Here is a 112,452-nt window from a genome sequence, read left to right on the forward strand (position 1 = left end):
CGCCTAAGCTGGCGGAATTGGCGGCGCTGGACGATGCCGGCTTCCGGCAGGTATTCGCCGGATCGCCGATCAAGCGGATCGGGCGAGGGCGATTCGTGCGCAATGTCTGCTACGCCATCGGCAATTCCGGCGACGCAGCCCTGCGCCCTAGCGTTGCAGCGCTGTGCGACGATTCGGATGCGGTGGTTGCGGATGCGGCGCGGTGGGCCTGTGGGCGGCTGGAACGGGGTCGGTCAGCAAGGGGGGGCGGATAATGGCGTTCAATTTTTCGCAGGCTTTTCTGGAGCTTCTAGGGAACGTCGCGAAGGAAAAACTGTCCGAGAAGGCGGGCGTTCACGGCACTGGTCTGGACTGGTTTCTGAAGATTTCGGAACACTTGCTGTATGAGCGGGGAGAGGTGCAACTTGTCCTGTCCGGCGACAAGTCGAAGGACCGGTTTCTTAATCAGGATCCGGTTTCGATCCTCTCGCAATACCATGCGGAAAGGCCGATCCATCCGGGGCTTCCATACGTGGAGGTTGTCGACTTCGTGAAGCCGTGGCTGGAGAAAGGTAGTGTCAGTATCAAGATCGAGCCGAAGGCCGAGGCCTTTGCGCTCGAGAGGTTTGCGTCACCCAATACCCGTGCGCTCCAGAAGGAAGCCCTGCAAAGAATGCAGGAGGTGAAGCGCATGACACGCGACAGCCGGACTGTCCGGTTGTCGGGGTGGCACGGCGAGCCATCGAACATCGTGTTGCAGATCCAGCAGGCTGCGTACTCGCAGCAGGTGCAGTCGAATCTGGTGCTGGACTATGCCGGTGATGGCAAGCTGGGGGCATCGCTTCGGGAGCTTCTCATTGACGAATTCGGCGGCAGGTTGCCGGGCCTGGATGACAGGAGACTGGTCAATTCGCTTGGCGTGGCGATTCTCGTGTTCTTCTGGGATACGGATGCCAAGGGGCATGGCCACTGGGCGCCTTTCTGGGTGCCGCGTACCCGCGATACGGCGGTCTTCAATTATGCGGAGTGGCATTGCAGCGCCAGCGGCGCGGCGGAATGGCCCTTGCCGGATGACAGGACGCCGGAGACTTTCGAGGATTACATTCTTGATGACCTCTGGAATGAGTTGGAGGAGGAAATCGGCCTGTATCCGGAGGACTTCAGCGAGAGAATCGTGGGCAGCCCGCTCATTCCAATGGCGCTGTGCCGAGAGATGATACGCGGCGGCAAACCCCAGCTTTTCTTTGCCGGTTTCGTCAACATCGGCAGACAGGCACTGGTGGAGCGGATGAACGATGCGCGGCTGAAACTGGCCCGCAAGCGCAAACAGATGAACACGCCCGAACCAATTGAAGTGTTTCCTTATCCGAAGTTCATGACGCCAAAGGTTTTCGGAGACCCGGATTCGGTCGCGGTGGGTTACCAGGATGCCCAGTTCACCTCGGAAGGCGCGGCTTGCCTATACTATGCGTATCGGCTGCTTGGTGGATTGAGGGAACGTATTTCAAACCATGGCGGCAAAAACGACGAAGGTTGAACAACTTCGCCTCTCGCACCGCGCCGTCATTTGGCCGGAATGCGTCGTTAATCTTTCCTAACAAAATATAAACCTTTTTTAGGAGAGATTAACCATGTTGCACCTCACCTTTGGCATTGCCGTGTTCGCCCTGGTCGGGACCGCACCGGCGCCGACGACGGCGATGAATTCCGCTTCGCAGTTGCCCGGTTCAGAAATCGTTGCCCATGGGGGCGGTTGCCGCAAAGATTCGCCGGCCGGGCAATGCTGCCACGCTGGGAGCAAGCTGTATCACTGTCACTGAGGGTTGGTGGCAATTAGGCTGCTACTTGCGTCGGCGATTCGACGCTGACGTTGCGATAGTTGCCGCAATCTGAACAATGCGGGCCACATTCCTGCCCGGTTTGGCGCCGAACCTGACATTAACGATTCTAAATGTGATCATCCGATGGGAGGGTGCCCGTGACTGTTCTTGCGATACTGATGACCTTCGCTTTCGTGTCGTCGCTGCTGATGCTTTCAGCCGTGCGGACCACGCGCAACAAGGTAACGATCTATTCGCGCGAAGATCAGCAGGTGTTGATGCAAGCACCCGGCAGCTGACACCACCTGAATAGTCAGCCCTGCGGAACCGTTTGCAGCATGCTGTCGCGTGCAGCAAAGGATTCATACCAATTGGCAAGCCCGGTATGGCGTTCGCGCCAGCCCCGCGAGCCGTGGCGCAGATCCAGATAGCCGAGGGCGCAGCCCAGGGCGATGTGGCCGGCGTCGAGCGGGCCGGCGAGATAGGCAAGCCAGCGATCTTCCAGCGTATCGAGCGTGCGCGCGATCTTAGCCCATTGCGCCTCTTCCCATTCGGGTGACTGAGTGCCTTCGGGCCGGGCCTTGTGTTCATAGACCATCAGGATGGCAGCATCCATGATCCCGTCGGCAGTTGCCTCCAGCGTCAGGGTTTCCCACAGGCGGGGCGCGGCAGGATAGAGACCGCCCTCAAAGGTGGCGTCAAGAAAGCGGGAAATCACCGGGCTGTCGTAAAGCGCAGGTCCGTCCGCGCGTTCCAGCGCCGGAATCTTGCCCAGCGGGTTCAATTGCAGCGGCAGGGTGCCGGGCGCAACTGGTGATCCTCCGGCGGCCACCAGTTCGACATTCGACAGCTTGCCGAGTTCGTGCAGCAGCACCATGACCTTGCGGACGTAGGGCGACGTTGGGGAGTGGTAGAGTTTCATCGGATAAGCCTTGATGAGGGTTCAGTCGATTCGGCGGACACGAAACCGGCCGAGAGCGGCGAAATCGACCTCCACCCCGCGGCCTTCGCCCATGCGGAACGTGCGGCGGAACCGTGCTGCAGTGTGGGCATTGGCCTCCGCCTCCGAGCGGTCGGTGGTAACTTCGAGACCATCGTGAACGCCGTCGAGCGCGGATTCACGCCAGATGTCCTTCGGCCGCATGCTGGCGCGGCGCGAAACATAGTAGGTGGTGGCGGCCAGAGCACCGAAGCGCAGAACCGTCCAGGCAATCGGGGCGATGGGTGCGGGCAAGAGCTGTCTCCTCCTCAGGTTGCCCTTAATGTAGGGGCTGGGGAGGGTGCGTGCAATTCATTCCGGTGGCCTGCGCATCAGCGTGGACAGTTCCGCCAGTTCCACGCCAATGCTCTGCGCGACATGCTTTGCCGCGTTCAGGCGCATGGCGTCCGGCTTGTTCTGATTGAGCTTCCAGGTGCTGTCGATGTTGTCGATCTCCAGCCGGACAGGCGCGATCATCCGCAGGAAACGGGCCATGACCTCGTCGCTCATTTTGTACAATGTCCACGGTTTCTTGGGAAGAAGCCGGTCCTCGAAGCGTGCAGACAGACGGGCGAGGTGGGCAGTGAGTTCGTCGGCGTCGAGGCGGCGGACAGTGCCGGTGAGATGGACAGCTACATAGTTCCACGTCGGCACCTGATCCTCGGCCGCGTACCAGTCCGGCGAGATGTAGCCGTCGGCGCCGGAAACGATCATGCGGGCCGGCAGCGGGGTTTCCAGCGCCCGCCAGATGGGATTGGAGCGGACGAGGTGCGCCTCCAGCATTTTGCCATCGGCAGTCAGGTCGAAGGGAATGTGCGCGGCCAACGGTGCGTCGGGACCGTTGACGGTGAGGATGCCGAAGCCGCGTTCGCCAGCGAAGGCGAGGCTGCGGTCTTCGCCTGTCCGGCGGTAGGCGGGGTTGGGGTGCATCGGTCAGCCGCCTGTGTAGGGTTCGACGATTTCGAGGTCGAGCGTGCCTTGCGCGTCGCCGATCCATTGCTGCGAGCGCCAGACGAAGCCGCTGCGTCCGTCGGCAAAATGCTGGTTCTGGAAGGCGATGTCGGGTCCGACGCAATCTTCCCGTACCTGAAAGCCAGTGTGCGTAACCTCGACGATCTCCATTTCCAGTGGCTTTTCGACTGTGTAGCGGCAGCGCACCTCCACGACCCGACCCTGCGGGCCGTTGCCCGGGAAGACGTAGCGACGACCGATGCTGGCCGGCCAGTCGGCCACCGGCGTAGGTACGACCAGAGGATCGCGGGCATCGGGGGTGACTGAGAGAAGGTCGCGCCCCATGCCGCGGGTGCCGGTGATAAGCGAGCCGTGCAGCGTCAGGGACTGGCCGAAGCGGGAGGCGTAGGTGACGAAGCCGCGGTTCTCGGTCACGGCGGAAAAGACGGAGCGGGCATTTTCCGACAGGAGTCCACCACGGATCATCGCGGTGCCCGCCTGATCGACCATCGCGCGGGTGAGGCGGATCGGCGGCGGCCCCTTGGGCTCCTCATCACCTCCAGGCAGGGCACCCTTCACCCGTTCCATCAATGCGCCGGTGATCGGCCCTGCGCCTTCGCTGGAACAGGCGGCGAGAGCCAACAGGGCTATTGCCAGAAAGCGCCCCATTGGCCCTCCAGGCTGTTGCCGTCAGTATTGCGGATCCGTTCATGCAGGCGGCCGGCGACACGCAGGCGGGCTCCGCCGTCACGGTCGAATTCCGTCAGGTCCAGCGTCGCTTCGGAGCGGCTCTCGAACGGCAGACCCCAGCGGAGAGGCATAGTGATGAGGACGCCCTTGGCGTAGCTACCCTCGCCGAACTCGGAAGGGGTGACCTCTGTGCGGGTAACGTAGCCAGAAACTTCCCAGCCGTTGGCGAAGCGGCGGGAAAGCGTCGCGGTGGCACCCCAGTCGCCGGCGAGATAGCGGCCAACATCAAGCTGCGCCTCCAGACCGTAGAAGCCTGTATCCCAGTAGATCGAGCCGTGACCGGTGACGACGTCGTAATCCTCCAGGGCGAAGCCATCATCCCAGGCGCGCTGCTGTACATAGTTGATTTCGCCGCCAACCGCGAAGTCGGAATTGGTCGGCGCCCAGAGGAGTTCGGTGGAGATGCCAGCGAACATCCGTTCGAGATAGCCGGCGGAGACGCGGCCATAAAGCTCGGGCGCGGGTTTGAAGACGTAATCCGCCGTCAGCCTGTCCAGTTCGAAATCGTGGCCGGAGAAATAGAGATCTGAATCGGATCGAACATGCGGCAATGAACTGGTGGAGGTGGAAACGGATTCCTGATCCGAGCCGATGGCGAAGCGGGACACCTCGGTGGAAAAGGATAGGCCGCGCGTCGCCTGAAACTTGCCACGGAAGACAAGCTGAAAATCCGGTTCGACGCCGCTGTCGGGATCGAACAGGCTGAAGGGAATGCGCGGATTGAGCGACCAGGAAAAGCGGTTGTCGATGGGGCGGCGGTAAACCATGTCACCCTCGAGGCTGGACCGGGCGTCGAGCAGTTTCGTCGTCTGCCAGCTTTTCAGCCCGGCATCGGGTGTGTCCACCTGCGCTTCCATGTCTGACCGCCGGATTTCGGCGGTGGTGGTGGGCAGGCCGCTTTCGATCGTAGTGATGCGGAACGTCTCCACCGAGGCGGGCATGGCCGTGGAAAGGATGCGGGCCGTGCGGCCGATGGCCTTCGGCGTGCGCTGGATCGCGGTATTGGAAATATAAAGTTCCGCGGTATCGCCGCTGAGTCTGGCTTCCTCGATGACGATGCCCTCGGCAGCCAGCACTTCTGACAGGGCCCTGACCAACGTGTCGCGATTTTCGACCTTCTGCGCCCAGCCGGTGCCACGATTGGCATCCGCCGCGCGGGCCAGAACCGGTGCCGGCCCGGTGCCGAGATCCTGCGGTGCCAGCGGTCGGTTGGGGTTGGCGGAGAAGGTAAGCTGGAAACCTGCCTTCTCGCCGTACATGTAGTAGCCGGACAGCGCGACAGATCGGTTGGGTTGATAGGTGATGCCGAAGTTCACGGGCACCTCCCGCTCAAATCCGGAGTTTGCCGTTTCCGCATCATAGGCATCCGGCACATATTCGGCCGTCAGCGTCAGGCCGTCCACGGGGGTGGCCCATTCGATGCCGGCGAACGGGGCGAAATCGCCCTGGAAATAGCTGTCAAACTGAAGTTGGCCGGAAACATCCGTCGGGTTGCGTTCCCCGATGCCGTCCACGCCGTTGTCGGAGCCGAGACGCCCCCAGCCGATACCACCGGTGAGCTTGAGGCCCGGCAGCACTTCCTTGGTGGCGGCAATATACTCGGCACCGTAGACGCCGCCGCCGAAGATGTCGCGCATGCCGATGGCCACTCCGGGTCGCCAATCGCCTTCCTCCAGCAGTTGGACCCGCAAGTCGAAGCTGCGGAAATTTTCCGAAGAGCCGTCGGCGTAAAAATCGTCGATGGTGGCGAAACGGATGGAGCCGTTGACGCGCGGCAGGATCTGGAAGTTGATGGAAGTGCGTTTCGAGTTGGCGAACTGGCCGTAGGTGACGGCAAGCTCTCCGTCCGGCGCCATTTCCGCGCTGGGCAGATCGATCAGGCCAGGATTACCGTAGAGGTTATACGTGGGGCCTTCGGCCAAGGCCGCGAAGGGCATGGCCGAGATCAACAGAGCACCGATTACCCGCACTGAACCACCTCTTTTCGTTTTCTCTCGCTGGCAATCCCACAAAACGCGGGCCTGTGGCAAGGTTATGGTGCGTTTTCACCTCTTTCTGCTGCGAGTATGGCACGCAGGCCGCTGTGATAATCCGGGTAGCGGAGGGTAACGCCAAGATCCTGCTTGATCCTGCTATTCCGCACCCGCTTGTTGTCGGCGTAGAAGCTGCGGGCCATGGGCCGCAGCTTCGCATCCTCGAACGGGATGTCCGGCGGGACGGGCAGGCCGAGCAGGTTTGCCGCCTCTTCGATCACGTCCTGTGGCGGCGCGGGCTTGTCATCCGCGACATTGTAGGCTGTGCCGGGAGTGGGCCGCGCGAAGCTGGCTTCGAGTATCTGCACTATATCCTCGACGTGAATGCGGCTGAACACCTGATCTGGCTTGACGATGCGCCGTGCGGTGCCGTCGCGCATCTTGTCGAGGGCGGATCGGCCGGGGCCGTAAATGCCAGCGAGACGGAAAATGTGCACCGGCAATCCGTACCGATGCCACAGCTCCATCCATGCCGCGTTCTGATTAGCGCGCAGGCCGCTGCGGTGAATGCTGGGCACCAGTGGCGTATCCTCGTCCACCCAACCGCCGCCGTGGTCGCCGTAGACGCCGGTGGTAGACAGGAGCCCGAGCCATCGGAGATCGGGTATCGCGCCGATATTGTCGGCCAGTAGTTCGAACGCCGGGTCGCCCTCGTCCCTTGGCGGGACGGAAGAAACAATATGGGTTGCCGTGGCGAGTGCCGGAGCCAGATCCCCCCCCGGCCAGATCACGGCCTCGGCGCCGGAGGCGGTTACCGAGTGGCGCTTGTCCTCGCTGCGGGTGGTGCCGGTCACACGCCATCCCTGCGCCAGCAGCGATTTCGCCAGCGCCGTGGCGGTAAAGCCGAAGCCGAGGGCCAGAAGATGAGGTTGTGCCATTTGTACCTGCCGCGATAGTCTCGTTTTTTCGGAAGACTAGAGGGATTGGACGCGGATGCGAAGCCTGACTGTGATGGTGGTGGTGATGCTGGCTACCGTCGCGCATGCGGACATACGGACATTGGCGGAATGCCGGTCGGCGGTGTCCGAAGATGCAGCGGCGGTGCGGGAGGAGGCGGCCCGGTGGATCACACTGGGCGGCGGTGCGGAGGCGCGGCTGTGTGAAATTGCGGCGCTGGAGGCATTGGGGGCGCAGAGGGTGGCGGCGACGAAGCTGACAGAACTGGCGCAGGACCGGGGCACGGCGATTTCCACGGAGGCGCGGGCAGTGATGTTTGCCGATGCCGGGCGGATGTGGCTGAACCAGGGTCAGCTTGTGCTTGCTCGAAAGACACTGGAGGCGAGTGCGGCGCTAGCCCCGGAGGGTGCGGAGCACCTCGCGCCGCTTGCGGAACTGGAGATGGAAGAGGAAAACTGGGAGGCAGCAGAGGCCGCGCTGACCCGGCTGCTCGCCGTCGGGCCGGAGAACAACCGCTATTTTTTGCGTGCTATAGCGCGTCGACAGGCCGGTTTGCTGGAAGGGGCGCTGGAGGATCTGGCAGAAATACCGGAGACGGAGAAGGTCCGGCTCGAGCGCGCCCTCATCTGGGCCGCGCAGGGCAAGGCGGAGGCAGCGCAGGTGCTGGCCCTGTCTCTGGCCTCGGAAACCGATGACCACGATATACGGGCTGCGGCGCGGGAACTGCTGGCTGCTCGTGCCTTGGTGGACGCTCCTGCCGGGCTGGAGGCGGCGGACCGTCCGGTGTTGCGTGATGAGAGCGTGGACGCTGCGGCCCCGGAAAGCGGGCCAAGCCCGATGCCGCGGCCCTGAACAGCCTCAGGCGCGGGAAATGGCGGGCAAAATCTTTTCGGACAGCAGGCGGTTCAGTACACCGCCGTGACCGTTGCTGCGGGCCGGCAGGTTCGCATCTGACGTCATGACGACGACGGTATCGCGCTGCGGGATGACATAGATCATCTGGCCGCCGTAGCCGCGGGCATAGAAAACGCGCACGCCTGACATCAGCGTCTGGAACCAGCCATAGCCGTACTGGTGCCCGGAGTAGGGAGAGCGGGCGCGCGGTGTCCAGGCCGCCCGGAGCATATCCTCGCTGATGATGCGGGTGCCATTGTGTACGCCACCCGCCAGCGCCATCTCACCGAAACGGCGCATGCCGTTTGGACTGATGGCCATGTTGTTGCCGCCCATGTAGATGCCCTGCGGGTCACGTGTCCACGGCGGCATCTCCGCCTCCAGCGGGTCGCCGAGCCAGGATTGTGCCAGTTCGTGGGTGCTGCGGCCCGTCACGTTGGTAAGGATCGCGGACAACAGGTGATAGTCACCCGTCGAATAGTTCATTTCCGTGCCCGGCGCGGCGGTAGCCGGACCTGTCAGCACATACTCGACCCAGTTGGGAGAGTTCACCCAGGCGCCGTATTCCGGGCCGGAGGTTCGGGCGAGACCGCTGCGCATGGACAGCAGGTGATCGACGGTAATGTTTTCCACCCAGGGCTTGAGGCCGCTCTTCGGGGCGAAATCGCCGAGCAGCGGCAGGATCGGTTCGGACACGCTGGCGATGATGCCGCGGTCGATCGCGATAAGTACAAGGGTTGCGAGCAGGGTCTTGGAGACGGATTTGACGTTGACCGGCGTGTTCAGGCCGGGGCCGCGATAGGCGGCGGCCAGATGAATCTCCGACTTGACGGAAATGCTGAGGCTGTTGAGTTGCTGGATATCGGCGGCAAAACTGTCGGCGTCGGACAGACGCGCCCTGTCCACCCACTGCGTGGCAGCCTTTTGCGGAGCGTAGGGAAGAAGAACGGATCCGGCCAGGCCGCCTACCAGCACCCTGCGGCCTATCTTCGTTTTTTCCACCTTACACCGTAACACTGGCTACCCCACCATTTGCACTGAACATCAAAGTTTCATTCCGATATTTTGGCCGTAGAACGGGCCGCGGAAACCATCTTTGCATCCAGTCGATGTTTGTCACACCGATTCTTGCATCAAAGGTAAATTCACCAAGATAATTTGGCGAAAATGCGCCCTGACAATCCAATATCATAATAGCAGACGGTTTTTTAGACCTGTGACGCAACGTAAGGTTGTCCCGTAGCTGCGTGTGGCTCCCGAATGGCGAGTTTCGATTCGCCGGAGGGGCTTGGGTTCGGGTCATACGGAAGGCATTGAAATCTGTACTCTTTTGCACACTGTAATATTGATGGTGTGCCAAGTCGGCCAAAAGCGGTTCAAAGGCCTTCAAATAAGCGAGAATCACTTCAACCGAGACTATTTTCCTAGCGATGCGGCATTATTCTCGGTTGTTAACTTCCCTCTCGCGTTGGACAAATTGGCCGGTTAATAATCCATGAAGCCTTTTTGGTGCCTTGGGGGGCATCGAAACAACAACACAGACCGGAGGAGCCTTCACAAGATGAAGATTGGCGCGCCCAAAGAACTTTTCGAGAGCGAAGCGCGGGTTGCGCTGACGCCGCAGAGTGCGGAGCAACTGAAGAAACTCGGCTATGATTGCGTGGTGGAAAGCGGTGCGGGCGCGCTGGCGCGGTTCACGGACGACGCCTATCGCGAGGCCGGCGTAGAGGTGGTCGACAGTGCGGAGGCGCTCTATGCCGCTGCCGATATCGTGCTCAAGGTACGCGCACCGGAAGGGGAAGAACTGGACCGCCTGCGTGAGGGCCATATCCTGATCTCCTTCATTTGGCCGGCCCAGAACGAGGCCCTGCTGGAGACGCTGAAGGCCAAGGGCGTCACGACCATCGCCATGGATATGGTGCCGCGTATCAGCCGCGCCCAGAAGATGGACGCTCTGTCCTCGATGGCCAACATCGCCGGCTATCGGTCCGTCATCGAAGCCGGGAACAATTTCGGCCGCTTCTTCACCGGGCAGGTGACGGCGGCAGGCAAGGTGCCGCCGGCGAAGGTGCTGGTCGTCGGTGCTGGCGTCGCCGGTCTGGCGGCCATCGGTACAGCCACATCGCTCGGCGCGATCACGCTGGCCTTCGACGTGCGGCCCGAAGTGGCCGAGCAGATCGAGAGCATGGGTGCGGAGTTCGTTTATCTCGACTTCGACGAGGAACAGCAGGATGGCGCGGCCACCGGTGGCTATGCCGCACCCTCCAGCCCCGAGTTCCGCGAAAAGCAGCTCGAGAAGTTCCGTGAACTGGCCCCCGATATCGACATCGTCATCACCACCGCGCTGATTCCGGGCCGGCCGGCGCCGAAACTGTGGACCGAGGACATGGTGCTGGCGATGAAGCCCGGTTCCGTGATCGTCGATCTGGCGGCGGAGCGAGGCGGCAACTGCGACCTGACAATCCCCGACGAAAAGATCACCACGGAGCATGGTGTGACAATTGTCGGCTATACCGACTTCCCCAGCCGTATGGCGACACAATCCTCGACGCTGTATGCCACCAACCTTCGCCACATGCTGACAGACCTGACGCCCGACAAGGATGGCGTGCCAAACGTCAACATGGAGGATGACGTCATCCGTGGCGCGACCGTGACACATGAGAAGGAAGTGACGTTCCCGCCGCCGCCCCCGAAGGTGGCCGCGATTGCCAAGCAACCGGCCAAGAAGGTGGTGGAGAAGACACCGGCAGAGAAGGCTGCGGACGAAGTGGCAGCATTCAAGGCGCAGACCAGACAGCAGGTAACGCTACTGGCTGTAGGAGCGGTTCTGATGCTGGCAGTGGGCGCCGTCGCGCCCGCGAGCTTCATGCAGCACTTCATCGTTTTCGTGCTGGCGGTCTTCGTCGGCTTCCAGGTCATCTGGGGTGTCGCGCATTCGCTGCACACGCCGCTGATGGCCGTGACGAACGCGATCTCGTCGATCATCATTCTCGGCGCGCTCATGCAGATCGGTTCCGGCTCGTTCCTCGTGATCCTGCTGGCCGCAATTTCCGTCTTCATGGCGGGCATAAACATATTCGGCGGTTTCATGGTTACACGGCGCATGCTCGCCATGTTCCAGAAGTCGTAAGGGGGAGCAGGTATAATGGACTTCGGATTCACCACGGCGGCCTATGTGGTCGCGGCTGTTCTCTTCATCCTCTCGCTCGGCGGCCTTTCGGGGCAGGAGAGCGCAAAACGGGCCGTCTGGTACGGTATCGCGGGCATGGCGCTGGCGGTTGTCGCCACTCTGATCGGGCCGGGCTCCGGCCTATGGCTCTTGTCGATCATCCTCGTCGCCTGCGGCGGCGTGATCGGCATGTTCCTCGCCAAGCGCGTGCAGATGACGCAGATGCCCGAGCTTGTGGCGGCAATGCACAGCCTTGTCGGTCTCGCAGCGGTGTTCGTCGGTTACAACGCCCATTTCGAGCTCGGCCGCGTACTGGCCATGGACGAAACGGCGCGGGAGGGGCTGAAAGGTTTCGCGGCCATTCTCGCCCATAAATCCTCCGTCGAGGTCAACATCCTGCGGGTCGAGCTTTTCCTTGGCGTCTTCATTGGGGCCATCACCTTCACCGGCTCGGTGATCGCCTATGGCAAGCTGGCGGGCAAGGTGAACTCCGCCGCCACCAAGCTGCCCGGCGGGCACATGCTGAACGCGGCTGCGGCTGCGATCTCTGTTCTCTGCCTGTTGTGGTACTTCGGCTCCGGCGGTTTCTTCCCGCTGTTCCTGATGACGCTGGCGGCGCTATTCATCGGCTATCACCTGATCATGGGTATCGGCGGGGCAGACATGCCGGTCGTCGTCTCCATGCTCAACTCGTACTCCGGTTGGGCCGCGGCAGCTATCGGCTTCAGTCTCGGCAACGACCTGCTGATCGTTGTGGGTGCGCTGGTCGGCTCGTCCGGTGCGATCCTGAGCTACATCATGTGCAAGGCGATGAACCGGCACTTCGTCAGCGTGATCTTGGGTGGCTTCGGCGGCCCGCAGGGTGAGGCGCAGGCCATCGAGGGCGAGCAGATCGCCATCGACGCGGACGGTGTGGCGAGCGCGCTCGACGATGCGGATAGCGTAATCATCATTCCGGGCTATGGCATGGCGGTGGCGCAGGCCCAGCAGAACGTGGCCGAACTGACGCGGCGCCTGCGGGCCAAGGGCAAGACGGTGCGCTTCGCCATCCACCCGGTCGCGGGCCGCCTGCCCGGGCACATGAACGTGCTGCTGGCCGAGGCGAAGGTGCCCTACGACATTGTGCTGGAAATGGACGAGATCAATGACGATTTCCCGGATACGGACGTCGCCATCGTCATCGGCTCCAACGACATCGTAAACCCGGCCGCGCAGGACGACCCCAACAGCCCCATCGCCGGCATGCCGGTGCTGGAATGCTGGAAGGCCAAGCAGGTGTTCGTGTCCAAGCGCGGTCAGGGCACCGGGTACTCGGGCATCGAGAACCCGCTGTTCTTCAAGGAGAACACGCGGATGTTCTACGGCGATGCGAAGGCATCACTTGATACTCTGCTTCAGAAGATAAGCTGAGCCGAGGGCCTCTCGACAGAAAGGGCGCTCCCACCGGAGCGCTCTTTTTCTTTGGCCGCTCGCGCGACTCACCAACATTCTCGAGCATCCACCAAGCCACGTTCCCGCCCGGGCGCCCAGCCCAGGCCGCGCCCGGCCCTCCTCTCCTTTTTTAAAGGGGGCCAACTCGGGCGAATCGAACCCTCCCATCTTTCGATTTCCTCCGACACCAACCCGTTTGCGTAATTGTCTGTCTGGGCTAGGTTGAATCTCAACCGTCGGCGAAACGTCACAACGGAACCGCACATGAATGACATCCTGGCCCTGCTTCAATCCTCCTGGGCGGATGCGCTTGCCTTCCTTGAATCCCTTCTCCAGCCGTGGCGGTTCTACCAGATCATCATCCTGATCGTTCTTGCCGTCGCCTCCACCTTCATCGCCCGCTTCGTCAAGCCACCCATCGAGACCTGGATGCGGGGGCTGGAGGGTATGCGGGCAAGCCAGTTGCGGTTCATGCTTGTGATCTTCCGGCGAACGCGCGGCATCATCTTCGCGCTGCTGGCGTGGATGACCTATCTGGTGATGCAGGAAATGACATGGCCCAGCCGGTCATACCTGATCGGTATCGCTGCCACGCTGGCAACGGCATGGATCTTCGTGGCCATCAGCACGCGGCTGATCCGGAATGCCGCTATCCGTTCCATCGTCCGCTGGGGCGCATGGGCCTTCGTGACCGTCCGGGTGCTGGGGATACAGGAGGACGCGGAGGCCGCACTCGACAGCCTGGCGCTGTCGATGGGCGAGACGCGACTGTCGCTGCTTCTACTGGTTAAGGCCGTGGTGGTGCTGGGCCTGCTGATCGGCATCGCCAATTTCCTCGCCCGCTTTCTTGACCGTCGGCTGGCCGAGAACCAGGAGATGTCGCCCTCGCTGCGGGTGCTGACGACCAAGCTGACACATGTGATGCTGTTCGCCTTCGCGGTTTTCATCGCCTTGCAGACCATCGGGTTTGACCTAACCTCACTGACGGTCCTTTCCGGCGCCGTCGGTCTCGGCCTCGGTTTCGGGTTGCAGAAGGTCGTTTCCAACCTCGTTTCCGGTGTGATCGTGCTGATGGACAAATCCATCAAGCCGGGGGATGTGATCAGCCTTGGTGACACGTTTGGATGGGTATCGGAACTGAATGCCCGCTTCGTCGCCGTCATCACCCGCGACGGCAAGGAATACCTGATCCCCAACGAGGACCTGATCACCACCCAGGTGGTGAACTGGACGCATTCCTCCAATCTCGTCCGGCTCGATGTCTATTTCGGCGTCAGCTACGACAGCGATCCGCACCACGTTCGCAAGATCGCGCGGGAGGCGGCGGCGACGGAGAAGCGGGTCGTCGGCAACCCGGCGCCGGTTTGCCACATCGTCGGCTTCGGTGACAGCTCGATTGATTTCATCCTGCGCTTCTGGATAGAGGATCCGTCGGCGGGGCTGACCAATGTTCGCGGCAATGTTTATCTGGCCCTGTGGGACGCTCTGAAGCGAGAGAACATCGACATTCCCTTCCCGCGGCGGGATATTCAGATGCTGCCGCCTGCCGAAGCGGCACCGAAACTGTTCGAGGGCGACTGATCCGCGCGGGCTGTTAACCCTTCCTTGCGATCCATCGGCAACACAGTTACCAAACCTCCCAACCGCAAGAAGAAGCCCGGAAGGCACGAACAGCATGACAGCGCGCAAGAACTACCTCTTCACCTCCGAATCCGTTTCAGAAGGCCATCCTGACAAGGTGTGCGACCAGATTTCCGACGCTGTGATCGACATGATCCTGACGAGGGAGCCGGAGGCCCGCGTGGCCGTGGAAACGGCGGCGACAACCAACAAGGTGGTGCTGATGGGCGAGGTCAAGATTTCCGACACCAACGCCGTGACACCGGAAGAGATTTCCGCCACCGCGCGGGAGGTGATCCGCCGGATCGGCTATCGCCAGAAGGGTTTTCATTTCAAGACCTGTTCAATCGACTGTTACGTGCATGAGCAGAGCCAGGACATCGCGCAGGGCGTCGATGCGGCCGACAACAAGGATGAGGGCGCGGGCGATCAGGGCATCATGTTCGGCTTCGCCACAAAGGAAACGCCGGAACTGATGCCGGCGCCGATTCTCTATGCACACAAGATTCTGAAACGGCTGGCGGATGTACGTCACTCCGGTGAAGCGCCGCAGCTTGGCCCCGATGCCAAATCGCAGCTGACGATCGAGTATCGCGACGGCAAGCCGGTGCGGGTCGACAGCCTCGTGCTGTCCACGCAACATCTGGACGGTTCGATGACATCCGAGGACGTGCGGGCGCTGGTGACACCCTACATCGAGGAAGTGCTCCCCGAGGGCTGGCTCGATGCCAAGACCGTATGGCACGTGAATCCGACGGGCCGTTTCGTGATCGGCGGGCCGGATGGCGACGCCGGGCTGACCGGGCGCAAGATCATCGTCGATACCTACGGCGGCGCGGCCCCGCACGGCGGCGGCGCGTTCAGCGGCAAGGATCCGACCAAGGTGGACCGCTCTGCCGCTTACGCTGCGCGCTATCTCGCCAAGAACGTCGTTGCCGCAGGCATGGCGGAGCGCTGCACCATCCAGCTTTCCTATGCCATCGGTGTGGCAGAGCCGCTGTCAATCTACGTCGATACCCATGGCACGGGCGAACTGGCACCGGAAGCGATCGAGAAGGCCATTCGCGGGTCCATGAGCCTGACGCCGCGCGGCATCCGCACGCATCTGGGACTCAACCGGCCGATCTATCAGCGCACGGCGGCTTATGGGCACTTCGGGCGTGAACCGGACGCCGATGGCGGTTTCTCGTGGGAGAAGAAGGACCTCGTGGAGGCGCTGAAAGCGGCGCTCTGACGCGGCATTTCGCGATAGAAGGGTGCTGCCAAGTGGCATAGGGTCCGCGCCATGAGCACTGTCGCAAAATCCACGCTTGCCCTGACGGCGGCCCTGATGCTGGGCCGCCTGTTCGGGTTCCTGCGCGAGGTGCTGCTGGCCGCGAAACTCGGTGTCAGTGCTGAGGCCGATATGGCGGTGCTGATCCTGACGCTGCCGGATTTCCTGATAACGCTGCTGCTGGCAGGCGGATTTTCCGCTGCTCTGGTGCCGGCGCTCCGCCGTGCGGAGGGAGACGACCGCGAGGTGCTGTTCCGATATGTGGCGACGCTGGCGCTGCTGGTATCGTTAGCCGTAGCGCTGGTAATTGCGCTTTATCCTGCCGGAGTTTTCCGCCTGCTCGCCCCGGCGCTAACGGCGGAGGCCTACACGCCGCATCTGCTGGCGATGAGGCTGACGGCGCTGAGTATTCCCCTTGCGGCCTTGTCCGGGGTTCTCGGGGCGCTGCTGAACGCGCGCAACATTTTCTTTGTCGTCGGGCTGGGCACAGGGGTCTACAACCTCGTGCTTTGCATCGTGCTTTTTGCCCTGCCGGGCGGGGCGGCGCTGATCCTGCCGCTGGCGCTGGGGGTGCTGGCTGCCGCCGTGGCCCGTACGTCGATGCTGCTGGTCAACGCCCGTCCGCGCCTCCTGCCGCAATGGCGGGCCCCGGCGGGGGCGGATGTGCGTCTCTTGCGCCTGTTTGTCGCCGGTGTTTTGGCGGTGGGCATAACAGCCGCGGCCCAAATCCTGTTCCGCACCGTTGCCGGGCTGGCGGAACCGGGTGCGCTGACGGCGTTCTCCTACGGGCTGAAGCTGTTCATGCTGCCCCTGTTTTTGCTCTTCGCGCCGCTGGCGACGGTGCTGCTGCCGCGTTTCACCGATGACATGGGGGCGACGCGCCTGCCAGCGGCGGCGCTGTCAGTGACGCTGGTGCTATCCGGCGCCGTCCTTGCTGCCGGGCAGGTAGCCGGTAACGATATCGCGCGGCTGATCCTCTATCGCGGGGCGATGGACGAGGCGGGCCTCGCGGCAGTGACGATCGCGGCACGATGGATGTTTCTGGCCTTGCCATTCGCGGCGCTGGAACTCATCGCCGCCGCGCGTCTGAACGCGGTGCAGCGTACCGGTCGGGTCATGCTGGATGCCGCGGTCGCGTTGGCGATCGCCGGGGCGCTGGCTATCGCCGTGCCGGCATTGGTGCTTCCGGCCTTCGTGCTGTTCTACGCTCTGGCGGCACTACTGCATCTGGCGGCTATGCCAGTGCCGTGGGTAGGCATCCTGCGTTGGCTGTCGCCGATGCGGTTGCTGCTGGCGACGGCCTTTCTGGCCGGTGCGTACGCGTTCGACCGGTTGGTGGTGCCGGAGGGGGCGGTCTGGCTGCATGCCTTCGCGGGGCTTGTGATCTTCTGTGGCGTCTCCGCTGTCTGGGCCGACAAGTTCCGCGCGGTGGTCCGCATCCGTTGAACGTTGCGCCGACGCGGGCTAAGGCTTGGCGCAGGGGCGGCGCAAGAGGATCGGGCCATGTGCGGAATTTTCGGGGCCATCGTTGCTGAGGGGCGCAAGATCGCGCCCGCGCGGTTCGAAGCGATGCAAACCTGCCTGCGCCATCGTGGCCCGGATGCCAGAGGCTTCGACACGGATGGACGCACGACGCTGGGCAACGTACGGCTATCGATCATCGACCTCAGCGATGCCAGCGACCAGCCTCTGATATCGGAGGATGGCAAGGTTGCGGTCGTTCAGAACGGCGAGATCTACAATTACATCGAATTGCGCGAGGAGTTGCGGGCAGAAGGAGCCGTGTTTCGCACCACCGGCGATACAGAGGTGATCCTGCACGCCTTCCGCCACTGGGGCCCGGATTTCGTGACACGGCTGAATGGCATGTTCGCCATCGCCGTCCATGATCGCGCCACCGGAACCACCTACCTCTACCGCGACCGGCTGGGCGTGAAGCCGCTCTATCTTGCCAAGACGGAGGACGGTATCTTCTTCGCCTCGGAAATCAAGGCGTTGCTGGCCGCAGGCCTGCCCAGGCAGGCCAATCTCGATGCGCTGGCGCAGTTCTTCGCGCTCAATTATATCCCCGCGCCCCACACTGCATTCGCGGGCATCGTCCACCTGATGCCGGGCCACATGGCAGCGATCGGGGAGACTATGGAGATTCGGCGCTACTGGTCGCTGTCGGGCATCCGGCCCGATCCGAAGATGACCGAAGCCGAGGCCGAGGCCGGTTTGCGCCGCCTGCTGGATGATGCCACCCGCATTCGCCTGCGGTCCGACGCGCCCTTCGGTGCCTTCCTCTCCGGCGGGCTGGACAGTACATCCGTGGTGGCGTCGATGCGCGACCATATCGAGGGCGAGATCCGCACCTATTCCATCGGCTTCACCGATGCCCGCTTTGACGAGACAAAATGGGCCGAGGCGGCGGCGAAGCTTTTCGAAACACAGCACGTCGCCAAAATCGTGGAGCAGGACATCACCCGCCTCTGGCCCCGCTTCATCTACCATTGCGATCAGCCGCATGGCGACGTGAGCTTCATGCCCACCGATCAGGTCTCGCAACTTGCCGTGCAGGACGTGAAGATGGTGCTGACGGGCGATGGCGGGGATGAGCTTTTCGCAGGCTACGAGAAGTACCTCGGCATCTTCCCCGAAGGCAGCGCCGAAGAGCTTACCGCCGGGTGGGAGGATGGCTATGCCCGTGCCTCGGGCCTTCTGCACGGCGATCAGTCGGCGCGGTTGCTGACGGGCGGCCTCTTTGACGCCTTCCACGACAGTGACCCCTATCGCCAGCTTGCGGATGCCATGCGCGCCTACCCGATGCAGGATCCGATCAATCGCGTTCTCCTTGGCGACACAACGGTACTTCTGCCCGGCAACAACCTCGTGAAGCCCGACCGGATGGCTATGGCCAATTCGCTGGAGGTGCGCTCTCCGTTTCTCGATTACCGCATGGCCGAGTTCGCTTTCACCGTGCCCGGCTGGATGAAGCTGAAAGGCGGGGAGACGAAGGCCGTCTACAAATCTGCGATGGTTCAGCGGCTGGGGCGCGACCTGACATACCGCCGCAAGCAGATGTTCACCGTGCCCATCGGCGAGTGGTTCAAGGATACGCTGACGGAGTATTGCCGCGATATGCTGCTGGATGGGCGGCTGGCCGCGCGGGGGCTGTTCGATGCGGCGGTGGTCGAGGAAATGCTGGAGGCGCATGTGGCGGGGCGAGAGAACCTTACCCGGCAATTGCGGGCGCTGATCTCCATCGAAATCTGGTTCCGTCTGTTCATCGACGAAGACGAGGACATGCTGGAGCAGGCAGCGTGAACCTCAGAACTTTGATGGTCGTCAGCGACCCCGCCATTTCCGCCTACGTGGCGGCGCACGGGGTAGACAGGCTGTTCGTCGATCTCGAGTGGATGGGCAAGGCTGAGCGGCAACCCGGCGACACATGGAAATCGCGGCTGACGCCGGAAGGTGTTTCCGCCATTCGCAACGCCGCTCCGGAGGCGGAGATGATGGTGCGCGTCAACCCGTTCCACGAGGGCACGCACACGGAGGTGGACGATGCTATCGCACGCGGCGCAGATGTGTTGATGCTGCCGATGTTCCGAGATGCGGAAACGGTGGCGCGGTTTCGCGACATGGTGGCTGGCCGCGCCGGGATCATGCCGCTGGTCGAAACGAAATCGGCACTCGGCGCCATGCCGGAAATCGCGGCGTTGGCGCCTGAGTCACTCTATATCGGCCTCAACGATCTGCATCTCGATCTTGGCATGAAGTTCATGTTCCAGCCACTTGCCGACGGGATGCTCGATGACCCGTGCGCCAGCCTGCGGGCTGCCGGTGTGCCCTTTGGGATTGGCGGGATCGCCCGCGTCGGTCAGGGTGCCATCCCGGCGGAGATGGTGCTGGCCGAGCACGCGCGGCTCGGTTCGGAGTGGGTGATCCTGAGTCGTGGCTTCCACGACAGAGCGGCCAGCGTGTCAGATCTGGAGATGCAGGGCTTTGGTGCTGCGGTGCAAGCATTGAAGGATTATGCCGCCGCACTGACCGGCGCGGACGATCTGGACCGGCGGCATGATGAATTTACCCGCACCGTCGGTGACCTGGTCGCCCGCTTGTAGCGAACACGGTGGTCGGCAGGTGCTCGCGGGCAGAACGCCCATTTTAACGGCGCACCGTAGGTGTCAGCCGGGAAGGATGGGTTGGACAGGCTTTTCCTGCGCCTCCATCAAGGCCTTGAAATCCTGCAGCCCGAGGGTGGCGACAGGGTTCATGTCATCGTCGAGCAGTTCGTAAATCATGCCGTCGGTCCCGCGGTTGCTGAACAACACGATGGCGTCCTGATCGCCGCCGCCCTCGGTATGGGCCGCGCCACCGGCGGGGCGGGAGACGTAGCTGCCGACCGGGCGGGTTTCGACAAGATCGCCCGTGGAATTGTAGATTCGCAACTCGCCCTGGATGACGAACGTGCGATAGTCGGCGTGATGGTTGTGCAGGATGACGCGCTGATTGGCATCGAACTTGAACAGCACGTCGACGATCCGAGCGTCCTCGTCAACGCTCAGCACGTTGTAGGATGCGTGGTGCAGGCCGTCGATCTGGTACCAGCGGATGTTGCTGTCGTCGAATGTGTGGGCCATTTTTTCCTCCCTCTTGTTGGTTGACGGCAGAGTGTCGTCTTGCCGCTATGCCGTCTTGCCATTTGGTGCCAAACTGACAGGGGAGTGTGAGGGGAGGCACCGGGACCTATGGCGCAGACGAGGGGCTATACGCGCGCCAGTGCGCTGGGGCCGATCTCCGGCTTCGTGGAGGACAGGGGTGGACGCATCGCCCGCGTCTTCGAACGGGTGGATTTGCCGCTTGGTATCCTCGACGCACCGGACATGCCGCTGCCGTTGGCCGAGCAGTTCAAGGTTCTGCACAGTGCCGGGCGCGAGATTGGTGACCCATATTTCGGGGCGCGGCTGGGCCGGCTGGTGCGGATCGAGAAGCTCAGTGCCTTTGGTCGCTGGGTCAGCCTCTCTCCGACACTCGGGTCGGCGATAGATCGGTCCAACCGGGGTCTGAACCGGTTCCTGCAGACAGGGACGCGCCTGCGGCTGGTTTCCGGCAACGGGGTTTCGCGCTGGTCCATCGAGTTCCTGGATCCGGGTTACGAGGGGCGGTTCCAGAACGAGTTGCTGGGCGTAAGTTACCTGATCGACACCTTGCGTTGTTTCCTCGGGCGGTCCTGGGTGCCGGACCTCGTGCGGGTGACCGGCACGCGCAGCAATCAGGCGGCGGCGCTGGAGCAGATCTTTTGCGCACCCGTTCTGGCTGGCAGCGCGGTGCCGGCCATCGAATTTCGGACGGCGCTACTGGCGACGGCGCGGCCCGGCGATGGCGGCGGCTGGCAGGCGTTCACCTCTTCGGAGGAGCGTATCCCCGATGCCGCACCCGAAAGCGAAGTTGTGGCGTTGATCGGGCTCGCAATGCTGGAAGGCTACCCGAAAATCGACTGGATTGCCTCCAAGCTGGGGATGACACGGCGGACACTACAGCGGCGGCTCGGGGAGCAGGGCCTGACATTTTCCGAACTTCTGGACGAACAGATGCGCAATCGTGCGGTCCGCTTGTTGCAGCAGCAGGGACTGTCGGTGACGGACGTAGCGTACAAGCTGGGCTACAGCGACCCGGCGCATTTCAGCCGGGCATTCGCGAAATGGAGCGGCATGCCCCCGCGGGCCTTTCGGGGGCACGTGGCCTGAGACAGTGAACAGAGCGGCGCGCCATGTGAAAAAGCCCGGGCGTGGCGCCCGGGCTTCTGGTGAGGCTAACGCTTGCCGGGCCGCTTCTGATCAGTCCAGCACCTCCTTGACGGCTTCTACGGTGGCGTCGACGACCACATCCACTTCCGCTTCGGTAATGCAAAGCGGCGGGGCGAAGCCGATAATGTCGCCCTGCGGCATGGCGCGGGCGATGACACCGCGTCTGGCCATGGCGGCGACGACGGAGGCGCCTTTCTTGGCCGCCGGGTCGAACAGTGTCAGCGGGTTACCGCTTTCCGCCAGTTCGACGGCAGCGAGCAGACCCTCGCCGCGCACTTCGGCGACTTTGGGGTGATCGGCAAGTGCCGACGTCAGGGCATTCAAGAAATAAGGTCCGGTCTTAGCGGCATTCCCCACTAGGCCCAGCTTGTCCACCAGCTTCAGGTTGGCGATACCGGCGGCTGCACCAATGGGGTGGGCGCTGTAGGTCCAGCCGTGGCCGATCGGGCCATTTTCGTCGGTTCCCTGCTCCAGAACCTTCCACATCCGGTCGGCGATGATCGAACCCGAGAGCGGTGCATAGGCGGAGGTCAGGCCCTTGGCGATGGTGATGATATCCGGTTCGATACCGTAATGAGTGCTGCCCATCATGGAGCCGAGGCGGCCAAAGCCGGTAACGACCTCATCCGCGATCAGCAGGATGTCGTATTTCTTCAGGACCGTCTGGATGGCAGCCCAGTAGCCTTCGGGCGGTGGAACGATGCCGCCGGTTCCCAGAATCGGTTCGCCAATGAAGGCGGCGACGGTGTCCGGACCTTCGGCAAGGATCATCTCCTCCAGCTTCGCGGCGCAATCGGCGGAGAACTCCTGCTCGGTCATCGCGCTGTCCTTGCGGCGCAGATAGTAGGGTGCCTCGGTGTGCAGGATCTGCGCCAGCGGCAGATCGAACTTCTTGTGGAAAAGTTCGAGACCGGTCAGAGAGCCGGTGACGAGACCGGAGCCGTGATAGCCACGCCAGCGCGATATGATCTTCTTCTTCTCCGGGCGGCCGAGGATGTTGTTGTAGTACCAGACAAGCTTGACGTTCGTCTCGTTGGCGTCAGATCCGCCGAGGCCGAAATAGACCTTGGACATATGGGCGGGCGCACGGTCCAGCACCATTTTGGAAAGCGTAATCGACGCTTCGGTGCCGTGGCCGACATAGGCGTGATAATAGGCAAGTTCGCGGGCCTGTTCCGCGATGGCCTCGGCGATCTCCTGCCGACCGTAGCCGACGTTGACACAGTAGAGCCCCGCGAAAGCGTCGAGCATCCGTTGGCCGTCACGGTCCGTGATATAGATGCCTTCGCCGCCGGTTATCACGCGTGAGGGTGTTTCGCCTCGCGCGTGTTGGCCGAGATGGGTGGACGGGTGGAAGAAGTTCTCCCTGTCCCATTGTGCGAGTTGATCGTTGGTCAGCATTGCAAGACCCTCCTGAAAATTCACGCGAGCATAAAGCGAAGCCTGTGGTTGTTTTCGGCGGATTTTGGTAGCGTTTGCAGAATTGCTGCAAATTCGAGGAAAAGATGGAGAAAACAGGCGAGTTGGACGATTTCGACCGCAAGATATTGCACGAGGTACAGATCGATAACCTGCTGACTTCGGCCGAGATGGCGGAGCGGGTGGGCCTGTCGCCGACCTCGGTGCAGCGCCGGCTGAACCGGCTGCGAAAAGACGGAGTGATCCGGCGGGATATCTCTGTGGTGGCGCCGCGCGACGTGGGCCGGACGCTGACCATGATCGTCTCGGTCGAACTGGAACGTGACCGGGCAGACATCATCGACAGTTTCAAGAAGGCCTTGCGTCAGGACCCCTTCGTGATGAGTGCGTGGTATGTGACCGGGCAGACCGATTTCGTCATGCTGGTCACTGCGCGGGACATCCAGGAATACGAGGCGTTCACGCGCCGCTTCCTGCACGACAATCCGGATATCAAGGGGTTTCGGACAACCGTGGTAATGGACGAAATCAAGACATCGTTCTACGTGCCGCCGTGGGGATGAACTTGGCGCTATTGTGGTTCGCCTTGCGGATTTGGGCCTTGGCCTTCGCCACCCCTGCGGCCTAAAAGGGGCGCATGAATTCGCCGTCTGATCTGCTTTCCTCCGTTTTTGGTTTCGATGCCTTTCGCCCCGGACAGGGCGAGGTGGTAGAGGCCGTGGTGGCAGGGCGGAACGTGCTGGCGATCATGCCAACCGGAGGCGGAAAAAGCCTGTGTTACCAGTTACCTGCCCTCTGTCGGGAGGGGGTAACGGTCGTCGTTTCCCCGCTGATTGCGCTGATGCGCGATCAGGTGCGGGCGCTGCGTGCCGCCGGGGTGCAGGCGGGGGCGCTGACCTCGGGCAACACCGAGGAGGAGACGGAGGAAGTATTCGAGGCGCTGGACCGTGGCGCGCTGAAGCTTCTCTACATGGCACCGGAGCGGCTGAGCCGGGCGGGTACGGGCAATCTGCTTTCGCGGGTCGGCGTGAAGCTGCTGGCCGTGGACGAGGCGCATTGCGTTTCCCAATGGGGGCACGACTTCCGGCCCGATTACCTTGAAATCGGCCCGCTGGCGCAGCGTCTGAACTGTCAGGTGGCCGCATTCACAGCGACGGCTGATCCGGAGACGCAGGAAGAGATCGTGGCGCGGCTTTTCCCCCGACGGCCGGAGGTGTTCCTGCGCGGCTTCGACCGGCCGAACCTGCATCTGGCCTTCGCCGCCAAGGACGGACCGCGGGCGCAGGTGATGGATTTCGTGGCACGCCGTAAGGGTCTTTCAGGCATCGTCTATTGTTCCAGCCGTGCGAAGACCGAGACGTTGGCACAGGCGCTGAACGCCGCCGGGCACACGGCTCTGGCCTATCACGCCGGGCTGGAGGCGGAGGAGCGTCGGCTGGCGGAGACAAGGTTCCAGCGTGAGGACGGGCTGATCGTCTGCGCGACAGTTGCCTTCGGTATGGGTGTCGACAAGCCGGACATCCGCTACGTCGTCCATGCCGATCTGCCGAAGAGCATCGAGGCCTATTACCAGGAGGTCGGCCGCGCCGGGCGGGACGGGGCACCGGCGGAGACCCTGACGCTGTTCGGGCCGGAAGACATCCGCTTGCGGCGGGCGCAGATCGACGAGGGGCTGGCCCCGGTGGAGCGCAAACAGGCGGATCACGCCCGGCTGAACGCACTGCTGGGGCTCGCGGAAAGTCCGGTATGCCGGCGCGTGCCGTTGTTGCGGTATTTTGGCGAGGAACGGGCTGGTGGTTGCGGTGGATGCGATATCTGCGCCGAACCGCCGGAGACATTCGACGCCAAGGATGCAGCGCGCAAGGCATTCTCTGCCGTGTTGCGAACCGGGGAAAATTTCGGAGCCGGGCACCTCATCGACATCCTGCGCGGGCAGCGGACGGAGAAGGTGCTGGCGCGGGGCCATGACCAGTTGCCGACATTCGGCTGCGGGCAGGAGTTCGCCAAGGGCGAATGGCAGGCGATATTCAGGCAGTTGATGGGGCTGGACCTATTGCGACCGGATGCGGCCCGGCATGGGGCGCTTCGCCTGACGGAAGCGGCGCGGCCTTTGTTGCGGGGCGAGGTGGAACTGACATTGCGGCGTGACAGCGTTGCAAAGGCCAAGGCGCGAAACCGGCCAGAGGCGGTGGCGTTGGTGGGCGAAGAGGATGAACCACTGCTCTCGGCGCTGAAGGCGAAACGGCGGGAACTGGCGGAGGCGGCAAAGGCGCCGGCCTACGTGATCTTCCCGGATCGGACGCTGGTAGAGATGGTGCATCGACGGCCGACGACGCTGGACCAGATGCGTGGCGTTTCCGGCGTGGGAGAGAAGAAGCTGGAAAAATTCGGCGCGATCTTTCTGGAAGTGCTGACGGGCGAGGGGCCGGGACGGGTGCATCCGCAACGCATGGCGCTGGCGGGGCGCGATGCGGCAGCGACTTTTGATCGGCTGGAGCAAGCACAAGTTGCCCTGTCTCGGGGGGAAAGCGGGCTGGAGCCGTTCCTGAACTGCAACAAGACCACGCTGCGCAAGATCGCCGAAATGCGCCCGGGCACGCTGGAGGATCTGGCGTTGGTGCCGGGTATGGGAGCCGTAAAACTGGAGCGGTTTGGCTCGGCGTTCCTCGAAGCGCTGGACAGCGAGGGCTGAGGTTCAGGGCCTAGCCGGCCGCCCGTTTGCGCCCGTCGGTGACCGATGCCAAATATCCTTCGATCCTGTCGGCCGGCATGGGCTTGGCGTAATAGTATCCCTGCACGCAATGGCAGTTTTCCCTGCGAAGAAATGCCAGTTCCTCTTCCGCCTCCACACCTTCGGCGAGAACGGGAATTTCGAGTGACCTGCCGAGCAGTATAGTGGCGCGCACGATCGCGGCCTTCTGAGTGTTCGCATGCACACCGGCAATGAAGCTGCGGTCGATCTTGATCTTGTCGAAGGGAAATGCCTGCAGGGTTGCCAGCGAGGCATAACCGGTGCCAAAATCATCCATGGCGATGTGAACGCCCATGGCCTTGAGCATGGACATCGTGCGGGTCGCTTTTTCCTGATCCTCGATAAGGCTGACTTCCGTTATCTCGAGCTCCAGCCGCTCCGGCGCAAGCCGGGTTTCGATCAGGATGTCGGAGACTTCCTCGGCGAAGTCGGGTTGAACCAGTTGTTGCGGTGCGACGTTGATGGCGATCCCGAGCGGACGGGACCAGGACGCGGCCTCCCCACACGCCTCGCGCAGGACCCACCGCCCGATGTGGCGGATGAGGCCAGACTGTTCGGCAAGCGGGATGAAGCGCTCGGGCGAGACATGGCCTAGTGTCGGGTTTCGCCAGCGCAACAACGCTTCGAATCCTGCCGTTTCCCCCGTGCGAATATCTGTCTGTGGTTGATAGTTGAGGGTAAATTCCTGCCGTTCCAGTGCATGGGTGAGAGCGGCAACCAGCGCCAGCCGATCCTTGTTGTCCGCGTCCAGTTGCGGACTGAAATGCACGGTATCAAGATAGGCGTCGGCCTTGGCGCGGAACATTGCCAGTCCGGAGTGGCGGTTGACCTCAAGCAAATCGGTTCCATGCTCCGGACAGCAGGCGATACCGAAGCTGGCGGCGATTTCGAGCTGGGCTTCTCCATGTCGGAACGGGTTGGCCAGCAGGGTGCTGAGATCCCTCACTCTGGCGGAGATGATTGCAGGCGAGGCATGCCCGGCACAGACCAGAACGAATTCGTCACCGCCGCTGCGGGCCACGAAATCGCACGGCGTCTGCGTGGCCCTGAGCCTGTGGGAGAGTTCGGCGAGCAGCGCGTCACCGGCGGCATGGCCATAGAGATCGTTGATTGTCTTGAAGCCGTCTAGGTCGAAGGTGACGATGGCGACGCTGTCCACCCGCCCCTGGCGAACCTCTTCAGTCAGCGCGGCCAGGTACTCCATCAGGTGCGCACGGTTGGGCAGATCCGTCGTCATGTCATAGCGCCGGGCATGATCGAACCGGGCGCGGGCAGTTTTTGCTACCTGCATCTCGATGTTGAAGGCAGCAAAGCCCAGCAACAGGAAAAGGGCGTAGATGGCGAGTACCAGTCCGGCGAGAGTTGCGTCGGAGACAACTTTTGGCGGCACCGGCAGCGACAGGTCCGGCACCACTGTCATCGCCGCCATGCCGGTGAAATGCGTGCCCGCAATGGCCAGTGCCATGATCAGCATGGACGCCATATGGCAGAAGCGCGTCGTCGGATGGTTTATGCGGTTCATCATCAGGGCGCCGAATGTCAGGGCACAGATTACCGAGGTGGCAAGGTAGCCGTTGTGCCACTGTATTGTGCCCGTCAGTTGAAAGGCGGCCATGCCAGTATAATGGATGGCGAGGATCGCCGCCCCGAACAACCCGCCGCCGAGTTCCAGCCAGGGCCCACCACGGCTGAATGCGGCAACGCCCAGCGCGGCGGTGGTTCCGGCAAGCGCAATGAACAGCGACAGGGCCGTCAGCAAGGGCTCGTACCCGTGGGGCAGAGCCGGATCATAGGCGAGCATCGCAATGAAATGCGTGGCCCAGATGGTGGCGCCACCGATGAGACCGGCAAGCAGCACATGCAGGCGGCGGATGCGGGATTCGGCCTGCCGCGCGCGCAGAAACAGGCGGACGGTCAGGACAGAACCGAGGCCGCAGACCGCAAGCGCAATCACGAGCTGTGTGAAATCATGCTCCTGCGTTATGCAACCTATGACCTTCAGCATCTGTGTCCTCTTGTCCCCGACAGACTAGAATCCTGCTGAATAAGAAGTGGTTAGTGGCGGACAGATCGGTGCCGCTTCCACCTAAAACTTGCCTTAAATCCCGCCAGAGCGGCGGACCTGCGGCTCCGCGCGTCTGTTGCAACCGGGCGGGCGGGGCGGTATTGCGGGTTAACACCGTTCCAGACAGGTAGATCATGGCACAGGACGAATCCTCGAACCTCGTTTCCACTCGCTGGCTCGCCGATCATCTGAACGCGCCGGACGTACGCATTCTGGATGCCTCGTGGTATCTGCCGGCAGAAGGCCGCGACGGCCGGGCCGAGTATGAGGCCGGGCATATTCCCGGTGCGCGATTCTTCGACATCGACGAAATCAGCGATACAGCCAGCGCCCTGCCGCATATGGCGCCGCCGGTGGAAAAGTTCATCAGCCGCATTCGCGCCATGGGCATCGGCGATGGCCACCGGGTGATCGTCTACGATGGTGCGGGCCTGTTTTCGGCCGCCCGTGTCTGGTGGCTGTTCCGGCTCTTCGGCAAGAGTGATGTGGCGGTGCTGGATGGCGGCCTGCCAAAGTGGAAGGCCGAGGGGCACCCGCTGGAGGACATGCCGCCGGTGATGCGCGACAGGCATTTCACCGCCCGCCGGGATGCGAGCAGGGTGAAGGATGTGACACAGGTGGCCGCCTCGGCCAAGCTGGGGGATTTCCAGATCGTCGACGCCCGCTCTCCCGCCCGGTTCCGGGGTGAGGAGAAGGAGGCCAGGCCCGGTCTGCGCTCCGGCCATATTCCGGGCAGCAAGAACGTGTATTACAAAGACCTGTTGAACGCCGATGGGACGATGGCCAACACCGGCTCCCTGCGTGCTGCGTTCGAGAAGGCTGGGGTCGATCTGGGCAAACCGGTTATCACCTCCTGCGGGTCCGGGGTGACGGCGGCGATCCTCAGTCTGGCGCTGGAGCAGCTTGGCCTGCACAACCACGCCCTCTACGATGGCTCCTGGGCCGAATGGGGCATGTATGGTGACCTGAAAGTCGAAACCGGATGAGCGTGACGCCTGCGGGAACGGAGATCGACTATACGATCACCTACCTGGAGATGACGTCGCGACCGGGCTATGACCGTCCTTCGCTGCCCGCCGGGCCGCCGACGGCACTGATCGCCGCCCAGCAGCCACCTGTCTGGTACTTCCTGAATCTCTACGATGCCGTTGGCCGCGACTACGAATGGGATGACTGGCACCGGGCATCGGATGAGGAAAGGCGCGCCTTCGTGCAAGATCCGGAAGTGCGGCTCTTCACGCTGCTGCGCACCGGCTGGCCGGCCGGGTTCTTCATGCTGGATACGCGGCATCAGGGGGTATGCGATCTTGCCTATTTCGGGCTGGTGCCGGAGGCAGTGGGCCACGGCCTCGGCCGCTACCTGCTGCAGACGGCGATCCATGCGGGCTGGGATCTGCCGGGGGTGGAGCGGATGTCGGTGAATACCTGCACGCTGGACCACCCCGCAGCTTTGGGCCTGTACCAGCGTTGCGGATTCGTGCCATACGAGCGGGAGACGAAGACCTGCATTTTGATGCGGGATCGAGTGACCCCGGAGAGCTGAGATGCTGAAGAACCTGACGCCGCAACCGCCCGACAAGATCATCGAGATGATCGCCATGTACAAGGAAGACCCCCGCGACGGGAAGGTCGATCTTGGCGTCGGCGTCTACAAGGACGAAGCGGGCCGAACGCCAGTGATGCGTGCGGTGAAGGCGGCGGAGAAGCGGCTTCTGGAGAGCCAGGACAGCAAGTCTTATGTTGGGCTCCTCGGAGATCTCGGCTTCGTGGACGAAATGCGCAAGCTGGTGCTCGGCGATGCCGTTCCGGCAGAGCGTGTGTCGGGGGCGCAGGCACCGGGCGGCACCGGGGCGATCCATCAGCTTCTGGAGCTTGTCAGAATGGCAAAGCCCGGCGCGACCGTCTGGTTCTCGGACCCGACATGGCCGAACCATCCGGCCATCGTGAAGCATGTCGGCCTCAACGCGAAGACCTACCGCTATTTCGACGCGGAAACCTGCGAAGTCGATTTCGCGGGCATGATGGAGGATTTGGCGGGACTGGAAGCCGATGACGTCGTGCTGATCCACGGCTGCTGCCACAACCCGACAGGTGCGAACCTCACGGCGGAGCAATTCGACAAGGTGACGGCTCTTCTGATCGAAAAGGGCGCGACGCCATTCATCGACTTTGCCTACCAGGGCTTCGGCGACGGGCTGGAGGAAGATGCGGCGAACGTGCGGGCGATGGCGGCGAAGGTGCCGCAGATGCTCATAGCCGCCTCCTGTTCCAAGAACTTCGGACTTTACCGTGACCGTGTGGGCGCGGCTTTCGTGATTGTCGGGCCGGATACGGAACTGGGCGTGGTGAAGGGCGCTATGGCCTCGCTCAACCGGCTCAACTTCTCCTTCCCGCCCGATCATGGCGCGAAAGTCGTGGAGATCATCCTGAAAGATCCGGAACTTCGGGCCGACTGGGAAGCCGAACTGAAGGAAATGCGGGAACGGATGCTCGTGCTCCGGGCCGACATGGCTGACGCGCTGAAGCGCGAGACCAACTCCGACCGGTTCGAGTTCTTCCGCAAGCATCGCGGCATGTTCTCGCGCCTCGGCATATCCTCCGACGCCGTGCTCAAACTGCGGGCCGACAAGGGTATTTACATCGTCGGCGACAGCCGTGTGAACGTCGCCGGCCTGCCGGGAGAGCGGATCGGCGAACTGGCAAAAGCGATCGCCGGCGCAGTATGACTCCGGTCTTCCTGACGGCTGACATGGTGGAGCCGCATCTGGACTGGATGCGGATCGCCGATGCGCTGCTGGAAGGGCACAGACGGCCAAAGGCCGACCTTGGTGACCAGTTTCTCTATCGTGGCGATGACACGTTCCTGTCCCGCTCCGCCTGGATCGACGGCATGGGCATCGCCGTCAAATCCGTTTCCGTGCTGCCGGACAACCCGGCCCGCAAACTGCCGAGCGTGCAGGGTGTGATGGTGTTGTTCGACGATGAAAGCGGTGCGGTGGAAGCGATCATCGACAGTGCACTGGTAACAAAGTGGAAAACGGCGGCGGACAGTATTCTCGGAGCCAGGCTGCTGGCGCGGAAGGATTCGAAGCGTTTGCTGATTGTCGGCACCGGTGCGGTGGCGGAGAGCCTCGTCGAAGCCTATCGCGCGCTCTATCCGGAGATCGACATCCATATCTGGGGACGCGACACGGCAAAGGCCGGCGCGATGGCCGAGCGGCTGGAAACGCATCTGGCCGGCTCTCTGGAATCGGGCGTGCGGGGGGCGGACATCATTTCCACTGCGACAATGTCGCAGAAACCGCTGATCGAGGGGGCGTGGCTGAAGGAAGGCCAGCATCTGGACCTGATCGGGGCTTTCACCGCGGACATGCGCGAGGTGGACAACGATTGCCTGCGACGAGCGCACATATTCGTCGACAGCCGCGAGACGACGATGGAGCATATCGGCGAGTTGAAGATTCCGCTCAACGAGGGCGTGATCACTGCCGACGATGTGCTGGGCGATTATTATGATCTGGCCGCCGATGCGCCGGGACGCACGGGTGACGACGAGATCACATTACTAAAGAACGGCGGCGGGGCGCATCTTGATCTGATGACGGGACGCGCGCTTCTTGCCGCCTGGAAAGAGGCGGAAGCAGGCAGATAAGCCGTGCCAGAGACGCTTCGGGCGACTGGCGGGCGGTGTCGATCCGCAGTGGGGGCGTCATCCAGCGATCGTAGGGCCGGGATTCCACTTCCGACCAGGTTGGCAGGCTTTGTCCCGGGAAGTCAGGGCGACGTTTTTCAACCCGCCGGCGATGCTCCATCCGGTCTGAACAGACAATCTCCACCTCGGCGAAAGGGCGCATGACGCGGGTGGCGCTGTCCCGGAACAGTTCGCGGGTTTCGAGGCTGGGATTGACGCTGTCGGTGATAACGGTGAGGCCGAGGCGAAGGTTTTCCTCGGCAATCTGGCAGGTCGTGCGATAGCCTGCGTCGCCCGGATGGTTGACGCCGAGCCGGGCATCCATGATTGCCGTTTCGATGCTGCTGACGCGCAGGTAAGCAGCGGAAAGATGGCTGGCCAACCCGCGGGCGAGTGTTGTCTTGCCGGTGCCGGGGAGGCCGGAGAAAATGATAAGCATGGATACGCACCTCACGTCTGAAAAGGCCCGCCGGGGGTTGGCGGCAGTTTCAGATAGGCCGGTGAGCGTGCCGGAGCTTGGCCGATTCCAAGGTATTTTTGTGACCGACTGATTTATCGGGCCTTTTCGCGGGGCGGCTGCCCACAGACGACACTTCAGCTTTCCTGGGGTTCGCGGGCCGGGGTCGTTCGGTGGGGCAGCATCAGCAACAGGCGGGCGAGCGATGCCTCCGGTGTTTCCCCCGCAGTGTCGAGGCGGAGAGGGTTGTCGGGCCAGGGAATATAGTGGCGCTGTTCCACATCTGCCCACGTCGGTACGCGCTGGCCCGGAAGGTCGGGCCTGCGACCCTCCACCCGGTTGCGATGTTCGGTGCGGTCGGAACACACCACCTCGACCTCGGCGAAGGGTTTGCCGGCACGGGTGGCCGCATTGCGGTAGGCCTCACGGGTGAGCTCGATCGGGTTCACACTGTCGGCGATTACGGTGCGGCCGAGCGCGAGATTGTCCTCCGCCATGGCGCAGGCAGCGCGATAGCCGGCGTCCTTCAGGTCCGGTGCCCCTAGCGCCGCGCCGTTGATGCCCGCCTCGATGCTGTCAATCCGCAGGTAGACCGCACCCAGCCGATCCGCGAGAGCGCGGGCCAGGGTCGTCTTGCCACTGCCAGGCAGGCCGGAAAATATGATCAACATCGGCTCGATGTATCGCAAATCCGGCATCCGGACAACAAATCCGGCAGCATTTGGCGAGAGTGGTGCGGTTACGGCACCTCCAGTTCCGGGAAAGGTACTGCCAGACGACTGCGCAGCCGCTCATATGGGCCGCCGAGCGAAGTAGCCGGACAAACAGGTGCGCCGCCGGGCCAGCGCAGCAGCATCAGGTTGCCCTGATGGTGGCGCAACGTGAAGCCGTGGCGGGCGAGTCTGCCCTGCAGGTCGCGCCAGTTACGGGCGAAAGCGAATTCATCCGCGAGTTCGATCCGGATCGCCCGAATCTCCCGCAGCAGAAGCGGGCTGTCTTCCGGTCCTCGGGGCGTTGCGAATTCGCGCTCCAGTGCCCGTGCAATAAACTCGCCCGGCGATACGGCCGACTCGCTGGAAAACTTCTCCAGTTCCCGCCGCAGGGACGGGGAAAGAACGAGGGTGATGGCTTCAGCTTCCATAACGCCAGACTGGCGTCACAGAACTTAACGAAGCGTTAATGCATCTCAGATGGCCAACGCATCTCAGACCGGTTGAAACGCGCCGCTGGCGTCATCGTAGCACTGCAACTGGCCTTTGCCGATGTCCTGCCAAAGCGCGTGCAGCGAGAGGTTGCCCGCCTCCACCTCTGCCGCGACCTGCGGGAATGTCATCAGGTTGTCGATACTGGTCAGCACGCCCTGTTTTTCGAGTGCGGTCAGGCGTTCATCCTCGTCCTTGATGCCCTTCACATTCTCGTAGCCGCCGCGCAGCAGATCCATCCAGCGACCGACGAAGCTGGTTTTCTCCTCCAGTTCCGGGGCCTTGCCGGCGCACATGTCGTGGCAACCCTTCACGCCGCCGCACTGCGAGTGGCCGAGCACGAAGATGTGCGAGACCTTCAGAGCACCGACCGCATACTCGATGGTGGCAGAGGTGCCGTGCAGGTCGCCATCGGGCTTGTAGGGCGGAACGAGATTGGCAATGTTGCGATGGATGAAGAACTCACCGGAGTCGGCACCGAAGATGGAACTGATCTGCACGCGGCTGTCACAACAGGAAATCACCATCGCACGCGGGTGCTGGCCTTCTCCGGCAAGCCGGGCATACCAGGCCTTGTTTTCCTCGAACTGCGTGGCGAACCAGCCGCGGTAACGCTGGACATAGGCACGAGGCAAGGGTCTGGCGGCATGGGTCATTGGCTGGATTCCTGTTCCGGTCGGCATTTCCCGGATTGTTAACCCGGTCTTCACCCATGCGCAAATTCGGACTTTATTCGCGGGCGGCGATAACACTCTGTTGAAACCTGGGCGCTAGAAGTTCGTCAGGTGGATAAGGGGTGATAAATGGCAATCATTACGAAGCTGGAGCGGGCGGAGCCTGCCCGCCTGGATGTTCGCGCCGTTGAACTGATGGAATCGATCCTCGGTCAGGCACGCTGCCGGGAGGTGATGGAGGAAACCTGTTTCGATCTCGTGGACTGCCTTGCTGCGATTGAGGCGTCGCTGCATGTGAAGGACCATGCGAAGTCGCGCAGACTAGCCACCGAAATCGCCAGTCTCAGCGCCCAGATCGGATTGGACGATTTCTCGCTTTCGGCCCGCAACCTGATGGATTGCATCGACACCGGCAACTGGACGGCGCTGGCGCCGGTGACCGCGCGGATGATGCGGCTGGGTGAAGCATCACTGATGTCGCTGCTGGACCTGTCGGACGACCCTTACGCCTGAAAGCCCTTGGAATTGCTGCCACCGGCGGTAGTCTGTCGCGGACGCAAGCGACAGGACAAATCATGACAGCAGTGTTCGCGGAAGCGACAGGCGACGCCATACCGATACATGTGATCGAAGCCGGGAAACTCGAAGACTGGCTCGGCGGACAGCCGGACACGGTGCGCGGCTGGGTGAAGGCGAACGGGTTCACGGGCAAGCTGGGCCAGGTGCTGATCCTGCCGGATGGCGTTGGCTTCGCGGCGGCGCTGGCTGGTTGGGGTAGTGAGAAAGATCGGGCGCGGGGCTGGTTTCATTTCGGAACGGTCGCTGCCGCATTGCCCGAAGGCACCTACCGGATAGAGAGCGGGCTGGAGGGCGACGCACTGTCGGAGGCGGCGCTGGCGTTCCTGCTGTCGGCCTATCGCTTCTCCCGCTACAAGGATGCGGGGGTGCAGCGGGCCACGCTTGTCTGTCCGGACGGTATCGACCCGCGCCGTCTGGAGGTGATCGCCGCCGGCGTGGCGCTGACATCGGACCTGATCAACACGCCCGCATCCGACATGGGCCCGGATCAGCTCGAAAATGCCTTCTGCGATTTGGCCGGCGCATTCGGGGCCAAGGCAGAGGTGATCCGCGGGCGGGCGTTGCTTGCTGAGAATTTCCCGATGGTCCATGCCGTCGGCCGCGCGTCCGACCAGCCGCCGCGCCTGCTGGACATGACATGGGGTGACAGCACCGCGCCCAAGGTGACACTGGTGGGCAAAGGCGTGTGCTTCGACACCGGCGGGCTGAACATCAAGCCCGGCTCGTCGATGGGGCTGATGAAGAAGGATATGGGCGGGGCGGCAACCGTGCTCGGCCTGGCGCGGATGATCATGGCACTCAACGTGCCCGTGCGGCTGCGGGTTATCGTTCCGGCGGTGGAAAATTCAATTTCCGCCGGTGCGTTCCGGCCCGGAGACATTCTGACCAGCCGCAAGGGTCTGACGGTGGAGATCAACAACACCGATGCCGAGGGACGGCTGGTACTGGCCGACGCGCTCGCGCTGGCGGACGAGGAAAGCCCGGCGATGATCGTCTGCATGGCGACGCTTACAGGGGCGGCCCGGGTCGCGCTCGGGCCCGACCTGCCACCGTTCTTTACTGATGACGGCAGCCTTGCGGGTGAGCTGGAGGCGGCCGCCAGCGCAGTGAAGGATCCGCTGTGGCGGATGCCGTTCTGGGACGGATACGAGACCATGATCGAGCCGGGGATCGCCGACCTCGACAACGCACCGTCGGGCGGGTTTGCAGGAGCAATCACCGCAGCGCTCTTCTTGCGGCGCTTCGTGGAGAATGCGGGCACGTTCGCCCATTTTGATTGCTATGGCTGGACGCCGGCGGCCAAGCCCGCGCGGCCGAAGGGTGGGGCCTGTCAGGGCGCGCGGGCGCTGCTGGAAGTGATCGAGGGGCGTTATGGCAACGGCGAATGACCCGCGCCTGACGCCAGCGCGCGGCGATATCGCTGCGGCCCATCTGGAAGGCAAGGTGACGGCGGATCGTTTCGTCAGCGGGCGCCTTCTGCGGGTGGCCGCGCCTGTGCTCGACATGACAGGCAAGCCGGAGCGGAGCGCCGGTCTGACGACGCAGCTGCTGATGGGCGAGGCGTTCACCGCTTACGAGAAAGACGCCGAGACCGGCCTTGCCTGGGGGCAGGCGGAGGATGGATACGTCGGCTATGTCTCTCTGGCCGGGCTGGAGGCTGCAACGGAGCCGGACATGCAGGTGGCGGTGCGTGGCACGCATATCTACCCTGAGCCGAACATCAAGACCCGGCCGCTGGAGGCCCTGCCGATGCTGGCGCGGATCAGACAGGTGGGCGAGGCTCCGGGCTTCGTCGAACTGGAAAGCGGCGGCTGGTGCCCCGCTCAACACCTTGCGCCGTCCGGACCGCTGGTGGCAGATTTCGTCGACGCGGCGGAGCGGTTTCTGGGTGCACCCTACCTCTGGGGCGGGCGCAGCACCGAAGGAGTGGATTGTTCCGGCCTCGTGCAACTGGCGCTGGCGGCAGCCGGGCAACAGGTGCTGCGGGATTCAGACATGCAGGCCGCTTTGGGGGCTGAAGTACAGGGTCCGCTGCAACGCGGCGACCTGATTTGCTGGCGGGGTCATATCGGTATCATGGCCAGCGAAAAGGACTTGCTGCACGCTAATGCGCACCACATGGCGGTGGCGCTGGAGCCACTGGCCGAGGCGGAGGCGCGGATCGCGGCGAAGGAGTTCGGCCAGGTCACCGGACGGCGGCGGATCGTGGGGTGACGTTTGGCGCAGCGTCCGATACCCGCTGCGCCGAATTTGTTTGATGCCAGAAAATCCGAGTTGCGAAGGGCACAAGCGTCACATGCGACTGACGGTGACGTATCGGCCACGGCGCATTCCAAAATGCAATCATATCCTCGTCACCCGAGCGGGACGAAGCTGCCATTCCCGGCAGCAAGCCGCGCGAATGCTGTCGGATCGTTGCAGAACAACGGTCCGTTTGCCCACGCCTGGCGCGCTTCATGCGCGGGATGTGACCCCGTCGAGCAGGACGTCATCCAGGCTCTCGCCGTGCAGTACGGAGATGTCTCCGGTGATTTCGAGCACTACGGCGCGAACTTCGCTGAGATGCAGAACATTGGCCTCTCGAAGTTTGGCGATTACATCACTGCGGGTGGTGCGTGTATTCGTAAGTGCCGCTTCCAGAAACTCACCGTCGCGCATCAGCAAGGTCGGCGTGTTGTCGATCAATCCCTCGAAGTCGTCGCGACGTGCACGGGTGCGAGACACGAAATACTGCACTCCTAGAAGGGTTGCGATGGCGATGAGAGCTTGCGCCAGTGCGCTCCAGTTCGTGGCTTGTACGCATCCCGCCAGAAGCGAACCGATGGCGACGGTGGTGACGAAATCGAATGATGTCATCTTGGAAAATGCACGCAAACCGATCACTCGCACGCAGATCACCACCCACAAAAGGCCGATGATCGCAAGCAAGGTGCCGCGCAGAAGGACGTCGATAGCAGTTATATCGGTGAACATCAGGTAACTTTCCGCTGCTTGGATCGTTGGTAGAAGAGGTGCGCAAGGGTCAGGACAAGTACAAAAGACACCGCCCCGAGGTAGCGCTCGTAGATCCCGTCGACAGCCGTGGGCAGAATGAAGAACACGGGAGCCGACACACCCCAGATAATACCGGTGGCGTTCAGGATCGTACGATAGCGGGGACCGGCCCGTGCTGCCCCGCGCGCCAGTGCGAAGCAGGCGACGGCCATCGTCATACCCAGGGCATAGACGAGATAGATGTGGATCACCCAGCCTTCATCGTCATTGTCGCCGTATTCATTGCGTGCCCCTATCAGGAAGACCAACAGGCCAAAGATGACGAGTGCGATGATCCCAACGCTCCACTCCCATCCGCCGAGGTGAACGTGAGCCGCCAGAACGGCCAGCCCGATCAAGGCGGCGGAAAATGCGTAGAGACCTATATCGACAATGAACTCGTAGCGCCCTGCGCCGAGATCACTGATGGTGTCGGCAATCCAGTCATGGTTCGGAACGACGAAATCCGCGATCACAACAGAGGTTGTGAGTGCAACGCAACCGAACACCGCCAGAAGAGCGAGGGTCAGCATGAGGACTGGTTGCTCGGCGACTTCGGCGGGCATCTGACGAGCGGTCTCGGCGGTCGGTGGCATCTAAGCTCCTCTAGGCTAATGGTCCAACACCCCGGAGCACGATTGGTTCATTTATTGCCGAATTGAGCCGCCTGCCGTCACACCCGGCAACTTGGGCTCAACACAGATAATCTTTCGTTCGCAAGGCGCGGCCTCCTTCTAGCCCCTGCCCACGAACGGCATCTTCGTTGCCATCACCGTCATGAACTGCACGTTGGCCTCCAGCGGCAGGCCAGCCATGTAGAGGACGGAGCTTGCCACGTGCTCAGGGTCCATCGTCGCCTCGATCGCGATGCTTCCGTCGGCCTGCGGTACGCCCTTGGTCATCGGCATCGCCATTTCTGTCAGCGCGTTGCCGATGTCGATCTGGCCGCAGGCGATGTTGAACGGTCGGCCGTCGAGGCTGAGGGTGCGGGTAAGGCCGGTGATGCCGTGTTTCGTGGTGGTGTATGGCACGGAGCCGGGGCGCGGGGCGTAGGCGGAGATTGAACCATTGTTGATGATCCGTCCGCCCTGCGGGCTTTGTGCGCGCATCTGGCGGAAGGCGGCGCGGGCCACGAGGAAAGCACCGGTGAGGTTGACGTTTACGACGTTGAGCCAGGTTTCCACCGGCGTCTCGTCGATCGGCATGCCGGGAGAGCCCATACCGGCGTTGTTGAACACCACGTCAAGCCGGCCGAACCGCTCCGCCACCTTGGCAAAAGCGGCATCGACGGCGTCCGGGTCGCTGACATCGGTGGGCACGACGAGCGCTTCCGCGTGCCCGGCGGCGACGTCCTCCAGCGGTTCCGGGCGGCGGCCGAGCAGGCCGACCGAATAGCCCGCATCCAGAAAAGCCCGCGTCGTCGCAGCCCCCAGCCCGGTGCCCGCACCGGTGACGATGGCGATCTTGCCCATGGTTATCCTCCCTTGCTTCTTTGTGGGCAGCCTATAGCGCTTCGGACCCGAATTGAATCCAAATTCGCCATGCACGGGCCATTCGCGCCGGGGCTGCCATCAATACCTCCCGCGTCCTTACACCTCCAAAAAAGGCTTTTCTTTTGCCCGTTTCTCCGCCATACACCGCGCACGCACCCGTGCCTCTGGCGCGGGCGTCTTCTTTTGGGCTGACCGTGCTGGACGACATCCCGGCTCGTGCCATCCCGCAAGAGGCAACACTTCGAACTCAAGGAGAACACGATGTCGATTACGCCAGAGCTGAAAGAAAAGCTTATCAAGGAATACGCGATCAAGGACGGGGACACAGGGTCCGCGGACGTACAGATCGCCATCCTCACCAGCCGGATCAGCACGCTGACCGAGCATTTCAAGACCCACAAGAAGGACAACCACTCTCGCCGTGGCCTTCTGAAACTCGTGGCCCAGCGCCGCAAGCTTCTCGATTACGTCAAGGCACGCGATGAAGAGCGTTACCAGTCGCTGATCGGCAAGCTCGGCATCCGCCGCTGATATTCACGAAGACGCGCCCTGCGGGGCGCGTTCTTGCATTCCGGGGCTGTGTGCGGGCCCGGGAAGAAGCGAAGGACCGCACATGTCCGCATAGGTGCGCGCCCAAGGCTCCGGGCCCGCATCGGGATGATGATGAAACCGGGAGCCCGGGTCGATTGCGACCCGATACATGCGGCAGGACGCCAAGGGGCCCTGCCGGAGAGGAAAACAGATGTTCAATGAAATCAAGAGATCCATCGAGTGGGGCCATGACACCCTGACGCTGGAAACGGGCAAGATTGCCCGCCAGGCAGATGCCAGTGTTATCGCCACCTACGGCGAAACCAGCGTCATGGCCGCTGTCGTCTTCGAAAAGAAGCCGAAGGAAGGGTTCGATTTCTTTCCGCTGACGGTTCACTACCAGGAAAAATACTACGCAGCCGGCAAGATCCCCGGCGGGTTCTTCAAGCGTGAGGCACGGCCCACCGAGAAGGAAACGCTGACAAGCCGCCTGATCGACCGCCCGATCCGCCCGCTGTTCGTGCCGGGCTTCAAGCACGAGACGCAGGTAATCTGCACCGTGCTGTCCCACGATCTGGAAAATGATCCGGACGTGGTGGCGATGATCGCCGCCTCCGCCGCTCTCACGCTGTCCGGTGCGCCGTTCCTCGGCCCGATCGGGTGCGCGCGCGTCGGTTTCGTGGATGGCGACTACATCCTGAACCCGGCTGTCGAAGACATGCAGGGCCTGCGCAACAACCCCGAGCAGCGGCTCGATCTGGTGGTTGCCGGCACGAAAGACGCCGTGATGATGGTCGAATCGGAAGCCTACGAGCTTTCCGAGGCCGAAATGCTGGGCGCCGTGAAATTCGGCCATGACCAGATGCAGCCGGTGATCGACATGATCCTCGATCTGGCGGGCGAAGCGGCGAAAGAGCCGTTCGACTTCCAGTCGCCGGATTATTCCGACCTCTACGCCAAGGTTCAGGCCGCCGGCGAGGAAGCCATGCGCGCCGCCTTCGCGATCACCGACAAGCAGGAGCGGACGGCAGCCGTCTCCGCCGCCCGCGAGACGGTGAAAGCCGCGCTCAGCGAGGAAGAGCTGGAGGACAAGAACCTCGGCTCCGCGATGAAGAAGCTGGAAAGCTCGGTTGTCCGTGGCGACATCCTGAAAACCGGCAAGCGCATCGACGGCCGCGACCTTTCCACCGTGCGGCCCATCGTGGCCGAAGCGGGCCTCTTGCCCCGCACCCACGGCTCCGCGCTCTTCACCCGTGGTGAGACGCAGGGCCTCGTGGTCACCACGCTGGGCACGGGCGACGATGAGCAGATCATCGATGCGCTGCACGGCGAAAGCCGCTCCAACTTCATGCTGCACTACAACTTCCCCCCGTATTCCGTGGGTGAAGCCGGCCGCATGATGGGCCCGGGCCGCCGCGAGATCGGCCACGGCAAGCTGGCATGGCGCGCGCTTCAGGCGGTCCTGCCTGCGGCGACGGATTTCCCCTACACGATCCGTGTCGTCTCCGAGATCACCGAGTCCAACGGCTCCTCCTCGATGGCGTCCGTCTGCGGCGGTTCGCTTTCCATGATGGATGCCGGTGTGCCGCTGAAAGCCCCCGTGGCCGGTGTGGCGATGGGCCTGATCCTCGAAGGCAGCGATTTCGCCGTGCTGACCGACATCCTCGGTGACGAGGATCACCTCGGCGACATGGACTTCAAGGTCGCCGGTACGGAAAACGGCATCACCTCGCTCCAGATGGACATCAAGGTTGCCGGCATCACACCCTCGATCATGGAGCAGGCGCTGGCACAGGCCAAGGACGGCCGACTGCACATCCTGAACGAAATGGGCAAGGCGCTGGCCGAAGGCCGCAACGAGTTCTCGGCCCATGCCCCGCGCATCGAGACGATGAACGTGCCGACCGACAAGATCCGTGAAGTCATCGGTTCCGGCGGCAAGGTGATCCGCGAGATCGTGGAAACCTCGGGCGCCAAGGTCGACATCAACGACGACGGCGTGATCAAGATCGCCAGCCCCAATGCCGAGGCCATCGAGAAGGCCCGCGGCATGATCCACGCCATCGTGGCCGAGCCCGAAGTCGGCGAGATCTACACCGGCAAGGTTGTAAAGATCATGGATTTTGGTGCCTTCGTGAACTTCTTCGGCAAGCGTGACGGCCTCGTGCACGTCTCCCAGATGTCGAACGAGCGTGTCGGCCACCCGAAAGACGTGGTGCAGGAAGGCCAGGACGTGAAGGTCAAGCTCATGGGCTTCGACGATCGCGGCAAGGTCCGCCTTTCCATGAAGGTTGTCGACCAATCGACCGGCAAGGAAATCACGGAATCCGAAGAGGCGTAATCCGCCCCTGGGTATTGCCTTGAAAGCCCCGCAGTGAAAGCTGCGGGGCTTTTTTTGTCGAATGAGCCGAAGCTTCCGCCGTTATTGGCGTCAGTACCGTGCACCTTGCCGAATTTGCTCAGATCCTCTGTGAGAGACCCGCAGCATCGGCTGCTGGCTGGTGTGGTAGGAACGCACCGGGGGCTACTGGCAACGCCCCCCCGTGCGCGCTGTCAGTCGTTCAGCTTCGCACGTTCAGATTTCAGCGCCAGCCACAGACAATAGCACATGATCAGGACAACGATGGTGAAGGGAATGCCGGTGGAAACCGCAGCGCCCTGAAGCGCGGCCAAACCTCCGCCAAGCAGCAGGGCGATGGCGACAAGTCCCTCCAGCGTGCACCAGAAGATGCGCTGAATTACCGGCGCGTCCATCTTGCCCCCGGCCGTGATCGTGTCGATGACAAGGCTGCCGCTGTCCGACGACGTGACAAAGAAGATCACGATCAGGATGAGGGAGATCGGTGCGACGATACCGTAGAATGGCAACTCCTTGAGGAAGCCGAACAGCGCCCCCTCGGGTGCGTAGCTGTCGATCACTGTCGCTTTCACGCCTTCCGCACCACCAGCGTTCAGCATGTCGATTGCCGCACCGCCGAAAGTGGACATCCACAGGGCGCAGACGGCCGTGGGGGCGAGCAGTGCGCAGATCACGAATTCGCGCACGGTGCGACCCCTGGAAATGCGGGCGATGAACATGCCGACAAAGGGCGACCACGCAATCCACCATGCCCAGTAGAAGGTCGTCCAGCCGTGGAAATAGCTTGTATCCTCTCGCCCGAACGGGTTCGAAAGGGCGGGCAGCATGACCACGTAATCGACCATCACACTGAAATACCGGGTGATCGCCGTACCGATCCCGGTGACGAGGACGACGAAGATGAACAGGCAAACGGCCATAATCATGTTTATCTCTGACAGACGCTTCACGCCCTTGTCCATGCCCAGCAGCACGGAGCAGAGCGCGATCCCGGTAATTCCGACAATCAACAGAACGTACACCGTGTTGGACGGGACGATGCCGGCGACTTCGTATAGCCCCGCGGCCACCTGCTGCGCCCCCAGGCCGAGCGAAGTCGTCAGTCCGAACAGCGTGGCGAACACGGCCAGCGTGTCGATGGCATGGCCCCACCAGCCCCAAACCCGTTCGCCCAGCAGTGGATAGAAGGCGGAGCGCAATGTGAGCGGCAATCCCAGATTGTAGCAGAAAATCGCGAGGCTCAGGCCGACAGCGGCGTAGATCGCCCAGCCTTCCAGCCCCCAGTGGTGAATTGTCCCGACGACGCCGACGTATTCGTTACCCGGCAACGTAGCGTCTATCCCCAGCGGACGGGCGGCGCCGCCTTCGGAGAAGTTGTAGTAGACGGGCTCGAGCACCCCGAAGAACAAAAGGCCAATGCCGATCCCGGCAGCGAACATCATCGCGATCCAGCCGGCATAGGTATAGTCCGGCTTCGCGTCCTTGCCTCCGATCCGGACGGATCCGACGGGCAGGACAATGAGGGCAAGGCAAAACAAGGTTATCGCATCGACAGACAGCACCAGAAACCAGTCGAAAGTACTTGTCAGCCAGGGTCGCAGCCAGCCGAAGAATTCGGCTGATGCTTCCTGATTTGCGAGCGCCAGAAGAACAAAAGCAAAAATTACGATGCTGGATATCAGAAAAACCGGATTGTGAATGTCGAGACCGAGAGGTCGAATATTATCCTGCCCCATCTCGTAATCAGTCGAAAACTCCATCGCATCTGTCGGCTGCTCTGGCGGTATATCGGATGTTGTCATGATGTCCCCTCTGGCGCCGGTTTTTTTCTGTGGCTGCCTTTGTCAAAGGTCGACTGTTTTTTGCTGCCTGTCAAATTTTCCCGTTGAAGCGCCGCGTTGTTGCAGACGAGCCGTCACAATTCGTGGTGGCGATGGTAATCGGCGCTGGCGTCCTCTTGCCGCAACAAGCGGCAGAGTGAAGGCGGGATGTGCGCACCTTCCGGCCCGGATGGCGTCCATGTGCAAACGTGTTTGCGGTGCCATGACTCTGCCGGTACACATTGAGAAACGACAGAGACGAGGGGCCATGCGCATCGGATTTGACTATGGCGGCACGAAGATTGCCGGGATTGCGCTGGACGACGCTGGCAACACGCTGGCCAGTGGGCGGGTGCCGACACCGCGGCATGATTATGCTGGCGGGCTGGAGGCGATTGCCGGGCTGATGACCAGGCTGGAAACTGAAGCCGGCGAGGTCTGCACCAATGTCGGCATCGGCGTGCCCGGATCGGTGGATCGCGATACCGGGCGGGTGACCCTGGGCAATTCTGTCTGGCTCCATGGGCAGGACCTGAAGGGCGATCTGGCAAGGCGTCTGGACCGACCGGTAGCAATTGCCAACGATGCCAACTGTTTCGCCCTGTCCGAGGCCGTGGACGGCGGCGGGGCCGGGGCGGAGGTGGTGCTCGGCGTCATTCTCGGCACGGGCGTCGGCGGTGGCATTGTCGTGAAGGGGCAACTGATTGAAGGGATCAACGCCATCGGCGGCGAGTGGGGCCACATCCCGCTGCCGATGCCGACGGATGATGAGCGTCCGGGGCCGGTGTGTTCCTGCGGTGTGCACGGACATACGGAGGCGTGGCTGTCCGGCCCGAGCCTTGCTGCCGACCATCTGCGCAATAGTGGAGAAGACCTGAAGGCCCCGGAGGTCATCGCAAAGGCCGCGGCGGGCGAAGCACAGGCGGAGGCAACGTTGCAGCGGTTCGAGGATCGTCTGGCGCGGTCACTGGCAACGATCATCAACTTTCTCGATCCGGATGTGATCGTGCTGGGCGGCGGGCTGTCCAACGTGGAACGCTTCTACGAAACCGTGCCGCCGCTCATTCAGCCGCATGTATTCGGTGACAAGTTCAATACCAGAATGGTCAAGAACGTGCACGGCGATGCTTCCGGCGTGCGGGGGGCGGCCTGGCTGGAGCCGCGCTGATGACGCCGGTACCGCCCTTTGCCGACGAAGCGGTGGCGAGGGTGTTTCAGGCGTGGCCGGAGGAGGCGCGGCAAGGGCTTCTGGCCCTGCGGGAGCTGATCTTCGAAGTGGCCGCGGAAGAAGGTGTCGGCCCGTTGCAAGAGACGCTGAAATGGGGCCAGCCCGCCTATCTGGCTGCGCGCAGACAGGGCTCTACCCTTCGGCTGGGACGCCCGAAAGCGGGCGGCTATGGCATCTATGCCCATTGCGCGACAACCATCATCGCGGAGTTCCGGGAAATGCACCCGGACGGCTTCGACATAGAGGGCAATCGCGCCGTACGCTTCGCCGATGGCGCCAAGCCGCCGCTGGATGCGCTGCGCATGCTGATCAGGCGGGCACTCACATATCACCGCAGGTAGAAACCGGCCTTACCTGTTTGCGCCGGCGCGGGCAGCGGTCTTGAAACGAAAAAGCCCCGGCATTGACCGGGGCTCTTTGTTCTTCTGATGCCGGATCAGGTCAGCGTGCGTTCGATCTCCTCGGTCTCGAAAATCTCGATGACATCGCCTTGGCGAATGTCCTCGTAATTCTCGAAAGCCATGCCGCATTCCTGGCCGCCTTGGACTTCCTTGACCTCGTCCTTGAAGCGCTTCAGCGTCTTCAGCTTGCCTTCGTGGATCACCACGTTGTCGCGCAGCAGACGCACACCGGCCTCGCGGCGGGCGACACCTTCGGTGACGACACAACCGGCGACCTTGCCGACGTTGGAAACCTTGAAGACTTCCTTGATCTCGGCATAACCGATGAACGTCTCCTTGATTTCGGCGGAGAGCAGGCCGGAAGCCGCCGCTTTGATATCATCGACCAGATCGTAGATGATCGAGTAATAGCGGATCTCCACACCCTTCTGGTTCGCCCCTTCGCGCGCGGGCGCGTTGGCACGGACATTAAAGCCGATGATCGGTGCGCCGGAGGCTTCGGCAAGTGTCACGTCGCTTTCCGTGATCGCGCCAACACCGGAGTGAAGCACGCGCACACGAACCTCGTCGTTGCCCACCTTTTCCATCGCCTGCACGATTGCCTCGGCGGAGCCCTGCACATCTGCCTTCACGAGGATCGGCAGTTCGGTGACATTCTCGTCGGCCTTCTTCTGGGCCAGAAGCTGGTCCAGCGTCGTGGCGGCGCCGAGGGCTGCCTTCTTGTCCTTGGCGACCTGCTGGCGGTACTCGGAGATTTCCCGCGCCTTGTTTTCATCCACGACCACGTTCAGCACGTCACCCGCTTCGGGTGTGCCGTTGAGGCCGAGAACTTCCACGGGAACCGACGGCCCGGCTTCCTCGACACGTTCGCCCTGGTCGTTGATCAGCGCACGAACCTTGCCCCACTGTTCGCCGACAACGAAGATGTCGCCACGTTTCAGGGTGCCGTTCTGTACCAGCACCGTGGCAACCGGGCCGCGGCCGACGTCGAGTTGCGCCTCGATCACCGCGCCTTCTGCGGGGCGGTCGGGGTTGGCCTTCAATTCCAGCAGTTCGGCCTGAAGGGCGATGTTTTCGATCAGTACGTCCAGCCCCTTGCCGGTGACGGCGGAGACTTCAACGTCCAGAACGTCGCCGGACATCTTCTCCACGATCACTTCATGCTGAAGCAACTCGGTGCGCACTTTTTGCGGGTCGGCACCCGGACGGTCGATCTTGTTGATCGCAACGATCATCGGCACACCCGCCGCCTTGGCATGGTGGATCGCCTCGATCGTCTGCGGCATGACGCTGTCATCCGCGGCGACGACCAGAATCACCACATCCGTCACCTGCGCGCCACGGGCCCGCATGGAGGTAAAGGCAGCGTGGCCCGGCGTATCGAGGAAGGTCAGCGTCGCGCCGCCGTCCGTCGTGATCTGATAGGCACCGATATGCTGGGTAATGCCACCCGCCTCGCCGCTGACGACGTTCGTCTTGCGGATCGCATCCAGCAGCGATGTCTTGCCGTGGTCGACGTGACCCATGATGGTGATGACCGGCGCACGAGTCTGTAGATCCTTCGGATCGTCGTCGACGGTCACGATGGCGGCTTCCACATCCGCGTCGGAGACACGGACAACCTTGTGGCCGAACTCCTCGACAATCAGCTCCGCGGTATCGGCGTCAATGGTCTGGTTCTGCGTGGCCATGATGCCGTTGGTCATCAGCGCCTTCACCACGGCGGCTCCACGTTCCGCCATGCGGTTCGCAAGTTCGCCCACGGTGATCGCATCCGGCACCTGCACCTCGCGCACGACCTTCTCGCGCGGCTCGTTGCTTCCACCCATCATCTTGCGCTTCTCACGCTCCTGGCGGCGCTTCATCGCAGCCATGGAACGCTGGCGACCATCGGCCCCCGTCGCCTGGGTAATCGTCAGCTTGCCACGGCGGCGGTCATCGTCGCCACGTCCGCGGGAAGATTTCTTCTCTTCGGCCTGTTTGCCCGCATTGCGTTTGCTGGCAACCGGCTTTCCGGCTTCGGCGCGAGAGGCGGCGGCCTGCGCGGCGGCAGGATCCTGTGTGTCGTCACGTGCGGCGGCGGCGCGGGGCTTGGGCGCGGCCTTGGCCTCCGCTGCCTTGGCGCGGGCAGCCTCTTCGGCGGCTTCCTGCTCCTTGCGCTGGCGGGCGATCTCGGCCTCTTCAACGGCTTTTTCACGCGCCTCTTTCTCAGCGCGCAGAGCATCCATCTTTTCCTTGTGGGCGCGGTCCGCGTCCTGACGTTCCTTGGAGGAATCCTCAAGGGCTTTCGCGGCGGCCAGCGCCTTGCGGCGACGCTCCAGTTCCGCGTCGGGCAGGTTCCGCTCACCGCCGGTGCGGGCAACGGAAGCAGCGGCGCTGGACCCTGCCTTGGGAACAAACGTCCGCTTCTTCTTCCGCTCCACCGTCACCGACTTGGTGCGGCCGTGAGAGAAGCTCTGGCGCACCTGGCTCGTCTCCGTACCGCCACCACGCAGCCCGAGAGTTTTGCCCTTGTCACCATTGTCGGTCGTATTGCTCATTCGTATCTTAACCTTTCACCTCGGAGGCACTCCCCCGAAATATCCTACGCGGGGGCCATCCCCCTCAAAGTACAGCCAACAAGATGTTAGCCCCGATTTGGTCGCAACCCAGTCAGTCGCGCCGACTCATATCTGACCAGTTCGCCGAGTCCACCCGCAATCAGTGCGGCATGTATCACACGATCACGCCCAAATGCCAAACCCAATTCCTGTGCAGAGAGCACATCAAAATAGGTATTTGGGCCTTCTGGAGGCCTCAGACGTCGCTTTTCACGTTCCGAACCGTCCGAAGCCTGAAAAAGACAGGCCGCGTCTTCGGTTTCGAGCAGTCCCTTTACTTTCTCCAGCCCGGCGATTGCCTGGCCGGCCTTGCGCGCGAGTGACAAGACTTCGATCACCCGGGCCGCCAGCCGTTCCGTTACCAGTTCAGCCAGCCTTTCGTCTGTTCGCACGCTGCGTTTTGCACCGCGTGGGAACAGATTCTTCTTCACCGCCTTCTCCAGGGCCGCCTTGTCAGCGGACACCCAGATGCCACGGCCGGGCAGCTTTTCGGCGAGATCGGGGACGATCTCATCCCCGGGCCCAACCACAAAACGGATCAGGCCAGCCTTCGGACCTGAAGCGCCGGTGGCGATGCATCGCCGTTCCGACGCATCATCCCTTGTCCGTTGCCCTCCGCGCGGCATCTCCGAAAACTCCGGGGCGCATCAGGCCCCGGCCTCCTCGGAGTCGTCGCCGGTCGCGGCGGTTTCGGCATCGGTGCCTTCGATACCCTCTTCACCGAAGGCTTCGGCTTCCGCCGCGGCCGTCTGTGCGTCCAGTTCCTCTTGCGACACCCAGCCGAGCTGAACACGAGCCTTCATGATATGGTGCTGGGCCTCTGCCAGATCCATATCAAATTTCTCGAGCAACCCGTCGTCCTTGACGCGCTTGCCGTCGACCACCGTATATCCGCCGGCCAGCTCCCAGTCTGCACAGGTCGCGAAATCCTCCAGCGTCTTGATGCCGTCTTCGGCCAGCGCCTCTATCATCTGGGGCGTCAGCCCCTCGAATTCAACAAGATCGTCCTGAACACCCAGTTCCTTGGCGTGTTCCAGCGCCTTGGCATTGATTTCTTCCAGGCTTTCACGCGCGCGCGCCTGAAGTTCCTCGGCTGTGGAATCGTCGAAACCATCGATGGCGGAAAGCTCGTCCATTTCGACGAATGCGACTTCCTCGAGAGAGCTGAAGCCCTCGGAAACCAGAAGCTGCGCCACCATCTCGTCGACGTTGAGCGTATCCATGAACAGCTGGCTGCGTTCCGCGAACTCGGCCTGGCGACGCTCAGATTCCTCGGCTTCGGTCATGATGTCGATGTCCAGACCGGTCAGCTGGCTGGCAAGACGCACGTTCTGGCCACGGCGGCCGATCGCCAGCGAAAGCTGCTCGTCCGGAACCACCACCTCGACACGCTCCGCCTCGTCGTCGAATACGACTTTCGCCACCTCGGCGGGCTGAAGTGCGTTCACGAGGAAGGTCGGCGTGTCTTCGTTCCACGGAATGATATCGATCTTCTCGCCCTGCAACTCGTTCACAACAGCCTGCACGCGAGAGCCGCGCATACCCACGCAGGCTCCCACCGGGTCGATGGAGTTGTCGTAGGAGATCACACCGATCTTCGCGCGGGAGCCGGGGTCGCGGGCCACGGCCTTGATCTCGATTATGCCATCATAGATCTCCGGCACTTCCATCTTGAACAACTCGGCCATGAATTCCGGTGCCGTGCGGCTCAGGAATATCTGCGGGCCGCGCACCTCGCTGCGTACGTCGCGGATATAGGCGCGAATGCGGTCGCCGGTGCGATAGGCCTCGCGGTTGATCAGCTGGTCGCGGCGCAACACGGCCTCGCCCCGGCCGACATCGACGATCACGTTGCCGTACTCCACGCGCTTGACCAGACCGTTGATGATCTCGCCCACGCGGTCCTTGAATTCCTCGTACTGACGCTCCCGCTCGGCCTCGCGCACCTTCTGCATGATGACCTGCTTGGCGGACTGGGCGGCGATCCGGCCCATCTCCATCTGCGGCAGCTCGTCCGTGATCGTGTCACCGATCTGCGGATCTTCCAGCCACTGCTTGGCATCCGCCGGCGTCAGTTCCGTGAAATGGTTCTCAACCTCTTCGACCACTGTCCGCACCCGCGTCATCGTCAGGTCGCCCGTCTTCGGGTCGATCTTCGCGCGGATGTCGTACTCGGCGCCGTACTTCTGGCGCGCGGCTTTCGCCATGCTCTCTTCCATCGCCTCGATGACGAGCACGGGGTCGATCATCTTTTCCCGCGCCACCGCATCCGCGATCTGCAGAAGCTCCAGCCTGTTGGCAGAGGTTACAGCCATTTCACATCTCCTCCGTATCAGGGTCGGCCGCGGCGCTCTCCTGAATTTCATCAAACTTTTCCGGGTCGAACCCGGCATCCTTCTTCGCCTTCAAACTCTCGTCGATCAGCGCATCCGTCAGCACCAGCTTGGCTTCCGTCAGCCACTCGAATTCCAGCCCGATGATCCCCTCGGCAATCTCGATCAGCACCTCGCCGTCCTGCACACCGGCCAGCACGCCCTTGAAGTTCTTCCGGCCAGAGATCAGCTCGGCCGTCTGCAGCTTCGCCTCGTACCCCTCATACGCCTCGAAATCCTTCAGCCGCGTCAACGGCCGGTCGATCCCCGGAGAGGACACCTCCAGGCTGTATTCCCCCTCGATCGGGTCCTCCACGTCGAGAACGGCGCTAACGGTGCGGCTGATCCTGGCGCAATCATCGACCTCGATCCCGCCGTCGGGCGTATCGGCCATGATCTGCAGCCGAGGCGTCTTGCCGCCCATGAACCGCAGCCGCACAAGCTCATAGCCCAGCCCCTCGATATGAGGCTGGACGATAGAGGCCAGACGCTGATCCATCGGTGCTTTCGCCACGAGATCGGACATTGAGGGCTCCATGAGGTGTTGCAGACACAAAAAAACGGGCGCGCGGCCCGTCGAAACTTCCGGTGGGACCGTGAGTGTGGACCTCACCATCGCCGCTATTGGCGTTCATATAGGCCGCGCCGCCGGGAATCGCAAGAGCGAAGCGCCAACAGGGCGGAGAAAGCCTAAGAAGGCGGTGCCCCACCCCCCCGACCGGTATCAAGGCGAAGCCGCCGGTCAAGCGCCTGCCCGTCCCGTCACGCCGCAGGCGTGCCAGATCAATTCGGCGCACCTCCGCTGCGACGGGCTGGAGCTTTGTTGGCATCACGCGGAGTGACGAAGAAAAAAGACACGTGGCAGGCATAAATCGAGCGACACAACCGCAGCAGCGCCACCCCACGGGCAGGCTCTTGTCCGGCGTGTGTTGAGTTTGGCGGGAAGCAGTCGTTCGCTGCACGGCAGAAACCCGTAGTTTAGCGGGAGCAAGGACAATCCCAAGCGCTCAATTACGAGCTGAGTTTTCAAATGACAGATGAGGTCGCCGTCAACACCGCTCCACCAAGTCGATCAGGCGCAGATAACGATAGTCGGACGTCAATGATGGTTCGGTTTCGGCGATCAGGGCAAGAATCTTCGGTAGCTCATACGGGAGGCGCGATAGCACGTTGGGTGTAACCCGGTGGATCAGATCAAGTGTTTCAGTTGGGAAACGGGTAGTGATCGGTTCCTCTTCATTGACCTCACGGGTGAAGCGATAAAACGGATGGTCATCGGTCTCGATTGGCACCAAGAACTTCTTTACAGCTTCATAGACCACTGGAAAATTATCGCCTGTGTCGTCAAGCAGACCGATCCAAGCTCTAACGGATCCAGAGGTCCGATACTGTCGCTCTCTGGGCCAGTCTTCATTGACCAAGGAAACCACGTATTTAATCCAACCATCGTCGTTTCCCTGTCCCACACGTCCTAGCCAGAAAGTGAACCGATTGCGGGAATCGTCGGACATTGCCCGAAGAACGGACCTCATCTCAGCCTTGGTAAGTCCGCCTGGTTCATCAGGATGAAACACCCGCATAAAACCCAACCACTGAGCGGCCACTTTTGAGAGGTCACGGTCCCATGAGAATTCTTCGACCCATGGAAACAGGTCGAGCATCAGGGGCTTAATGATTTCGGCCAGTGCGGTCCAGGGCACACGCCCACTGTGAAGGAAGCCATTCCATGCTGGCTCCGAGGCCGGGTGATCATACGCCAACAGGGGGATGAGGCGCTCTTGGGTCCAATCCGGATCAATGTACATCAGCCAGTTGAGCTTGCTTGTCGCTATCGACACGGCGTGATCGGAGCCTTCGCCTGGTGCCGCGAACAATCGTTCCAAGCGGGCCTTGATATGGTCGGGAACTAAGGAACCGGCTTCCTGCTTCTCTCCAGGTACAGCGTGGAACAAAGCTTCCGCACACATTCCCAATGGGCCGTTGATTGCATGGCCATATGTGCGCCTGGATCGTTCTATAACCTCTCCACCCATGCGGACCTCGCCACGACCACTTGCAGCGGCATCCGCTCCACCACTCAGGATGCCATCAACCACATGATCAAAAACGGTCCAGGCCAGAACGTCGTCGAACTCCAGCATCCCGACCAGGTTCTGTTCCAACCACCGACCCAGTGTATGACGGAGCTCAACAACGATTGGGTGCGGAAGGCGAGCAAGGCGATGCAGGAAGACCCTTCTGAGCCGGGGAGCGATGTCTGAGGGCAACTCGTTAATTATTGCTGACCAGAATGCCTGTGGGAAGTCATCGGCTTTCCCGGCAATGGCTAGGGCGGAAAGGGCTTTCCGGGGATTTGCCCGTACCAATCCCGTAAAGGGGCGGCGCTCGGTGAAACTACCAAAGTCGCGCTTCAGGTCTTCTTTTGCCCTAGCGACGACCTCGTTGACTGGGATGTCGATCACAGCGTCGGGAGCTTCATCCGTTCCTACCCAGCCCACATGCGAGCCCGACATCATCACGGTCGAAGTTGCCCAACCATCATTCCAATCTGGAATCCTCGCGATGATTTCTGCCAACCTCGTCGCCGGAGCATCAGTTAGTTTGCAGCCATTCAACTGAAGGTAACGCCCATATCTGGCTGCAATTCGATCACGAAACGACGGGTATTCTTCCTCTGACCAGTGGCCCATATTGTCGGGGCCAGCCAAGATGCGTTCTGCGATTACTTCCTTGTTCTCATCCGTGAACTCATCCCACCGATCCACCAAGGCGAAGAGAAGTTCGCGCACCACGTTGGTGTCCCAGAACGCGGTCTGATCAAACATGGAGATGATCTCGGCGGCGTCGTTCGCATCGAACAGGTCAGGCTTCGACAGCGCATAAAGCTTCAGCTTCCGGAAGAAGTACTCGTCGCCTTCGTCCCAGAGCATCGCATGGGCCATCGCCCGTTGAGGCGCGAGTGCCACGATCCGGTCGAAGAGTTCAATCAACAGAAGAAATGGTTCAGCAGAATCATGGTAATGCTCACCACCGTCCGTTTCCCGGTCCGGGTAGCATGTCGGCGTGGTGAAGTAGGACACACTAAGGTCGGACAATATCCCAGCCGCTGTGGTGAGTTGGTTTTCCAGAAGGTGAAAAACAGCGGGCAGGGCCTCATCCGGCACCACGAGGTCCTCGTTGTGTCGCTCAAAATACTTGATCTCGAACTGAGCGATCTCGTCGATACGAAGTTCACCCCACTCCAATGTAGGCGGTTTGTTTTCATGCAGGCCCATTGGGCGTTTGATGTTCAAGCATGGTTGGGCTGCTTGATGAAAGTCACGCAGGACGCTGGAGACCCAACCCTCTTCGGCGATGCGTTTCTTCAGGTCGTACCAGCGCCCGTTCCACCGACGGTTCCGAGGATCACGGTGGTGCTCCAATATCAGGTTCCAGATTTGTCGGCAGTTCCTGTCCGCGCCTTTCGCTTGGTCGAGGTGCCAAGCAATGTGATCGATGAGGCGAGGATGCAGGCCAAGTTGACGAGCCGCCCACCAGGCGATCACTGGCGCTTGGAATGACTTTCCGATCCAGCGGACGAGATGCCACAACCGGGTCGGCATTGCCTCATGGCCCTCTAGCTGGCGACCTCCGAGGCGGTGAAAATCGGGCGGGTTGTAATCGCCACTCCGCCATTCGAGCAGGTTATCGTTTCTGGTTCCCCGTCTGAAATCCTCATCACTGATCGGACCAAGATCATCATCGAGGCCATATGCCTGCACGGGATCGAACTCTTCGGCATCTTCCCCGTATCCGCTGCACTTCTTGGCATTGCGAACGAATGCATCGAGGACGCAAACCCACTCCGGGTGTGGTGATGGTTCGGCGTCGGCAAATGCCTTGGCTCCCGGAACGGAACGTAGGACATGGGCGACCTGGCCACGCTCGTGCGGTGATATCTCCTTCGGGTCACGTTGCGCAGAAGCGACGACCCGGCTCCGCCAGGCACGTGGGTCGTCAGCCCGGTCAGCCCAGGCTTCCATGGACTGCCATAAGTGGCCATGATCTTGATAGGCGATGGCAGTTACGCCCCGATCTCGCCACTTGGCTTCAATTTCCTCCGGCTCCCCTCGGTCGAAGGCATAGAGGCGCGTTCGGTCGAACTGACCATCATGGTTGAGCCCTTGAAGGAGGTACTTCACGGGCGGGTCTTCGGCCTGATACCCGACAAGAACGACGGTATATCGTTCCAGCAGGCCGCTGATGAACTTCGTGGCCCATGCCTCGGACAGATAGGCTCTGCCGAAATCTGCACTGCTCAGCACGTAGGGGTGTTGGGTCGCATCTGGTGCAACAAGTCGCCCGTGTAGATAGGTGATACCATCAATTGGTGATCCGAATGCCAGATCAGGGAACGCTGGGGGAATATGGGCCGGGATGCTGCCTGCTTCGTCGCCAAGTTCGAACAGGTGATCGAAGTTGGTAGTCACGATCTGGGGGAGGCCACTTTGGTTCGACGATATCCGCTTCACCAGGCTGTGTTCATGACCTATGGTTGCTGCTGTTGATGGGACCGACAACCGCTCTGTTACCAGTGCGTTGACCTCATCCCGACCATATTCCTGGTGCAGAAGGTTAAATATCTGGTCGAGCGGAACATTTGCTGCTGTTGCGTCGGCTCGCCAGGGGTCGAACGCCTTCATTATCTCTGATCCTTCCGGCGGATCGAAGAAGTTGATCACGTGCTCCGTAAGCCCGAGAAACGTTGGCATTCCCGAATTGAACGACACTCCGGCACCACAGAGGAAGACGACCCGACCAGCGTCGCAACGCTCCAGGAGGAGATCGGGAATAGAAGGGCCGTCAGAAAAAAATCGCATGTTGGAGGTTTAATGATCGTAGCCAGCTCTGCCAGAAATGGCATTGTGAAGTTCTTTGCACAGTGGAACTTGCTCTGTCTATGGCGTTCCGCAGAACAAGATACTTCGCGAATGGCAGATCTCATAGCTGCCGCACCGCGGCGTACTCGGCAATGCGACCGTCCGCTATGGGCCGTCCTTTTCGAACGGCCCAAAGGTTTAGATTTCAATGGCCTCCGAGATTGCCAAGGCATCTTCGAGTTCAACGCCAAGATATCGTACTGTACTGTCCATCTTGGTGTGACCCAGCAAAAGCTGAACAGCACGCAAATTGCCCGTTTTCTTATAGATTTGTGTGACCTTCGTCCGTCGCATTGAATGCGTACCATAAGCTGTAACTTCCAAACCAATGGACCCAACCCAGTCCCGCACGATCCGCGCATATTGACGCGTCGAGATGTGCAGGCGCTCGTGGAAACGTCCTGGCCAAAGAAATTCGGACCCGACCATCAGGGGGGCTTCCATCCATTTCGCGACCGATACCCGCGTGCCTTCCGAAATTTCAAACTGAACCGGTTTTTGGGTTTTGCTTTGTAGTACGGATGCCCGCGCTTTGATCTGCCCTGACGCCATCACATCAACGACTTTCATCCGGACGAGATCACAGCCACGCAGTTTGCTGTCGATAGCCAAATTAAACAGGGCAAGGTCGCGATGGTTCTCCGCCAGCTCGAGCCGTACGCGGATTGCCCAGACGTGCTTGGGCTTCAGCGGGAGTTTTTGACCGACGATGCGCCCTTTGTTCCAAGCGGGCCGAAGCGCGCGAATGGCCGGTAAGTTTGGTGTTTGCATGATAAATCCTCCGATCCACCATTCCCTCCCACAGCGGCAACCAGACGTTGACAGCCCTGTATATCACAAGATGTGCAAAAACCGCGAAAGTCCGCAATGAGCCCAGAGTCACCGATTCTGCGCAATGCACGAATGGGAGAGAAGCGCAGGATCCAGACTTTGCAATGCTTGGCTCATGTCAGCTTCGCTTGCAAAGCAATTCCTTGTATGAGAGCGTTTTGGTTTCAAAATCGACTTCGTGACATGACAGAAAACTACACTCTAAAACAAAGCCTCTATGTTCGTGCCAGCATGTTTACCGCTGATGAACTTAGGCGGCAGAAACGGCTTGGCCTAGACGCAATAAATGAGAACGTTCTCGAAGGATTGTTAGATCAAAGGGCGAAATTTGAAGGTCAGCAAAACAATCTCGTTCGTTCTCTCACGATTTCACTTTTCTTGGCTTTTGTCGCTTGGAGTGGGGGAAACATCCAAGTTCCCGGAACAGGCGTGTCTATAGCAGAGATACCCGCGTTTTTGGAGCTTAGCCTAATCACGGCAGCTATTAGCGTCTTAATGGTAACCTACTCGTTTCTTTCACTGCAACTGTACAGCGCCGTGATTGCTGCTGTGGCAAGTAATGTGCTGGGAAAGAACAAGCTTGATCCCGATTTGTTTGCCGCTGCTCACGCTCCTACGTGGTTATTCGTGAAGTACTGTAAAGCGGCCCCTGTTGACGGGCGAATACCCGGCTATAAGGTATCGAAAAGCGGAAGAGTTTTTTATGGCGTCCTCGTCGGATCCTTATCCGTAATCCTGCTTACCTTGTGGCTCCTCGCAATCGCCAGCATTCTTTATATCGCTCATTCAGGATTATCTGATAATGTCGCCGGATGGGTGGTCTACGCCACATGCATCGTTATCGTATTCGCGTCATTCATTTCTATGGCGGCAAATGTGGTTCAATTCACTCACGAGATGGATTTTCGGTTCTGGAAGAGATGGAAACCGACAGAGGCGATCTCGGAAGCCGGTCCGCTATTGAGTGAAGTTCGAACCACCATTCTGGGCCGGTAACCGTCATTGCCTCGTGATCTGTCAACGGCAGCTTTGTCCGCATTGTGGTCATCCGCAGCCTTAAGATGCTGCGGCTGCGCCAATGACCGCTTTCGGGAAGCTGTATTGCGGGGACATCGTTCGCGCTCAATGTCCGTTATGGGCCGTTTGCTTCAGGCCGCACGAGGGTCGGAAAGCGGACCTAATCCGCAGGCGCGAAATCGCAGAAGCTGCCGGAAGAAAACGGATGTTCAGGGTAAGAAACGGTTTGTGCTTCTATGCAAACGCGGCGAATGGCTGGAATGAGCACGGTTTGGCGGCCACCACAATCTTCATGAATGACCGCCCTTCGTCTCACTCAATCAATCCAAGATATGCAAATATGCCTTAAAAGATACTCGTTTCGTTGCATCCTTTGATATGGTCGCGATCGTTCCTAGTCTTCGGATGCGCATCAAAGGCTTGCCGTTGTTACCCGATGGGTCTCAAGTTGCTAGGCGAGTTGCCAAGATAGTCAACCAGTTGGAACTGTTTAAGCTGTGCGAGGAAAAGAAAATGTTCCATAGCCTGCACGGTCTTGAGATTGGCGATCTGCGGCGCACCGCCCATTGCCAAGGCTGGGAAAAAACCGAATGCCTGTCCCGTCTTCAGTGGTCCAAGCGCGCTGACCGCAGGTTTGAACATCTTTTTACCGTCGTAGTCCACCACATCCAGACTGTCGGGCTGATGGCCCAACAGATGGGCGACAATCGATGCATTTTCGTTGTGCTTTTTTCTGGGGTCAGCCAGCCCAGATGCTGAGACGCGCCCACGCAGCAGATCTATTCTGACGATCCAGTGGCGTGTGCTCCAGACAATCAGATTTCCAAAGGGGCCGTAGCCAATAACATGGCAGTCTTTGTGTGAAAAATCTTTGTCTGCCTGAAAAACCTCGGATAAAAGGCCATCAAACTCATCCGGCACGCACAGGCGCATCAACCCGCCCTGAAGCGCCCCGAGACCGTGATTGCGCCAAAAATCGATCAAGATGTCGGGCAGGACCCCAGTCCAAGTCTCCAGCGTGGCCGCGGGCACGACGGATGCACCGATGAGAGGCCCCGAACGTTTCAGCACGCTATCGATATGATCTTTACCGCTGCGGCCTTTGATTTCGCTGATATATGTCATTCGCTACGGCCCATTTGAGATCGTGCCAATCGGCCTGCGCTATCACCCATTCGGCAGCTTGCTCAAAGGTACCACGCGCGCGGACGGCAAAGTTTTTTAAATAATAATCTCTGTTTTCTTCCAGTCCATGGCGAGCGCAATAGGCAGGAGTCTTGTCAGGGGGTGTGGTCATATTCACTCTTTCCAAAATTTATAGGCGCGCGCGAACCTTTCGGCATCTTTTACAACAAAGGCCACGGCCTCTTCTTCACTGGGCCATGCGCGATATCCGCGTTTGCTGCCGCGTTCGCTGTAATAGGTGTGCCAGACGCCATCGATTTCCTCGATGCCGTGGATTTCGCCCCCACCAAGCCCGCCATGGCTGTAGGCGGTTCCATCTTCGACGCTATGAGCGGCCAAATAGGTTTTCATTTCTACGAGTCTCATGGGTTTTAACACTTATACTAATGTTGCTCAGCGGTCAGAACACCATCCGCACTCTTTTGACGCCTTGCAACCGCGCTGGAATGTGCTCTTCGTGGAGATGTTCCAAACTAGATAAGTGTCTCGGCTGTTTGTCCAGGTTACAATCATGGATGCAATCAACGGTTCGGGCCGTTCCCTGACGGAGATCAAGGCTGAGGCCCATCCCCCCCCACGCACTCGCGTTGTTCGATGAAAAAGGAGGGCGACGCCGTGACTGTCGATGGCATCGCGGTGGCGTCCGGCATTTCGCGACGAAGCTTCTCCGCTATTTTCCCACGAAAGAGGACGGTGTGGTCGTTGGCTGTATACAGAAAACTTTCGTCGCTAGTGCTGCGAGTGTTCGGTTCGCCCCCCCACACCGGACATTAAGGCATGCTGAATTCTGAACTAAATCCAAATGTCCGCTTTGGGGATGCTGCACCGCGGCAACTTAACCTACGACTAACGGCCGGTTTGGGCCGTTTTCGCCCATCAACCTAATTCTTGACCATTCGATCAAAATTCCAAACGCAAAACAATCCCGCCCAATCCACGTCCACTGTTCTTACGCCCGTTTCCCCAAACACGCACCCATACCAAACCCATACCGAAACCATACCAAACCCATACGCCAAATCGCGTCGGTCCGGGTCGGTCTGGCCAACCGCTCCCTCGGGCGGGTTGCCATACCGAACCCATACCAAAACCGTACCAAATCCATATTCACTTTGCCCACGCCGCAGGCAGCGGAAGGTGCGCGGGCTTGACTTGTTGCCGCCGCGACCTCTCTCTGTGCGAAGGCCCGGTTTCGCAGTCGAGGAGCACAAGGTGCACGAAACGCTCTCCCAAATCGCTTTGGATCACACGGATACGTCGCAGAAATGGTGGCGCGGTGCCGTGATCTACCAGATCTATCCCCGCTCCTTTCAGGACAGCAACGGCGATGGCGTCGGCGATCTCGTGGGCATCACCCGGCGTTTGCCATACGTCGCCGACCTCGGCGTCGACGCCATCTGGATTTCACCGTTCTTCACCTCTCCCATGGCTGACATGGGCTACGACGTCTCCGATTATTGCGATGTCGATCCGGTTTTCGGCGTGATGGAAGACTTTGATTCTCTTGTGGAAAAAGCCCATGAGCTTGGCCTCAAGGTGATCATCGACCAGGTGCTTTCGCATTCCTCCGATCAGCACCCGTGGTTCCAGCAGAGCAAGCTGGACCGCGACAATGCCAAGGCAAACTGGTACGTCTGGGCCGATGCCAGACCCGACGGAACACCGCCAACGAACTGGCAATCCGTGTTCGGCGGATCAGGCTGGGCATGGAACCCCAAGCGCAAGCAATACTACCTCCACAACTTCCTCGCCTCCCAGCCCGATCTGAACTTCCACAACCCCGAGGTTCAGGATGCCATGCTGGACACGGTGCGCTTCTGGCTGGACCGGGGTGTCGATGGCTTCCGGCTGGACACGGCCAATTTCTATTTTCACGACAAGGAGTTGCGCGACAACCCGCCTTTGGCCAAGGGGGCCGCCAACGATGTGCCGGACATCAACCCCTACGGCTATCAGGACCACCTCTACGACAAGACCCGGCCTGAAAACATCGGCTTCCTGAAGCGTTTCCGTGCGTTGCTGAACGAATATCCGGGCACGGCCTCCATCGGCGAAATCGGCGATGGCACCCGCTCGCTCAAGACCATGGCAGAATACACGGCGGGCAATGACCGTTTGCACATGTGCTACTCCTTCGACTTCCTCAGCCCGGATTTCTCCGTCGAACATTTTCGGGGCTGCGTAGAGGATTTCGAGGCGGCCTCGCACAAATTCTCGGACGGTTCCTCCTGGCCATGCTGGGCGTTTTCCAACCACGATGTCATCCGCCACATGACCCGCTGGGCAGAGGAGGGCGATCACGACACAATCGCCAAGTTGGCGGCGGCCATGTTGCTGTGCCTCAAGGGATCGGTGTGCTTCTATCAGGGGGAGGAGCTGGGCCTGACGGAGGCCGAAATCGCCTTCGAGGATCTCACCGACCCTTACGGCATCAACTTCTGGCCGGAGTTCAAGGGGCGCGACGGATGCCGGACGCCGTTTCCATGGGAAAGGGCGCTTGCGTTCGCTGGATTTTCGGAGGTGAAACCATGGCTGCCGGTGCCAGATGAGCACATCTCGGCAGCATCGGACACACAGATCGGCTCCAATGGCTCGATTGCCGAATTCTACCGCGATTTCATCTCATTCCGCAAAAGCCAGCCAACGCTGATCTCCGGAGATATCAGTTTCGTCGACTGGTCGCCGACCGGTCTGGCCTTCACCCGCGAAGGCGAAGGAGAACGGCTGCTGTGCCTGTTCAATCTTGCCGCAAGGGCACAGGCCTTCAAGGTGCCGAAAAACTGGGTGCTGACGGAGTTTTCACCTACGGAGCCGAAGGGCAGGGCGATAAGCGGTCCGGTGGAATTGCCCCCCCACGGCTTCATGGTCGCGCGGATTGGCTGAGTTCAACGGTGCTTAAGCCAGTCAGCGGCCCCCTGTCCGGCCATGCGCCCGGTGGCAAGGCAGGTGGTGATCAGGTAGCCGCCCGTCGGGGCCTCCCAGTCCAGCATCTCGCCAGCGGCGAAGACGCCGGGGCAGTCCTTCAGCATCAGTTCTGGCGTCAGGGCGTCCATCCGCAAGCCACCGGCTGTGGAGATCGCTTCTCGTATCGGAAACGGTCCTTCGGTGCGCAGGGGCAGAGCCTTCAGTAACAACGCAAGTTCGTGCCCCTGCGGCAAGTCCGGCCCGATAGCTTCTCGAATGATTGCCATGCGAGCACCGGAGAGGCCGATCGTGCGGCGAAGGTGATTGGCGAGGCTGGCCTTGCCCTGCGGGCGAGCCAGCTTGCCCGCGAGCGCTTCTATTGTGAGGTCCGGGAACAGGTCGAGCGTCAGCACCGGGGCGCCTGCTTTCGTGGCTTCGCGCAGTGCCGCGGAAGCTGCGTAGATGCCGCCGCCCTCGACGCCTCGGGCGGTGATCACGAACTCGCCGCGCCAAGTTTGCTTGCCGACAGACAGGGCCACATTCTTGATAGCGGCGCCGAAGTGGATCGCCATATGTGGCGACCAAGCGACGAAGAAACCCATATTCGAGGGTTCGAACGGGTTCGTCGGCAGGTGCTTTACCCAAAGACCATCGGAGCCGAGCCTTGGCCAGCTTGCGCCGCCGAGCGCTAGGACGGTCGCTTTGGGCCGTACAGTGACCGGCCCGTGCGGAGTCTCGAATTCGAAAGACGCCAACCCTCCGACCCAGCGCCAGCGTGGCAGCAGGCGCGTACCGTTTTCAACAAGGGATGCGAGTACGGATCGTAACAACGGCGAGGCCTTCATCGCCGTCGGGAAGACACGACCCGAACTGCCGGTAAAGACCGGTTGACCGTGACTTTCTGCCCAGGCTTTCACCGCTTCCGAGTCAAAAAGGTGCAAGGCGGCGTCCAGTTGGGGGGCGAGAGGCGTAACTGCTGATCGCAGAACTGAGGTCGGCTCTTCCTTGGTCAGGTTCAGCCCGGACTTGCCCGCCATCAGCAGCTTACGGCCGAGGCTGGGCATCTGGTCGACCAGCCAAACCGTGTGACCGGCATTCGCCAGCACTTCGGCAGCGGCGAGACCGGCGGGGCCGCTGCCGATGACAAGTGCGTCCGGTTGGCTACTATCGTTCATGCCCGCTACCTATCGTGTTTCGAGGCAAGGGTGAATCGATTGTTCGTGGCCCTATAGGCCGTGGCCAACACTTCGCTGCGGCTGCGGTAATTTGGACGCCTCACGCGAAAGCGATTGAATCCGGGTAATCCGTAGGGGAATATTCTGCGTAAGAACATCCGAGGCCAAAAAAAACCGAACCCGGGGAGATATGATGGACGATACAGCGGCAGCCGAAATCGGAGAGGACAACACGCTCCTGCTTCTGGACGACGACGAGCCGTTTCTCCGCCGTCTTGCCCGAGCGATGGAAAAACGCGGATTTGCGCCCGTCGAGGCCGGGACGGTGGCCGAGGGCCGGACGATTGCCGCGACGCGGCCTCCGGCCTATGCCGTGGTGGACCTGCGTCTGGAAGACGGCAACGGGCTGGACGTGGTCGAGATGCTGCGCGAGAAACGGCCCGATTGCCGGATCGTGGTGCTGACAGGCTATGGCGCGATCGCCACGGCGGTGGCGGCGGTAAAGATCGGCGCGACCGACTACATGTCCAAACCCGCCGATGCCAATGACATAACCAACGCGCTGTTGGCGACAAGCGAGGAAAAGCCGCCACCACCGGAGAATCCGATGAGTGCCGACAGGGTCCGCTGGGAACACATCCAGCGCGTTTTCGAACTCTGTGACCGCAATGTCAGCGAAACCGCACGCCGGTTGAACATGCACAGGCGCACCCTGCAACGAATACTGGCGAAACGCTCCCCACGCTGACTGGTACGATCAACCGACTACCGAGGCGCGGTTTTCTTTGATGGTGAGTTGCGATGCGGGCTTCGCAAGCCCGTGGCCTCTGCGCGACAGGTAATCCGGTAACACCCGGTTGCCACGTTTCTGCTAACGAAGTTTGGTTGCAATGTCCTCTGCCAGCAGGCGTGCGGCAGCGGTGTGGGCCTCCGCGCGGGCGGTCAGTCCCTCACCGGCAAATGGCACGGTGAACGAAAAACTTTCTGCCCGGTTGCGTCCGCGAAGATCCGCAGAAGCATACCAGGTACCGGCAAATTCCAATGGCCCGTCCTCATCGGCGAGCAGGCGGCGGACGCGCACGTCTATCCGGGCTTCCGGGTAGCTTTCGAAAGGCCATGGTTCTGCTGCGACAGTTGCACCGCTAACCTCGGTAAGGATGCCGGCAAGTTGCTCAGTCATCGATCGTTCCGGCATGTCGGCCCAGAGCTGCTCCGAGTTTGTGCGGATTGAACCGTCCTCGGCCAGCACCGCGATTTCCTCGGACTCGGCATACAGCGGAAGGGAGATCGTGCGGATCTCGACCGTGGCGTACGGGATCGAAATGCGGGAGGCCTCGGGGATCGTGTCCAGCGTGTACTGGGCGATCTTGCCTTCGGAAGAACAGGCAGCGAGCAGGAGGACGAGGGCGAGGCGTTTCATGGGATGTCAGCGTCCGATCAGGATGGAATTGGGGCGCCGCTCGATGGCGCGGGAAAGCGAGGTGATCGCCTCGGCGGCCTCGCGAATGTCACGCAGTGCAGCGCGTGTCTGGTAATTGAACTCACTGTCCCCGCTATAGGCGCCGAGAGTTGCGCCGGCCTGATCGGCCAGCCGTGAAAGCTGGGCGGCAAGGGCGGGCAGGCTCTCGGTGGATCTGGCGACGGCATCAGCGGCGGTGGAGGCAGAAGAGAGGGCGCTGTTGAGGTTGGCGACGGCATCACCTTCCTCCAACGCGGCCAGAATCGACTGCACCTCATCCAAAGCCCGCCCGAGTGCACCGGGTAGCGCCTTCATGTCTTCCGAGGCGACAATTGCGTCGGCGGATGTGAGCAGTTTCCGGGCGGCTTCCACCAGTTGGTCGAGTGGCAGGTCGGCAGCCTGCTCCGTCAGCTTCTCGATATCCTCGACAAGGCCGGGGAACTTTTCCGAAGCGGTGGAAATGTTGGCGGCTGCGGTCCGGGCATCGGCGATGGCGGCGCCAAGGCCCTCGACAGCGCCGGTGTTCTCGAGCGCCAGCAGTTGTGTATTTACCTGAGCCAGTGCCATGCGCATCTCCTGTGGCAGGGCCTGCGTCGCGTCCAGTGCAATAAGCTTGCGTGCCTCTTCCAGCAAACCGGTGACGGCTGGCGGAACAGCAGCGATTTCGTCACTTCCGACGAGCTCGTCGGTCGTTTTGATAAGGTTTCGCGTGTCGGCAAGCAGATCTTCGACCGCAAGATTGGTGGCTTTCTCCGCAAGTGCATCGAGTGAGGCAAGCAGTTCCGGCAGGGTCTCGGCGGCTGTGCTGATGTCGGATGCGGCATCGCGGGTATCTTCCAGCGCCGCCAACAGGTTGGCGACAGCACCACCGGTGTTGACCTGATCCAGCAGCGCATTGACCGTCTGGATGGCGGTGCGAAGGTCGGCCGGCACGCCTTTGACATCATCGGAATTGATCAGCGCCCGCGTGTCTTCGAGCAGGCCGACGATAGCCTCCGGTGTTCCCTTCGTGGCCTCGTCCGCTGCGATACGGTTCAGGCTGTCCATCACGCCGATAGCGGAAGCCATCAGTTCCTCCACCGGAAGATCGTTGACCCGCTCCAGCATTCCCTGTGCCGTCGCCGCGAAATCGGTGAGTTCGGAGGCGGTCGGCGGCAGCATCGGGAAGGGGTCGGCGTTGCGGTCGAAGGCAGCGGGCATCGGGTCATCTATCTCAACCAGTTCGATCAGCAGCGAACTCGTCAGCAGGTTGGCAGAAGCGATGCGGGCGCGCAAACCATTGGCAACAGCGCCCTCGAAGAAATCGAGCGTTTCTTCCTCTGAAGCCAGTTCCGAAAGGCCGAGCCGGCCGGGATTGATTATGAGAATGGCGAGCAGGCGTACATCCGAAAGCTGGCCGCTGTCATCCTCGACCACATTGGCCGTCAATGTCTCGACCTTGCCGATATTGACGCCTCGGAAAGTAACCGGCGCACCGGCAGTGAGGCCCTTGACCGTGCCCTGAAATGCGACGGAAAGCCGGACTTCGGAGCCGAGGTTGCGGTTGAAGATGCTTTCGCGGGCGCTGTCCTCGTCCTCGTACAACTCCAGGATCTGGTTGTCGGCGATGGGCGCGCCACCGGAGTAGACGGTGTCGAAACCGATACCGCCCTCCACAAGCGAGGCGAGACTGTCCACGTCCAACGTCACGCCGCCAGTGCCGAGCGAGATTGAGAAGCCCGAGAGGTTCCAGAACCGGGTGGCGCTGGTCAGCCGCCTGTCATGCGGCGCACGGACGAAGGCGCTGACAAGCACGTGGTCACCGGTGTCGGCCAGTTCAATGCCTTCGATCTGGCCAACTTCGATACCCTTGTAGAGCACTGGTGCACCGGCCGCGAGGGAACCTGCTTCCGGCGAACGCAGGCGGACGAAGGTGCCGTTCTCACCGACCTTGACCTGCGGCGGTTCCGCCAGCCCTTCGAAACGTTCTTGCGTCGTGCCGGGCTCATCATCCCAGCTGCCTTCGATGTAAGCGCCGGAAACAATGGTCTCTATCTCGGAAATGCCTCTGGTCGTCACGCGCGGGCGAGCAACCCAGAAGACGGCGTCTTCGTCGAGATAGGGCACGATCGTTTTTGACACCCGCGCTTTGACAATCACCGTCTGGATATCGGGCGAGAAGCCGACTTCTTCTACCAGACCGATATCGACATCGCGGAACTTGATCACGGTCTTGCCAGCATCGATGCCGGATGCATCCTCGAAGACAATTTCGATGGCAACGCCGCGGTTTGTATAGCTTTGCCATGCGACAAACAGCGAAATCACCAGTGCCAGCAGCGGAATCAACCAGACAACGGAGATACGCGCCCAGATCGGTGGTTTCCTGTCGCTGACATCGAGGTCGGCAGGGCCGTCCGTCATTCCCGTTTTTCCTTTTCCGCCACGTCCCAGATGAAGCGCGGGTCGAAGCTCTGAGCGGACAACATAGTGAACGCGACGGATAAAGCAAAGCAGGCCGCCGCCGGGCCGGGGTTCACCGATGCTACGAAGTCGAGTTGAACCAGCGCTGAAAGAATGGCGACGACGAAAACGTCGATCATCGACCAGCGGCCGATGAATTCCACCACTTCGTATAGCAACTGGCGTTGGTGGGCCGAAGCGAGATCCTCCTCCCGAAGGGACAGTGCAAGATAGCCGACGGCAATAAACTTGAGAATCGGGATGACGACACTTGCGATGATGACGATGGCGGCGACACCGTAGGAGCCATGCTCCACCAGTTCCCAGGCGCCGCCGATGATCGTGCTTTCGGACGTTGTGCCAAGGGTAGATGTCCGCAGCATCGGATAGGTGTTGGCGGGTATGTAGAGCAGCATACCGGCGACCAGCCAGGCCCAGACCCGTTGCAGGCTGTGCGGCTCCCGCGAGTGGAGTGGCGCACCGCAGCGAATGCAGTTGCGGGCGGGTTCCTGTACACGCATGCAACGGGTGCAGGATTCCAGGCCCGCGGCCCGCGCGGTCAGCGCAGGGCTGTCCATATCGACCATTTGCACATCGCCGTGTCCTTCAGAACTATGACGATAACGAGGGCGGAGAAGGCCCAGAAGGCCGGCCCGGGAGTGACTTCGGCGAGGCCGGTGACCTTCACCAATGCCACTGCGACGCCGATGATGAAGATCTCCGCCATCGCCCATGGCTTCAGCCTGTCGGCCAGTCGGAAGGCGAATGCGGCGTGCCGAAACGGCGGGCGGCCGAATTGCAGCGGCACGAGTGCGTAGAGAATTGCCAGCACCCTCAGGGACGGCAGGATCACGATGAGCGCTGCGACGGCTCCGGACAACGGGATCAGAATGCCCGATTGGAAGGCGGTGGCGGCATCGAACAGCGAAGCGGAATTGGAGAGCCCGCCCGTCTTGAGCTTAAGGAACGGAAAGAATATTGCTGCGGTCATCAGGATAAGTACCGTAAGTGAAAGTGCGGTAATCCTAGGTATGGCATCCTGCCGGGTAGTTATCAGCGTAACGTGGCAGCGTGTGCAGCGTGCAATCTTTCCACTGTCTTGCGGGGTGACATGATGCAGCAGATCGCAGCGCGGACAAGCGATGAGATTTCGGAGGTCGTGTTTGTGTTCTGCATCCATGGAGAGCGAGATTCCGGTATACGCCCGCGAGTTGCAAGCGATTCCTCCCCAGCGACAAAATGTGCATTTGATCTTTTGAATGCTAAAGGCAAGTAGCTGAATTGAAATGAATTTCAGGCAGACGGAAATACTCGAATTGGCGCGTCGTGAAGGCAAGGTTCTCGTCGAGACACTGGCCTCCCGGTTCGATGTCACGGTGCAGACCATCCGTCGTGACCTGACGGAGTTGTGCGAGAGCGGCAAGCTGGAACGGGTGTATGGCGGGGCGATGCTGGCGTCCGGCGTCAGCAATATCGACTATGTCGAGCGGCGGTTGCTGAACGCGGAGGAAAAGCAGCGGATCGGGCAGGTCTGTGCTGCACTTGTGCCCTCCAGCGCCTCTATCTTTATTGGAATCGGCACCACGGCGGAGGCGGTGGCGCGGGCCCTCCTGCGTCACGAGAATCTCCTCGTCGTCACCAACAACATGAACGTTGCCAACATCCTGATTGAAAATTCCGGCTGCGAGATGATCGTTGCCGGAGGCTCTGTTCGTCGCAGTGATGGTGGTCTGGTCGGTGATGTGACGGCAGATATGGTGCGGCAGTTCAAGGTCGATTACGCGATCATCGGGGCATCGGCGCTGGATCTGGAAGGCGATTTACTGGATTTCGACTTCCGGGAGGTGCGGGTCAGTCAGTCCATCATTCGGACGGCGAGGCACAACATTCTTGTTGCCGACCACTCCAAATTTCAGCGCAACGCGCCCGTGCGGGTGGCGTCTCTAGGCGATCTGGATCACATGGTCACCGACCGACCGTTGCCCGACCCTGTGGCAACACTCTGTGCCGAACATGCAACAAAGGTGCATGTCGCCTGAATATGGGTTCGGTATGGATTTGGTATGGGTTTGGTATGGCTTCAGGTCACCACCCGCAGGGTCAGGTTGATGCGGCCTCCGTGCAACAGCAGATCTGAGCGCCCGAAACGAATGCGGTCGATGCCATGATAGGCGCGGCGGGCGTCGCCTCCCATGATCACGACATCACCGCTTTCGAGCAGCACTGATTGCGTTGGGTCCGCCCGGCTTGTGCCGCCCATCCGGAAGGTGGCCGGGTCGCCGAGTGAGACGGACAGGACCGGGTGATCGAAACTGGCCTCGTCATTGTCCTGGTGCAGGCCCATGCGCGCACCCTCGGCGTAATGGTTGATGAGACAGCATTCCGGTTCCCTGCCGCTGCCCGCCTCCGCCTGCCAGATCGCCATGATCGAGTCCGGGATCGGTGGCCAGGGTGTGCCGTCCGGTTGCGTCTCCGAGTAGCGGTAACCCTGCCGGTCCGTCATCCATCCGAAGCGGCCCGCAGCGGACATGGCGACGGACATCCGCCGGCCGCCCGGGGTGGTGTAATGGCGGAGTGGCGCCTGCGCGACAACGGCTCGCAGGTCGTCGCGCAGGCGGATCTGCGCTTCGGGCGACAGATAGCCCTTGAGGATACGAAAGCCCTTGATGGTGAGTGACTGCATGGCAGCAAGGATGGCGCCGGAGATGCGACCTGACCACCCGAAAGATGACGAGTCCGTCACGGCAGTGTGTCTGGGAACGTCTCCTTAACCCCGGCAGGCTAGTGGGTGCGGCGATCTTCCGGAGTCCTGCCAGATGAAACTTCCACGCCTGATTAGCCTGATCTTCGTCGGTGGTGTCCTGCTGGTCCTTGGCTGGGACATGGTTCGGGATGAACTGATGCCGGCGGATCGGAAAATTCTGTTCGTGGGAAATTCGTTCCTGTTCGTCGGTGACGTTCCGCAACAGGTGAAACGACTTGCGGCGAGCGGGCCGGAACCGGTGCGCTATCACACGCGCATGATCGCCGAACCAAACCACCGGCTGGCGTGGCATGTGGAGGATGGCAAGGCCTTGTCGGAACTTCGCTCGGGGGTTTGGGACACTGTGGTTCTGCAGGATTACAGCCGCACGGTATTCTCACCCGACCTGAAGGCCGAGATGGAGCGGAGCGTTGAAATTCTGACGCAAGCGGCAGAGGCGGCGGGTACGGAGGTGGTGTTCTACGCCCACTGGCCTCCTGCTCCGATCACCCGCGCAGATCGCGCGGCGAAGGTGGCGCAGATCGAGCGCACCTATCGCCACATTGCGTCCCGGACGGGTGGTAGGGTGGCACCTGTTGGGCGGGCATTCGCCGAAGCGTGGGACCGGGGCATTGCCGGCCTGATTTCCGTTGATGGCCACCACGCCTCCCTGCTCGGCTCTCATGTTGCGGCGCTGGTTGTATTGGCAACGCTCGGGGATGTTTCCCCGGACGAGACCAACTGGCGGCCGGAGGGGCTGACGGAGGAAATGGTGGCGGCGTTGAAGCGGGATTCATCCCGATATTTCAGGGCAGACTTCGCTCAGAACAGGTGATCGGCGCCGACGATGCCGAAACCGCGATCCTCGGTATAGTAGCCATCGAGAAAGGGCTTGTCGCTTTGGGCCGTCACCCAGCCGGTGCCGCCTTGCAGCCACTCCGCGATTTCGGGATCGGCAGAAGCATTCAGCCAATAGCAGCCGTTATCCGGAATGATGATCTTGCGCTCCAGAGGCACGCAATCACTCTCCCGCCAAACATTGGGTGTGACATTCGCCTCGCGGAAGCCACCAACGACGGGGCTGAGGTTGGAAAACATCATTGCCGATCCGCCCTTGTTCAGGATCGGAGCCCATTTGAACGTGCCGGGTTTGTCGAGCAGCTTGAGGTTGGGCACCTTGGCGTTGAAACAGACATTGCTGGCCAGATCGCGCGCCGCCGGATGGCCGATATTGAGGCCGAATTTCAGGCGTGCAGGCACACGACCGTTCCCCTTCAGGGTGAAGCGCGTAACGGGCTTGCGCCGCGGGTCCACCGTCTCACCGAGGAGCGGGTCGATTTCAGGTGTTCGGCGTACGTCTTCATCTCGTTCGATCCGTCGGCCCATAGTTTGGTGTCAGCCTGGCGCGGCACATCCGCAGACTGCCCCGGCGACGGCGGAGATCAAGTGCCGCGCTGTCCGGCAGGCCGGAAATCCCTCGCAAAAACGTGCATTGACTGACTGCTCGTTGCTTGCAGGCCCTCCGACGCATCCCTATATAGCGCGGCATACCGGCTGATACCGGCCGGAAGAAGTTTGGGATGAGGTCGGGGGCTGAATGGCAGACCCGTTCCTCGCAATCGCCGAAGTAGAAGGACGAAGCAATGTCGAAAGTAATTGGGATTGACCTGGGTACCACGAACTCTTGCGTGGCCATCATGGATGGCAGCGCGGCGAAGGTTGTGGAGAACTCTGAAGGCGCACGTACGACGCCCTCCATCGTCGCTTTCACGGACGATGAGCGGCTGGTCGGCCAGTCCGCCAAACGCCAGGCAGTAACCAACCCGGAAAACACGTTTTTCGCCGTGAAGCGGCTGATCGGCCGTCGCATCGACGACCCGATGGTGGCGAAAGACAAGGAAATGGTTTCCTACAAGATCATCGACGGCGGCAATGGCGACGCATGGGTCGAGGCGAACGGTGAGAAGTATTCTCCCAGCCAGATCTCCGCCTTCACGCTCGGCAAGATGAAGGAAACGGCTGAAAGCTATCTCGGCCAGGACGTGACGCAGGCCGTGATCACCGTTCCCGCCTATTTCAACGACGCACAACGGCAGGCAACCAAGGACGCGGGCAAGATCGCGGGCCTCGAGGTGCTGCGCATCATCAACGAGCCGACGGCGGCCGCACTGGCCTATGGCCTCGACAAGGAAGGCGACAAGACGATCGCCGTCTATGACCTTGGCGGCGGTACGTTCGACGTCTCGATCCTCGAAATTTCCGACGGCCTGTTCGAAGTGAAATCCACCAACGGGGACACCTTCCTCGGCGGGGAAGACTTCGACATGCGCATCGTCCAGTACCTTGCCGACCAGTTCAAGAAAGAGAACGGCGTCGACCTGACGAAGGACAAGATGGCGCTGCAGCGCCTGAAGGAAGCTGCCGAGAAGGCGAAGATCGAGCTTTCCTCCTCCACGCAGACTGAAATCAACCAGCCGTTCATCTCGATGGACCCGGAAACGCGCCAGCCGCTGCACCTGGTGCTGAAGCTGACCCGCGCCAAGCTGGAAAGCCTGGTGGGCGATCTGATCACCCGCTCCATGAAGCCCTGTAAAGAGGCGCTGAAGGATGCCGGCATCTCCACCTCCGAGATCGACGAAGTCGTACTCGTGGGCGGTATGACCCGTATGCCCAAGGTCGTCGAGGAAGTGACCAAGTTCTTCGGCAAGGAGCCGCACAAGGGTGTGAACCCCGATGAGGTGGTCGCAATGGGTGCCGCCATTCAGGCCGGTGTGCTTCAGGGCGACGTGAAGGACGTGGTGCTGCTCGACGTGACACCGCTGAGCCTCGGCATCGAGACGCTGGGTGGCGTGTTCACCCGGCTGATCGACCGCAACACGACGATCCCGACGAAGAAGAGCCAGACCTTCTCCACCGCCGAGGACAACCAGAACGCCGTGACGATCCGGGTGTTCCAGGGCGAGCGCGAGATGGCCGCGGACAACAAGATGCTCGGCCAGTTCAATCTGGAAGACATCCCGCCCGCGCCGCGTGGCCTGCCCCAGATCGAGGTGACCTTCGACATCGACGCGAACGGCATCGTGTCCGTTTCCGCGAAGGACAAGGGCACCAACAAGGAGCAGAAGATCACGATCCAGGCGTCCGGCGGACTTTCCGACGACGATATCGAGCGCATGGTCAAGGAAGCCGAGGAGAACGCCGAGGCCGACAAAGAGCGCAAGGAGCTTGTCGAAGCCAAGAACCAGGCGGAAAGCCTGATCCACGGCACGGAGAAATCCGTCGAGGAGCATGGCGACAAGTGCGATCCGACCACGATCGAGGCTATCGAGATGAGCCTGAAGAACCTCAAGGAGGTTGTCGACGGCGACGACGCCGGGGCAATCAAGGCGCGTTGTCAGGACGTGACCGAGAGCGCGATGAAACTCGGCGAGGCGATCTACAAGGCGCAGATGGAAGAGGCGGAGAGCGCCCAGGCGTCCTCCTCCGAAGATGAGCCTTCGCCGGTCGACGATGATATCGTGGATGCCGATTTCGAAGATCTGGATGACCAGAAGAAAGCCTAATTGATGGGCACGCACGGCTGGTCCTCCCTTTTGGGCGGGCCAGCTTTGCGTTTTATCGGAGGCTTTTGAAAACATGGCAAAAGCGGACTACTACGACCTTCTCGGAGTCGACCGTTCCGCTTCCGAAGCGGAGCTGAAGAAGGCTTATCGCAAGAAGGCGATGGAACTGCACCCTGACCGCAACGCGGATAATCCCGACGCGGAGGCAAGGTTCAAGGAAGTAAACGAGGCCTATGACGTTCTGAAGGACGCCGAGAAGAAGGCGGCCTACGATCGGTACGGCCACGCGGCCTTCGAGGGTGGCAACGGCGCCAGCGCCGGGCGCGGCGGCTTCCATGGCGCATCCGATTTCGGTGCGTTCTCGGACATTTTTGACGACCTGTTCGGCGGTTTCGCCGGTGGCGGCGGTGCGCGTGGCGGCGGCCAACGGCGGGCCGTGCGCGGTTCGGACCTGCGCTACAACCTCCGGGTTTCGTTGGAGGATGCGTTCAAGGGTAAACACGCCAACCTGACGGTGCCCTCCTCCGTCGCCTGCGAGAAGTGCAACGGGACGGGCGCGGAAAACGGGGCGGAGCCTTCGACCTGCCCGACATGCTCCGGCATGGGCAAGGTGCGGGCGCAACAGGGCTTCTTCACGGTGGAGCGGACTTGCCCGACGTGTCAGGGCCGTGGCCAGATCATCAAGAATCCGTGCACGTCCTGTGCGGGCGCGGGACGGGTGAAGAAAGACCGCTCACTTTCCGTCAACATCCCGCAGGGCGTGGAGACAGGCACGCGCATCCGTCTGGCCGGTGAAGGCGAGGCAGGGCAGCGTGGCGGGCCCTCGGGCGACCTCTACATCTTCATCGAGGTAGAGGATCATCCTATCTTTGAGCGCGACGGCACGAACCTCTACTGCCGCATCCCGGTGTCGATGACGACGGCGGCGATGGGCGGCGAGTTGGAAGCGCCGACGATCGACGGCGGCCGGAGCCGGGTGAAGGTGCCCGCCGGCGTGCAGACGGGCAAGCAGCTACGCCTGCGCGGCAAAGGCATGCCGGCCCTGCGCGGCGGCACGTTCGGTGATCTGTATATCGAACTGGCCGTCGAGACGCCCGTGAACCTGACGAACCGTCAGAAGGACCTGTTGAAGGAATTTGAAGCCGAGGCTGCCAACAACAGCCCCGAGACACAGGACTTCTTTGGCCGGGTGAAAAACTTCTGGGATGGCATGAAAGGTTGAGGCCCGGATGCCTGGAAGAGATTTGCGCCCTCGCTGGCAACGGCGGGGGCGCCTTTGTTTTCGTTTCACTTTGCGAGCAAACGGACCGGATCAGGCCAGCATATCGTCGAAGCGGGCCAGCGGCACGATGCCTTTGAGAGAGCTGGCAAGATTTGCCTCCAACGTAACGAATGCATCCGCCTGCAATTTCGTCAGAGCCACGAACTCGGCCCGCAGGGTATCCTGCCAGCCCAGTTCGGCGGCAATGTCCCATGCCAGTTTCTGCAAAACCCTGTCGCCCAAAAGCCGGATTTTCAGAGCTCTCATGTGATCTAGCCTCGCCGCCGCTTCGGTACGATCGAACTCCCCGCGTTGAACCGACTGATAGAGTTCCGACAGAAGTTGTGAGCGTAGCAGTGTCGGTGCCACCAGCCTGTGCTGCGGCGCCACCGTCAATCGCTCCGCCGTGAGCCGCATGGCCGTTCCGGTTGAAATCACAAATCGCATGACACTGCCTCCCCACATTATGCGTGATGGTCGAGATACGGCTCCGGCTATTCCTCGTGCTGCCCGTCGCCGTGGTGCATCTCCACGGTGCCGTCTTCCCGGTGTTCACGGTGCATCTCTTCACTGTGGTCGCCGTGGCTGCCTTGCGGGCGGACGGCGAACTCCACTTCCAACGGGCCCGCGTTCTCGAAAATGAGGGTGACGGGAACGGGGTGGCCGGGCCGGAAGGGCGCCGTGAGCCCCATGAACATGATATGGGCACCGCCCTGTTCCAGCATCACCGTCTCCCCCGGCGCGATTTCCAGACCCCTCTCCATATGGATCATGCGGGCGATGCCATCCTCGACCTCGGTTTCGTGCAGCATGCCTCGGGCAAACTCGGCCTCCACGGCCATCAGTCGTTCCGGTGTGTCGCCCGTGTTCGTGATCGTCATATAGCCCGTGCCTGCCCGCGCCATCGGCAGAGAGGCGGGAACATGGGCGTCCGTGACGGTCAGGGGCACTTCGGCCAGTGCCGCCGCCGGCAGCAGAATCAGGGCGGCGATGGCAGTGCGGAGGCGGATGGCGGGCATGGCAAAAGCTCCGTTCGTCGGGTCGTCGGAATGCGTCCAAGCCTAGCCCCGCATTTCGCCGCCAACAATTCCCGAATGCGTGAGCCGGGTTCAGATGCCGAATTCCGGATCGTCGGTCGGCGGCGAGTCCGCCGGTGGCGGAATCGGGATGGGATCGGGGCCGGGGATCGGTTCCGGCTCCTCCTCCAGCCCCGGGCCAAGGATGACATCCGGGCCGCGCGCGGATGGTCCTTCGACCGGTGCGCCCCGGCCTTCGAGCGTAAGGTCGGGCAGGGGCTCCTCCGGCCGCTCGTCACGCGGGCCGATGGGGATGCCCTCGGCCTCGCAGACAGCGGTGAACAGCGCGGCGGTAAAGGTGCCTTCGCCCGTGAATTCCTGAAAGCGAGAGAAGGTGTAGAGAACCAGCAGGTCCTCCGTGTTGCCGTCGATGCGGCGACTGCCGCGCAGGCGTTTGCCCCAAATGAAGCCGCGCGACTTCGCGGCATCGGCGGCCTGGCAGGCGGCATAGCGCTCCAGCGTCAGGCGACGGGTCGGATTGGCCATGCGGGCCCGCACCTCCACCCGCTCCTGCTCCGTGAAGACCGTGTCGGAATAGAGGTATTCGACCGCTTCATCCGCGGCAGAGGCGGCGGGTGTGGTTTCACAGCCCGGCAGGGCGAGCAGCGGCAGGGCAAGAAGGCTGAGGCGGCGCATGGTCGTGTTGTGTCCATTTTGGGCAGACCCTAGTCCCTCTTCCCCCGGCCGCGCAACGGCGGAGCGTCTGCGCCGGGGAAGTGTGATGCAATCGTGCCGATGTGCTGGATTTTCTGTGACGCGCGCCCTAGAGCAGATGTGAAACCGGGAGTGTGTGCGATGGAATGGTCGGCGGGCAGAACGCAGGTGAACAGCTGGAACGAGTGGGACCCCCTGCGCCACGTGATCGTGGGGCGGGCGACCGATTGCCATATCCCGCCCAATGAGCCGGCGCTGGAGGCAAAGGTGCCCGAAGACAGTGACATGCGGGGCATGTGGGGCAAGCGCCCGCAGGAGAGCATCGACCGGGGCAACGAATTGCTGGACGGGTTCGCGGCCCTGCTGGAAGCGCGCGGTATCCGGGTGGACCGGCCGGACCCGATCGACTTCAGCCAGCCGGTGACGACCCCCGACTTTCACACCGGCAGCCAGTTCGGCTGCATGCCGCCGCGCGACGTGCTGCTGACGGTGGGGCACGAGATGCTGGAGGCGACGATGAGCTATCGCTGCCGCTGGTTCGAATACCTGTGCTACCGCCCGCTGATGCAGCGCTATTTCGAGGAGGATCCGCGGTTCCGACATGAAGCGGCGCCGAAGCCACGGTTGACCGATGCGGATTATCACAAGGATTACCTGAGCGAGAAGATCGGGGTGGAGAAGCGGCTGCAATGGGCCGCGGATAAGCATTTCGTGACCACCGAAGAGGAACCGCTGTTCGATGCGGCGGATGTGCTGCGCTTCGGTCGCGATCTCGTGGTGCAGCACGGTTTCACCACCAACCAGAAGGGCATCGAGTGGCTGCGGCGGCATTTCCCCGATCATAGGGTTCACGCGGTCAATTTTCCCGGCGATCCCTACCCGATCCATATCGACGCTACCTTCACGCCGCTGCGGCCGGGCCTGATTCTGAATAACCCGCAACGGCGTCTGCCGGAGGGTCAGCGGGAGATGTTCCACCGCAACGGCTGGGAGATCGTGGATGCGGCGCAACCCGCCCACAACAGCCCGCCGCCGCTGTGCTATTCCTCGACATGGCTCAGCATGAACGTGCTGGTGCTGGACCCGAAGACGGTGTGTGTGGAGAAATCGGAAGTCTATCAGGCCGAACAGATGGACAGGCTGGGAATGGAGGTTATCCCGGTGGAGTTGCGCGATGCCTACGCCTTCGGTGGCGGCCTGCACTGCTGCACCGCGGACGTCTACCGCGAAGGCGGCTGCGAGGACTACTTTCCGAAGGCGTGACGCCGAACCTTCAGGATTTCACCAGCGCGTGTCGCTTCTTGCCCGCGCTCAGCTTCACCGTACCGGCCACCGCCTCACGGCTGAACATCTGGCCCGCATCCGTCACCGGCGCGTCGTCGGCCTGCGCGCCGCCGCCCGCGATCAGCCGCTTGGCCTCCTTGCCGGAGGCGGCAAGCCCGGCCTTCACGAACAACTGCGCGGCGGAAATGCCATCGTCGCCGAAATCGGCATCGGTCAGCACCACGGTCGGCAGGTCCTCGCCCACGCCGCCCTTCTCGAACACCTCGCGCGCCGTCGCCGCCGCCGCCTCTGCCGCCGCACGGCCATGCGCCAGCGCGGTCACCTCGTTGGCGAGCACGATCTTGGCGTCGTTGATCTCGGCACCTTCCAGCGCCCCCAGCCGCGCGCATTCGTCCAGCGGCAGTTCGGTAAAGAGCTTCAGGAACTTCTCCACATCCGCATCCAGCGTGTTGCGCCAGTACTGCCAGAACTCGTAGGCGCTCAGCTTGTCTTCGTTCAGCCAGATCGCCCCGCCGACGCTCTTGCCCATCTTGGAGCCGTCGGCCCGCGTCAGCAGCGGGGTCGTCACGCCGAACACCTCCGCCCGGTTGATCCGGCGCGTCAGGTCGATGCCGTTGACGATGTTGCCCCACTGATCCGAACCGCCCATCTGCAGCACGCAACCGTGCCGCTTGTTCAGCTCCATGAAATCGTATGCCTGCAACAGCATGTAGTTGAATTCCAGGAAGGTCAGCGGCTGCTCGCGCTCGAGCCGCAGCTTCACGCTGTCGAAGGCCAGCATCCGGTTGATGGTGAAATGCCGGCCGTAGTCGCGCAGGAACTCGACGTAGTTGAGCTCATCCAGCCAGTCGGCATTGTTGGCCATCATCGCGCCGCTGTCAAAATCGAGGTACTTGTCGAAGACGCTGCGGATGCCCTCGATGTTGCGGCCGATGGCCTCGTTGTCCAGCAGTTGCCGCGCCTCGTCCTTGCCGGACGGGTCGCCGATCTTGGTGGTGCCGCCGCCCATCAGCGCGATCGGTCGGTGGCCCGTCTTCTGTAGCCAGCGCAGCATCATGATCTGGATAAGGCTGCCGATGTGCAGGCTGTCCGCCGTCGCGTCGAAGCCGATATAGCCGGTCACCACGCCCGAGCGAAGCTGCTCGTCCAGCCCCTCCATATCGCTGCAATCGGCGAGGAAACCCCGCGACTGCAGCACGTTCAGAAACTCGGATCTTGGTGTGTAGGCCATTGCAACGCGCCCTCGTAAAATGTTCTGTGCCTGTTTAACGGAACGGGCAGGGAAGGAAAGAGCGATGGAGCCGATCTGGTCACTGGGGCTGATGAGCGGCACCTCGCTGGACGGGATCGACGCGGCGCTGGTGCGAACAGACGGAGTGGAGATCGCCGAATTCGGCGCGTCGCGGTTTCGACCCTATTCCAATGATGAGACGCAAACCCTGCGTGACGGGCTGGGCGCGATGCCCGGCCCCGGTCTGGAAGCCGTCGCGGAGGTGGTGCTGACGGCCCATGCCGAGGCAGCCGCCGGGTTGAAGGCGGAGCTGATCGGATTTCACGGCCAGACGTTGAGCCATGATCCGGCGCGCTTTCACACCTTCCAGATCGGCGACGGCAGTGCCCTGGCGGCGCTGCTGGGCGCGCCCGTTGTCTGGGACTTTCGTACTGCCGATGTGCTCTCGGGAGGCGAGGGCGCGCCACTTGTGCCCGTGTTCCATTTTGCGGCCGCGCGCCATGCCGGGCTGACGGGTACGCTTGCCATCCTCAACATCGGCGGCGTCGCCAACGTCACCTGGGTAAATGCCGATGCGTCGGCCGCCGAGGACGCAGGCGCGCTGCTGGCCTTCGACACCGGGCCGGGCAACGCGCTGATCAACGATTTCCTGCGATTACGTCGCGGGGCGCAATTAGATGCCGGCGGCGAACTGGCGGCGGAAGGCACTGCCGACGAGGACGTGATCGCGCAGGTGCTGACCCATCCCTATTTCTCCCGCCTGCCGGCGAAATCGCTCGACCGTGACGACTTCGCCCATGTTCAGGAACTGGTCGCGTCTCATACCGACGCGGATGGCGCTGCGACGCTGACGGCGCTGACGGCCGCGACCATCGCCGCCAGTCTCCGTCACATGCCCTTGCCGCCTGACAGATGGCTGATAACGGGTGGTGGCCGCCACAACCATACGTTGATGCGGATGATTGGGCAGCGGACGAACGCGCCGGTCGATCCGGTGGAAGCGGTCGGCCTCGACGGCGACATGCTGGAGGCGCAAGCATTCGCATACCTTGCTGCAAGGGTAAAACGCGGCCTCGCCACATCCTTGCCATCCACGACGGGTGCACGGCTGCCGGTTTGCGGCGGCCGTATTTCGGACCCTGATTCCCGCAAAAGTTGATTCGTGCGACGTCTCTCAAAGAAGTCTGAATAAGTAACTCGAATTGAAGGACTTTGCGGCGCTGAGGCGGCATTTCGGCCCATTCCGGAGCATGTGCCAGAATTTGAGCGCATTCGGATTCAAATAAGGCAAAAAAATCAAACCGGGGCCGTAAGCGTGCCGTTCTGGTGGGCGATACCTTAATTCAACGGGGGCGTAGCAAGACTTACGCAGAGAGAGTGACCACCATGACCTACGCTACAGCTTTTTATCTGATCCTTCCCTTCGCAATCGGCTACGAACTGTGGTTTCTGTACTCCGTCACGGCGCGGATGTTGTCGGAAGACAAGGATGAACGCAGCTTTCTGTCACGCCTGCCACTGATGAACCTGCAGTTCTCCATCGCGCTGGCATTCCTGCCGATGCTGCTGCAGGCGGCGCTGTTCCTCAGCTTCGAGGCGCAGGAGAACCTGGTCATCAACGGCAACGCCGGTGTCATCTTCCAGTACTACACCATGCCCAGCCTGCTGCTCTACATGCTGACCAATTCCGGTCGCATGGGCCGCCTGTTTCAGCCGAAATCCGAGGCGCCCTGCTGATACGCCTTCACCAGGTTCGAGAAGCGGGTGAACCTGCCCTCGAACGCCAGTTCCACGGTCCCGATGGGGCCGTGTCGCTGTTTTCCGATGATCACTTCCGCCTTGCCATGCAGGCTCGACATCCGCTCCTGCCACGCCATCATCTCGTCGATCTTGCTGTCTGACGGTTTTTCACGCTCGGCGTAGTACTCCTCCCGGAACACGAACATCACAACGTCCGCATCCTGCTCGATCGAGCCGGATTCGCGGAGATCCGAGAGTTGCGGGCGTTTGTCGTCGCGGGATTCGACCTGACGGGAAAGCTGGGACAGTGCGATCACCGGCACGTTCAGTTCCTTGGCGATGGCCTTGAGCCCCTGCGTGATCTCCGAAACCTCGTTGACGCGGCTGTCCTTGGCGGAGGCGGGGCGAACGAGTTGCAGGTAGTCGACCATCAGCACATCGAGCCCAAAGGTCCGCTTCAGCCGCCGGGCGCGCGCGGCGAGTTGGCTGATCGGCAGCGCCGGTGTGTCGTCGATGTAGAGAGGGCAGGATTCGAGAGTCTTGGCCGCCTCTACGAACCGGCGGAACTCTTCTTCCGTCATGTCGCCCCGGCGAATCTGTTCCGAGGGCACTTGCGCCGCTTCGGAAAGAACACGGGCAGCAAGCTGCTCTGCGCTCATCTCCAGGCTGTAGAACCCGACGATGCCGCCATCAACAGTGCCTTCGGTGCCGTCGGGTCGCATGCCCTTGCGGTATTTCTTGGCGATGTTGAAGGCGATGTTGGTGGCGAGAGAGGTCTTCCCCATGGAAGGCCGGCCGGCGAGGATCAGCAAATCGGACGGATGCAGGCCGCCGAGTTTTTTATCCATGTCGATCAGTCCGGTCGAGATGCCGGCCAGACCGCCATCGCGCTGATATGCGGCATTGGCCACGTTTACCGCGTCGGTCACGGCCTTCAGGAAGCTCTGGAACCCGCTGTCCACCTGACCGGCTTCACCGAGCTTGTAGAGATCCTGTTCCGCTTCGACGATCTGCTCTTTCGGGTCGTTTTCCAGGGTCACGTTCGCGGCCTTGTGCGCGATTTCCTGCCCGATGCTGATCAACTGGCGGCGGATCGCCAGATCATAGATCATCTGGGCATAGTCCCGCGCCGCGTAGAGCGACGTGGCTGCACCGGCCAGCCGCACGAGATAGGCGGCACCCCCCAGTTCCTCCAGGCCCGGATCGTTCTCGAGGAAAGACTTGAGCGTCACCGGGGAGGCGAGTGAATTGTTCTGAATGCGCCGGGCGGCAGCCTCGAAAACCCGGGCGTGCACAGGGTCGTAGAAATGCTCCGGCTTCACCAGCGAGGCGATCCTGTCGTACACTTCGTTGTTGACCAGAAGCGCACCCAGCAGTGCCTGTTCCGCCTCGATATTGTGGGGAAGAGCCTGATGCTCCACCTCCGGAAGGTTGGACCCGTCCGCCATTTTTTCTGCTCTCCGATGCTCCCTTCCAATCTACACAGGCGCGCTGCCATCGGGAAGGTGTGAAAAGATTGAACAGTGTGGAAAAGGTTACGCTGCAGTGCAGCGTTGCCGTAGGGTCATCCACAACCCGGGTTGCGTCGCGCACGCCTTGGTTTTTCACTTGATTCTGGCCGGATTTGCAGACGCAGGCGACTTTTGCGATGCGGAAGGGCGGTAATTTCTCCACACATTTATCCACAACGGGCGGAACTCCGCCGACGGGTGGACGACCCTGAAGCGAAGCGTTTTTCGACCGCTGTTTGTCAGGGAAAGCCTGGCCGGTCAGTCCGGATCAACTGTAGCGGGTGCGCACTGGTGCCCTGACAACTTTTTCCGCCCCTCTTTCAAATGACAGTTTTGCGACTATATCGTCTCGAACTGATGACAGTCGGAAGATGTTCAGAACGGACCTTCGAGGCAGTTGGCACTCGAGCCGGGCTGTGAATGGAGATTCTCTTGCGCAACGCAAACGCCCTGGCCCTTGTGGCCTGCACCTTTTTGGTAGGTGTCGTATGCACCCTGACGGTTCCGGGTTCTCTCTGGGCCTTTCAGGAGAACGGCATGGCGGAGTCTCTGCAACTGGTAGCAATGGCCGCAAGCGCGGTGATCTGGGGCCTGCTGACGGCGGAACTCTGGGCGCGTCCATGGCAGAAGGGCCAGCCCGATAACACGATTGCACTGTTCTTTACCGCCCTGAGCGTGGGCGTCATCCTGCGTGAGATTACCTTCTTCAAGGTCTTCGGCGCGCCGCCTGCCATCGTCTCCGTGATCGAAACGGTCAGCGTCATCGGGTTGTCGGCGATTGTCCTCGGGGTGTTCGCCAGCTGGATGCGCAGCCACGTGCGGGCGCGTCACATGTTCCGCAACCTCCTATCCAGTTCGCTGACATACTGGGCGATCGCTTCGTTCATTCTGGTTCTGTCCTCCGACATCTTCGAGAAACGGTTCCTGCCGCTGGCCAGCAATCTGGTGTGGGAAGAAACGCTGGAACTGATGGGCTATATTGCTATCGCCGTTGCTGGCTACGTCGGTCTATCGCAGGCGCGACCGGTGCAGAACCGCTCTGAAAACGCCGCTCCGGTGCGCATGCACCGCTGACGACCGGCTTTTTGCCGTCGGTGTTCCATCCGGAACGGCGGCGCAGGGGCAGGAAGGTCAGGTTCTTTCGCAACATCTCACAGCGAAGGAGCAGGACCCATGCCCGCAATGCGCAAGGCCGTCGTCAACGGCAACAACAACATCAATGGTCTCGACGGCTTCGATACCGCCGCAGCGGAGCGGTTGTCCGGCCACGGAATATGCAGCGGCATCACCTCCAGCTGGATGCTCGCCCTGCTGAACGGAGTGGCCGAGGCAATCGACACCGACAGTTTCGTGGCCTACTTCAACGACGTCCTGCGGTTCCAGGGCGGCTACCTGAAAGACATGGGAGGCCGCGCCGATGACTTCTTCGCCCAGATGAACATGAAGGGGCTGGATACGCAGATCGGCTCCACCGGGACAGTCCGCACCGCAGAGCTGACCATCGCGCACCTGCCGGACAGCGACACATGGGCGGCCTATGTCGCGCTCTGGGGTCATGCCGTCGGCATGGCGCAGAAGGACGGCCGCTTCTTTCTGATGGATCCGAACTACGGGCTGTTCGAATATGCCACGCTTGAGGAAATGGTCGACATGCTCAACAAAGGTGCAAATGCCCGCCGCCGGGATAAGGGCAAGACCAAGACGGACGAGATGGTTTTCCAGTTCTATAGCTGACCCATGGACGCACCCTGCCATTAAAACGCCCCTGCAGGTTGACAGCACCCGCGCGATGCATACTTTCGCCCCGAACGGCAGGCGGTCGTGGCCCTCGACTCACTGCGTGTATTTTTACGCTCCCGCGGGGGCATGCTTCTCTGCCGCAACGTGGCATCAAGGGCTGATATACAATGGTTGCACGCATCATACCGGTCGAAACATTCGATCTCGTGATCTTCGGCGGCACGGGCGATCTCGCGCGTCGCAAGATCCTGCCATCCCTCTTCCATCGCATGGTTGTCGGTCAGATGCCGACGGATGCCCGCATCATCGGCGCCGCCCGCGGCAAGATGACGAGAAAGGCGTTCCAGGAATTTGTGGAGGAATCGCTGGAGGAGTTCATCGACGAATCGGAGCGCAAGCCCGAGGACGTGAAGACATTCGTCGGCCAGCTTGACTATGTCGCTCTCGACGCACTTGGCGAAGGCGGCTGGGAGGAACTTGGCAAGAAACTGCGCAAGGATGTCGTGCGTGCCTTCTACCTCTCCGTCGGGCCATCGCTGTTCGGCGGCATCGCAGAGCGTCTGAAGAAAACAGGGCTGGCGACACCCAAGAGCCGCATCGTCGTGGAAAAGCCGCTGGGGCATGATCTCGAATCGGCGCAGAAGCTGAACGCTCAGCTTTCTGCCAGCTTCAAGGAGAACCAGATCTACCGGATCGACCATTATCTCGGCAAGGAAACGGTCCAGAACCTGATGGCACTGCGGTTCGCCAACGCCCTGTTCGAGCCATTGTGGTCCGCGCAGCATGTAGATCACGTCCAGATTACAGTGGCAGAAAACATCGGTGTCGAGGGACGTGGCGGCTATTATGACAAGTCGGGCGCCATGCGCGACATGATCCAGAACCACCTGATGCAGCTTCTCTGCCTGACGGCGATGGAGCCGCCAGCCCGGTTCGAGCCCAATGCCGTGCGGGACGAGAAACTGAAAGTGATCAGGGCGCTGGACCCGGTGCCCGCCGCCGATACCGTGCGCGGCCAGTACCGCGCCAATGGTGAGGACGGCAGCTATCTCGACCACGTCGAGAATCCCGACAGCACCACCGAAAGCTACGTGGCCATCAAGACCCAGATTTCCAACTGGCGTTGGGCTGGCACGCCCTTCTACCTGCGCACGGGCAAGAAGTTGCGCGGCCGGTTGTCGGAGATCGCCATCATCTTCAAGGATGTGCCCCACTCGATCTTCCCGGAAGTGGACGAGAAGCGCGGCAATGCGCTGATCATCCGCCTGCAGCCCGACGAGGGCATAACACTGAGGATGACGATCAAGGATCCGGGCCCCGGCGGTATGCGCCTGAAGGAAGTTCCATTGGACATGACCTTCGCCGATGCCCTTGGCCCGAATGCGGAAGTTGCCGACGCCTACGAACGGCTTATCATGGATGTCATACGCGGCAACCAGACCCTGTTCATGCGCGGCGACGAGGTGGAGGCCGCGTGGGAATGGACGGATGCAATCCTCGCGGCATGGGAAAAGGGGGGCAAGAAACCCCAGGCCTACGATGCCGGCGGCTCCGGCCCGGAGGATTCGCTGGCGCTGATGCACCGCGACGGCCGCCGCTGGCGCGAAATCGCGAGCTGAAGATCACTACACGACGGACGACCTCAGAAATCGGAGAGAAGCATGCCACTCAATAGCACCGTAGCCGCTGTCACTGCCGACATCGTGGCACGCAGCCAGGAGGCACGCACCGCATATATGGCGAGGATGGCCCGCCAGAGGGATGAGGGGCCGCGGCGCGCGCACCTTTCCTGCGGCAATCAGGCTCATGCCTATGCGGCGATGGAGGGCGACAAGGATGCGATGCTGGGCACGGCTGGCAACATCGGCATCATCACCGCCTACAACGACATGTTGTCCGCTCACCAGCCATTCGAGCGTTTTCCGCAACTGATCAAGGAGGCTGCCCGCAAGGCTGGCGGCACCGCGCAGGTCGCCGGTGGCGTGCCCGCAATGTGTGATGGCGTCACCCAGGGCCAGAGCGGCATGGAACTGTCGCTTTTCTCCCGCGACGTGATCGCGCTGGCCGCCGGCGTTGGCCTTTCCCACAACACCTTCGATGCTGCCGTCTACCTCGGCGTCTGCGACAAGATCGTCCCGGGCCTCGTGATCGCCGCCGCCACCTACGGGCATATCCCCTCTGTCTTCCTGCCCGCCGGGCCGATGCCTACCGGCCTGCCGAACGACGAGAAGGCCAAGGTTCGCCAGCAATTCGCCTCGGGTGAGGTTGGTCGCGACAAACTGATGGAAGCAGAGATGGCCTCCTACCACGGGCCCGGCACCTGCACGTTCTATGGCACAGCCAATACCAACCAGATGCTGATGGAGTTCATGGGCCTGCACCTGCCGGGGGCCAGCTTCGTGAACCCCAACACGCCCCTGCGCGATGCGCTGACGCTGGAGGGCGCGAAACGGGCGCTGGCCATCACCGCGCTCGGCAACGAATACACCCCCGCCTGCGACGTGCTGGACGAAAAGGCCTTCGTCAACGGCATTGTCGGCCTGATGGCCACCGGTGGATCCACCAACCTCCTGATCCACCTGCTGGCGATGGCCCGGGCGGCAGGCGTTATCCTCGACTGGGAAGACTTCGCCCGGCTGTCGGACGCCACGCCGCTGATGGCGCGCGTCTATCCAAACGGGCTCGCGGATGTGAACCATTTCCACGCGGCCGGCGGTCTCGGCTACATGATCGGCGAATTGCTGGACGCCGGGTTGCTGCACGATGATACGCGCACGATCGTGGGCGACGGTTTGGCCCGCTATGCCCAGGAACCCAAACTGAAAGATGGCATCATCGTCTGGGAAGACGGCGCGGGCGAAACGCTCAACGACAAGATCCTCCGCCCCGTGGCGGACCCGTTCCAGCCCACCGGCGGCACCAAACGCCTGTCGGGCAACCTCGGCACCGGCGTGATGAAGGTCTCTGCCGTGGCACCCGAGCGGCACGTGATCGAGGCCAAGGCGCGCGTGTTCCACGATCAGGAAGAGGTGAAGGCGGCCTACAAGGCGGGCGAACTGACCGAGGATACCGTCGTCGTCGTCCGTTTTCAGGGACCGAAGGCAAACGGCATGCCGGAACTGCACTCGCTCACGCCTATCCTCGCAGTGTTGCAGGATCGCGGTCTGAAGGTGGCGCTGGTCACGGATGGCCGCATGTCGGGCGCTTCCGGCAAGGTGCCCTCGGCTATCCATGTCTGCCCCGAGGCGGTGGCGGGCGGGCCGATCGCCCGCATCCGCACCGGCGATCTGGTGCGCGTCGATGCCGTGGCCGGCACGCTAGACGTGTTGACGGAGGGTGCGCTGGAGCGCGAACCTGTGTCCATAGACCTCTCCCATTACCATCAGGGCAACGGCCGTGAGATGTTCGCCGCCTTCCGGGCCAACGCCGGCACCGCCGAAACGGGGGCCTGCGCGATCCTCTGATGGCACGGATAGAGACAGAAGCGGCGCTGCGGGCGATTTACCAACCGGCACCGGGACCGGCCTCCACCGACAAGGTGGCGGACCATATCACACCCGAATACCGCGCGTGGATCGAAGCCTCGCCGTTCTGTACCCTCGCCACCATCGGGCCGGCGGGGCTGGATGCCAGCCCGCGCGGCGACATCGGCCAGGTGACCTTCGTGCAGGATGACGGCACGCTGGCGCTGCCGGACCGGCGCGGCAACAATCGCATCGACAGCTTGTTGAACATCGTCCGCGATCCGCGCGTCTCGCTGATGTACCTGATCCCCGGCTCCGGCACCGTGATCCGGGTCAACGGCACGGCCGAAATCCGCGACGATGCCGACTTGCTGAAGCACTACGCCCAGCAGGGCAGGGAACCGCGGTCCGTCATCATCGTTTCACCGAAAGAGGTCTATTTCCAGTGCGCTCGCGCCGTCTTGCGCGCGGGGCTGTGGAAGCCGCCGCAAGACACCGGCCACCTGCCCAGCGTCGGTACGATACTGGAGGGCATGACACGCGGCGGTATCGACGGCGAGACATATGACAGCGAATGGCCCGCGCGGGCCGCAAGGACAATGTGGTAGACTACCACCCGAAAGACGACAGGGACGCACCATGATCACCGCGAAAGAAGCCTCACTCCGCAACCGGGAAATCTGCGGGCTTGCGCCTATCATCCCCGTGCTGGTGGTCGATGACGCCGCCAGCGCCCGCCCGCTGGCCGAGGCACTGGTCGCCGGCGGCCTGCCGGCGCTGGAGGTGACGTTGCGCACCCCGGCGGCGCTCGACGCGATCCGCGCCATGGCCGACGTGCCGGGCGGCGTTGTGGGCGCGGGCACGCTGGTCACACCGCAGGACGTCAAGAATGCCGTCGCCGCCGGCGCGAAGTTCGGCGTCTCGCCCGGCGCCACGGATGCGCTGGTCGCCGCCTGCGAGGATGCGGGCCTGCCGCTGCTGGCTGGTGCCGCGACCGCGACCGAGGCGATGGCGATGCTGGAAAAGGGCTACGACGTGCTCAAGTTCTTCCCCGCCGAAGCCTCGGGCGGCGCACCGGCGCTGAAGGCCATCGGCGCGCCGCTGCCGCAGATCCACTTCTGCCCCACCGGCGGCGTCTCGTTGAAAAACGCCAACGATTACCTCTCGCTGCCCAACGTGCTTTGTGCCGGCGGCTCCTGGGTCGCGCCCGCTGATCTGGTGCGTGACGGCAAATGGGACGAGATCGAGACCTTGGCGCGCGACGCCTCGAAACTGGAGCGTTGAGATGCCCGATTTCGCACCGCTGCTCGCCCACCGCAAGGCCACTGAAGCCACGCCGATCGCCGCTTTGTTCGCAGGCGATCCCAGCCGCTTCGCCGAGTTCTCTGTCCAGCTCGACGACATGCTGCTCGATTACTCCAAGACTGCGATTGATGCCGAGGCCCGCTCCCGCCTGTTGGCACTGGCCGAGGCGGCGGGCGTTGAGGCCCGACGCGATGCGATGTTCGCAGGCGAGAAGATCAACGAGACCGAGGGCCGCGCCGTATTGCATACGGCCCTGCGCAACCTGTCAGGCGCGCCGGTAACGGTCGACGGGCAGGACGTGATGCCACAGGTGCTGGACACGCTGGCGCGGATGGAGTCTTTCGCCACCGGCGTGCGCGATGGCAGCATCACCGCACCATCCGGAAAGACTTTCACCGACGTCGTCAACATCGGCATCGGCGGCTCCGACCTCGGCCCCGTCATGGCGACGCTGGCGCTCGCTCCCTATCACGACGGCCCGGAGGTGCATTACGTCTCCAACGTCGATGGCGCCCATATCCACGATGTGCTGGAGCCGCTGGACCCGGCGACGACTCTGGTGATCGTCGCCTCCAAGACCTTCACCACCATCGAGACGATGACGAATGCCCGCACGGCGCAGAAATGGCTGGCAGATGCCGGGCTGGATTCGGGCGGCCACTTCGCTGCGTTGTCGTCGGCCACCGAAAAAACCGCCGACTTCGGCATCGACCCGTCCCGCGTCTTCGGCTTCGAGGATTGGGTCGGCGGGCGCTATTCGCTCTGGGGTCCCATCGGCCTGCCGATCATGATCGCCATCGGCGCGGAGAATTTCCGCGCCTTTCTCGACGGCGCCCACGCGATGGATACCCATTTCCGCGAGGCGCCGCTGATCGCCAACATGCCGGTGATGCTGGCGCTGGTGGGCGTCTGGCACAGCAACATCTGCGGCTACGATACCCGCGCCGTGCTGCCCTACGACCAGCGTCTCCTCCGCCTGCCGGCCTACCTTCAGCAACTGGACATGGAGAGCAATGGCAAGCGCGTTGCGCTGGACGGTTCGGCTCTGGCCGCCAATAGCGGCCCGATCGTCTGGGGCGAACCCGGCACCAATGGTCAGCACGCCTTCTACCAGCTCATCCATCAGGGCACGCGGGTGGTGCCTTGCGAATTTCTCGTGGCGGCGGAAGGACATGAGTCCGACCTTGCCCACCAGCACGACCTGCTCGTGTCCAACTGTTTCGCCCAATCCGAGGCACTGATGGTCGGGCGGCCCGAAGCCGATACGCCACATCGCGTCTTCCCCGGCAACCGCCCTTCGACGACCCTGATCTATCGGCAACTGGACCCGTTTACGCTGGGCCGGATCATCGCGCTCTATGAGCACCGGGTCTTCGTCGAGGGCGTGATCTGGGGCATCAACTCTTTTGACCAATGGGGGGTGGAACTGGGCAAGGAACTTGCAACCGCGATGCTGCCGCTGGTGCAGGGCGGCGATGCCAGCGCCAAGGATGGCTCCACCGCCGGGCTGCTGACCGTGCTTCAGGGGCTGCGCGACTGAAAACGGCATTCTGTCCTGCCGGGCTTCCGGCAGAGATAACTCAGGGGATGAACAAGGGTTCAGGTTGCCGCGATATTGCGGTAACGGAGGGCAAATATCCAAGGTGAGCCCATGACCCTGCCCCTCGCGCCCCGCATGTCCCGTATCCAGGCTTCGGCCACCGCCGCCGCCATGGCCCGTGCCGCCGCCGCCCGCGCGGAAGGGCGCGATGTGATCTCGCTGACGACGGGGGAACCGGACTTCGACACGCCGGCCCACATCCAGGAAGCGGCGATCGCGGCGATGCGCTCCGGCCAGACACGCTATACGGCCGTCGATGGCACCGGTGAGTTGAAAGATGCGATCATCGCCAAGTTCGCGCGCGAAAACGGGCTGACCTTCACCCACGACGAAATCATTGCCTCAACGGGGGCGAAGCAGGTGATCTTCAACGCCATTCTGGCGACGATTTCCGCCGGTGACGAAGTGATCGTGCCGACACCGGCATGGGTGAGTTATCCCGATATCGTCAAACTGGCCGGTGGCACTCCGGTGCTCCTGCCCTGCGGGCCCGAGACCGGTTTCAAGCCGACAGCGGAGGCAATCGCGGCGCTGATTACACCGGCGACGCGGGCCATCATGCTCAATTCACCCTGCAATCCGACCGGCGCCGTGCTGTCGGGCGCAGAGCTGAGGGCCATTGGCGCGTTGCTTGTCGACCGGCCCGACATTCTCGTCATCGCCGATGATATCTACGAGCATATTCGCTATACCGACGAACCCTTTGCCACATTCGCGGCCACTTGCCCGGAACTGGCGGAACAGTGCCTGACCGTCAATGGTGTCTCCAAGGCTTATGCCATGACCGGCTGGCGCCTGGGCTACGGGGCTGGCCCGGCGCCGCTGATCCGGGCGATGCGGGTGCTGCAATCGCAATCGACCACCAACCCCAATACCATCGCCCAGGCGGCCGCCGTTGCCGCACTGAACGGGCCGTTCGACTGTGTGGAGCAGCAGCGGCAGGCGTTTCACCGTCGTCGCGACCGGTTGTTGCAGGCTCTGGGCAATTGTCCGGGGCTGACACTGTACAGACCTGATGGCGCGTTCTACCTGTTCATCGGCATCAGCAATGCCCTCGGTGGCCGCTATGCCACGGAGGCGGCATTCGTCGATGCGCTGCTGGAGCAGGAAAACCTCGCTGTCGTCGGCGGCGAGGGTTTCGGGGCGTCGCCCTATATCCGCCTGTCCTTCGCGGCCTCGGACAGTGAGTTGGAGGAAGCGGCTGCACGGCTCAACAGATTCTGCGCCGACCTGTGAGTGAGTGGGGCTTTTGCGCGTGGACGCGGAGGTCGGCCTGAAAGTTGTGACGGGCGCGCGCCGCCGAATTCAGCGCGGCAGCGGGTTCGTCGCCATGTTGTATGGCGTCCAGTCCTCGATATCGGGATAGTGTTTCTCCCGCCACATCTGCACCCGCCGGTTCATGAGTCGCCGCCAGAACGGCGGCACCAGCGCGGAAAGTGTCATCAACGGGTAGCCGTAGGGTAATTGCGGCGCTTCCTGATGGTCGTAATTCTGCAACAGCGGGAAGCGTCGATCCGGCTTGAAGTGATGGTCCGAATGGCGTTGCAGGTTGATCAGCAGAAAATTGGTCAACCTGTGCGCCGCGTTCCAGGAATGGCGCGGGTGAACATGTTCGTATTTGCCTTCGCCCAGATGCCGGCGCGTCAGGCCATAGTGTTCGACGTAGTTAACCAGTTCCAGTTGCAGCATTGCCATGAAGGACTGCAGCAGGAAAAAGGAGACAGCCAACCAGCCGCCAATCAGGTAGGCGACGGCGGCGAAGGCGGCGCTGCCGCCAACGTAGCGGTAAAACGGATTGCGATAGTGATACCACGGCCGTCCGCGCTGCCGCAGGCGTGCAACCTCTACCTCCCAGGCGGAGGTGACCTGGCCGATCATCACCCGCGGGAAGAAGTGGTAGAAATCCTCGTCATACCGTGCCGTCACCGGGTCGCGCGGCGTGCCGATGTAGCGGTGATGCACGTAGATATGCTCCGACCGGAAGTGCCCGTAACAGGTGGAGATCAGCAGCCATTCGCCGAGGAACTGCTCCAGCCGGTTCTTCTGGTGGATAAGTTCATGGGCATAGTTGATGCCGACGCTGCCGGTGACGATGCCAACCGAAATCATCAGCAACAGCTGTTCCGGCAAGGACAGGTGATCCGACCAGAAGGCCATGATCAGCGCACCGAAGATGATCGCGACCTGAACCGGCAGCCACAGCATCGTGATCGCCTTGTACCAGAAAAGCTCTTTGTCCTGTGTCTGCGGATCCATGTTGCCGATTTCCAGCCCGGACACCATATCCAGCACCGTCACCACGATCCATGTGTAGAACGGCACCAGCAGGATGGCGATGCCGCCATAGTAGCCGGATATGGCGATCATCGGCACGAACAGCAACGACATCCAGAAAGGAAGTGCGCGGAGAAAGCTGGGTTGCATGGTCATGACAAGCGGATCCCGGTTACTGCAACTTGCACAGGGCCTGAAGCGGCTTCATGTGCGGGTAAATAATACCATAATGTGAAGATGTCTACGCGATGTCCGTTTTTGGGACTTTTGAGGGCCGGTGCTGACCGGCCGCGAACTGGTACGCTTTGCGCATGACCGTTGGCAAATCGTCCGGCCCGGCCTCCTCGGGCGTGAAAAAACGGCCCGTAAGCGCTTCGATGCCCTCATCCACCGGCGCCATTGCGACATCGAGTATCAGGTGAAAATGGGTGAAAGTATGACGCACGGCGCCAGCGGTGATCTGCCAGTCGGCCTCCAGTGGTGGCGCGGCCACGATTTCGCCCTCGGCCCACGGCCCGCCGGGCAGGCCGAGCATACCGCCGAGCAGCCCCTTGTCCGGCCGCCGCTCCAGCAGCACCGCGCCATCGCTGCGCTGTGCGAAATAAACGATGCCGCGCCGAACCGGCTTGGCGGCTTTCGGCGTCTTGCGGGGCAGGGTTTCGGCGATGCCCAGATCGCGGGCGCGGCACGGCTGTCGCCATGGGCAGATGCCGCATGCCGGGTTGCGGGGAGTGCAGATCGTCGCGCCTAGATCCATCACCGCCTGCGCGTAATCTCCGGGCCGCGCCGCGGGCGTCAGTGCCGCCGCCAGCCCCCGCAACGTCTCCTTCGCGCCGGGCAGCGGTGCCTCCACCGCGTGTATCCGGGCCATCACCCGCTCGACATTGCCATCCAGCACTGTCGCCGGCCGTTCGAAGGCAATGGCCGCGATTGCCGCCGCCGTGTAGGGGCCGATGCCGGGCAGGTCCCGCAATCCCGCTTCCGTGTCGGGAAACCTGCCGTCGAGATCCCGCGCAACCACCCGCGCACATTTCAGCAGGTTGCGGGCGCGGGCGTAATAACCCAGCCCTGCCCACGCTGCCATCACCGCATCGTCGTCGGCGGCGGCCAAATCCGACACTGTCGGCCAACGATCTGTGAAATCTAGGAAATATTTACGTACCGCCGCCACCGTCGTCTGCTGCAGCATCACTTCCGACAGCCATACGGCATAGGGGTCGGCCCGCAGGTCCGCGCCGGGCGGCACCCGCCAGGGCAGGTCCCTCGCGTGGATGTCATACCAGGCCAGCAGTATTTCAGGATCGGCAGCTTGATTACACAAATTTGACCCGGTGCTTTCATTGCGGGGGGTGGTTGTTTTCGCCGGTCTCGGGCAGATTGGCCAGAGTTAAGGCATCAGGACGGCAGGACAAGTGGCACAGACGCCAAAACCCGGACGCAAAAGACGTGGATTTCGCCAGACGGGCGCGTGCATCGCGGCCGATGTCCGTCGTGTCAGCGAAAAGCGCGGTTTTGCCGAAACCCGTCTGCTGACGGACTGGGAGGAGATCTGCGGCAAGGATATCGCCGCCGTCGCCACACCGCTCCGCGTTTCCTACGGCAGGGAAGGGCTGGGTGCGACGCTGACCATAGCCTGCCAGAGCGCCCGCGCCCCAGAAGTTTCGATGCAGGCGGAAACGATCCGCACCCGCGTCAATGCCTGTTACGGCTACAACGCCATAGCCCGTATCCGCGTCACCCAGACGGGCAGCGCGGATATTCCGGCTGGATTTGCCGAAGGGCAGGCCCAATTCACCCCAAAAGCGCCACCGCCGCTGAAGCCCGCCGTCTCGGCGGCGCTGGAACCAATCGGCGACGAGGGTCTGCGCGCGGCGCTGGCCCGGCTCGGACAGAACGTGCAGACCCGCACACACCAGAAGGACTGACCACATGAACGACAGATTCACCCGCCGCTCCGCCCTCCGCACCGGCCTCGCCCTCGGCACGCTGGCCGCCAGCGGCCTGCCCGCCTTCGCGCAGGAGGAGGAGCGCAAGGTCGTGGAAATGTTCAAGGGTGAAGCCGAAGCACCGGTGACGGTGATCGAATACGCCAGCTTCACCTGCCCCCACTGCGCCAACTTCCACAAGACGGTCTTCCCACAGATCCGCGCCAATTTCATCGACGAAGGCAAGGTCAAGTTCGTGATGCGCGAAGTCTATTTCGACCGTTTCGGCCTCTGGGCCGGAATGCTCGCCCGCTGCGGCGGCGAGATGCGCTATTTCGGTATCGTCGACATCCTGTTCGAGAAGCAGAAGGAATGGATCGGCAATGGCGAACCGGCGACAGTGATCCAGAACCTCTACGGGATCGGTCGCCAGGCGGGGCTGACGCAGGAAGACATGGAGGCCTGCCTGCAGGACAAGGCCTTTGCCGAAGCCTTGGTCGCCGAGTACCAGAAGAACGCCACCGCGGACGAGGTTTCCGGCACACCGTCCTTCGTCGTCAACGGTGAGAAGGTCAAGAACATGGATTACGAACCGTTCGCCGACCTGCTCAACAGCAAGCTCGAAAGCTGATCAGATCTGGCTGAGCGCCGCGTCCAGCGGCGCCCAGTCAGCGCTCTCCAGCCGCACGGGAAGAACCTGCACCTCGCGGCGGAAATCGTCCGGCAGGCGCACCGCATCCTTCTCGGTTGTCACCAGTTGCGCACCGGCTGCCTGCGCATCGGCCTTCAACCGTGAGAGGATCGCAGGGCCGTAGGGCGCGTGGTCGCTGAAACTGCGCGTCGCCACCACATCCGCCCCCTCGGCGCGCAACGTGGCAAAGAATTTCGCGGGCCGTCCGATACCGGCGAAGGCCAATACCCGCCGGCCCTTCCACGGCAACCCCATCGCCAGCGGTGCCAGCCGTGCGCGCAGGCGCGGCTTCCCGGCGATTTCCGGCCAGTCACCCTCCAGCCGTGCCTGCGCGGCCTCCGGCCCCAGCGTCACCAGTAGATCGGCGCGCGCAAGACCTGCAGCCAGTGGCTCCCGCAACGGCCCTGCAGGAATAACCCGGCCATTGCCGAAGCCGGTTTCGGCATCGACAACCACGATGTTCACGGTCTTGGCGACTTCGGGGTTCTGGAAGCCGTCATCCATGATGATCGTCCCGGCGCCCGCCGCCTGTGCTGCCACCGCCGCCTCCGCCCGCGCCTTGGCCACCCAGACCGGCCCGAATGCCGCCAACAGCAGCGGCTCGTCCCCGACCTCGTCCGCCCGATGCGTTGGCTCTACCCGCAAAGGTCCGTCCAGACTGCCGCCATGGCCGCGGCTGATCACATGTGGCTTGCGGTCGGCCAGACGCGCCAGCAGCGCTGTCACCACCGGCGTCTTGCCCGTGCCGCCGATGGAAATATTGCCGACACAGATAACCGGCACCTGTGGTGTAAATATCGGCGGACGGGCCACACGCCGCCGCGCCGCCTCCGTCCAGATCTGCGCGAGGGGGGAAAGCAGCAGCGGCAGCACCCCCGCATTCCCTCGGTCGGCCTGCCAGAAACCCGGCTGCCTCATGCCGCGTCCTGCGCCTGTGGCAGTTCCGCCGTCAGCAGATCGCACAGCATCTGCGCCGTGTCCGTGCCATCCGATGTCACCCGCCACGCGTTCGCCGCCAGCGCCGCCGTCCGGTCCGCCGGCAGCGTTTCCACCAGCGAACGACCCAGTTCATCGCCACGCGGCACCCGCACGGCGGCGTTGGCCGCGTGGAAACTCTCGTAGGCGGCTTCGAAATTGTGAACATATGGTCCGTGCAGGATCGCAGAGCCGAGCAAACCCGGCTCATACGGGTTGTGGCCCCCCACCTCCACCAGCGATCCGCCGACAAACGAGACCGGCGCAAGCCGATACCAGAGCCCCATCTCGCCCATCGTGTCGGCGAGGTAGATTTCCGTGTCGCGCGTCAGTTCCTCGCCGGCGCTGCGTTGCGCCACCCGCCAGCCCGCCGCCCGCAACTCTTTCGCCACCGCCGATCCGCGTTCGGGATGGCGGGGCACAAGAATCAGGATCAGGCCGTGCGCCGTTCTCCGCGCCTGACGGTGCGCAGCGGAGACGATTTCTTCCTCGCCCGGATGGGTGGATGCCGCCAACCAGATCTGCTTCCCGGCCAGCTTGCCGGAAAAACTCTTCAATGCCGCTTCGTCCACCGGCAGTGGCATGGCACTTTCCTTCAGCGATCCGGTGATCTCCACGATCTCCGGCGGCGCACCGGCATAGACGAAGCGCACGGCCGCTGTCTCGTCTTGGGCCAGAATTCGCCGGAATCGCTGCAACACTGCCCGCCCCAGCCCGAGCGAGCGATGCAGCCGCCGCGCCGATCTCTCCGACATCCGGGCATTCACAAGGTACATCGGGCAGCCCGTCCGGTGGGTGTGGTGGATCAGCGCGGGCCACAGTTCGCTTTCCGTCCACACGGCGACATCCGGCCGCCAGTGGTTCAGAAACCGCTTCACCACCCGCGCGGCATCGACGGGCACGAACTGATGCATCGCCCGTTCCGGCAGGCGCTTCTCCATCAGTTCCGCGGAGGTCACCGTGCCGGTGGTGACGAGCACGTGCACGTCTGGCCTCCGCTTGAGAATGCGATCCACCAGATCGAGCAGGGAAAGCGCCTCGCCGACGCTGGCCGCGTGCAGCCAGATCAGCGGTCCCTTCGGCCGGGGCAGCGAGGCCGTGCCCAGTCGTTCGGGATGCCGTGTCTCGTGCTCCTTGCCGTTGTCGAGCCGTTTCTTCACCATCCGCCGCGCCGTTCCGAACGCCAGCCAGGACGCGAACAGATATAGGCCGAGCCCGAGGGAGCGTCGCATGGGCGTCAGCCCGCTTTCTGAGTCGCGCTCGTCTCTTCTTCCGCGTCCGTCAGGCGGTGAAGATGCGCTATGAAATAGCGCATATGGGCGTTGTCCACCGTCTTGTGGGCCGCACCCTTCCACGCATCATACGCCGTGGCGTAATTCGGAAAGATACCGACAACATCTATCTCCGCGACGTCGCGGAACTCGTTCGACTGCGGATCGACGAGTTCGCCCCCGTAGACGAGATGCAAAAGCTGCTTGGCCATGAAGCCCTCCGAATGCTGATCCCACTTTGACACTAAGGCCTATGTGGGCCGGTTTGAAGCGGCAGTTGCCGAAAAGACGGCGGTTTATGACGCGTACCGACAATTGTTGGCGGCCGACGCTCAGGCGAGACCGGCGCCGCCCTCCTGCCGCAGCAATCCGCGGATTTCCGAGTGCAGGGCGGATGGGGCCGCGATCAGGCCCGGTTGCAGGCGACTGGCACCATTGTAGACGGCCAGCGCGCCGCCGCGCGTTGTCACCGTCGCCCCGGCTTCCCGACAGATCAGATCTCCCGGTGCCAGATCCCATTCCCAGGCGTCGCGCAACGTCAGGGCGGCATCGAACCGGCCCTCGGCAACAAGGCACAGCCGGTAGGTGAGCGAAGGCCGGAAGTGCGGCTTGGGCAGCTTCGGCGGCTGGTGCCAGTGCTCCGACCGCAACGCTGCCTTGTTGATCAGCACCTCCGCTTCGGCCAGTGTCTTGCCGCTTCCCACCTGCAACCGCCGCCCGTTCAGCCAGGCGCCACTGCCCCTGCCGGCCACGTAGGTCTTCGACTTGGCGGGCATATGGAATGCCGCTGCGATCACTTCGCCCGCCTCGACCACCGAAATGGCAATACCCCAGGCGCTTTCTCCGGCCAGAAAGGCGCGGGTTCCGTCGATGGGGTCGACGATGAAGGTTCTTTCCGCGCTCAGGCGCTCCGCGCTATCGGGGCTTTCCTCCGATAACCAGCCGTACTCGGGACGGGCGCTGCGCAATTCCTGCTCCAGCAGTCGGTTGACGGCCATGTCGGCTTCGCTTACCGGCGAATTGTCGGCTTTCAGCGTCACGTCCGGATCACGGCCGAAATACTGCTTTGCGATCACACCGGCCGATACGGCGGCAGCGACGAGCAACCTGGCTTCAGTTTCCGGCAATCGTCAATCCTTCCACCCGCAGCGACGGTACGCGCCGCGAAAGATGCTGGCGGGCGTCATTCGCGGGGGTGATCGTCTTCAGCATGTCGCGCAGGTTCCCGGCAATGGTGCCTTCGTTCACCGGTTCGGCGATCTCGCCGCCGCGCACCCAGAAACCGGAGGCACCGCGCGAGTAATCGCCGGTATTGGCGTTGATCGAGGCACCCATCAGCGAGGTGACAAGGAAACCCTCGCCCATTTCGCGGATCAAATCCTCAAGGCTCTGGCTGCCCTGAGTCAGCGATAGATTGCCAAGCCCCGGCATCGGTGGCCCGTTGGTGCCGCGTACCGCGTCGCCGGAGGGTGTCAGCCCCAGCTTCCGGGCCGTGCCCAGATCCAGCAGCCATGATTTCAGGATACCGTCCTCCACCAGCGCCCGCTCCGTCACCGGTAGCCCCTCGGCATCGAATGGGCGGGAGCCGCTGGCCCGCTTTCGCCCCGGTTCCTTGGTGATCGACAGCCCCTCGGGCAGCACCTGTTCGCCCATCGCGTCCTTCAGCCAGCTTGTTCCCCGTGCGATCGAGGCGCCGTTGATCGCCGAGATCAGGTGCCCGATCAGCCCGGAGGAAATCCTCTCGTCGAAGATCACCGGATAGGCGCCCGTCTTCGGTCTCTTCGATCCGGCCCGTGCCAGAGCCCGTTCCGCCGCCAGGGCGCCGATGCTCTCAGCATCCGGCATATCAGCCATGTGCATCCGGGTCTCGTAGGCATAGTCCCGTTCCATCGCCAGCCCTTCGCCGCAGATGGCAACGCAGGAGATGCCGAAGCTCGTGCGCGCGTAGCCGCCCTCGAACCCGTTGCTGGTGGCAAGGTAGATGCGCGTGCGGCCAGCGCTGGCACCGGCATCCGAAACCTGGGTGATGCCCTTCTTTGCCATCGCCGCCGCCTCGGCCCGTCGGGCGAGGTCTTCCAGATCGGGCGGGGTCGGTGCCGCGACCGTGTCTTCCAGATCCAGCGCGGCGACGTCCCAGCCGGTGGCCAGTTGATCCTGTGTTGCCAGCCCGATGTCGGGGTCTTCCGGCGCTTCCTTTGCCATCGCCACGGCCCGCGCCGCCATTTCGGCGATCGCCGCCGGGCGGCTGTCGGAAATCGCCACGCAGGCCTGACGCTGGCCCATCAGCACCCGCAGCCCGAGGTCGACACCCTCGGCCCGCTCTGCCTGTTCCAGCGCGCCGCCGCGAATTTCCATGGAGGTGCCGTTGTCCTCGGCCACCAGCACGTCGGAAGCCTCTGCCCCCGCTTTCTTCGCCGCCGCCAGCAACTGGTGCGCGAGGTCTTTCAGATCGACACTCATCCCATCATCCCGTTCAGTCCGTGCACGATCAGCCCGGCCACTATCGCGAATTGCAGCAGCACCGTGAGCCCGGCACCGGCAGCCCGTTGCCAGCCCGGTGCATCAGGTCGCGTGAAATGCCAGCCGTGTATCAGCCGGGCGGCCAGCAGGGTGATGCCGAACAGGTGCAACACCCATGCCGGTGTGCCCAGCAGTGCCATGATCAGCAGGAACACCAGCGTTATCGGCACATTTTCGCAGAAATTCGCCTGTCCACGCATGATCCGGATCATGAACGGGTCGCCGCCATCACCGATGGACACTTTCTGTTTGCCCCGCGCCATGCCAACGGCAGCCATAAGCCACAGATGCACCAGCCCGAGAAGACCGGCGTAGAACGCAACCACGTATAGCGCTGGAAGCACTTCTGCCATTTGCCTGCCTTTCACTGCCTGTTGTCAGACAATCTAGATACCCCACTGCCATATGCAATGGCGAAGCGGGTTGCACAGGCCCCGATGTCACTGCCAAAGGTTAAACTTCCGGCAACGGCCGCTTCACTCCGGCTTCATCCACCGCCACGAAGATGAACCGAGCCTCCGTCATCTTCAGCACCCGCCCCTCCGGCTGGCGTGTCACCCACACCTCCAGCCCGATGGTCATCGAGGTTCGGCCCTCGCGTTCGATATCGCCCCAGATGGTTACCAGATCGCCGACATGCACAGGCTTCAGGAAGGTCATCCCCTCCACCGCAACCGTCGCTACCCGTCCCCGGCTGCGTGTACGGGCGAGGACAGAGGCGCCGAGATCCATCTGTGCCATCAGCCAGCCGCCGAAAATATCTCCGTTGGAGTTGGTATCCGCCGGCATGGCGATGGTCTGCAGGCAGAGCGTTCCCTGCGGCGCATCGGTCTCGTTCAAGCTGCTGTCCTCCGGCAAAACCATTCAGGGGCGGGCATCCGGCCCGTCGCGCTGCCCCAGCAAACACGTCCGAAACCGGCCCGGCAAGCCCCGTTGCGCACACAGGGCACCCGGCTGTCGGTCCAACCCCGCAGATCCGGCACCAAGACGCCCACACTGCTGACCGTTTCCGCCTTTTCACCCCTCCGGCGCGATATCCTCGCGCGCCACCGCTGTCGCCTTCAGCACCGCCCAGCACGCATCACCCTCCGCAAGGCTCAGCGCCGCCACCGAGGCCCGCGTCGTCCGCGCAAGGATCACCTCGCCGCCGACGCTCAGCCGCACCGCGGCACCCGGACCTTCGCCGCCACGAATTTCCAGCACCGTCGCAGGCAGGACGTTCAGCGCCGCCAGCCCCTGCGGCCGCGTGTTGGCGATCAGCACGTCCCGCGCCGCGATCCGCACCATCAGTCTGGCACCAGGCACGGCCTCCACCTCCGGCACCAGCAACTCGCCTCCGGCGAAGCCCAACCGGCTCAGCCCGTCCGGCCCCGGCCCCAGCACTTCGGTCCGCAGCACCGCGCCGGCATTGCGGGCGCCAAGCATCGGCATGGCCGCCGGATCGGACAGCATTTCACTGGCCGGGCCGCTGCGCAGCACCCGACCGTCCTGCATCACCACCAGCGTCGTCGCCAGTTGCGCGATTTCGGGCAGAGCGTGGCTGACGTATAGGATCGGCATCCCCGCTTCCGCCTTCAGCCGTTGCAGATAAGGCAGGATCTCGGCCTTCCGTGCCTCGTCCAGCGACGCCAGTGGCTCATCCATCAGCAGCACCCGCGCCCCCGAAAGCAGGGCCCGGCCGATCGCCACCCTTTGCTTCTCACCACCCGACAGTCCCGCCGGCCGCCGCGCCAGCAAGCCGCCGATGCCCAGCATACCCACCACGTGATCGAACGACACCGCACTCTCGCCTCCGAACCGCTGCCCGAACAGCAGGTTGCGCCTGACGTTCAGATGCGGGAACAGCCGCCCCTCCTGAAACACGTATCCAACCCGTCGCCGGTGCCGGGGCACATCCACGCCCGCCGAACTGTCGAACAGAACGGTGCCATCGACAACGATCCGCCCCGCCTGCGGTCGCCGCAGCCCGGCAACTGCATCGACGACGGATGTCTTGCCCGCACCCGAACGCCCGAACAGCGCCGTCACTCCCGGTGGCGCGGAGAAGTCCACGTCGAGCGTGAACCCCGGCACCGTCTGCCGTATCCGCACGTCGAGGCTCACCGTGTGACTCTCCGTGCCAGCACTTCGGATGCCACCAGCGCCAGTACCGAAACGGCGACGGACACGGCGACCAGCCGCAGCGCGGCCGCGTCTCCGCCCGGCACCTGCAACAATGCATAGACGGCGGAGGGCAGTGTCTCCGTCTCACCCGGTATCGCGGAAACGAAGGTGATGGTCGCGCCGAATTCACCCATCGCCTTGGCGAAGGCCAGCACTGCGCCCGCCAGCACGCCCGGCAATGCCAGTGGCAAGGTCACATGCCAGAACACGGCCCAGCGGCTCGCCCCCAGCGTGCCGGCGGCATCCTCCAACCCCCGATCCACCGCCTCGATCGCGAGCCGGATCGCCCGAACCATCAACGGAAACGCCATGATTGCCGCCGCCAGCACCGCGCCCGTCCAGCGGAATGCGAATACGATGCCGATTTCCGCCAGCCATGCGCCCACTGCCCCCTGCCGCCCGAACAGCAGCAGCAGTAGGTAGCCCGTCACCACCGGTGGCAGCACCAGCGGCAGATGCACCGCCGTGTTCAGCACCCATTTGCCCGGAAACCGCCACCGCGCCAGCGCATGCGCCACCAGGATGCCGAACGGCAGGCTGACGAGTGTCGCCACGATTGCCACCCGCAACGACAGCGCCACGGCGGCCCATTCATCAGGCCCCAGCCACGTCATTCCGGCGGCGGCAGAAAGCCTGCCTCCCGGAAACGCGCCGCCCCTTCCGGCCCCGTCATGTAAGCAAAGAATGCCATCACTTCCGGCCGTTCCCGCCCGGCGATCACCGCCGCTGGATACCGGATCGGCGGGTGGCTCTCTTCCGGCAAACGGGCAACGACCGCCACGTCGCCGACCATTGCGTCGGTGGCATAGACCAGCCCCAGTGGTGCTTCGCCCCGCGCCACCAGCGCCAGCGCCGCCCGTACGTTCTCGCCCTCGGCCAACCGTTCTTTCACCGTTTCCCACAGGTTGAGGTGTTGCAACGCCACCTTGCCGTAAATTCCCGCGGGCACCGCCTCTACCTGCCCGATCGCCAGCCGCCCCTCGCCGAGACGCGCGGGCAGGTCCGACAACTCCAACGGTGCCGCGCCGGCAGGGCCGACGATCACCAGCCCGTTGCCGGCCACGTCCACCCGACTTGCTGCCGAAAGCATCCCGTCCGCCTGCAGCGCATCCATCCAGTCGGCATTGGCGGACACGAATATGTCGGCCGGCGCACCCAACCCGATCTGCCGTGCCAGTGTCGCACTCCCGGCATAGGAGGCCCGCACGCCGGGCCAGTCCACCAACATTCCGTCAAGCACCGTCTTCATGCTGGCGGCGGCGAACACCGTCACCGGCTCTTCGGCGCGGGCAGGCTGGGCCAGTATCAATGCGAGAAACAGCAACAGGCGATGGATGGGGGACATGGGCAAACCGATATGTTTCTCCGGGAATATCGCTCGCCCACCCGGCCCGCGCAACCGTTAATCCCGCTTCGACATCCGCAGGGCCTCCAGCGCCGCAACTTCGCCTTCCGCGCCGGCCGCCGCCCCGGCTTCCATCCGCCGATAGGCGTCCAGCACCAGCCGTCCGGTGTCCGTCAGCGCCGCACCGCCACCGGTGGTGCCGCCCCGGCTGCGGGTCACCAGCGGCTCGGCGAAACTGCCGTTCAGTGTCTCCACCAGTTGCCACGCCCGCTTGTAGCTCATCCCCATCGCTCGCCCGGCAGCGGCGATGGAGCCGGTCTCGGCAATGGCGGCCAGCAGGTCCGCCTTGCCCGGCCCCAGCATCGTGCCGTCGCCGAACACCAACCGGATGCGCAGCCGTGCCGTCATGCCTCCCGCGCCTCGCCAGAACGCCGCCGTTGCGGCGCGAACAGGCAGGCCAGCACGAGGATCACGCCCGATACCGTGGCTATCATGCCGGCGGCACTGACGGACAACTCCGCCCCGAACCAACCCGGCCCGTAACCCGCCAGCACGTATCCCACCACCGCGGACAGCGTGGCGAAGACGAGGCTCCAGCCCACCTGCCGCTCCAGCCGGTTGGTCATCAGCCGCGCGGCGGCCGGCGGGCAGATGAACATCGCGATGACGATGATGGAGCCTACAGCATCAAAGGCCGCTACCGCCGCCACCGCCGCCAGCGTGATGATCCCGAGGTCGATCAGCCCCACCGGCAGGCCAAGAACCCGGGCGAATCCCTCGTCAAAGGTGGAAATCTTGAGTGGACGCCAGAACACCGCCACGATGACGGAGATTGCCGCCGCAACCACCGCCATACGCAGCAGTTCCGGTGGCAGGTCCGCCAGCGCCGCCGCGTCCAGCAGCGAGCCCCAGCCCATGCCCGACAGCCAGATCAGGCTTTCGAGACTGCCATACAGTGCATGTTCCACGTCCAGATGCACACTGCTGGTGTCACTCTGTTCCAGCAGCAGCACCCCGGCGGCGAACAGCGTCGTGAACGTCACGCCCATGGCCGCGCCCGCCTCGATCCGGCCCAGCCGCCGGATTGCCGTGATGATGCCCACCGACAGCAGTGCCGCGCCCGCCGCGCCCAGCATCATCGGCCATGTCGTCACTTGTCCCGTCACCAGAAACGCCACAACGATCCCCGGCAGCACCACATGGCTGATGGCATCGCCGATCAGCGCCTGCCGCCGCAGGATCAGGAAGTTGCCGGGCAGGGCACAGGCCACCGCCGCCAGCACCCCGATCAGGATCGGCGTCAGGCTGAAGGTCACGAAATCAGGGCCGAGCCCGACTGCCTCGATCATGCAACCACTCCCGGCCGCGCCAGCCTGCGGTCGATCTCGGCGATCTCGTCGCCGGTCAGCACTTCCTCGATCGGCGTCAGCCCGTCATAGCGCCCCGCGACCATCTCGTCATTGAACTGCAACAGCGCCATGTCCCACCGCGCCTCATCTCGCAGGGTCCGCGCCGCCCGTGCCCGACCGGCATCGGTCGCCACGCCGTCGGCCCGGATCAGCCCCGCCCGCCGCAGCACCCGTAGCGTCAGCGGCTCGAGTATGCGTTCCTCCCGCGCCAATGCCAGCAGCCCCTGCCGCAGATGCACCCGCCGCTGGAACCGCTGCCGTCGCCAGAGTGCCGCCAGAACACCGCGCCCCGGCGCGAACAGCAGTGACAGAGTGAACATGAAGGCCGCCACTAGAACGATCACCGGCCCTGTCGGCACCGCCGGCGCAGCGGCGGACAAGGCCGCCCCCACATAGGCAGAGATGCCGCCGAGCATCGCCGCCAGTGCCACGACGATTTCCGCCCTTTCCGTCCAGAAACGGGCCGTTACCGCCGGGATGATCAGCATGGCCACGATCAGGATCAGCCCGACGATCTTCAGCCCGATGACCACCACCGCCATCACCAGCAACATCAGTCCGAGGTCCATGCGCCGCGCGCTCAGCCCCAGCGTTTCGGCGTATCCGGCGTCGAACGCCACCAGGGTCAGCGGCCGCCGCAGCGTCAGTACCGCTGCCACCGCCAGGGCCCCGCCCACTGCGATGATCAGCGCATCGGCATACAGCATCCCGGCTGTGGAGCCGAGGAGGAAGCTCTCCAGCCCTGCCTGCCGCCCCGATGTCATTGTCTGGATAATGGTCAGCAGCACCACCCCGAACCCGAAGAAGACAGACAGCACCGCCCCGATAGCCGCGTCCTCCGCCAGCCGTGTCCGTGCCGTGATCCATTCCACTGCCAGCAGCCCCAGTCCGGCAGAGACGGCGGAGCCCGCCAGCAACCCGGCGAGGTTGCGGCCATCGCCGCCCAGCGCCACCATGGCGATGAACGCCAGGCCGACGCCGGGCAGGGTGGCGTGGGCAACGGCATCGGATACCAGCGCCCGCTTGCGCAGGAACAGGAACGCGCCGACAGACCCGGCGGCGATGCCCAGCAGTCCCGCGCCGATGGCCACCAGCGTGGCGTTGTAACCCGCCTGCAACGTCAACGCGCTCAGAAAGGCCGGCAGCGCCTCCATTTCAGGCTCCCGAAAGCTGAAGCTGATCGACCTGCGCCGTCGCCAGCCGCCCGCCATATGTCCGGTTCAGCATCTCCGGCGTGAACGTCTCTTCCACCGGCCCCTCGGCGACCTTGCGGGTGTTCAGCAGCAGCACGTGGTCGAAGTAGCGCGTCACGGTGGCAAGGTCGTGATGCACCGCCACAACCGTGCGTCCCTCGTGCTGCAGATCCTTCAGCACTGCGATGATCGCCCGCTCCGTCGCCGCATCGACCCCGGCGAAGGGCTCGTCCAGCAGATACAGCTCCGCCTCCTGCGCCAGCGCCCGCGCCAGGAATACCCGCTGTTGCTGTCCGCCGGAAAGCTGGCCTATCTGCCGGGAGGCGAAGGCTTCCATTCCCACCCGCTCCAGCGCCGCCCGCGCCTTCGCCCGGTGTTGCGCACCGATCCGGCCCAGCAAGCCCAGTTGCCGGTAGAGCCCCATCGTCACCACGTCGATCACCCGCGCGGGAAAATCCCAGTCGATGGATGCCCGCTGCGGCACATAGGCGATGCGCGCACGCGCCGCCTCCAACGGCTGCCCAAACACTTCCACCGTACCCGAAACCCGCGGAACGATCCCCAGCGCCGCCTTCAGCAACGTTGATTTGCCGGCGCCGTTCGGCCCCACGATCCCGGCCATCTGCCCGGCTGGAAAGGTCGCGTCGACATCGAACACCGCGGCCTTGCCGCCATAGCTCACGGTCATGCCCCGCACGGTCAGGGCCCCGTCCGTCCCGCCGTCCGCGCCCACCAGCGCCACTGTCATCGCTCAGCCCTCGCCACTCAGCCGCCCCTGCATGCCGCCATCAGGCACGCGCCCGCCAAGGGCGGCGGCAATGGTGGTGACGTTGTGGTCGATCATGCCCACATAGCTCCCCTCGTAAGTCCCCGGCGCGCCCATCGCGTCGGAAAACAACGATCCGCCGATGGCCACCTCGTGCCCCCGCGCAGCCGCACCCTCCACCAGGGCCCGCATGTTGCGATCACTGACTGAGGTCTCGACGAAAACCGCACCGATCTGCCGGTCCACCAGCACATCCACCAGTTCCGAGATGCGGTTCAGTCCCGCCTCGCTCTCGGTGGAAATCCCCTGAATGCCCAGCACCTCGAAGCCGTAACGCCGCCCGAAATAGCCGAAGGCGTCATGCGCAGTCACCAGCACACGGCTTTCCTCGGGGACGGAAGCCACGATCTCCTCACCATAGGCACCCAGCGCCGCCAGTTCGGTGCCGAACGCCCCGGCACGCGCCAGGTATTCGGCCTCGCCCTCCGGATCGGCGTCGATCAACGCAGCGGCGACGGCATCGGCCACCTCGGCCCAGATGAACGGGTCCATCCACACATGCGGATCGGCCTTGCCGGCATATGTCGGGTGCTCCAGCAGCACGTCCCGCGGCAATCCGTCCGCCACGGCCCGCACATTCCGCGTCTCGCCCAGCTTGGCGAAGAATTCCACCATCTGCGCCTCCAGCCCCAACCCGTGCCACAGCACCAGGTCGGCCCGCGCCATTGCCACGATGTCGCTGCGCGTCTGGCGATAGGAATGCGGGTCGACACCCGGCCCCATCAGTGCCCGCGCCGAAACCCGTTCGCCGCCGATCACCCGGGCGGTATCGCCGATCATGCCGGTGGTAGACACGACAGTCAGCCCGTCCGCTGCCAAAGCCCTTACCGGCAAGGCTGCGGCCCCCAGCGCGAGGCCGGATGCAAGGAAGTCTCTGCGTGTCGATACGTCCATGGTCATGGTTCCTCGGAAAATCGGCCGGGGTTCCGGCATCCAGATGAATATGAGAGTGATTTGCAGAAAGTCAATGCAATTGAGAACCATTCGCAGAAAGCCACTTGCAAATGCAACGCAACTTGCGGATATTCGCAGCATGACCGATATCGAAAAACGCGCACAGGAAATGGAAGAGGCTCTCCGCGCCGACGGTGTCCGCCTCACCCGCCAGCGCTCTGCGCTGCTGCAGGTGCTGGCAGAGTCGGGCGACCATCCGGATGCCAACGAACTGCATCGCCGAGCGCAGGCCGTAGATGAAAGCGTGTCGCTGGCCACGGTTTATCGCACGCTGACGGTGCTGGAAGATCAGGGCGTGATCCATCGCCACGCCTTCGAAGGCGGCGGTGCCCGCTTCGAGGCTGCGGACATGCCCCACCACGACCACCTGATCGATGTCGAAACCGGCGATGTCGTCGAGTTCCGCTCCGACAAGATAGAGCAGTTGCAGGCCGAGATCGCCCGCGAGTACGGCTATGAACTCGTCCACCACAAACTTGAACTCTACTGCCGGAAAACATCCGGCAATGGGTCATGACACCGTCATCGAATCCGGTCAGAAGTCATTGATGCATACCCGATACGCGATCTACTACACCCCCTCCGGCAGGCTGGCTGATTTCGGTGCCTCGTGGCTGGGCTGGGATGTCCGGACGGGCACGGCCGTTGCACATCCTCCGCTGGATCTGCCGCTGGCGGAGATGACGGCCACTCCGCGCAAATATGGCCTGCACGCCACGCTGAAACCTCCCTTCCGGCTGGCGCCGGGCGAGACAATGGATACGCTGGCCAGTCACCTTGAAACCGCTTGCAAGGCCATGGCCCCGGCAGGGACGGAAGGTCTCGCCCTCACCCGTCTGGGCGGATTCCTGGCTCTCACCCCAACCGGCGACACCACCGCACTCGATGCGCTGGCGGCCGAGATCGTCCGCCGGTTCGACGGCTTTCGCGCCCCGTCGACCGAAGCAGAACTTGCCCGCCGCCGGCAGGCGAAACTGACAGCGGAACAGGACCGCAATCTGACACTCTGGGGCTATCCCTACGTGATGGAAAGTTTCCGCTTCCACATCACACTCAGCCGCCGGTTGACGCAGGCGGAGGCGGAACAGGTCGAGCCAGTCCTGCGCGACGCCATTACCCCGCTGTTGCCGACCCCCTTCTTCCTTGACCACCTGACCCTCGCCGGGGAACGCCCCGACGGCATGTTCGAGGAACTGGCCCGCCTCCCGTTGGCGGGCTGACTCCCCGTCCTCCTTCTTTGACGGACCATCCGCCACCGCTTGGCCAATAGCACCGGAGGGGCATCCACCGCATCTCAGAAGGGCCGTTGCTGTCCGGAAAAGCGGAAGAACAGGCCCGTGTCTTTCAGCGTCAGCTTTTCCGCGACCTGCAGTATGCCATCCGCCACCACTGCCACATCCTCATCGGCGTCATCGCCACCCATGTCTGTCCGCACCCAGCCGGGATCGAGCAGCGCCACGGCGACTGCATGCGGCTCCAGTTCGGTCGCCAGTCCCTGCATAACCTTGTTGAGCGCCGACTTGGAGGCGCGGTAGGCGATCCGGTCGGATTTGCGATAACCCATGTAGGCCATCTGCGAAGACACGGCGAGGATCTTGCCGCCCTTGGCCATCGCCGGCAGACAGGCCAGCGACACCGCCAGTGGTGCGATGGTATTGACGCGCAGCGTGTCGGCGAAGCCGCCATAATCCATGTCGGTCGGACTCTGCCGTTCCGGTCCGATCACACCGGCGTTGTTGATCAGGATATCGAGCGGCGGCAGGCCGGCGAAAGCCGCGGCGATATCGCCCGGCCGGTCCATGTCGCAGACAATGACGTTCGCGCCGGTTGCCGCCACATCCGCCACCTGTGCCGGTGTGCGCACAGTACCCGTGACCCGCCAGCCTCTTGCAAGTGAGGCCTCGGCCAACGCCTTGCCGATCCCGCGATTGGCCCCGGTAATCAAGATGTGCATGTCTGTCTCCCGTGGCACTGTCGGCCATCTCCAGCTGTGCGACTTTGCTGCGCAAGACGCCTTTCAGTGTTCGAGCGAATTAGCAGGTTGAACAAGAACGCTGCCGTCAGTCCAGCGTTACGGCAAACAGTTCGGTGCCCTCGCCATGAACATTGTCATCGGCCCGGATAAAGACCTCGGTCACACCCGCAGGAATGGCGACGCCTGACAGCGAGCGGGTGAAGGGCTGTTCCTCGACATGCGGGTGCAGCAGCTTGCGATAGCCCAGTTCGGTCCCGTCCGAAGTCAGCACTGCCCAGCCATCGGCATAATGCTCCCAGCCGGTGTCCGCGTGGGCGATGGTCACGTCGAAACGCCACGTGCCGCCGCTTTCCGTGGCATCGACAGCAACCACTTCCGCCTCTCCGGCGAAGGCCGGGGTGGCGAGCATCAGCAATGCCAGTGTCAGCTTCCGCATTTTGTCTCCTCCTCGTTGGCCGGCACCCTGATGTGGGCCGGGTAATAGTTTCGCTTACCTTTCAGGTCATGAAATCGCTTACCTGACCATGCCCGCCCGTCAAACCGGTGGGGTGCTCCCGAAACTGCGCAAGCAGCCATACCGAACCCATACCAAACCCATACCAAATCCATACTCGGCTTGCGCTTTTCTTTTCCCGCGTTTCCGCGTAAGCCTCCGCCACCCGAACCAAGGAGTGACAAAGTGGGTTATCGTATCGCCGTAGCCGGTGCCACGGGCAACGTGGGCCGCGAAATGCTGAACATTCTGGCAGAACGCCAGTTCCCGATAGAGGAGATCGCGGCCCTTGCAAGCCGCCGTTCCAAGGGCACGGAATGCAGCTTTGGCGACGAGACACTTACGTGCCAGGATATTGAAACCTTTGACTTTTCTGGCTGGGATATGGCCCTGTTCGCCATTGGCTCAGATGCCACGAAAACCTATGCGCCCCGTGCCGCGAAAGCCGGATGCATCGTCATCGACAACTCGTCGCTCTATCGTTATGAGCCCGATATTCCGCTGATCGTTCCGGAAGTGAACCCCGACGCGGTGGAAGGCGTGCATAAGCGAAACATCATCGCCAACCCCAACTGCTCTACCGCGCAGATGGTCGTCGCCCTGAAACCCCTCCACGACCGCGCCACGATCAAGCGCGTCGTCGTGTCCACCTACCAGTCCGTATCCGGTGCCGGTAAGGAGGGGATGGACGAATTGTGGAACCAGACCAAGGGGTTGTATGTGCCCGGGCAAGAAGTCGACCCGTCGAAATTCACCAAACAGATCGCCTTCAACGTGATCCCGCACATCGATGTTTTCATGGATGATGGCAGCACCAAGGAAGAGTGGAAGATGGTCGCCGAGACCAAGAAGATAGTCGACAAGGCGATCAAGGTCACGGCCACCTGCGTCCGCGTTCCGGTCTTCGTCGGCCACTCGGAAGCGATCAACATCGAGTTCGAGGACTTCCTCGATGAAGACGAGGCCCGCGATATTCTCCGCGAGGCGCCGGGCGTGCTTGTCGTCGATAAGCGCGAGGACGGCGGCTACACTACGCCGGTGGAATGCGTCGGTGATTATGCCACGTTTATCAGCAGGATACGGCAGGACTCGACCATTGAGAACGGCCTCAACCTGTGGTGCGTCAGCGACAACCTGCGCAAGGGTGCGGCTTTGAACGCGGTACAGATCGCCGAACTCGTCGGCCGTCGCATACTGCAAAAAGGCTGAGCATCAGCCGTTCAGGAGGCGGGCAACTGCCTCCTGATCACGGCGCCTTTGGCTGGCCGCAGGGTCAGTCGGAAATGCGCACCGCCGTCTGAGGGCACAAGGTCCAGTTCTCCCCCGAGATTGCGCATGATTTCGCGGCTGATCGGCAGCCCCAGACCAGCCGAACCCGCCAGCGTCATCTCGTCGAGCCTCGCGAACTTCTCGAACACGCGAGAATGGTCGTCATCTCGGATGCCCGGGCCGTTGTCGCGGATGTGAATGAAGATCGTATCCGCCTGATTTTCTGCAGAAATCTGTATTTCCGGCTGTTCGCTGACCCCATATTTTACGGCATTGGAAATCAGGTTGATGATCACTTGTGCCAGTCGATCGAAATCCGCCTGCACCTGCGTTTCCATGTTCTCCGGCAGGACGGTCAGCCGGACGCCGGCACCGTGGCGCAGCCCTTCGGAGCTTGCGGCGGCTGTTTCGACGACATCGCGCAGGCATACCGGGGAGATATCCAGCCGCGCGCGGCCACTCTCCAGGAAACTCAGATCGAGGATTTCGTCCAGAAGCCGCGTAAGTCGCTGGCTTTCCTCATGAATGATGCCGAGAAAACGGCTGGCATCGTCTTGGGTCAGATCCGTGCCGCTGCGCAGGATTTCGGCGAACGAGCGGATTGAGGTCATCGGCGTGCGCAACTCGTGACTCACTTGCGAAAGAAAGGCATCCTTCTGGGCACTGATTTCCCGCAAGCGGGTATTGGCCTTGCGCAGTTCCGCCGCTGTTTCCTCCAGTTCCGTGGACTGCCGCTCCAGCCTGTGAGAATATTCCACGATCTGGGCGGTTTCGTCCGCCATTTCAATCAGTTGGTCGACCGAAATTTGACCGCCCTGGGTGATCTGGCTGACCATGGCATGGGCGGAGGCGGAGCCGACGGAGCCGGAAAGCACCCGTTCCACCTGAGCTATAAGGGCATCATCGGCATCGGGCAGACCATTGGCCTTGCCCTGCGCGGCCGCGACGCTGGTGAAGAGGGAGTGTGCCGTGACAGTGCCGAGAATCCTTTGCGCCAGCGTGAAGAGGTCCTCGGAAGTGGCGGAGCGCCCGGTAACCAAACTGGCCGGCCCCTGCGCAAATATGTCAACGAAAGCAGCCCCCTGTACCTGTTCCAGCGGCCGTCCGCTCGTGAAGAGCGACACGAGGACGAAGGCAAGTGTATTGAGCGTTATCGACCAGTAGACGGAGTGCACGAGTGGATCTTCGAAATCGAGCCGGAACAGCGCTTGCGGCCGCAGGATCTCGATGCCAAAAATACCGTTTTCGATCATGCTTCTTGTCAGGACGAACTCGCCTTCGAAACTGGGCAGGAAGAGCGTGTAGGCCCACACCGTGAAGCCGGTGCAGATGCCGGTTATGGCACCGGCACGGTTGGCGCCACGCCAGTAGACCCCGCCGATCAGGCTGGGAAAGATCTGTGCGATCCCGGCGAAGGCGATCAGGCCGATGGACGCAAGGGCACCGCTTCCGCCCGTGACGAGGAAGTAGACGTATCCGAGCAACAGGATCAACGCGATCGAGACGCGGCGGCTGGTGAGTACCATGCTGCGTACGTCGCCCGATGTCTGGATGCGTTCACGGTTCATTTTCAACCAGATCGGCACCGCGATGTGGTTAGATATCATTGTGCTGAGAGCGATGGCCGAGACGATAACCATGGATGTCGCTGCCGAAAAGCCACCGAGAAAGGCCAGCAGCGCCAATGCGTCCTGTCCCTGAGAGAGTGGTACGGTCAGCACGAAGAGATCCGGGTTGGCCCCTTCCGGCAAAAGGGCCGAGCCCGAGAGGGCGATGGGCAGGACGAAGAGAGAAATCA

General features: G+C 62.4%; 107 protein-coding genes (2 of these 107 running past the window's edge). 49 read left to right on the top strand and 58 right to left on the bottom strand.

Features of this window, described 5'->3' with window-relative positions:
- The 4 genes from queG to GO499_RS16645 form a co-directional block, all read left to right on the top strand.
- On the top strand, positions 1–254 hold the final stretch of the coding sequence (gene queG, locus GO499_RS16635; RefSeq protein ID WP_161864036.1) for a tRNA epoxyqueuosine(34) reductase QueG. It extends 745 nt beyond the left edge of the window; the window shows 254 of its 999 coding nt (coding positions 746–999); its start codon lies off the left edge, out of view; it ends in the stop codon at positions 252–254.
- Positions 254–1,516, top strand: coding sequence for a hypothetical protein (locus GO499_RS16640; RefSeq protein ID WP_161863231.1), 1,263 nt, complete (start codon positions 254–256; stop codon positions 1,514–1,516). The genes queG and GO499_RS16640 overlap by 1 nt, the downstream gene beginning before the upstream one ends.
- A gap of 94 nt (positions 1,517–1,610) precedes the next feature.
- Positions 1,611–1,799 (top strand): hypothetical protein, encoded by a 189-nt coding sequence (locus GO499_RS19805; RefSeq protein ID WP_284154792.1) that lies wholly within the window; start codon positions 1,611–1,613, stop codon positions 1,797–1,799.
- Between the two features lie 158 nt (positions 1,800–1,957).
- On the top strand, positions 1,958–2,098 hold the full coding sequence (locus GO499_RS16645) for a hypothetical protein (protein ID WP_161863232.1): 141 nt from the start codon (positions 1,958–1,960) through the stop codon (positions 2,096–2,098).
- Between the two features lie 14 nt (positions 2,099–2,112).
- Here the strand turns inward: GO499_RS16645 and GO499_RS16650 are convergent, their stop codons facing one another.
- The 6 genes from GO499_RS16650 to GO499_RS16675 all read right to left on the bottom strand — a co-directional run bounded on the left by GO499_RS16650 (position 2,113) and on the right by GO499_RS16675 (position 7,390).
- Positions 2,113–2,721 (bottom strand): glutathione S-transferase, encoded by a 609-nt coding sequence (locus GO499_RS16650; RefSeq protein ID WP_161863233.1) that lies wholly within the window; start codon positions 2,719–2,721, stop codon positions 2,113–2,115.
- Positions 2,722–2,742: 21 nt separating this feature from the next.
- On the bottom strand, positions 2,743–3,033 hold the full coding sequence (locus GO499_RS16655) for a hypothetical protein (RefSeq protein ID WP_161863234.1): 291 nt from the start codon (positions 3,031–3,033) through the stop codon (positions 2,743–2,745).
- A 57-nt stretch (positions 3,034–3,090) separates the two neighbouring features.
- Positions 3,091–3,708, bottom strand: coding sequence for an FMN-binding negative transcriptional regulator (locus GO499_RS16660; RefSeq protein WP_161863235.1), 618 nt, complete (start codon positions 3,706–3,708; stop codon positions 3,091–3,093).
- A gap of 3 nt (positions 3,709–3,711) precedes the next feature.
- Positions 3,712–4,398 carry a YjbF family lipoprotein gene (locus GO499_RS16665; RefSeq protein ID WP_161863236.1) on the bottom strand — a complete coding sequence of 229 codons (687 nt, stop codon included), beginning with the start codon at positions 4,396–4,398 and terminating at the stop codon, positions 3,712–3,714.
- Positions 4,377–6,449, bottom strand: a complete 2,073-nt coding sequence (locus GO499_RS16670; protein WP_161863237.1) for a YjbH domain-containing protein — start codon at positions 6,447–6,449, stop codon at positions 4,377–4,379. Before GO499_RS16670 ends, GO499_RS16665 begins: the two co-directional genes overlap by 22 nt.
- Before the next feature lie 62 nt (positions 6,450–6,511).
- Entirely contained in the window at positions 6,512–7,390 is an 879-nt protein-coding gene (locus GO499_RS16675) for an SDR family oxidoreductase (RefSeq protein ID WP_161863238.1), read from the bottom strand.
- A gap of 55 nt (positions 7,391–7,445) precedes the next feature.
- Between GO499_RS16675 and GO499_RS16680 the strand changes: the two genes are divergently transcribed.
- Positions 7,446–8,261 (top strand): tetratricopeptide repeat protein, encoded by an 816-nt coding sequence (locus GO499_RS16680; RefSeq protein ID WP_161863239.1) that lies wholly within the window; start codon positions 7,446–7,448, stop codon positions 8,259–8,261.
- Positions 8,262–8,267: 6 nt separating this feature from the next.
- Here the strand turns inward: GO499_RS16680 and GO499_RS16685 are convergent, their stop codons facing one another.
- Positions 8,268–9,305: a serine hydrolase domain-containing protein gene (locus tag GO499_RS16685; RefSeq protein WP_161863240.1), complete on the bottom strand. Its 1,038-nt coding sequence runs from the start codon at positions 9,303–9,305 to the stop codon at positions 8,268–8,270.
- Positions 9,306–9,864: 559 nt separating this feature from the next.
- Here GO499_RS16685 and GO499_RS16690 point away from each other — a divergent pair.
- The 7 genes from GO499_RS16690 to GO499_RS16720 all read left to right on the top strand — a co-directional run bounded on the left by GO499_RS16690 (position 9,865) and on the right by GO499_RS16720 (position 19,905).
- Entirely contained in the window at positions 9,865–11,436 is a 1,572-nt protein-coding gene (locus GO499_RS16690) for a Re/Si-specific NAD(P)(+) transhydrogenase subunit alpha (RefSeq protein WP_161863241.1), read from the top strand.
- A 15-nt stretch (positions 11,437–11,451) separates the two neighbouring features.
- Entirely contained in the window at positions 11,452–12,885 is a 1,434-nt protein-coding gene (locus tag GO499_RS16695) for an NAD(P)(+) transhydrogenase (Re/Si-specific) subunit beta (protein WP_161863242.1), read from the top strand.
- Between the two features lie 285 nt (positions 12,886–13,170).
- On the top strand, positions 13,171–14,487 hold the full coding sequence (locus GO499_RS16700) for a mechanosensitive ion channel family protein (RefSeq protein WP_161863243.1): 1,317 nt from the start codon (positions 13,171–13,173) through the stop codon (positions 14,485–14,487).
- Between the two features lie 94 nt (positions 14,488–14,581).
- Positions 14,582–15,760, top strand: coding sequence for a methionine adenosyltransferase (gene metK / locus GO499_RS16705; RefSeq protein WP_161863244.1), 1,179 nt, complete (start codon positions 14,582–14,584; stop codon positions 15,758–15,760).
- A gap of 51 nt (positions 15,761–15,811) precedes the next feature.
- Positions 15,812–17,245, top strand: a complete 1,434-nt coding sequence (locus GO499_RS16710; protein WP_161863245.1) for a lipid II flippase MurJ — start codon at positions 15,812–15,814, stop codon at positions 17,243–17,245.
- 57 nt (positions 17,246–17,302) lie between these two features.
- Complete coding sequence (asnB, locus tag GO499_RS16715) at positions 17,303–19,105, top strand: asparagine synthase (glutamine-hydrolyzing) (RefSeq protein ID WP_161863246.1); 1,803 nt, start codon at positions 17,303–17,305, stop codon at positions 19,103–19,105.
- Positions 19,102–19,905 (top strand): aldolase/citrate lyase family protein, encoded by an 804-nt coding sequence (locus GO499_RS16720; RefSeq protein WP_161863247.1) that lies wholly within the window; start codon positions 19,102–19,104, stop codon positions 19,903–19,905. Before asnB ends, GO499_RS16720 begins: the two co-directional genes overlap by 4 nt.
- Positions 19,906–19,968: 63 nt before the next feature.
- Here GO499_RS16720 and GO499_RS16725 read toward each other — a convergent pair whose 3' ends face one another.
- The gene (locus tag GO499_RS16725; protein WP_161863248.1) at positions 19,969–20,424 is read right to left on the bottom strand and encodes a cupin domain-containing protein; all 456 of its coding nucleotides are present in this window, start codon (positions 20,422–20,424) and stop codon (positions 19,969–19,971) included.
- Positions 20,425–20,532: 108 nt separating this feature from the next.
- On the opposite strand from GO499_RS16725, the gene GO499_RS16730 reads away from it, so the two are divergent.
- On the top strand, positions 20,533–21,531 hold the full coding sequence (locus tag GO499_RS16730) for an AraC family transcriptional regulator (protein ID WP_161863249.1): 999 nt from the start codon (positions 20,533–20,535) through the stop codon (positions 21,529–21,531).
- Between the two features lie 90 nt (positions 21,532–21,621).
- Here GO499_RS16730 and GO499_RS16735 read toward each other — a convergent pair whose 3' ends face one another.
- Positions 21,622–22,992 carry an aspartate aminotransferase family protein gene (locus GO499_RS16735; RefSeq protein ID WP_161863250.1) on the bottom strand — a complete coding sequence of 457 codons (1,371 nt, stop codon included), beginning with the start codon at positions 22,990–22,992 and terminating at the stop codon, positions 21,622–21,624.
- Positions 22,993–23,096: 104 nt separating this feature from the next.
- Between GO499_RS16735 and GO499_RS16740 the strand changes: the two genes are divergently transcribed.
- Both GO499_RS16740 and recQ read left to right on the top strand, forming a co-directional pair.
- A complete protein-coding gene (locus GO499_RS16740) occupies positions 23,097–23,573 on the top strand; it encodes an Lrp/AsnC family transcriptional regulator (RefSeq protein ID WP_161863251.1) in 477 nt (158 codons plus the stop codon).
- Positions 23,574–23,647: 74 nt separating this feature from the next.
- Positions 23,648–25,702, top strand: coding sequence for a DNA helicase RecQ (gene recQ / locus GO499_RS16745; RefSeq protein WP_161863252.1), 2,055 nt, complete (start codon positions 23,648–23,650; stop codon positions 25,700–25,702).
- A gap of 10 nt (positions 25,703–25,712) precedes the next feature.
- Here the strand turns inward: recQ and GO499_RS16750 are convergent, their stop codons facing one another.
- Entirely contained in the window at positions 25,713–27,767 is a 2,055-nt protein-coding gene (locus GO499_RS16750; protein ID WP_161863253.1) for a putative bifunctional diguanylate cyclase/phosphodiesterase, read from the bottom strand.
- Between the two features lie 194 nt (positions 27,768–27,961).
- Here GO499_RS16750 and sseA point away from each other — a divergent pair, with 194 nt between their 5' ends.
- Genes sseA through GO499_RS16770 form a run of 4 tightly spaced genes read left to right on the top strand, consistent with a single transcriptional unit; the run spans position 27,962 to position 31,479 of the window.
- Positions 27,962–28,813: a 3-mercaptopyruvate sulfurtransferase gene (gene sseA, locus GO499_RS16755; RefSeq protein WP_161863254.1), complete on the top strand. Its 852-nt coding sequence runs from the start codon at positions 27,962–27,964 to the stop codon at positions 28,811–28,813.
- Positions 28,810–29,370, top strand: coding sequence for a GNAT family N-acetyltransferase (locus tag GO499_RS16760; RefSeq protein WP_161863255.1), 561 nt, complete (start codon positions 28,810–28,812; stop codon positions 29,368–29,370). Before sseA ends, GO499_RS16760 begins: the two co-directional genes overlap by 4 nt.
- Before the next feature lies 1 nt (position 29,371).
- Entirely contained in the window at positions 29,372–30,553 is a 1,182-nt protein-coding gene (locus GO499_RS16765; RefSeq protein WP_161863256.1) for an amino acid aminotransferase, read from the top strand.
- Positions 30,550–31,479 carry an ornithine cyclodeaminase family protein gene (locus GO499_RS16770; protein ID WP_161863257.1) on the top strand — a complete coding sequence of 310 codons (930 nt, stop codon included), beginning with the start codon at positions 30,550–30,552 and terminating at the stop codon, positions 31,477–31,479. The genes GO499_RS16765 and GO499_RS16770 overlap by 4 nt, the downstream gene beginning before the upstream one ends.
- Here the strand turns inward: GO499_RS16770 and GO499_RS16775 are convergent.
- The 4 genes from GO499_RS16775 to GO499_RS16790 form a co-directional block, all read right to left on the bottom strand.
- Positions 31,385–31,957, bottom strand: coding sequence for a P-loop nucleotide/nucleoside kinase family protein (locus tag GO499_RS16775; protein WP_161863258.1), 573 nt, complete (start codon positions 31,955–31,957; stop codon positions 31,385–31,387). The genes GO499_RS16770 and GO499_RS16775 overlap by 95 nt on opposite strands.
- Before the next feature lie 155 nt (positions 31,958–32,112).
- The gene (locus tag GO499_RS16780) at positions 32,113–32,673 is read right to left on the bottom strand and encodes a P-loop nucleotide/nucleoside kinase family protein (protein ID WP_284154793.1); all 561 of its coding nucleotides are present in this window, start codon (positions 32,671–32,673) and stop codon (positions 32,113–32,115) included.
- A 41-nt stretch (positions 32,674–32,714) separates the two neighbouring features.
- The gene (locus GO499_RS16785) at positions 32,715–33,116 is read right to left on the bottom strand and encodes a hypothetical protein (RefSeq protein ID WP_161863259.1); all 402 of its coding nucleotides are present in this window, start codon (positions 33,114–33,116) and stop codon (positions 32,715–32,717) included.
- Positions 33,117–33,179: 63 nt separating this feature from the next.
- On the bottom strand, positions 33,180–33,833 hold the full coding sequence (locus tag GO499_RS16790) for a carbonic anhydrase (protein WP_161863260.1): 654 nt from the start codon (positions 33,831–33,833) through the stop codon (positions 33,180–33,182).
- A 147-nt stretch (positions 33,834–33,980) separates the two neighbouring features.
- Here GO499_RS16790 and GO499_RS16795 point away from each other — a divergent pair, with 147 nt between their 5' ends.
- The 3 genes from GO499_RS16795 to GO499_RS16805 all read left to right on the top strand — a co-directional run bounded on the left by GO499_RS16795 (position 33,981) and on the right by GO499_RS16805 (position 36,644).
- Positions 33,981–34,364, top strand: a complete 384-nt coding sequence (locus GO499_RS16795; RefSeq protein WP_161863261.1) for a hypothetical protein — start codon at positions 33,981–33,983, stop codon at positions 34,362–34,364.
- Between the two features lie 62 nt (positions 34,365–34,426).
- On the top strand, positions 34,427–35,818 hold the full coding sequence (locus GO499_RS16800; protein WP_161863262.1) for a leucyl aminopeptidase family protein: 1,392 nt from the start codon (positions 34,427–34,429) through the stop codon (positions 35,816–35,818).
- A complete protein-coding gene (locus GO499_RS16805) occupies positions 35,802–36,644 on the top strand; it encodes a C40 family peptidase (protein ID WP_161863263.1) in 843 nt (280 codons plus the stop codon). Before GO499_RS16800 ends, GO499_RS16805 begins: the two co-directional genes overlap by 17 nt.
- A 240-nt stretch (positions 36,645–36,884) precedes the next feature.
- Here the strand turns inward: GO499_RS16805 and GO499_RS16810 are convergent, their stop codons facing one another.
- The 3 genes from GO499_RS16810 to GO499_RS16820 form a co-directional block, all read right to left on the bottom strand.
- Entirely contained in the window at positions 36,885–37,403 is a 519-nt protein-coding gene (locus GO499_RS16810) for a DUF421 domain-containing protein (protein ID WP_161863264.1), read from the bottom strand.
- Positions 37,403–38,059, bottom strand: coding sequence for a DUF998 domain-containing protein (locus GO499_RS16815; protein ID WP_161863265.1), 657 nt, complete (start codon positions 38,057–38,059; stop codon positions 37,403–37,405). The genes GO499_RS16810 and GO499_RS16815 overlap by 1 nt, the downstream gene beginning before the upstream one ends.
- Before the next feature lie 138 nt (positions 38,060–38,197).
- Positions 38,198–38,935 carry an SDR family oxidoreductase gene (locus tag GO499_RS16820; protein ID WP_161863266.1) on the bottom strand — a complete coding sequence of 246 codons (738 nt, stop codon included), beginning with the start codon at positions 38,933–38,935 and terminating at the stop codon, positions 38,198–38,200.
- A gap of 282 nt (positions 38,936–39,217) precedes the next feature.
- Between GO499_RS16820 and rpsO the strand changes: the two genes are divergently transcribed.
- On the top strand, positions 39,218–39,487 hold the full coding sequence (gene rpsO / locus GO499_RS16825; RefSeq protein WP_161863267.1) for a 30S ribosomal protein S15: 270 nt from the start codon (positions 39,218–39,220) through the stop codon (positions 39,485–39,487).
- 211 nt (positions 39,488–39,698) lie between these two features.
- Positions 39,699–41,828 (top strand): polyribonucleotide nucleotidyltransferase, encoded by a 2,130-nt coding sequence (gene pnp, locus GO499_RS16830; protein ID WP_161863268.1) that lies wholly within the window; start codon positions 39,699–39,701, stop codon positions 41,826–41,828.
- A gap of 212 nt (positions 41,829–42,040) precedes the next feature.
- Here the strand turns inward: pnp and GO499_RS16835 are convergent, their stop codons facing one another.
- Positions 42,041–43,648, bottom strand: a complete 1,608-nt coding sequence (locus tag GO499_RS16835) for a BCCT family transporter (RefSeq protein ID WP_161863269.1) — start codon at positions 43,646–43,648, stop codon at positions 42,041–42,043.
- Positions 43,649–43,934: 286 nt separating this feature from the next.
- Here GO499_RS16835 and GO499_RS16840 point away from each other — a divergent pair, with 286 nt between their 5' ends.
- Both GO499_RS16840 and GO499_RS16845 read left to right on the top strand, forming a co-directional pair.
- The gene (locus GO499_RS16840) at positions 43,935–44,834 is read left to right on the top strand and encodes an ROK family protein (RefSeq protein WP_161863270.1); all 900 of its coding nucleotides are present in this window, start codon (positions 43,935–43,937) and stop codon (positions 44,832–44,834) included.
- Entirely contained in the window at positions 44,834–45,235 is a 402-nt protein-coding gene (locus GO499_RS16845; protein WP_161863271.1) for a DUF1801 domain-containing protein, read from the top strand. Before GO499_RS16840 ends, GO499_RS16845 begins: the two co-directional genes overlap by 1 nt.
- A 95-nt stretch (positions 45,236–45,330) precedes the next feature.
- Here GO499_RS16845 and infB read toward each other — a convergent pair whose 3' ends face one another.
- The 6 genes from infB to GO499_RS16875 form a co-directional block, all read right to left on the bottom strand.
- Positions 45,331–47,835: a translation initiation factor IF-2 gene (gene infB, locus GO499_RS16850; RefSeq protein ID WP_161863272.1), complete on the bottom strand. Its 2,505-nt coding sequence runs from the start codon at positions 47,833–47,835 to the stop codon at positions 45,331–45,333.
- Between the two features lie 86 nt (positions 47,836–47,921).
- A complete protein-coding gene (locus tag GO499_RS16855) occupies positions 47,922–48,521 on the bottom strand; it encodes an RNA-binding protein (RefSeq protein ID WP_161863273.1) in 600 nt (199 codons plus the stop codon).
- A gap of 21 nt (positions 48,522–48,542) precedes the next feature.
- Positions 48,543–50,210, bottom strand: coding sequence for a transcription termination factor NusA (gene nusA, locus GO499_RS16860; RefSeq protein WP_161863274.1), 1,668 nt, complete (start codon positions 50,208–50,210; stop codon positions 48,543–48,545).
- Position 50,211: 1 nt separating this feature from the next.
- Positions 50,212–50,793: a ribosome maturation factor RimP gene (rimP, locus tag GO499_RS16865; RefSeq protein WP_161863275.1), complete on the bottom strand. Its 582-nt coding sequence runs from the start codon at positions 50,791–50,793 to the stop codon at positions 50,212–50,214.
- Positions 50,794–51,316: 523 nt separating this feature from the next.
- Entirely contained in the window at positions 51,317–55,126 is a 3,810-nt protein-coding gene (locus tag GO499_RS16870; RefSeq protein ID WP_161863276.1) for an SIR2 family protein, read from the bottom strand.
- A gap of 198 nt (positions 55,127–55,324) precedes the next feature.
- On the bottom strand, positions 55,325–55,957 hold the full coding sequence (locus GO499_RS16875) for a tyrosine-type recombinase/integrase (protein ID WP_161863277.1): 633 nt from the start codon (positions 55,955–55,957) through the stop codon (positions 55,325–55,327).
- Between the two features lie 243 nt (positions 55,958–56,200).
- Here GO499_RS16875 and GO499_RS16880 point away from each other — a divergent pair, with 243 nt between their 5' ends.
- Positions 56,201–57,013 (top strand): hypothetical protein, encoded by an 813-nt coding sequence (locus tag GO499_RS16880; protein ID WP_161863278.1) that lies wholly within the window; start codon positions 56,201–56,203, stop codon positions 57,011–57,013.
- 450 nt (positions 57,014–57,463) lie between these two features.
- On the opposite strand, the gene GO499_RS16885 is transcribed toward GO499_RS16880, so the two are convergent.
- Both GO499_RS16885 and GO499_RS16890 read right to left on the bottom strand, forming a co-directional pair.
- Positions 57,464–58,159, bottom strand: a complete 696-nt coding sequence (locus tag GO499_RS16885; protein WP_161863279.1) for a GAD-like domain-containing protein — start codon at positions 58,157–58,159, stop codon at positions 57,464–57,466.
- Positions 58,160–58,333: 174 nt separating this feature from the next.
- Entirely contained in the window at positions 58,334–58,570 is a 237-nt protein-coding gene (locus GO499_RS16890) for a hypothetical protein (protein ID WP_161863280.1), read from the bottom strand.
- An 861-nt stretch (positions 58,571–59,431) separates the two neighbouring features.
- Here GO499_RS16890 and bglA point away from each other — a divergent pair.
- Positions 59,432–61,102 carry a beta-galactosidase BglA gene (bglA, locus tag GO499_RS16895; protein WP_284154794.1) on the top strand — a complete coding sequence of 557 codons (1,671 nt, stop codon included), beginning with the start codon at positions 59,432–59,434 and terminating at the stop codon, positions 61,100–61,102.
- A gap of 2 nt (positions 61,103–61,104) precedes the next feature.
- Here the strand turns inward: bglA and GO499_RS16900 are convergent, their stop codons facing one another.
- Positions 61,105–62,298, bottom strand: a complete 1,194-nt coding sequence (locus GO499_RS16900; RefSeq protein WP_161863281.1) for a TIGR03862 family flavoprotein — start codon at positions 62,296–62,298, stop codon at positions 61,105–61,107.
- Between the two features lie 193 nt (positions 62,299–62,491).
- Here GO499_RS16900 and GO499_RS16905 point away from each other — a divergent pair, with 193 nt between their 5' ends.
- Complete coding sequence (locus tag GO499_RS16905) at positions 62,492–63,046, top strand: ActR/PrrA/RegA family redox response regulator transcription factor (RefSeq protein WP_161863282.1); 555 nt, start codon at positions 62,492–62,494, stop codon at positions 63,044–63,046.
- A gap of 123 nt (positions 63,047–63,169) precedes the next feature.
- Here GO499_RS16905 and GO499_RS16910 read toward each other — a convergent pair whose 3' ends face one another.
- From GO499_RS16910 to GO499_RS16925, 4 genes are read right to left on the bottom strand one after another with little or no spacing between them, the layout of a single operon-like run.
- On the bottom strand, positions 63,170–63,718 hold the full coding sequence (locus tag GO499_RS16910) for a PqiC family protein (RefSeq protein ID WP_161863283.1): 549 nt from the start codon (positions 63,716–63,718) through the stop codon (positions 63,170–63,172).
- Between the two features lie 6 nt (positions 63,719–63,724).
- Entirely contained in the window at positions 63,725–66,160 is a 2,436-nt protein-coding gene (locus tag GO499_RS16915) for a PqiB family protein (RefSeq protein ID WP_161863284.1), read from the bottom strand.
- A complete protein-coding gene (locus GO499_RS16920) occupies positions 66,157–66,786 on the bottom strand; it encodes a paraquat-inducible protein A (protein WP_161864039.1) in 630 nt (209 codons plus the stop codon). The genes GO499_RS16915 and GO499_RS16920 overlap by 4 nt, the downstream gene beginning before the upstream one ends.
- A complete protein-coding gene (locus tag GO499_RS16925) occupies positions 66,759–67,190 on the bottom strand; it encodes a paraquat-inducible protein A (RefSeq protein WP_348520785.1) in 432 nt (143 codons plus the stop codon). Before GO499_RS16925 ends, GO499_RS16920 begins: the two co-directional genes overlap by 28 nt.
- 289 nt (positions 67,191–67,479) lie before the next feature.
- On the opposite strand from GO499_RS16925, the gene GO499_RS16930 reads away from it, so the two are divergent.
- Positions 67,480–68,238 (top strand): DeoR/GlpR family DNA-binding transcription regulator, encoded by a 759-nt coding sequence (locus GO499_RS16930; RefSeq protein ID WP_161864040.1) that lies wholly within the window; start codon positions 67,480–67,482, stop codon positions 68,236–68,238.
- Positions 68,239–68,279: 41 nt separating this feature from the next.
- Here the strand turns inward: GO499_RS16930 and GO499_RS16935 are convergent, their stop codons facing one another.
- Positions 68,280–68,882, bottom strand: coding sequence for an alpha-ketoglutarate-dependent dioxygenase AlkB (locus GO499_RS16935; RefSeq protein ID WP_161864041.1), 603 nt, complete (start codon positions 68,880–68,882; stop codon positions 68,280–68,282).
- Between the two features lie 133 nt (positions 68,883–69,015).
- On the opposite strand from GO499_RS16935, the gene GO499_RS16940 reads away from it, so the two are divergent.
- Entirely contained in the window at positions 69,016–69,777 is a 762-nt protein-coding gene (locus GO499_RS16940) for a hypothetical protein (protein WP_161863286.1), read from the top strand.
- Here GO499_RS16940 and GO499_RS16945 read toward each other — a convergent pair.
- A complete protein-coding gene (locus tag GO499_RS16945; RefSeq protein WP_161863287.1) occupies positions 69,765–70,328 on the bottom strand; it encodes a hypothetical protein in 564 nt (187 codons plus the stop codon). The genes GO499_RS16940 and GO499_RS16945 overlap by 13 nt on opposite strands.
- Positions 70,329–70,585: 257 nt before the next feature.
- On the opposite strand from GO499_RS16945, the gene dnaK reads away from it, so the two are divergent.
- A complete protein-coding gene (gene dnaK, locus GO499_RS16950; protein WP_161863288.1) occupies positions 70,586–72,505 on the top strand; it encodes a molecular chaperone DnaK in 1,920 nt (639 codons plus the stop codon).
- A gap of 73 nt (positions 72,506–72,578) precedes the next feature.
- The gene (dnaJ, locus tag GO499_RS16955; protein WP_161863289.1) at positions 72,579–73,727 is read left to right on the top strand and encodes a molecular chaperone DnaJ; all 1,149 of its coding nucleotides are present in this window, start codon (positions 72,579–72,581) and stop codon (positions 73,725–73,727) included.
- Between the two features lie 90 nt (positions 73,728–73,817).
- Here the strand turns inward: dnaJ and GO499_RS16960 are convergent, their stop codons facing one another.
- The 3 genes from GO499_RS16960 to GO499_RS16970 all read right to left on the bottom strand — a co-directional run bounded on the left by GO499_RS16960 (position 73,818) and on the right by GO499_RS16970 (position 75,478).
- Complete coding sequence (locus GO499_RS16960) at positions 73,818–74,213, bottom strand: PIN domain-containing protein (RefSeq protein ID WP_161863290.1); 396 nt, start codon at positions 74,211–74,213, stop codon at positions 73,818–73,820.
- A gap of 47 nt (positions 74,214–74,260) precedes the next feature.
- The gene (locus GO499_RS16965; RefSeq protein WP_161863291.1) at positions 74,261–74,785 is read right to left on the bottom strand and encodes a copper chaperone PCu(A)C; all 525 of its coding nucleotides are present in this window, start codon (positions 74,783–74,785) and stop codon (positions 74,261–74,263) included.
- 90 nt (positions 74,786–74,875) lie between these two features.
- Positions 74,876–75,478, bottom strand: coding sequence for a hypothetical protein (locus GO499_RS16970; protein ID WP_161863292.1), 603 nt, complete (start codon positions 75,476–75,478; stop codon positions 74,876–74,878).
- Positions 75,479–75,637: 159 nt separating this feature from the next.
- Between GO499_RS16970 and GO499_RS16975 the strand changes: the two genes are divergently transcribed.
- The gene (locus GO499_RS16975; protein ID WP_161863293.1) at positions 75,638–76,759 is read left to right on the top strand and encodes a serine/threonine protein kinase; all 1,122 of its coding nucleotides are present in this window, start codon (positions 75,638–75,640) and stop codon (positions 76,757–76,759) included.
- Between the two features lie 10 nt (positions 76,760–76,769).
- Here GO499_RS16975 and tyrS read toward each other — a convergent pair whose 3' ends face one another.
- A complete protein-coding gene (gene tyrS, locus GO499_RS16980; protein WP_161863294.1) occupies positions 76,770–78,011 on the bottom strand; it encodes a tyrosine--tRNA ligase in 1,242 nt (413 codons plus the stop codon).
- 64 nt (positions 78,012–78,075) lie between these two features.
- On the opposite strand from tyrS, the gene GO499_RS16985 reads away from it, so the two are divergent.
- Together GO499_RS16985 and GO499_RS16990 are read left to right on the top strand one after the other, a co-directional pair.
- A complete protein-coding gene (locus GO499_RS16985; protein WP_161863295.1) occupies positions 78,076–79,170 on the top strand; it encodes an anhydro-N-acetylmuramic acid kinase in 1,095 nt (364 codons plus the stop codon).
- Between the two features lie 227 nt (positions 79,171–79,397).
- Positions 79,398–79,748 (top strand): hypothetical protein, encoded by a 351-nt coding sequence (locus GO499_RS16990; RefSeq protein ID WP_161863296.1) that lies wholly within the window; start codon positions 79,398–79,400, stop codon positions 79,746–79,748.
- On the opposite strand, the gene GO499_RS16995 is transcribed toward GO499_RS16990, so the two are convergent.
- Positions 79,721–81,199, bottom strand: coding sequence for a replicative DNA helicase (locus GO499_RS16995; protein ID WP_161863297.1), 1,479 nt, complete (start codon positions 81,197–81,199; stop codon positions 79,721–79,723). The two genes, GO499_RS16990 and GO499_RS16995, sit on opposite strands and share 28 nt — an antisense overlap.
- Before the next feature lie 600 nt (positions 81,200–81,799).
- On the opposite strand from GO499_RS16995, the gene GO499_RS17000 reads away from it, so the two are divergent.
- The 8 genes from GO499_RS17000 (at position 81,800) to GO499_RS17035 (ending at position 90,607) form a co-directional block, all read left to right on the top strand.
- Complete coding sequence (locus tag GO499_RS17000) at positions 81,800–82,336, top strand: hypothetical protein (RefSeq protein WP_161863298.1); 537 nt, start codon at positions 81,800–81,802, stop codon at positions 82,334–82,336.
- 99 nt (positions 82,337–82,435) lie between these two features.
- Positions 82,436–82,996 carry a hypothetical protein gene (locus tag GO499_RS17005; protein ID WP_161863299.1) on the top strand — a complete coding sequence of 187 codons (561 nt, stop codon included), beginning with the start codon at positions 82,436–82,438 and terminating at the stop codon, positions 82,994–82,996.
- A gap of 173 nt (positions 82,997–83,169) precedes the next feature.
- Positions 83,170–84,621: a glucose-6-phosphate dehydrogenase gene (gene zwf, locus GO499_RS17010; protein ID WP_161863300.1), complete on the top strand. Its 1,452-nt coding sequence runs from the start codon at positions 83,170–83,172 to the stop codon at positions 84,619–84,621.
- Positions 84,622–84,663: 42 nt separating this feature from the next.
- A complete protein-coding gene (edd, locus tag GO499_RS17015; protein WP_161863301.1) occupies positions 84,664–86,466 on the top strand; it encodes a phosphogluconate dehydratase in 1,803 nt (600 codons plus the stop codon).
- Positions 86,466–87,074 (top strand): pyridoxamine 5'-phosphate oxidase family protein, encoded by a 609-nt coding sequence (locus GO499_RS17020; RefSeq protein WP_161863302.1) that lies wholly within the window; start codon positions 86,466–86,468, stop codon positions 87,072–87,074. The genes edd and GO499_RS17020 overlap by 1 nt, the downstream gene beginning before the upstream one ends.
- A 31-nt stretch (positions 87,075–87,105) precedes the next feature.
- Positions 87,106–87,750: a bifunctional 4-hydroxy-2-oxoglutarate aldolase/2-dehydro-3-deoxy-phosphogluconate aldolase gene (eda, locus tag GO499_RS17025; RefSeq protein WP_161863303.1), complete on the top strand. Its 645-nt coding sequence runs from the start codon at positions 87,106–87,108 to the stop codon at positions 87,748–87,750.
- 1 nt (position 87,751) lies between these two features.
- Positions 87,752–89,311, top strand: coding sequence for a glucose-6-phosphate isomerase (gene pgi, locus GO499_RS17030; protein ID WP_161863304.1), 1,560 nt, complete (start codon positions 87,752–87,754; stop codon positions 89,309–89,311).
- A 111-nt stretch (positions 89,312–89,422) separates the two neighbouring features.
- Positions 89,423–90,607, top strand: a complete 1,185-nt coding sequence (locus tag GO499_RS17035) for a pyridoxal phosphate-dependent aminotransferase (protein ID WP_161863305.1) — start codon at positions 89,423–89,425, stop codon at positions 90,605–90,607.
- A gap of 69 nt (positions 90,608–90,676) precedes the next feature.
- On the opposite strand, the gene GO499_RS17040 is transcribed toward GO499_RS17035, so the two are convergent.
- Together GO499_RS17040 and mutY are read right to left on the bottom strand one after the other, a co-directional pair.
- Entirely contained in the window at positions 90,677–91,801 is a 1,125-nt protein-coding gene (locus tag GO499_RS17040; protein ID WP_161863306.1) for an alkane 1-monooxygenase, read from the bottom strand.
- An 85-nt stretch (positions 91,802–91,886) separates the two neighbouring features.
- Complete coding sequence (gene mutY, locus GO499_RS17045; protein WP_161863307.1) at positions 91,887–92,966, bottom strand: A/G-specific adenine glycosylase; 1,080 nt, start codon at positions 92,964–92,966, stop codon at positions 91,887–91,889.
- Positions 92,967–93,057: 91 nt separating this feature from the next.
- On the opposite strand from mutY, the gene GO499_RS17050 reads away from it, so the two are divergent.
- Together GO499_RS17050 and GO499_RS17055 are read left to right on the top strand one after the other, a co-directional pair.
- Positions 93,058–93,570, top strand: a complete 513-nt coding sequence (locus tag GO499_RS17050) for a DUF721 domain-containing protein (RefSeq protein WP_161863308.1) — start codon at positions 93,058–93,060, stop codon at positions 93,568–93,570.
- A 4-nt stretch (positions 93,571–93,574) separates the two neighbouring features.
- The gene (locus GO499_RS17055) at positions 93,575–94,201 is read left to right on the top strand and encodes a DsbA family protein (protein WP_161863309.1); all 627 of its coding nucleotides are present in this window, start codon (positions 93,575–93,577) and stop codon (positions 94,199–94,201) included.
- Here the strand turns inward: GO499_RS17055 and lpxK are convergent, their stop codons facing one another.
- The 15 genes from lpxK to GO499_RS17130 all read right to left on the bottom strand — a co-directional run bounded on the left by lpxK (position 94,202) and on the right by GO499_RS17130 (position 106,857).
- On the bottom strand, positions 94,202–95,179 hold the full coding sequence (gene lpxK, locus GO499_RS17060; protein ID WP_161863310.1) for a tetraacyldisaccharide 4'-kinase: 978 nt from the start codon (positions 95,177–95,179) through the stop codon (positions 94,202–94,204).
- Positions 95,176–96,468, bottom strand: a complete 1,293-nt coding sequence (locus GO499_RS17065; protein ID WP_161863311.1) for a 3-deoxy-D-manno-octulosonic acid transferase — start codon at positions 96,466–96,468, stop codon at positions 95,176–95,178. The genes lpxK and GO499_RS17065 overlap by 4 nt, the downstream gene beginning before the upstream one ends.
- A 5-nt stretch (positions 96,469–96,473) precedes the next feature.
- Positions 96,474–96,719, bottom strand: coding sequence for a DUF4170 domain-containing protein (locus GO499_RS17070; RefSeq protein ID WP_161863312.1), 246 nt, complete (start codon positions 96,717–96,719; stop codon positions 96,474–96,476).
- A gap of 120 nt (positions 96,720–96,839) precedes the next feature.
- Positions 96,840–97,634: a 3'(2'),5'-bisphosphate nucleotidase CysQ gene (locus tag GO499_RS17075; protein WP_161863313.1), complete on the bottom strand. Its 795-nt coding sequence runs from the start codon at positions 97,632–97,634 to the stop codon at positions 96,840–96,842.
- Complete coding sequence (locus GO499_RS17080) at positions 97,621–98,967, bottom strand: TldD/PmbA family protein (protein ID WP_161863314.1); 1,347 nt, start codon at positions 98,965–98,967, stop codon at positions 97,621–97,623. The genes GO499_RS17075 and GO499_RS17080 overlap by 14 nt, the downstream gene beginning before the upstream one ends.
- On the bottom strand, positions 98,964–99,380 hold the full coding sequence (locus GO499_RS17085) for an MAPEG family protein (protein WP_161863315.1): 417 nt from the start codon (positions 99,378–99,380) through the stop codon (positions 98,964–98,966). Before GO499_RS17085 ends, GO499_RS17080 begins: the two co-directional genes overlap by 4 nt.
- A gap of 100 nt (positions 99,381–99,480) precedes the next feature.
- The gene (locus GO499_RS17090; protein WP_161863316.1) at positions 99,481–99,867 is read right to left on the bottom strand and encodes an acyl-CoA thioesterase; all 387 of its coding nucleotides are present in this window, start codon (positions 99,865–99,867) and stop codon (positions 99,481–99,483) included.
- A 177-nt stretch (positions 99,868–100,044) separates the two neighbouring features.
- Complete coding sequence (gene modC / locus GO499_RS17095) at positions 100,045–101,130, bottom strand: molybdenum ABC transporter ATP-binding protein (RefSeq protein WP_161863317.1); 1,086 nt, start codon at positions 101,128–101,130, stop codon at positions 100,045–100,047.
- Positions 101,127–101,804 carry a molybdate ABC transporter permease subunit gene (modB, locus tag GO499_RS17100; RefSeq protein WP_161863318.1) on the bottom strand — a complete coding sequence of 226 codons (678 nt, stop codon included), beginning with the start codon at positions 101,802–101,804 and terminating at the stop codon, positions 101,127–101,129. The genes modC and modB overlap by 4 nt, the downstream gene beginning before the upstream one ends.
- Positions 101,801–102,535, bottom strand: a complete 735-nt coding sequence (gene modA / locus GO499_RS17105; RefSeq protein WP_161863319.1) for a molybdate ABC transporter substrate-binding protein — start codon at positions 102,533–102,535, stop codon at positions 101,801–101,803. Before modA ends, modB begins: the two co-directional genes overlap by 4 nt.
- A gap of 57 nt (positions 102,536–102,592) precedes the next feature.
- Entirely contained in the window at positions 102,593–102,943 is a 351-nt protein-coding gene (locus tag GO499_RS17110) for a winged helix-turn-helix domain-containing protein (protein ID WP_161863320.1), read from the bottom strand.
- Positions 102,940–103,884 carry a metal ABC transporter permease gene (locus GO499_RS17115; protein WP_161863321.1) on the bottom strand — a complete coding sequence of 315 codons (945 nt, stop codon included), beginning with the start codon at positions 103,882–103,884 and terminating at the stop codon, positions 102,940–102,942. The genes GO499_RS17110 and GO499_RS17115 overlap by 4 nt, the downstream gene beginning before the upstream one ends.
- Positions 103,881–105,098, bottom strand: a complete 1,218-nt coding sequence (locus tag GO499_RS17120; RefSeq protein ID WP_161863322.1) for a metal ABC transporter permease — start codon at positions 105,096–105,098, stop codon at positions 103,881–103,883. Before GO499_RS17120 ends, GO499_RS17115 begins: the two co-directional genes overlap by 4 nt.
- A 1-nt stretch (position 105,099) precedes the next feature.
- Complete coding sequence (locus GO499_RS17125) at positions 105,100–105,885, bottom strand: metal ABC transporter ATP-binding protein (protein WP_161863323.1); 786 nt, start codon at positions 105,883–105,885, stop codon at positions 105,100–105,102.
- Positions 105,886–105,888: 3 nt separating this feature from the next.
- The gene (locus GO499_RS17130) at positions 105,889–106,857 is read right to left on the bottom strand and encodes a metal ABC transporter solute-binding protein, Zn/Mn family (RefSeq protein WP_284154795.1); all 969 of its coding nucleotides are present in this window, start codon (positions 106,855–106,857) and stop codon (positions 105,889–105,891) included.
- Between the two features lie 139 nt (positions 106,858–106,996).
- On the opposite strand from GO499_RS17130, the gene GO499_RS17135 reads away from it, so the two are divergent.
- Together GO499_RS17135 and GO499_RS17140 are read left to right on the top strand one after the other, a co-directional pair.
- Positions 106,997–107,434, top strand: coding sequence for a Fur family transcriptional regulator (locus GO499_RS17135; protein ID WP_161863325.1), 438 nt, complete (start codon positions 106,997–106,999; stop codon positions 107,432–107,434).
- Positions 107,435–107,465: 31 nt separating this feature from the next.
- Positions 107,466–108,137: a DUF1045 domain-containing protein gene (locus tag GO499_RS17140; protein WP_161863326.1), complete on the top strand. Its 672-nt coding sequence runs from the start codon at positions 107,466–107,468 to the stop codon at positions 108,135–108,137.
- 74 nt (positions 108,138–108,211) lie between these two features.
- On the opposite strand, the gene GO499_RS17145 is transcribed toward GO499_RS17140, so the two are convergent.
- Positions 108,212–108,871 (bottom strand): SDR family NAD(P)-dependent oxidoreductase, encoded by a 660-nt coding sequence (locus GO499_RS17145; protein WP_161863327.1) that lies wholly within the window; start codon positions 108,869–108,871, stop codon positions 108,212–108,214.
- 106 nt (positions 108,872–108,977) lie between these two features.
- Complete coding sequence (locus tag GO499_RS17150) at positions 108,978–109,328, bottom strand: hypothetical protein (RefSeq protein ID WP_161863328.1); 351 nt, start codon at positions 109,326–109,328, stop codon at positions 108,978–108,980.
- 243 nt (positions 109,329–109,571) lie between these two features.
- On the opposite strand from GO499_RS17150, the gene GO499_RS17155 reads away from it, so the two are divergent.
- Positions 109,572–110,594: an aspartate-semialdehyde dehydrogenase gene (locus tag GO499_RS17155; protein WP_161863329.1), complete on the top strand. Its 1,023-nt coding sequence runs from the start codon at positions 109,572–109,574 to the stop codon at positions 110,592–110,594.
- Between the two features lie 11 nt (positions 110,595–110,605).
- Here GO499_RS17155 and GO499_RS17160 read toward each other — a convergent pair whose 3' ends face one another.
- A protein-coding gene (locus GO499_RS17160; RefSeq protein WP_161863330.1) for a sensor histidine kinase crosses the window boundary here: on the bottom strand, positions 110,606–112,452 show its 3' portion. It continues 853 nt past the right edge of the window; the window shows 1,847 of its 2,700 coding nt (coding positions 854–2,700); the start codon falls outside the window, past its right edge — the gene reads right to left on this strand; its stop codon occupies positions 110,606–110,608.

Origin of the sequence: Algicella marina (assembly GCF_009931615.1) — a bacterium.
In the GTDB taxonomy this organism is placed as follows: Bacteria; Pseudomonadota; Alphaproteobacteria; order Rhodobacterales; family Rhodobacteraceae; genus Algicella; species Algicella marina.

Excerpts from the sequence above, each read along its gene's own strand:
- GO499_RS16900 (WP_161863281.1), bottom strand. The coding sequence starts at position 62,298 with ATGAACGATAGTAGCCAACCGGACGCACTTGTCATCGGCAGCGGCCCC.
- dnaJ (WP_161863289.1), top strand. The coding sequence starts at position 72,579 with ATGGCAAAAGCGGACTACTACGACCTTCTCGGAGTCGACCGTTCCGCT.
- GO499_RS16725 (WP_161863248.1), bottom strand. The coding sequence starts at position 20,424 with ATGGCCCACACATTCGACGACAGCAACATCCGCTGGTACCAGATCGAC.
- asnB (WP_161863246.1), top strand. The coding sequence starts at position 17,303 with ATGTGCGGAATTTTCGGGGCCATCGTTGCTGAGGGGCGCAAGATCGCG.
- GO499_RS17130 (WP_284154795.1), bottom strand. The coding sequence starts at position 106,857 with ATGGACGTATCGACACGCAGAGACTTCCTTGCATCCGGCCTCGCGCTG.
- GO499_RS16640 (WP_161863231.1), top strand. The coding sequence starts at position 254 with ATGGCGTTCAATTTTTCGCAGGCTTTTCTGGAGCTTCTAGGGAACGTC.
- GO499_RS16795 (WP_161863261.1), top strand. The coding sequence starts at position 33,981 with ATGGCAATCATTACGAAGCTGGAGCGGGCGGAGCCTGCCCGCCTGGAT.
- GO499_RS16700 (WP_161863243.1), top strand. The coding sequence starts at position 13,171 with ATGAATGACATCCTGGCCCTGCTTCAATCCTCCTGGGCGGATGCGCTT.
- GO499_RS17150 (WP_161863328.1), bottom strand. The coding sequence starts at position 109,328 with ATGCGGAAGCTGACACTGGCATTGCTGATGCTCGCCACCCCGGCCTTC.
- GO499_RS17020 (WP_161863302.1), top strand. The coding sequence starts at position 86,466 with ATGGCACGGATAGAGACAGAAGCGGCGCTGCGGGCGATTTACCAACCG.
- rpsO (WP_161863267.1), top strand. The coding sequence starts at position 39,218 with ATGTCGATTACGCCAGAGCTGAAAGAAAAGCTTATCAAGGAATACGCG.
- GO499_RS16710 (WP_161863245.1), top strand. The coding sequence starts at position 15,812 with ATGAGCACTGTCGCAAAATCCACGCTTGCCCTGACGGCGGCCCTGATG.
- GO499_RS16875 (WP_161863277.1), bottom strand. The coding sequence starts at position 55,957 with ATGCAAACACCAAACTTACCGGCCATTCGCGCGCTTCGGCCCGCTTGG.
- GO499_RS16800 (WP_161863262.1), top strand. The coding sequence starts at position 34,427 with ATGACAGCAGTGTTCGCGGAAGCGACAGGCGACGCCATACCGATACAT.
- GO499_RS16765 (WP_161863256.1), top strand. The coding sequence starts at position 29,372 with ATGCTGAAGAACCTGACGCCGCAACCGCCCGACAAGATCATCGAGATG.
- dnaK (WP_161863288.1), top strand. The coding sequence starts at position 70,586 with ATGTCGAAAGTAATTGGGATTGACCTGGGTACCACGAACTCTTGCGTG.
- GO499_RS16650 (WP_161863233.1), bottom strand. The coding sequence starts at position 2,721 with ATGAAACTCTACCACTCCCCAACGTCGCCCTACGTCCGCAAGGTCATG.
- GO499_RS17145 (WP_161863327.1), bottom strand. The coding sequence starts at position 108,871 with ATGCACATCTTGATTACCGGGGCCAATCGCGGGATCGGCAAGGCGTTG.
- GO499_RS17125 (WP_161863323.1), bottom strand. The coding sequence starts at position 105,885 with ATGACAGTGGCGCTGGTGGGCGCGGACGGCGGGACGGACGGGGCCCTG.
- GO499_RS16790 (WP_161863260.1), bottom strand. The coding sequence starts at position 33,833 with ATGACCCATGCCGCCAGACCCTTGCCTCGTGCCTATGTCCAGCGTTAC.
- GO499_RS16940 (WP_161863286.1), top strand. The coding sequence starts at position 69,016 with ATGAAACTTCCACGCCTGATTAGCCTGATCTTCGTCGGTGGTGTCCTG.
- GO499_RS16985 (WP_161863295.1), top strand. The coding sequence starts at position 78,076 with ATGGAGCCGATCTGGTCACTGGGGCTGATGAGCGGCACCTCGCTGGAC.
- zwf (WP_161863300.1), top strand. The coding sequence starts at position 83,170 with ATGGTTGCACGCATCATACCGGTCGAAACATTCGATCTCGTGATCTTC.
- GO499_RS16910 (WP_161863283.1), bottom strand. The coding sequence starts at position 63,718 with ATGAAACGCCTCGCCCTCGTCCTCCTGCTCGCTGCCTGTTCTTCCGAA.
- GO499_RS17035 (WP_161863305.1), top strand. The coding sequence starts at position 89,423 with ATGACCCTGCCCCTCGCGCCCCGCATGTCCCGTATCCAGGCTTCGGCC.
- GO499_RS16960 (WP_161863290.1), bottom strand. The coding sequence starts at position 74,213 with ATGCGATTTGTGATTTCAACCGGAACGGCCATGCGGCTCACGGCGGAG.
- GO499_RS16890 (WP_161863280.1), bottom strand. The coding sequence starts at position 58,570 with ATGAAAACCTATTTGGCCGCTCATAGCGTCGAAGATGGAACCGCCTAC.
- GO499_RS16920 (WP_161864039.1), bottom strand. The coding sequence starts at position 66,786 with ATGGTCGATATGGACAGCCCTGCGCTGACCGCGCGGGCCGCGGGCCTG.
- GO499_RS16905 (WP_161863282.1), top strand. The coding sequence starts at position 62,492 with ATGGACGATACAGCGGCAGCCGAAATCGGAGAGGACAACACGCTCCTG.
- GO499_RS16880 (WP_161863278.1), top strand. The coding sequence starts at position 56,201 with ATGACAGAAAACTACACTCTAAAACAAAGCCTCTATGTTCGTGCCAGC.
- GO499_RS16680 (WP_161863239.1), top strand. The coding sequence starts at position 7,446 with ATGCGAAGCCTGACTGTGATGGTGGTGGTGATGCTGGCTACCGTCGCG.
- metK (WP_161863244.1), top strand. The coding sequence starts at position 14,582 with ATGACAGCGCGCAAGAACTACCTCTTCACCTCCGAATCCGTTTCAGAA.
- GO499_RS16785 (WP_161863259.1), bottom strand. The coding sequence starts at position 33,116 with ATGGAAGCTGAAGCCATCACCCTCGTTCTTTCCCCGTCCCTGCGGCGG.
- GO499_RS17005 (WP_161863299.1), top strand. The coding sequence starts at position 82,436 with ATGCCCGCAATGCGCAAGGCCGTCGTCAACGGCAACAACAACATCAAT.
- sseA (WP_161863254.1), top strand. The coding sequence starts at position 27,962 with ATGGCACAGGACGAATCCTCGAACCTCGTTTCCACTCGCTGGCTCGCC.
- GO499_RS17085 (WP_161863315.1), bottom strand. The coding sequence starts at position 99,380 with ATGGCAGAAGTGCTTCCAGCGCTATACGTGGTTGCGTTCTACGCCGGT.
- GO499_RS16735 (WP_161863250.1), bottom strand. The coding sequence starts at position 22,992 with ATGCTGACCAACGATCAACTCGCACAATGGGACAGGGAGAACTTCTTC.
- GO499_RS16845 (WP_161863271.1), top strand. The coding sequence starts at position 44,834 with ATGACGCCGGTACCGCCCTTTGCCGACGAAGCGGTGGCGAGGGTGTTT.
- GO499_RS16965 (WP_161863291.1), bottom strand. The coding sequence starts at position 74,785 with ATGCCCGCCATCCGCCTCCGCACTGCCATCGCCGCCCTGATTCTGCTG.
- GO499_RS16835 (WP_161863269.1), bottom strand. The coding sequence starts at position 43,648 with ATGACAACATCCGATATACCGCCAGAGCAGCCGACAGATGCGATGGAG.
- rimP (WP_161863275.1), bottom strand. The coding sequence starts at position 50,793 with ATGTCCGATCTCGTGGCGAAAGCACCGATGGATCAGCGTCTGGCCTCT.
- GO499_RS19805 (WP_284154792.1), top strand. The coding sequence starts at position 1,611 with ATGTTGCACCTCACCTTTGGCATTGCCGTGTTCGCCCTGGTCGGGACC.
- GO499_RS16775 (WP_161863258.1), bottom strand. The coding sequence starts at position 31,957 with ATGCTTATCATTTTCTCCGGCCTCCCCGGCACCGGCAAGACAACACTC.
- eda (WP_161863303.1), top strand. The coding sequence starts at position 87,106 with ATGATCACCGCGAAAGAAGCCTCACTCCGCAACCGGGAAATCTGCGGG.
- GO499_RS16970 (WP_161863292.1), bottom strand. The coding sequence starts at position 75,478 with ATGCGCCGCCTCAGCCTTCTTGCCCTGCCGCTGCTCGCCCTGCCGGGC.
- GO499_RS17065 (WP_161863311.1), bottom strand. The coding sequence starts at position 96,468 with ATGCGACGCTCCCTCGGGCTCGGCCTATATCTGTTCGCGTCCTGGCTG.
- pgi (WP_161863304.1), top strand. The coding sequence starts at position 87,752 with ATGCCCGATTTCGCACCGCTGCTCGCCCACCGCAAGGCCACTGAAGCC.
- GO499_RS16675 (WP_161863238.1), bottom strand. The coding sequence starts at position 7,390 with ATGGCACAACCTCATCTTCTGGCCCTCGGCTTCGGCTTTACCGCCACG.
- nusA (WP_161863274.1), bottom strand. The coding sequence starts at position 50,210 with ATGGCTGTAACCTCTGCCAACAGGCTGGAGCTTCTGCAGATCGCGGAT.
- GO499_RS16740 (WP_161863251.1), top strand. The coding sequence starts at position 23,097 with ATGGAGAAAACAGGCGAGTTGGACGATTTCGACCGCAAGATATTGCAC.
- GO499_RS17110 (WP_161863320.1), bottom strand. The coding sequence starts at position 102,943 with ATGACGGCACGGCTGCGCATCCGGTTGGTGTTCGGCGACGGCACGATG.
- GO499_RS16975 (WP_161863293.1), top strand. The coding sequence starts at position 75,638 with ATGGAATGGTCGGCGGGCAGAACGCAGGTGAACAGCTGGAACGAGTGG.
- GO499_RS16990 (WP_161863296.1), top strand. The coding sequence starts at position 79,398 with ATGACCTACGCTACAGCTTTTTATCTGATCCTTCCCTTCGCAATCGGC.
- GO499_RS16915 (WP_161863284.1), bottom strand. The coding sequence starts at position 66,160 with ATGACGGACGGCCCTGCCGACCTCGATGTCAGCGACAGGAAACCACCG.
- GO499_RS17140 (WP_161863326.1), top strand. The coding sequence starts at position 107,466 with ATGCATACCCGATACGCGATCTACTACACCCCCTCCGGCAGGCTGGCT.
- lpxK (WP_161863310.1), bottom strand. The coding sequence starts at position 95,179 with ATGAGGCAGCCGGGTTTCTGGCAGGCCGACCGAGGGAATGCGGGGGTG.
- GO499_RS16810 (WP_161863264.1), bottom strand. The coding sequence starts at position 37,403 with ATGTTCACCGATATAACTGCTATCGACGTCCTTCTGCGCGGCACCTTG.
- GO499_RS16935 (WP_161864041.1), bottom strand. The coding sequence starts at position 68,882 with ATGCAGTCACTCACCATCAAGGGCTTTCGTATCCTCAAGGGCTATCTG.
- GO499_RS16820 (WP_161863266.1), bottom strand. The coding sequence starts at position 38,935 with ATGGGCAAGATCGCCATCGTCACCGGTGCGGGCACCGGGCTGGGGGCT.
- infB (WP_161863272.1), bottom strand. The coding sequence starts at position 47,835 with ATGAGCAATACGACCGACAATGGTGACAAGGGCAAAACTCTCGGGCTG.
- GO499_RS16815 (WP_161863265.1), bottom strand. The coding sequence starts at position 38,059 with ATGCCACCGACCGCCGAGACCGCTCGTCAGATGCCCGCCGAAGTCGCC.
- GO499_RS16760 (WP_161863255.1), top strand. The coding sequence starts at position 28,810 with ATGAGCGTGACGCCTGCGGGAACGGAGATCGACTATACGATCACCTAC.
- GO499_RS16995 (WP_161863297.1), bottom strand. The coding sequence starts at position 81,199 with ATGGCGGACGGGTCCAACCTTCCGGAGGTGGAGCATCAGGCTCTTCCC.
- GO499_RS16695 (WP_161863242.1), top strand. The coding sequence starts at position 11,452 with ATGGACTTCGGATTCACCACGGCGGCCTATGTGGTCGCGGCTGTTCTC.
- tyrS (WP_161863294.1), bottom strand. The coding sequence starts at position 78,011 with ATGGCCTACACACCAAGATCCGAGTTTCTGAACGTGCTGCAGTCGCGG.
- pnp (WP_161863268.1), top strand. The coding sequence starts at position 39,699 with ATGTTCAATGAAATCAAGAGATCCATCGAGTGGGGCCATGACACCCTG.
- GO499_RS16855 (WP_161863273.1), bottom strand. The coding sequence starts at position 48,521 with ATGCCGCGCGGAGGGCAACGGACAAGGGATGATGCGTCGGAACGGCGA.
- GO499_RS17080 (WP_161863314.1), bottom strand. The coding sequence starts at position 98,967 with ATGAGTGTCGATCTGAAAGACCTCGCGCACCAGTTGCTGGCGGCGGCG.
- recQ (WP_161863252.1), top strand. The coding sequence starts at position 23,648 with ATGAATTCGCCGTCTGATCTGCTTTCCTCCGTTTTTGGTTTCGATGCC.
- GO499_RS17000 (WP_161863298.1), top strand. The coding sequence starts at position 81,800 with ATGGCGGAGTCTCTGCAACTGGTAGCAATGGCCGCAAGCGCGGTGATC.
- edd (WP_161863301.1), top strand. The coding sequence starts at position 84,664 with ATGCCACTCAATAGCACCGTAGCCGCTGTCACTGCCGACATCGTGGCA.
- GO499_RS17135 (WP_161863325.1), top strand. The coding sequence starts at position 106,997 with ATGACCGATATCGAAAAACGCGCACAGGAAATGGAAGAGGCTCTCCGC.
- GO499_RS16780 (WP_284154793.1), bottom strand. The coding sequence starts at position 32,673 with ATGCCGGATTTGCGATACATCGAGCCGATGTTGATCATATTTTCCGGC.
- GO499_RS17120 (WP_161863322.1), bottom strand. The coding sequence starts at position 105,098 with ATGGAGGCGCTGCCGGCCTTTCTGAGCGCGTTGACGTTGCAGGCGGGT.
- GO499_RS16690 (WP_161863241.1), top strand. The coding sequence starts at position 9,865 with ATGAAGATTGGCGCGCCCAAAGAACTTTTCGAGAGCGAAGCGCGGGTT.
- GO499_RS17070 (WP_161863312.1), bottom strand. The coding sequence starts at position 96,719 with ATGGCCAAGCAGCTTTTGCATCTCGTCTACGGGGGCGAACTCGTCGAT.
- GO499_RS17040 (WP_161863306.1), bottom strand. The coding sequence starts at position 91,801 with ATGACCATGCAACCCAGCTTTCTCCGCGCACTTCCTTTCTGGATGTCG.
- GO499_RS16885 (WP_161863279.1), bottom strand. The coding sequence starts at position 58,159 with ATGACATATATCAGCGAAATCAAAGGCCGCAGCGGTAAAGATCATATC.
- GO499_RS16770 (WP_161863257.1), top strand. The coding sequence starts at position 30,550 with ATGACTCCGGTCTTCCTGACGGCTGACATGGTGGAGCCGCATCTGGAC.
- GO499_RS16840 (WP_161863270.1), top strand. The coding sequence starts at position 43,935 with ATGCGCATCGGATTTGACTATGGCGGCACGAAGATTGCCGGGATTGCG.
- GO499_RS16945 (WP_161863287.1), bottom strand. The coding sequence starts at position 70,328 with ATGGGCCGACGGATCGAACGAGATGAAGACGTACGCCGAACACCTGAA.
- GO499_RS16870 (WP_161863276.1), bottom strand. The coding sequence starts at position 55,126 with ATGCGATTTTTTTCTGACGGCCCTTCTATTCCCGATCTCCTCCTGGAG.
- GO499_RS16665 (WP_161863236.1), bottom strand. The coding sequence starts at position 4,398 with ATGGGGCGCTTTCTGGCAATAGCCCTGTTGGCTCTCGCCGCCTGTTCC.
- GO499_RS16660 (WP_161863235.1), bottom strand. The coding sequence starts at position 3,708 with ATGCACCCCAACCCCGCCTACCGCCGGACAGGCGAAGACCGCAGCCTC.
- modA (WP_161863319.1), bottom strand. The coding sequence starts at position 102,535 with ATGTCCCCCATCCATCGCCTGTTGCTGTTTCTCGCATTGATACTGGCC.
- GO499_RS16805 (WP_161863263.1), top strand. The coding sequence starts at position 35,802 with ATGGCAACGGCGAATGACCCGCGCCTGACGCCAGCGCGCGGCGATATC.
- GO499_RS17055 (WP_161863309.1), top strand. The coding sequence starts at position 93,575 with ATGAACGACAGATTCACCCGCCGCTCCGCCCTCCGCACCGGCCTCGCC.
- GO499_RS16925 (WP_348520785.1), bottom strand. The coding sequence starts at position 67,190 with ATGACCGCAGCAATATTCTTTCCGTTCCTTAAGCTCAAGACGGGCGGG.
- modB (WP_161863318.1), bottom strand. The coding sequence starts at position 101,804 with ATGACGTGGCTGGGGCCTGATGAATGGGCCGCCGTGGCGCTGTCGTTG.
- GO499_RS17115 (WP_161863321.1), bottom strand. The coding sequence starts at position 103,884 with ATGATCGAGGCAGTCGGGCTCGGCCCTGATTTCGTGACCTTCAGCCTG.
- GO499_RS16750 (WP_161863253.1), bottom strand. The coding sequence starts at position 27,767 with ATGCTGAAGGTCATAGGTTGCATAACGCAGGAGCATGATTTCACACAG.
- GO499_RS16730 (WP_161863249.1), top strand. The coding sequence starts at position 20,533 with ATGGCGCAGACGAGGGGCTATACGCGCGCCAGTGCGCTGGGGCCGATC.